The organism is Plantactinospora sp. WMMB782 (genome assembly GCF_049179135.1).
Taxonomy (GTDB): domain Bacteria; phylum Actinomycetota; class Actinomycetes; order Mycobacteriales; family Micromonosporaceae; genus Plantactinospora.
The window spans coordinates 6,124,358-6,239,700 of record NZ_JBMHMC010000007.1 but is presented as its reverse complement, the minus strand read 5'-3'; the positions used below and the strand labels follow the sequence as shown (position 1 = coordinate 6,239,700).

Annotated in this window: 97 protein-coding genes (2 of these 97 running past the window's edge); 42 read left to right on the top strand and 55 right to left on the bottom strand. The window is 73.4% G+C overall.

What is annotated here, in order from left to right:
• The 4 genes from ACN28A_RS29845 to ACN28A_RS29830 all read right to left on the bottom strand — a co-directional run.
• On the bottom strand, position 1 holds a 1-nt sliver of the coding sequence (locus ACN28A_RS29845; protein WP_421400770.1) for an acetyl-CoA carboxylase biotin carboxylase subunit. 1,463 nt of this gene lie to the left of the window's left edge; just 1 of its 1,464 coding nucleotides falls inside the window; only part of the start codon is in view: it crosses the left edge, with 1 base visible at position 1; its stop codon lies beyond the left edge, outside the window.
• Positions 2–20: 19 nt separating this feature from the next.
• Positions 21–698: an acetyl-CoA carboxylase biotin carboxyl carrier protein gene (locus ACN28A_RS29840; RefSeq protein ID WP_421400767.1), complete on the bottom strand. Its 678-nt coding sequence runs from the start codon at positions 696–698 to the stop codon at positions 21–23.
• A 68-nt stretch (positions 699–766) separates the two neighbouring features.
• A complete protein-coding gene (locus ACN28A_RS29835) occupies positions 767–2,587 on the bottom strand; it encodes an acetyl-CoA carboxylase carboxyltransferase subunit alpha (protein WP_421400765.1) in 1,821 nt (606 codons plus the stop codon).
• The gene (locus ACN28A_RS29830; RefSeq protein WP_421400763.1) at positions 2,584–2,928 is read right to left on the bottom strand and encodes a TcmI family type II polyketide cyclase; all 345 of its coding nucleotides are present in this window, start codon (positions 2,926–2,928) and stop codon (positions 2,584–2,586) included. The genes ACN28A_RS29835 and ACN28A_RS29830 overlap by 4 nt, the downstream gene beginning before the upstream one ends.
• A gap of 523 nt (positions 2,929–3,451) precedes the next feature.
• On the opposite strand from ACN28A_RS29830, the gene ACN28A_RS29825 reads away from it, so the two are divergent.
• From ACN28A_RS29825 to ACN28A_RS29810, 4 genes are all read left to right on the top strand, one after another.
• Positions 3,452–4,237: an AfsR/SARP family transcriptional regulator gene (locus tag ACN28A_RS29825; RefSeq protein ID WP_421404702.1), complete on the top strand. Its 786-nt coding sequence runs from the start codon at positions 3,452–3,454 to the stop codon at positions 4,235–4,237.
• A 301-nt stretch (positions 4,238–4,538) separates the two neighbouring features.
• Positions 4,539–4,871 carry a TcmI family type II polyketide cyclase gene (locus ACN28A_RS29820; RefSeq protein WP_421400760.1) on the top strand — a complete coding sequence of 111 codons (333 nt, stop codon included), beginning with the start codon at positions 4,539–4,541 and terminating at the stop codon, positions 4,869–4,871.
• A 30-nt stretch (positions 4,872–4,901) separates the two neighbouring features.
• Positions 4,902–6,272 carry an FAD-dependent oxidoreductase gene (locus ACN28A_RS29815; RefSeq protein ID WP_421400758.1) on the top strand — a complete coding sequence of 457 codons (1,371 nt, stop codon included), beginning with the start codon at positions 4,902–4,904 and terminating at the stop codon, positions 6,270–6,272.
• Between the two features lie 30 nt (positions 6,273–6,302).
• Entirely contained in the window at positions 6,303–7,226 is a 924-nt protein-coding gene (locus tag ACN28A_RS29810) for a bifunctional helix-turn-helix transcriptional regulator/GNAT family N-acetyltransferase (RefSeq protein ID WP_421400756.1), read from the top strand.
• Between the two features lie 60 nt (positions 7,227–7,286).
• Here ACN28A_RS29810 and ACN28A_RS29805 read toward each other — a convergent pair whose 3' ends face one another.
• Positions 7,287–8,342 carry a LacI family DNA-binding transcriptional regulator gene (locus ACN28A_RS29805; RefSeq protein ID WP_421400753.1) on the bottom strand — a complete coding sequence of 352 codons (1,056 nt, stop codon included), beginning with the start codon at positions 8,340–8,342 and terminating at the stop codon, positions 7,287–7,289.
• A 252-nt stretch (positions 8,343–8,594) separates the two neighbouring features.
• Here ACN28A_RS29805 and ACN28A_RS29800 point away from each other — a divergent pair, with 252 nt between their 5' ends.
• The 6 genes from ACN28A_RS29800 to ACN28A_RS29775 all read left to right on the top strand — a co-directional run bounded on the left by ACN28A_RS29800 (position 8,595) and on the right by ACN28A_RS29775 (position 13,508).
• Entirely contained in the window at positions 8,595–9,335 is a 741-nt protein-coding gene (locus tag ACN28A_RS29800; RefSeq protein ID WP_421400752.1) for an SDR family NAD(P)-dependent oxidoreductase, read from the top strand.
• Positions 9,336–9,435: 100 nt separating this feature from the next.
• A complete protein-coding gene (locus ACN28A_RS29795; RefSeq protein ID WP_421400750.1) occupies positions 9,436–9,753 on the top strand; it encodes a DMT family transporter in 318 nt (105 codons plus the stop codon).
• Positions 9,754–9,871: 118 nt separating this feature from the next.
• The gene (locus tag ACN28A_RS29790) at positions 9,872–10,495 is read left to right on the top strand and encodes a TetR/AcrR family transcriptional regulator (RefSeq protein ID WP_421400748.1); all 624 of its coding nucleotides are present in this window, start codon (positions 9,872–9,874) and stop codon (positions 10,493–10,495) included.
• Positions 10,496–10,709: 214 nt separating this feature from the next.
• A complete protein-coding gene (locus tag ACN28A_RS29785; RefSeq protein WP_421400745.1) occupies positions 10,710–11,636 on the top strand; it encodes a PmoA family protein in 927 nt (308 codons plus the stop codon).
• Positions 11,633–12,394: a cupin domain-containing protein gene (locus tag ACN28A_RS29780; RefSeq protein ID WP_421400743.1), complete on the top strand. Its 762-nt coding sequence runs from the start codon at positions 11,633–11,635 to the stop codon at positions 12,392–12,394. Before ACN28A_RS29785 ends, ACN28A_RS29780 begins: the two co-directional genes overlap by 4 nt.
• A gap of 34 nt (positions 12,395–12,428) precedes the next feature.
• Positions 12,429–13,508 (top strand): Gfo/Idh/MocA family protein, encoded by a 1,080-nt coding sequence (locus ACN28A_RS29775; protein ID WP_421400741.1) that lies wholly within the window; start codon positions 12,429–12,431, stop codon positions 13,506–13,508.
• 97 nt (positions 13,509–13,605) lie between these two features.
• Here ACN28A_RS29775 and ACN28A_RS29770 read toward each other — a convergent pair whose 3' ends face one another.
• On the bottom strand, positions 13,606–14,223 hold the full coding sequence (locus ACN28A_RS29770; protein WP_421400739.1) for a dihydrofolate reductase family protein: 618 nt from the start codon (positions 14,221–14,223) through the stop codon (positions 13,606–13,608).
• A 216-nt stretch (positions 14,224–14,439) separates the two neighbouring features.
• Between ACN28A_RS29770 and ACN28A_RS29765 the strand changes: the two genes are divergently transcribed.
• Entirely contained in the window at positions 14,440–15,111 is a 672-nt protein-coding gene (locus ACN28A_RS29765) for a sulfotransferase family protein (protein WP_421400737.1), read from the top strand.
• Between the two features lie 104 nt (positions 15,112–15,215).
• Here ACN28A_RS29765 and ACN28A_RS29760 read toward each other — a convergent pair whose 3' ends face one another.
• The 11 genes from ACN28A_RS29760 to ACN28A_RS29710 form a co-directional block, all read right to left on the bottom strand.
• Entirely contained in the window at positions 15,216–15,962 is a 747-nt protein-coding gene (locus ACN28A_RS29760) for an SAM-dependent methyltransferase (protein WP_421400734.1), read from the bottom strand.
• Positions 15,963–16,168: 206 nt separating this feature from the next.
• A complete protein-coding gene (locus tag ACN28A_RS29755; protein ID WP_421400732.1) occupies positions 16,169–16,600 on the bottom strand; it encodes a VOC family protein in 432 nt (143 codons plus the stop codon).
• A gap of 89 nt (positions 16,601–16,689) precedes the next feature.
• Complete coding sequence (locus ACN28A_RS29750) at positions 16,690–17,655, bottom strand: biotin-dependent carboxyltransferase family protein (protein ID WP_421400730.1); 966 nt, start codon at positions 17,653–17,655, stop codon at positions 16,690–16,692.
• On the bottom strand, positions 17,600–18,319 hold the full coding sequence (locus tag ACN28A_RS29745) for a 5-oxoprolinase subunit B family protein (RefSeq protein ID WP_421400728.1): 720 nt from the start codon (positions 18,317–18,319) through the stop codon (positions 17,600–17,602). The genes ACN28A_RS29750 and ACN28A_RS29745 overlap by 56 nt, the downstream gene beginning before the upstream one ends.
• 26 nt (positions 18,320–18,345) lie before the next feature.
• The gene (locus ACN28A_RS29740; protein ID WP_421400725.1) at positions 18,346–19,047 is read right to left on the bottom strand and encodes an ABC transporter ATP-binding protein; all 702 of its coding nucleotides are present in this window, start codon (positions 19,045–19,047) and stop codon (positions 18,346–18,348) included.
• Positions 19,048–19,770 carry an ABC transporter ATP-binding protein gene (locus tag ACN28A_RS29735; RefSeq protein ID WP_421400724.1) on the bottom strand — a complete coding sequence of 241 codons (723 nt, stop codon included), beginning with the start codon at positions 19,768–19,770 and terminating at the stop codon, positions 19,048–19,050. It abuts the gene before it with no gap.
• Entirely contained in the window at positions 19,767–20,900 is a 1,134-nt protein-coding gene (locus ACN28A_RS29730; RefSeq protein WP_421400722.1) for a branched-chain amino acid ABC transporter permease, read from the bottom strand. Before ACN28A_RS29730 ends, ACN28A_RS29735 begins: the two co-directional genes overlap by 4 nt.
• Positions 20,897–21,757, bottom strand: a complete 861-nt coding sequence (locus ACN28A_RS29725) for a branched-chain amino acid ABC transporter permease (protein ID WP_421400720.1) — start codon at positions 21,755–21,757, stop codon at positions 20,897–20,899. Before ACN28A_RS29725 ends, ACN28A_RS29730 begins: the two co-directional genes overlap by 4 nt.
• A 34-nt stretch (positions 21,758–21,791) precedes the next feature.
• Positions 21,792–23,057 (bottom strand): ABC transporter substrate-binding protein, encoded by a 1,266-nt coding sequence (locus tag ACN28A_RS29720; RefSeq protein WP_421400717.1) that lies wholly within the window; start codon positions 23,055–23,057, stop codon positions 21,792–21,794.
• 219 nt (positions 23,058–23,276) lie between these two features.
• A complete protein-coding gene (locus tag ACN28A_RS29715; RefSeq protein WP_421400716.1) occupies positions 23,277–24,608 on the bottom strand; it encodes a hypothetical protein in 1,332 nt (443 codons plus the stop codon).
• Positions 24,609–24,838: 230 nt separating this feature from the next.
• The gene (locus ACN28A_RS29710; protein ID WP_421400713.1) at positions 24,839–25,600 is read right to left on the bottom strand and encodes a LamB/YcsF family protein; all 762 of its coding nucleotides are present in this window, start codon (positions 25,598–25,600) and stop codon (positions 24,839–24,841) included.
• A gap of 146 nt (positions 25,601–25,746) precedes the next feature.
• On the opposite strand from ACN28A_RS29710, the gene ACN28A_RS29705 reads away from it, so the two are divergent.
• Entirely contained in the window at positions 25,747–26,454 is a 708-nt protein-coding gene (locus ACN28A_RS29705) for a GntR family transcriptional regulator (protein ID WP_421400710.1), read from the top strand.
• A gap of 82 nt (positions 26,455–26,536) precedes the next feature.
• Here ACN28A_RS29705 and ACN28A_RS29700 read toward each other — a convergent pair whose 3' ends face one another.
• Together ACN28A_RS29700 and ACN28A_RS29695 are read right to left on the bottom strand one after the other, a co-directional pair.
• Positions 26,537–27,652, bottom strand: coding sequence for a hypothetical protein (locus ACN28A_RS29700; RefSeq protein ID WP_421400707.1), 1,116 nt, complete (start codon positions 27,650–27,652; stop codon positions 26,537–26,539).
• A 252-nt stretch (positions 27,653–27,904) separates the two neighbouring features.
• Positions 27,905–29,092 (bottom strand): metallophosphoesterase, encoded by a 1,188-nt coding sequence (locus ACN28A_RS29695; protein ID WP_421400705.1) that lies wholly within the window; start codon positions 29,090–29,092, stop codon positions 27,905–27,907.
• 194 nt (positions 29,093–29,286) lie between these two features.
• On the opposite strand from ACN28A_RS29695, the gene ACN28A_RS29690 reads away from it, so the two are divergent.
• The 6 genes from ACN28A_RS29690 to ACN28A_RS29665 all read left to right on the top strand — a co-directional run bounded on the left by ACN28A_RS29690 (position 29,287) and on the right by ACN28A_RS29665 (position 34,623).
• On the top strand, positions 29,287–29,673 hold the full coding sequence (locus ACN28A_RS29690) for a DUF1992 domain-containing protein (protein WP_421400703.1): 387 nt from the start codon (positions 29,287–29,289) through the stop codon (positions 29,671–29,673).
• A gap of 349 nt (positions 29,674–30,022) precedes the next feature.
• A complete protein-coding gene (locus ACN28A_RS29685; protein ID WP_421404700.1) occupies positions 30,023–30,862 on the top strand; it encodes a TrmH family RNA methyltransferase in 840 nt (279 codons plus the stop codon).
• Between the two features lie 235 nt (positions 30,863–31,097).
• Positions 31,098–32,417 carry a sensor histidine kinase gene (locus ACN28A_RS29680; RefSeq protein WP_421400700.1) on the top strand — a complete coding sequence of 440 codons (1,320 nt, stop codon included), beginning with the start codon at positions 31,098–31,100 and terminating at the stop codon, positions 32,415–32,417.
• Complete coding sequence (locus tag ACN28A_RS29675; RefSeq protein ID WP_421400698.1) at positions 32,369–33,013, top strand: LuxR C-terminal-related transcriptional regulator; 645 nt, start codon at positions 32,369–32,371, stop codon at positions 33,011–33,013. Before ACN28A_RS29680 ends, ACN28A_RS29675 begins: the two co-directional genes overlap by 49 nt.
• 180 nt (positions 33,014–33,193) lie before the next feature.
• Positions 33,194–34,399: a cytochrome P450 gene (locus ACN28A_RS29670; protein ID WP_421400695.1), complete on the top strand. Its 1,206-nt coding sequence runs from the start codon at positions 33,194–33,196 to the stop codon at positions 34,397–34,399.
• Positions 34,396–34,623, top strand: coding sequence for a ferredoxin (locus ACN28A_RS29665; protein ID WP_421400693.1), 228 nt, complete (start codon positions 34,396–34,398; stop codon positions 34,621–34,623). Before ACN28A_RS29670 ends, ACN28A_RS29665 begins: the two co-directional genes overlap by 4 nt.
• A gap of 85 nt (positions 34,624–34,708) precedes the next feature.
• On the opposite strand, the gene ACN28A_RS29660 is transcribed toward ACN28A_RS29665, so the two are convergent.
• On the bottom strand, positions 34,709–35,560 hold the full coding sequence (locus ACN28A_RS29660; RefSeq protein WP_421400691.1) for an alpha/beta fold hydrolase: 852 nt from the start codon (positions 35,558–35,560) through the stop codon (positions 34,709–34,711).
• Between the two features lie 206 nt (positions 35,561–35,766).
• Here ACN28A_RS29660 and ACN28A_RS29655 point away from each other — a divergent pair, with 206 nt between their 5' ends.
• Positions 35,767–36,546, top strand: coding sequence for an alpha/beta fold hydrolase (locus tag ACN28A_RS29655; RefSeq protein WP_421400689.1), 780 nt, complete (start codon positions 35,767–35,769; stop codon positions 36,544–36,546).
• Positions 36,547–36,585: 39 nt separating this feature from the next.
• Here ACN28A_RS29655 and ACN28A_RS29650 read toward each other — a convergent pair whose 3' ends face one another.
• Together ACN28A_RS29650 and ACN28A_RS29645 are read right to left on the bottom strand one after the other, a co-directional pair.
• Positions 36,586–38,511: an Hsp70 family protein gene (locus tag ACN28A_RS29650; protein WP_421400687.1), complete on the bottom strand. Its 1,926-nt coding sequence runs from the start codon at positions 38,509–38,511 to the stop codon at positions 36,586–36,588.
• A 330-nt stretch (positions 38,512–38,841) separates the two neighbouring features.
• A complete protein-coding gene (locus tag ACN28A_RS29645) occupies positions 38,842–40,236 on the bottom strand; it encodes a PLP-dependent aminotransferase family protein (protein ID WP_421400685.1) in 1,395 nt (464 codons plus the stop codon).
• Between ACN28A_RS29645 and ACN28A_RS29640 the strand changes: the two genes are divergently transcribed.
• Entirely contained in the window at positions 40,235–41,257 is a 1,023-nt protein-coding gene (locus ACN28A_RS29640) for a DMT family transporter (RefSeq protein WP_421400682.1), read from the top strand. The genes ACN28A_RS29645 and ACN28A_RS29640 overlap by 2 nt on opposite strands.
• A gap of 137 nt (positions 41,258–41,394) precedes the next feature.
• On the opposite strand, the gene ACN28A_RS29635 is transcribed toward ACN28A_RS29640, so the two are convergent.
• Positions 41,395–41,661, bottom strand: a complete 267-nt coding sequence (locus tag ACN28A_RS29635; protein ID WP_421400679.1) for a GlsB/YeaQ/YmgE family stress response membrane protein — start codon at positions 41,659–41,661, stop codon at positions 41,395–41,397.
• 149 nt (positions 41,662–41,810) lie between these two features.
• Between ACN28A_RS29635 and ACN28A_RS29630 the strand changes: the two genes are divergently transcribed.
• Positions 41,811–42,248 carry an RpiB/LacA/LacB family sugar-phosphate isomerase gene (locus ACN28A_RS29630; RefSeq protein ID WP_421400677.1) on the top strand — a complete coding sequence of 146 codons (438 nt, stop codon included), beginning with the start codon at positions 41,811–41,813 and terminating at the stop codon, positions 42,246–42,248.
• A gap of 114 nt (positions 42,249–42,362) precedes the next feature.
• Complete coding sequence (locus ACN28A_RS29625) at positions 42,363–43,655, top strand: NAD(P)/FAD-dependent oxidoreductase (protein ID WP_421400676.1); 1,293 nt, start codon at positions 42,363–42,365, stop codon at positions 43,653–43,655.
• Here ACN28A_RS29625 and ACN28A_RS29620 read toward each other — a convergent pair.
• The 4 genes from ACN28A_RS29620 to ACN28A_RS29605 are packed head-to-tail and all read right to left on the bottom strand — an operon-like array spanning position 43,646 to position 50,806.
• Positions 43,646–45,433, bottom strand: a complete 1,788-nt coding sequence (locus tag ACN28A_RS29620) for an ABC transporter ATP-binding protein (protein ID WP_421400673.1) — start codon at positions 45,431–45,433, stop codon at positions 43,646–43,648. The genes ACN28A_RS29625 and ACN28A_RS29620 overlap by 10 nt on opposite strands.
• A complete protein-coding gene (locus tag ACN28A_RS29615) occupies positions 45,433–47,406 on the bottom strand; it encodes an ABC transporter ATP-binding protein (protein WP_421400671.1) in 1,974 nt (657 codons plus the stop codon). The genes ACN28A_RS29620 and ACN28A_RS29615 overlap by 1 nt, the downstream gene beginning before the upstream one ends.
• A complete protein-coding gene (locus tag ACN28A_RS29610) occupies positions 47,403–49,754 on the bottom strand; it encodes a hypothetical protein (protein WP_421400669.1) in 2,352 nt (783 codons plus the stop codon). Before ACN28A_RS29610 ends, ACN28A_RS29615 begins: the two co-directional genes overlap by 4 nt.
• A gap of 11 nt (positions 49,755–49,765) precedes the next feature.
• Positions 49,766–50,806, bottom strand: a complete 1,041-nt coding sequence (locus ACN28A_RS29605; RefSeq protein ID WP_421400667.1) for a hypothetical protein — start codon at positions 50,804–50,806, stop codon at positions 49,766–49,768.
• Between the two features lie 168 nt (positions 50,807–50,974).
• Between ACN28A_RS29605 and ACN28A_RS29600 the strand changes: the two genes are divergently transcribed.
• Positions 50,975–52,150, top strand: a complete 1,176-nt coding sequence (locus ACN28A_RS29600; RefSeq protein ID WP_421400664.1) for a hypothetical protein — start codon at positions 50,975–50,977, stop codon at positions 52,148–52,150.
• 14 nt (positions 52,151–52,164) lie between these two features.
• Here ACN28A_RS29600 and ACN28A_RS29595 read toward each other — a convergent pair whose 3' ends face one another.
• Entirely contained in the window at positions 52,165–52,329 is a 165-nt protein-coding gene (locus tag ACN28A_RS29595; protein WP_421400662.1) for a hypothetical protein, read from the bottom strand.
• Positions 52,326–53,621, bottom strand: a complete 1,296-nt coding sequence (locus tag ACN28A_RS29590; RefSeq protein ID WP_421400661.1) for a glycosyltransferase family 4 protein — start codon at positions 53,619–53,621, stop codon at positions 52,326–52,328. The genes ACN28A_RS29595 and ACN28A_RS29590 overlap by 4 nt, the downstream gene beginning before the upstream one ends.
• A gap of 113 nt (positions 53,622–53,734) precedes the next feature.
• Here ACN28A_RS29590 and ACN28A_RS29585 point away from each other — a divergent pair, with 113 nt between their 5' ends.
• Positions 53,735–56,395 (top strand): hypothetical protein, encoded by a 2,661-nt coding sequence (locus ACN28A_RS29585; RefSeq protein WP_421400659.1) that lies wholly within the window; start codon positions 53,735–53,737, stop codon positions 56,393–56,395.
• 8 nt (positions 56,396–56,403) lie between these two features.
• Complete coding sequence (locus tag ACN28A_RS29580; RefSeq protein WP_421400657.1) at positions 56,404–57,477, top strand: phosphotransferase; 1,074 nt, start codon at positions 56,404–56,406, stop codon at positions 57,475–57,477.
• Here ACN28A_RS29580 and ACN28A_RS29575 read toward each other — a convergent pair.
• Positions 57,359–58,492 carry an NAD-dependent epimerase/dehydratase family protein gene (locus ACN28A_RS29575; protein WP_421400654.1) on the bottom strand — a complete coding sequence of 378 codons (1,134 nt, stop codon included), beginning with the start codon at positions 58,490–58,492 and terminating at the stop codon, positions 57,359–57,361. The two genes, ACN28A_RS29580 and ACN28A_RS29575, sit on opposite strands and share 119 nt — an antisense overlap.
• Before the next feature lie 57 nt (positions 58,493–58,549).
• Here ACN28A_RS29575 and ACN28A_RS29570 point away from each other — a divergent pair, with 57 nt between their 5' ends.
• A complete protein-coding gene (locus tag ACN28A_RS29570; RefSeq protein ID WP_421400652.1) occupies positions 58,550–59,713 on the top strand; it encodes a glycosyltransferase in 1,164 nt (387 codons plus the stop codon).
• Positions 59,714–59,890: 177 nt separating this feature from the next.
• Positions 59,891–60,676, top strand: coding sequence for an NAD-dependent protein deacylase (locus ACN28A_RS29565; RefSeq protein WP_421400650.1), 786 nt, complete (start codon positions 59,891–59,893; stop codon positions 60,674–60,676).
• Positions 60,677–60,794: 118 nt separating this feature from the next.
• Here ACN28A_RS29565 and ACN28A_RS29560 read toward each other — a convergent pair whose 3' ends face one another.
• Entirely contained in the window at positions 60,795–61,271 is a 477-nt protein-coding gene (locus ACN28A_RS29560; protein ID WP_421400647.1) for a hypothetical protein, read from the bottom strand.
• 254 nt (positions 61,272–61,525) lie between these two features.
• Here ACN28A_RS29560 and ACN28A_RS29555 point away from each other — a divergent pair, with 254 nt between their 5' ends.
• Entirely contained in the window at positions 61,526–62,305 is a 780-nt protein-coding gene (locus ACN28A_RS29555; protein ID WP_421400645.1) for a helix-turn-helix domain-containing protein, read from the top strand.
• On the top strand, positions 62,302–62,511 hold the full coding sequence (locus tag ACN28A_RS29550; RefSeq protein ID WP_421400642.1) for a DUF397 domain-containing protein: 210 nt from the start codon (positions 62,302–62,304) through the stop codon (positions 62,509–62,511). The genes ACN28A_RS29555 and ACN28A_RS29550 overlap by 4 nt, the downstream gene beginning before the upstream one ends.
• 66 nt (positions 62,512–62,577) lie before the next feature.
• Here ACN28A_RS29550 and mmsB read toward each other — a convergent pair whose 3' ends face one another.
• From mmsB to araA, 4 genes are all read right to left on the bottom strand, one after another.
• Entirely contained in the window at positions 62,578–63,840 is a 1,263-nt protein-coding gene (gene mmsB / locus ACN28A_RS29545) for a multiple monosaccharide ABC transporter permease (protein WP_421400640.1), read from the bottom strand.
• 34 nt (positions 63,841–63,874) lie between these two features.
• Positions 63,875–65,464, bottom strand: coding sequence for a multiple monosaccharide ABC transporter ATP-binding protein (gene mmsA / locus ACN28A_RS29540; protein ID WP_421400638.1), 1,590 nt, complete (start codon positions 65,462–65,464; stop codon positions 63,875–63,877).
• Positions 65,465–65,568: 104 nt separating this feature from the next.
• A complete protein-coding gene (gene chvE, locus ACN28A_RS29535) occupies positions 65,569–66,696 on the bottom strand; it encodes a multiple monosaccharide ABC transporter substrate-binding protein (protein ID WP_421400635.1) in 1,128 nt (375 codons plus the stop codon).
• A gap of 32 nt (positions 66,697–66,728) precedes the next feature.
• Positions 66,729–68,246 carry an L-arabinose isomerase gene (gene araA, locus ACN28A_RS29530; protein WP_421404698.1) on the bottom strand — a complete coding sequence of 506 codons (1,518 nt, stop codon included), beginning with the start codon at positions 68,244–68,246 and terminating at the stop codon, positions 66,729–66,731.
• A gap of 625 nt (positions 68,247–68,871) precedes the next feature.
• On the opposite strand from araA, the gene ACN28A_RS29525 reads away from it, so the two are divergent.
• Complete coding sequence (locus tag ACN28A_RS29525) at positions 68,872–69,423, top strand: RBBP9/YdeN family alpha/beta hydrolase (protein WP_421400632.1); 552 nt, start codon at positions 68,872–68,874, stop codon at positions 69,421–69,423.
• A 187-nt stretch (positions 69,424–69,610) separates the two neighbouring features.
• On the top strand, positions 69,611–71,191 hold the full coding sequence (locus ACN28A_RS29520; protein ID WP_421400630.1) for a hypothetical protein: 1,581 nt from the start codon (positions 69,611–69,613) through the stop codon (positions 71,189–71,191).
• A 30-nt stretch (positions 71,192–71,221) separates the two neighbouring features.
• On the opposite strand, the gene ACN28A_RS29515 is transcribed toward ACN28A_RS29520, so the two are convergent.
• From ACN28A_RS29515 to ACN28A_RS29490, 6 genes are all read right to left on the bottom strand, one after another.
• Positions 71,222–72,382 carry a glycosyltransferase gene (locus tag ACN28A_RS29515; RefSeq protein ID WP_421400627.1) on the bottom strand — a complete coding sequence of 387 codons (1,161 nt, stop codon included), beginning with the start codon at positions 72,380–72,382 and terminating at the stop codon, positions 71,222–71,224.
• A gap of 101 nt (positions 72,383–72,483) precedes the next feature.
• The gene (locus tag ACN28A_RS29510; RefSeq protein WP_421400624.1) at positions 72,484–74,001 is read right to left on the bottom strand and encodes a lipid II flippase MurJ; all 1,518 of its coding nucleotides are present in this window, start codon (positions 73,999–74,001) and stop codon (positions 72,484–72,486) included.
• Positions 73,998–75,191, bottom strand: coding sequence for a glycosyltransferase family 4 protein (locus ACN28A_RS29505; RefSeq protein ID WP_421400622.1), 1,194 nt, complete (start codon positions 75,189–75,191; stop codon positions 73,998–74,000). Before ACN28A_RS29505 ends, ACN28A_RS29510 begins: the two co-directional genes overlap by 4 nt.
• On the bottom strand, positions 75,188–76,255 hold the full coding sequence (locus tag ACN28A_RS29500; RefSeq protein WP_421400620.1) for a glycosyltransferase: 1,068 nt from the start codon (positions 76,253–76,255) through the stop codon (positions 75,188–75,190). Before ACN28A_RS29500 ends, ACN28A_RS29505 begins: the two co-directional genes overlap by 4 nt.
• A complete protein-coding gene (locus ACN28A_RS29495) occupies positions 76,209–77,693 on the bottom strand; it encodes an O-antigen ligase family protein (RefSeq protein ID WP_421400617.1) in 1,485 nt (494 codons plus the stop codon). The genes ACN28A_RS29500 and ACN28A_RS29495 overlap by 47 nt, the downstream gene beginning before the upstream one ends.
• The gene (locus ACN28A_RS29490; RefSeq protein ID WP_421400614.1) at positions 77,686–78,891 is read right to left on the bottom strand and encodes a glycosyltransferase; all 1,206 of its coding nucleotides are present in this window, start codon (positions 78,889–78,891) and stop codon (positions 77,686–77,688) included. Before ACN28A_RS29490 ends, ACN28A_RS29495 begins: the two co-directional genes overlap by 8 nt.
• Before the next feature lie 257 nt (positions 78,892–79,148).
• Between ACN28A_RS29490 and ACN28A_RS29485 the strand changes: the two genes are divergently transcribed.
• Together ACN28A_RS29485 and ACN28A_RS29480 are read left to right on the top strand one after the other, a co-directional pair.
• A complete protein-coding gene (locus ACN28A_RS29485; RefSeq protein WP_421400611.1) occupies positions 79,149–80,417 on the top strand; it encodes a DUF1800 domain-containing protein in 1,269 nt (422 codons plus the stop codon).
• 1 nt (position 80,418) lies between these two features.
• Positions 80,419–81,663 carry a DUF1501 domain-containing protein gene (locus ACN28A_RS29480; protein ID WP_421400608.1) on the top strand — a complete coding sequence of 415 codons (1,245 nt, stop codon included), beginning with the start codon at positions 80,419–80,421 and terminating at the stop codon, positions 81,661–81,663.
• 45 nt (positions 81,664–81,708) lie between these two features.
• Here ACN28A_RS29480 and ACN28A_RS29475 read toward each other — a convergent pair whose 3' ends face one another.
• A complete protein-coding gene (locus tag ACN28A_RS29475) occupies positions 81,709–83,268 on the bottom strand; it encodes a sugar transferase (protein ID WP_421400606.1) in 1,560 nt (519 codons plus the stop codon).
• An 86-nt stretch (positions 83,269–83,354) separates the two neighbouring features.
• Complete coding sequence (locus ACN28A_RS29470; RefSeq protein ID WP_421400604.1) at positions 83,355–84,431, bottom strand: LCP family protein; 1,077 nt, start codon at positions 84,429–84,431, stop codon at positions 83,355–83,357.
• Between the two features lie 221 nt (positions 84,432–84,652).
• Between ACN28A_RS29470 and ACN28A_RS29465 the strand changes: the two genes are divergently transcribed.
• The gene (locus ACN28A_RS29465) at positions 84,653–86,929 is read left to right on the top strand and encodes an APC family permease (RefSeq protein ID WP_421400601.1); all 2,277 of its coding nucleotides are present in this window, start codon (positions 84,653–84,655) and stop codon (positions 86,927–86,929) included.
• 222 nt (positions 86,930–87,151) lie between these two features.
• Positions 87,152–88,723 carry a serine/threonine-protein kinase gene (locus tag ACN28A_RS29460; protein WP_421400598.1) on the top strand — a complete coding sequence of 524 codons (1,572 nt, stop codon included), beginning with the start codon at positions 87,152–87,154 and terminating at the stop codon, positions 88,721–88,723.
• A gap of 214 nt (positions 88,724–88,937) precedes the next feature.
• Here ACN28A_RS29460 and ACN28A_RS29455 read toward each other — a convergent pair whose 3' ends face one another.
• The 9 genes from ACN28A_RS29455 to ACN28A_RS29415 form a co-directional block, all read right to left on the bottom strand.
• Entirely contained in the window at positions 88,938–89,939 is a 1,002-nt protein-coding gene (locus ACN28A_RS29455) for a hypothetical protein (protein ID WP_421400596.1), read from the bottom strand.
• Between the two features lie 11 nt (positions 89,940–89,950).
• The gene (locus ACN28A_RS29450) at positions 89,951–90,448 is read right to left on the bottom strand and encodes a sigma-70 family RNA polymerase sigma factor (RefSeq protein WP_421400593.1); all 498 of its coding nucleotides are present in this window, start codon (positions 90,446–90,448) and stop codon (positions 89,951–89,953) included.
• Positions 90,449–90,661: 213 nt separating this feature from the next.
• Entirely contained in the window at positions 90,662–91,201 is a 540-nt protein-coding gene (locus ACN28A_RS29445) for a hypothetical protein (RefSeq protein WP_421400591.1), read from the bottom strand.
• A gap of 12 nt (positions 91,202–91,213) precedes the next feature.
• Positions 91,214–92,698, bottom strand: coding sequence for a hypothetical protein (locus tag ACN28A_RS29440; RefSeq protein WP_421400589.1), 1,485 nt, complete (start codon positions 92,696–92,698; stop codon positions 91,214–91,216).
• Between the two features lie 203 nt (positions 92,699–92,901).
• Positions 92,902–96,336 carry a BTAD domain-containing putative transcriptional regulator gene (locus ACN28A_RS29435; protein ID WP_421400586.1) on the bottom strand — a complete coding sequence of 1,145 codons (3,435 nt, stop codon included), beginning with the start codon at positions 96,334–96,336 and terminating at the stop codon, positions 92,902–92,904.
• Between the two features lie 329 nt (positions 96,337–96,665).
• Positions 96,666–97,970, bottom strand: a complete 1,305-nt coding sequence (locus tag ACN28A_RS29430) for a radical SAM protein (protein ID WP_421400584.1) — start codon at positions 97,968–97,970, stop codon at positions 96,666–96,668.
• 290 nt (positions 97,971–98,260) lie between these two features.
• Complete coding sequence (locus ACN28A_RS29425) at positions 98,261–99,658, bottom strand: acyl-CoA synthetase (protein WP_421400581.1); 1,398 nt, start codon at positions 99,656–99,658, stop codon at positions 98,261–98,263.
• Positions 99,659–99,781: 123 nt separating this feature from the next.
• On the bottom strand, positions 99,782–100,969 hold the full coding sequence (locus ACN28A_RS29420) for a low temperature requirement protein A (RefSeq protein WP_421400580.1): 1,188 nt from the start codon (positions 100,967–100,969) through the stop codon (positions 99,782–99,784).
• Between the two features lie 204 nt (positions 100,970–101,173).
• On the bottom strand, positions 101,174–102,361 hold the full coding sequence (locus ACN28A_RS29415) for a glycerophosphodiester phosphodiesterase (RefSeq protein ID WP_421400578.1): 1,188 nt from the start codon (positions 102,359–102,361) through the stop codon (positions 101,174–101,176).
• 243 nt (positions 102,362–102,604) lie between these two features.
• On the opposite strand from ACN28A_RS29415, the gene ACN28A_RS29410 reads away from it, so the two are divergent.
• The 5 genes from ACN28A_RS29410 to ACN28A_RS29390 all read left to right on the top strand — a co-directional run bounded on the left by ACN28A_RS29410 (position 102,605) and on the right by ACN28A_RS29390 (position 109,115).
• Positions 102,605–103,162: a PadR family transcriptional regulator gene (locus tag ACN28A_RS29410; RefSeq protein WP_421400576.1), complete on the top strand. Its 558-nt coding sequence runs from the start codon at positions 102,605–102,607 to the stop codon at positions 103,160–103,162.
• Positions 103,155–103,892, top strand: coding sequence for an ABC transporter ATP-binding protein (locus tag ACN28A_RS29405; protein WP_421400573.1), 738 nt, complete (start codon positions 103,155–103,157; stop codon positions 103,890–103,892). The genes ACN28A_RS29410 and ACN28A_RS29405 overlap by 8 nt, the downstream gene beginning before the upstream one ends.
• Before the next feature lie 3 nt (positions 103,893–103,895).
• On the top strand, positions 103,896–106,208 hold the full coding sequence (locus ACN28A_RS29400) for an FtsX-like permease family protein (protein ID WP_421400570.1): 2,313 nt from the start codon (positions 103,896–103,898) through the stop codon (positions 106,206–106,208).
• Between the two features lie 368 nt (positions 106,209–106,576).
• The gene (locus ACN28A_RS29395; RefSeq protein WP_421400567.1) at positions 106,577–107,410 is read left to right on the top strand and encodes an SDR family oxidoreductase; all 834 of its coding nucleotides are present in this window, start codon (positions 106,577–106,579) and stop codon (positions 107,408–107,410) included.
• A gap of 307 nt (positions 107,411–107,717) precedes the next feature.
• The gene (locus tag ACN28A_RS29390) at positions 107,718–109,115 is read left to right on the top strand and encodes a condensation domain-containing protein (RefSeq protein ID WP_421400565.1); all 1,398 of its coding nucleotides are present in this window, start codon (positions 107,718–107,720) and stop codon (positions 109,113–109,115) included.
• Here the strand turns inward: ACN28A_RS29390 and ACN28A_RS29385 are convergent.
• Positions 109,112–109,840, bottom strand: a complete 729-nt coding sequence (locus ACN28A_RS29385) for a DJ-1/PfpI family protein (RefSeq protein WP_421400562.1) — start codon at positions 109,838–109,840, stop codon at positions 109,112–109,114. The two genes, ACN28A_RS29390 and ACN28A_RS29385, sit on opposite strands and share 4 nt — an antisense overlap.
• Positions 109,841–109,853: 13 nt before the next feature.
• Positions 109,854–110,804, bottom strand: a complete 951-nt coding sequence (locus ACN28A_RS29380) for a GlxA family transcriptional regulator (RefSeq protein WP_421400559.1) — start codon at positions 110,802–110,804, stop codon at positions 109,854–109,856.
• Between the two features lie 250 nt (positions 110,805–111,054).
• Between ACN28A_RS29380 and ACN28A_RS29375 the strand changes: the two genes are divergently transcribed.
• Both ACN28A_RS29375 and ACN28A_RS29370 read left to right on the top strand, forming a co-directional pair.
• Positions 111,055–113,295, top strand: coding sequence for a DUF6461 domain-containing protein (locus ACN28A_RS29375; protein WP_421400557.1), 2,241 nt, complete (start codon positions 111,055–111,057; stop codon positions 113,293–113,295).
• A 228-nt stretch (positions 113,296–113,523) separates the two neighbouring features.
• Complete coding sequence (locus tag ACN28A_RS29370; protein WP_421400554.1) at positions 113,524–114,363, top strand: S1 family peptidase; 840 nt, start codon at positions 113,524–113,526, stop codon at positions 114,361–114,363.
• A gap of 55 nt (positions 114,364–114,418) precedes the next feature.
• Here the strand turns inward: ACN28A_RS29370 and ACN28A_RS29365 are convergent, their stop codons facing one another.
• Positions 114,419–115,343, bottom strand: partial view of a hypothetical protein gene (locus ACN28A_RS29365; RefSeq protein ID WP_421400552.1) — the end only. Its footprint extends 1,148 nt past the window's final position; 925 of the gene's 2,073 nt are visible here — the last part of the coding sequence; the start codon falls outside the window, past its right edge; the stop codon is at positions 114,419–114,421.

Below are 115,343 nucleotides of genomic sequence, written 5' to 3'. Positions count from 1 at the left end.
CCGCCGCACCGTCCTGGAAGTCACGCGGGTAGCAGGGCGATGAGTGGCTGCCCGAACTCGACCGGCTCGCCGTCCCGGACGAGCACCTCGGCGACCCGGCCGCCCTGGTCGGCGACCACCTCGTTCATCAGCTTCATCGCCTCGACGATGCCGACCACCTGACCGGGCTCCACCTTGTCGCCGACCTCGACGAACGGGGCGCCGCCGGGCTCGGCCGCCTGGTAGTAGGTGCCGACCATCGGCGCGAGTACCGTCCGGCGCGCGTCGCCGCCGACGAGCGGGCCGGCGGAGCCGTCCGGGCCGGTGCCGGCGACGGCCGGCAGGTGGCCGGGTGCGCCCGTCGAGGAGTGGCCGGGTACGCCGGCCGGCGGGGAGCCGGATGCGCCAGCCGGCCCGGCCGGAGCAGTCGGAGCGTGCCACTCGATCTCCAACACGGTGTCGCCCCGGCGCAGGTGGATCCGACGTACCGGTCCGGCCGTCTCGGCCAGCAGCCGGCCCGCCTGCCGGCGCAGCTCGGCGAGCTCCACCTCCCCGCCCGACGCGTCGGCGGAGGTCTCCGCCCCGCCCAGCGCATCGGCAAGCTCCTCCCGGCTGGGCGCCTCGGCAGGCGTCTCCCCACCGCCCAGCGCCTCGGCGGGCGTCGCCCGGCTGAGCCCCTCGGCGGGCGTCGCCGCGCGGCCCAACGCCTCGGCGGACATGTTCTCTCCGTCCGCCGCCCTGGCGGGCTTACCCGCCGGACCCGGCTGTCCGGGGATCGGCGCGGCGGTCACTCGGGGCCCGCTTCCGACGGCAGCACGCTGGCCGCCGCACCGTACCGACGGAAGCGCCGACGACGACGCCGGACCAGCTCCCCGGCGGGTAGGTCGAGCAGCGGCGCCAGGTTCTCCAGCAGCGCGCGGCGGAGCAGCCGGGCCGCCCCGGCGGGATCGCGGTGTGCCCCCTCGGGCGGTTCGGCGACGATCTCGTCGGCTACCCCCAGCCGCAGCAGGTCGGGTGCGGTGAGCCGGAGCGCGTCGGCGGCCCGGGGCACGGCTGCCCGGTCGTTCCAGAGAATCGCGGCGCAACCCTCGGGACTGATCACCGAGTAGACCGCGTTCTGCAACATCAGCACCCGGTCGGCCACGGCCAGCGCGAGCGCGCCGCCGCTGCCACCCTCGCCGATGATCACCGATACCACCGGGGTCGGCAGCCCGGTCATCGCCAGGATGCTCTCGGCGATCGCGGCGGCCTGGCCGTGTTGCTCCGCCTCCACCCCCGGATACGCGCCGGGGGTGTCGATCAGGGTCACCACCGGCAGGCGCAGGTTGGCCGCCAGCCGCATGACCCGGATCGCCTTGCGGTAGCCGGCCGGCCCGGCCATGCCGAAGTTGCGGGACCTCAACTCCCTCGGCCGGTGCCCCTTCTGGTGTCCGACCACGGCGACGTACCGGTCGCCGAGCCGGGCCAGTCCGGCGACGATCGCCGGGCAGTCGACGCCGAGCCGGTCGCCGTGCAGCTCGACGAAGCCGTCGAAGGCGGCGGCCAGGTAGTCGAGTGTGGTCGGCCGGCCGGCGTGCCGTGCGGACCGGACGATCCGCCAGGCGTCGGTCGGGTCCGGCACCGGCGCCGCGACCGGCATCGGCGTCGACGTCTGCGTCGCGACCGGCATCGCCGTCGGCATCGCGACCGGCATCGCCGTCGGCGTCGGCGGACCGTCCGGGGCCGGCGCCGTTCCGGGTCGGCGGGCCGACTCCGGGGCGACGGCGGAGAGCAGCCAGCGCAGCCTGGGGCGCAGTGCCCGCCGCTCCACCACCAAGTCGACCTGGCCGTGCCGGAGCAGGAAGTCGGTGGTCTGGAAGTCGGCCGGGAGTGCCTGCCGGATGGTCTGGCGGATCACCCGGGGACCGGCGAAGCCGAGCCGGGAACCGGTCTCGGCCAGCACGATGTCGGTGCAGGTCGCGAAGGACGCGGCCACCCCGCCGTAGGTGGGATCGGTGACCAGGCTGACGGTCAGCAGCCCCGCCTCGCGCAGCGCGGCGATCGCCTGGCTGATGGTGGCCATCTGCATCAGCGCGAGTACGCCCTCCTGCATCCGGGCACCTCCGGAGGCGGTGACCAGGAGCAGCGGCCGACGCTCGGCGAGGGCGTGCTCGGCGGCCCGGGTGATCAGCTCGCCGGTGACCGAACCCAGGCTGCCGCCGAGGAACCGGAAGTCCATCACGGCCAGCACCAGGTCGTGCCCGCCGATCGTTCCCGTACCGCAGAGCACCGCCTCGGCCAGGCCGGTCGCCGCGCGGGCGGCGGCGAGCCGCTGCGGGTACGGCACCGAGTCGACGAACCCGATCGGATCGAGCTGTGGCGCCGGGCCGGGCAACGGGCGGAAGGTGTCCCGGTCGACGAGCTGGGCGATCCGCTCGGGCGCGTCGAGCCGGCGATGGTCACCACACTCGGGGCAGACGTCGAGGTTGCGCCGCAGTCGCTTGCGGTAGAGCAGCGCCGGGCAGGAGCGGCAACGGATCCACGGCTGCTGGGCGAGGTCGGCGTACCCACGTTCGGCGTACCCGCTCCGGCCGGGCGGGACGGTGCCGGTGGACGTACCGGCGGTCATCGCCGTACCTCGGTCGGTTCGGCGGGGGCGTCCCAGCGGTAGAAGCAGCGTGCCATGGCGTCGGCCGGCACCCGCCAGCTCGCCAGGTACGGCGTGACGTGCGGGGCGAGCCGCTCGCTGACCCGGACGAACTCGGGATGCCGGCGGGCGTTCTCCACCGCGGCGGAACCCGGGCTCTCCGTCTCGATCAGGTGTACGTAGAGATCGTGCAGCCGGTACAGCGAGCGGTGCCGTACGCCCACCAGCCGGGGCAGCTCGGTCCGGTCCGACTCGGCGAAGATCTGTGCGACAGGTCCCTCGGCGGCCGGTACGACCTTCGCGACGATCAGTGAGCGATCCATGGTGCAGCCTCCCTGGGCGATCCCCACGCTCCGACTGCGACTCGTCCGAACGACTGGTGACCACCCTGCCGACCCGGTGTCAACGCGGTGTCACCCGATCGCGTACTCCGCCCCCCTGTCGCGGTGACGCTCCGGTGACGGCTGAACGGCAGAATGCCCGCCACGCGAGCCTCCGGAAGCACCCGCTCCGCTCCCCGATCAACTGTCGCAATCGACTTCTGCCCAGCTCAGAGCCTCTTCGGGAGCAACCGAACGGGTACGTCGGAATGCCGACCGGCGGATTGACCGAGCGTAACGGCGATTGATAACCTTCGTCACACTTTGCGGTGCGAACGGCCGATCGGGGCGGAGCGCGCGGAGCGGCATCGGCGAGCTGGACGGGGCGGTCCGGGCAGAGCGGACCTCGGGACACGGGTTCCGGGTGCAGGAGGGTGGGGCCGTGACTCCTGAGGAGAGCGCGCCGCACGAGGGGCGCCGGACAGCGACCGAGCAGCCCGAGCGCCAGTCCGGCCGCACCGTCCAGCTGTTCCTGCTGGACGGGTTCGGCCTGCTGCACGACGGAGTACCGGTGGTCGTTCCGCGTGGGCTGCAACGGATCATCGCGCTGGTCGGGCTGCGCCCGGGTGCGACCCGGGCCCATCTGGCCGGTCTGCTCTGGCCGGACACCCCCGAGGAGCGGGCGATGTCCTCGCTACGCACCGCGCTGTGGCGGCTGCGTCAGGAGGGTAGTTGCCCGGTGCTCACCAGCGGGGACACGGTCCGGCTCGACCCGGCGGTGCGGCTGGACATCGACGACCTCGTCCGGGCGGCCGAGCGGGTACGCGACGGCGGCGACCCGCGCTGGGCGGCCCGGGTCCGGGGCGCCGGCCGGCACGACCTGCTGCCCGGCTGGTACGACGACTGGGTACTGCTGGAACGTGAACGGCTGCGCCAGCTCCGGCTGCACATGCTGGAGGACATCGCCCGGGGTCACCTGCGGGCCGGGCGGCACGGCGAGGCGTTGCAGGCCGCCCTCGAGGCGGTCCGCGCCGAGCCGCTGCGGGAGACGCCGCACCGGCTGATCGTCGAGATCCACCTCGACGAGGGCAACGCCTACGAGGCGCTACAGGCCTTCTACGTCTATCGGGACCTACTGCTCCGCGAGCTGCAACTGGAGCCGTCCGAGACGATGTGTGCCCTGCTCAGCGACTTGCTCGCACCCATCTCCCGGCCGACGACGGCACACCGGCCCGGTGCCCGGCCGTCGGCGGCACGCGCCGGGGCGCACCCCGGCCGACCTTCTCTGCCGGCGATGCCGGTCCGTCGCTGACCGACCGTCTCTGACCGTCGCCACCCTGAGCCCGTCGCCACCCTGACGTCCGCGGCGTCAACCTGGCGTCACCGGAGGACGACGGCGACTCCGGGCGGCGGTGACGGCATGGTGACGCCACCGCCGGCATGGTGATCGGGCCCGACCGGACGACCGGAAGGTTGTCCGGGGCCGCACCGGGTCCGGACGCCCGCCGGACCCGGTCGGACCCGGTCAGGCCAGCTCGGACCCGGTCAGGCCAGCTCGGACCCGGTCCGGGTACGGGCCGGACCGGGACCGATTACTCCAGTGGGGAGACGAGATGAATCGCGTGTTGATCGTGGGCAGGATCGTCCCAGGTACCGAGGAGGAGATCGCCAAGATCCTCGCGGAGTCCGACAACACGGACCTGCACACGGTCACCGGGGTGCGGCACCGCTCGCTCTACCACCTCGACGACCTCTGCCTGCACCTGATGGAGACCGACGACTCGGCACCGTCCCGGCTGGAGCAGGCCAACCGGCACCCGCTCTTCGTGGACGTGACGGAGCGACTGCGGACGTACATCTCGCCGTACTCGCCGACCTGGCGGTCGCCGCGTGACGCGATGGCGCGCTGCTTCTACCGCTGGGACGGCCCGGAGACGACGGCGTAGTCCAGCGACCGCCCGGCCGGAAGGGGTCCGATGTCCAGCAGACCGATGCATGTGCTCGTCGTGGGTGCCGGTACCGGCGGCATGTGCCTGGCGCACGGCCTCCGGCGGGCCGGCATCGGGGTCACTGTCTACGAGCGGTACCGCGACCGGGGCGACGGCCTGCTCGGCTACCGGGTGGGGATCAACCCGACCGGCTGCAGGGCGCTGCGCGAGTGCCTGCCGCCGGAGCTGTTCAGCACGTTCCTCGCCACCTGTGCCCGGGCACCGCGGTACTTCAACGTGCTGACCGGGCAGCTGCACCGCACCGCCTCCTTCGCGCTGCGCCCCGAGGCCGATCCGACGAGCATCGACCAGTCGGTCTCCCGGATGACCCTGCGCCAGGTGCTGCTGACCGGCATGGACGACCTGGTGCACTTCGGCAGGACGTTCACGCACTACACACGGGCCGACGACGGCCGGGTCACCGCGCACTTCGCCGACGGCAGCACCGCCACCGGCGACCTGCTGGTCGGCGCCGACGGTACGCACTCCGCGGTGCGCCGCCAGCACCTGCCGCACGCCGAGGTCCGGGACGCCGGGAGCATCAACATCGCCAGCAAGATCCCGTTGACCCCGCAGACCCGGAGCCTGCTCACCGAGGAGATGCACCGGGGCATCTCGCTGATCTTCGGTGCCGGCGGCGTGATGGGCGTACTGCACGTGATGGAGTTCAAGTGGGACCAGCGCGGCTCGGTCAAGCCCGGTGTCGGGGTCACCGACGCCCGACTGATCGGGCAGTGGCCGGGCCTGCTCTTCGACAACACCCGGGACTGCATCAACCTGATCATCTGGAGTGCCGCCGACCGGTTCCCGCCGGACGTGATGCGACTGCGCGGCGAGCCGCTCGCCGCGGTGGCCCGGAACCTGACCCGGAGCTGGCATCCGCACCTGCGCGAGCTGCTGCGGCAGAGCGACCCCGGCAGCGTCATCCCGATCAGGGTCGCCACCTCGGTACCGGTCGACCCCTGGCCGAGCAGCAACGTGACCCTGCTGGGCGACGCGATCCACACCATGACGCCGGGACGTGGGGTCGGGGCGAACACCGCGCTACGGGACGCCGCGCTGCTGCACCGCCAGCTGGTCGCGGTGGCGGCCGGCGCCAAGCCGCTGCTCGCAGGCGTCGCGGACTACGAGACGGAGATGATCCGGTACGGCTTCGCCCGGGTCGCCGACTCGCTGCGGACCAACGGCACCAACGGCGACGACCCGATCTACAAGCCGGTCATCGGCCGGTTGGCGATGCTCGCCGCCCGGGGCTACTTCAGCGTGACCAGCCGACTTCCGCCACTGCGCCGCAGGTTCGTCGACGAGCTGTACAACTACCGGGGCGCGGAGGAGCCGAAGACCGAGGTAAAAGCTTGACATCGGCAAGGGATTTGTTGAAATAAGCACATGAATTCAATTCTGGCCTCCCAGGTCGGCGCGGTGCGCGACTTCAACCGCTTCTACACCCGGATCGTCGGCGCGCTGGACGAGGGACTGGTCCGCACCCGGTTCTCGCTCACCGACGCCAGGGTGATCTACGAACTGGCCCAGCGACCGGCGACCGAGGTGCCGCAGCTACGCCGCGAACTGGCGCTGGACCCCGGTTATCTGAGCCGGATCCTGTCCCGCTTCGCCGCCGACGGGCTGGTCGAGCGCAGCCAGTCGCCGACGGACGCCCGCCGGCAGGTGGTGACGCTGACCGAGCCGGGCCGGGCCGCGTACGCGCTGCTGAACGAGCGGACCGAGACCGAGATCGGGAGCCTGCTGGCCCGGCTCTCCGACACCGACCGGGACCGGCTGGTCTCGGCGATGTGCACCGTCCGGGAGGTGCTCGGCGAGGCGGTGCCGCCCCGGGCGTACCTACTTCGGCCGATCCGCCCCGGCGACCTGGGCTGGGTGGTGCACCGGCACGGCGCCCGCTACGCCGAGGAGTACGGCTGGGACGTCAGCTTCGAGGCCCTGGTCGCCCGGATCGTCGCGGAGTACGCCGAGGGACGCGATCCGCGTCGCGAGGACGCCTGGATCGCCGAGCTGGACGGCCGGCCCGTGGGCTGCGTCTTCTGCGTCCGGCGGGACGACGAGGTGGCCCAGCTGCGCCTCCTGCTGGTGGAGCCGGAGGCCCGCGGCCTGGGCATCGGCAGCCGACTGGTGGAGGAGTGCCTGCGCTTCGCCCGCCGGGCGGGTTACCGCGAGATCATGCTCTGGACCAACGACGTCCTCGCGGACGCCCGGCGGATCTACGAGAAGGCCGGCTTCGAGCTGCGCGAGCAGGCCCCGCACCACAGCTTCGGCCGGGACCTCGTGGAGCAGACCTGGTGGCGGAAGCTCTGAGGCAGGTCCGCCCGCCGCATCCACCCGGCGGCGCCGGGGTGGACACGGGGTGGACCCGACTCAGCCGGCTCGTCCCTGGTCCCGGCCCAGGGCGGGGGTGCTGTCCCGGACCACCACCTCGGCCCGGACCCGGCGTAGTCGGGGCCGATCGGAGCGGGGCCGCATCACGAGTTCCAGCGCAGCCGCGCCGACCTCCTCCAGCGGCAACCGCACCGTGGTGAGCGACGGCGTGACGTCCCGGAGCGTCGCGATGTCGTCGAAGCCGGCCACCGCCATCCCGCCGGGCAACGGCACCCCGTGGTCGCGCAGCGCCGAGATGGCACCGACCGCCATCACGTCGTTGACCGCGAAGACGCAACCGGCCCGCAGGTCGCGGGTGAGTAGGTCGCGCATGGTCAGATAACCGCCGTCCCGGGTGAATTCACCGTACGCCACCTGCGTCCGGGACGGCCCGACACCGAGGTCGGCGAGTCCGGCCCGGAATCCGGCGAGGCGGTCCCGGGCGGTGAGCAGGTGCCGTGGTCCGGCGAGTACGGCGAACCGCCGGTGCCCCAGTTCGACCAGCCGGCGGGCCAGCAGCCGCGCCCCTTCGCGGTTCTCCATCAGCACCGTGTCGATCGGCAGGACGTGCTGGCTGATCAGCGCGACCCGGGCACCCGCCTCCTCCAGGACGCGCAACTGGCTGCCGAGCCGGTCCCGCAGTGCCCGGTCGGTGGTCCGGCTGCCGGCCACGATGACGGCATGGGGCCGCTGGCCGCACAGGGTTGCCAGGTAGTCGGGTTCGCGCTCCGGACGGCCGGTGCTGTACATCATCACGATGCCGCGGTGCTGTTCGGCGGCGCGCATCACGCCGGCCGCGATGGACGAGAAGAACGGGTCGGCGATGTCGTGCACCAGCAGCCCGACCACGTTGGTCCGGCCCCGGGCCATGGCCTGGGCCGGTGTGTTGGCGGAGTAGTCCAGCGCGGCCGCGGCGGCGAGCACCCGGTCCGTCAGATCCGCCCGGACCTGACGGGCGCCGTTGCCGTTGAGCACCCGCGACGCGGTCGCCACCGACACCCCGGCCTGCCGGGCCACGTCCATCAGGGTGACGGTGCCGGACGAACGCTTGGTCATGGCGGCCCCCCGGTAACGGCGTCGGCGGTGGCGGCCGGGCCGGCGACCCCGCCCGGCATCCGCACCCTACCGCCGGTTCGGCACGCCCGGTCCCGGCCGAAGGGGCAGGCCGGCACGGTCCACGGTCCACGGGGCACGTCCGAGCCTGGACGGGCGGCAGCTGGCCCGGACCTGCCGTGTCACCTTGCCACGAGCGGTCCGGGTGCCATACGATCCTAATATTGTGTCGATCGATACAGAAACGGGGACGCCATGGAACCACTCGCCGGCAAGGTCGCACTGGTAACCGGAGGAAGTCGGGGCATCGGTGCCGCGATCGCCCGCAAACTGGCGCAGGACGGCGCCGACGTGGCCCTGACCTACCTGCGGGCGGAGCGGCGGGCCGAGGCCGTCGTCCGGGACGTCGCCGCGCTGGGCCGGCGCGGGCTGGCACTGGCCGCCGACAGCGCCGACCCGGAAGCGGTCACCGCCGCCGTGCGACGCACCGCCGCCGAGTTCGGCCGGCTCGACATCCTGGTCAACAACGCCGGCGTCTTCCCGTACGGCTCGATCGAGGAGACCTCCCTGCGCGACGTCGACCACACCCTCGCGGTACACGTCCGGGGGGTCTACGTCGCGATCAGGGCGGCGGTGCCGCACCTGGCCGACGGCGGGCGGGTGATCAGCATCGGCAGCTGCTTCGCCGAGCGGGTGCCGTACCCCGGGGTCGCCCTCTACGCGATGAGCAAGAGCGCGCTGGTCGGCCTGACCCGGGGGCTGGCCCGCGACCTCGGTGGGCGGGGCATCACCGTCAACGTGGTGCACCCGGGGTCGACCGACACCGACATGAACCCGGCCGACGGCGAGACGGCGGAGGCCGAGCGCGGTCACATCGCCCTCGGCCGGTACGCGGACCCGGCCGAGATCGCGGACACGGTGAGCCACCTCGCCGGGCCGGGTGGCCGGTACATCACCGGCACCTCGATCAGCGTGGACGGCGGCTTCGCCGCATGAGCGGAAAGAACGACATGAGCGACATGAGGGGGAGGAGCGGAACGAGCGGGAGGAGCGAGGTGGGCCTGGTGAGCGAGGCGAGCGGGGTGGGTGGGGCGTCATGGCCTGGCTGCTGCTGATCGTCGCCGGTCTGCTGGAGGTCGTCTGGGCACTGGCGCTCAAGCAGACCGAGGGCTTCACCCGGCTCTGGCCCTCCCTGCTGGCCTGCTCCACCGCGCTGCTCAGCTTCGTACTGCTCTCGCTGGCGCTGCGCGAGCTACCGGTCGGCACCGCCTACGCGGTCTGGGTGGGTGTCGGCGCGGTCGGGGTGACCCTGGCCGGTATCGTCGCCCTTGGTGAGAGCCTCAGCCCGGCCCGCCTGGTCTTCGTGGCGCTGATCGCGGTCGGCATCGTCGGGCTGAAGGTCTCCGGGACCTGACTGCCGCACACCTGGGCCGGCGGTCGGCGGCACGGCGGTGCGGCAACACGGCGTCGGGTGGTCGTGGAGCGGCTTCTGCCAGGTGCGGCAGCACGGCGGTGCGGAAGGGCGGTGGTCGGTGAGCAGGCGGGGTCGGCCGCGCGGGTTCGACCGCACCGAGGCGCTGGAACGGGCCATGGAGGTGTTCTGGCGGCACGGCTACGAGGGCGCCTCGATGACCGACCTGACCACCGCGATGGGCATCAACTCCCCGAGCCTGTACGCCGCGTTCGGCTGCAAGGAGGCGCTGTTCCGGGAGGCGGTGGCGCGCTACGACGACCTGGCGGGGCAGGTCCCGCGACAGTTGCTGCGGGACCTGCCCACCACCCGGGAGGCGTTCACCGCCCTGTTCCGGCACTATGCGCGCAGCTACGTGGACCCGGGCCGCCCGACCGGCTGCATGGTGGCCCTGGCGGCGACCACGATCAGCGCCGGCAACGACGGGGTGCGGGCCTTTCTCGCCGAGTGCCGGCAGGCCGACATCACCCAGCTCAGGGCACGGCTGGACCAGGGGGTGCGGGACGGCGACGTGCCCGCCGGCACCGACACCGGGGCTGCGGCGGAGTTCTTCTACGCACTCTCCCTCGGCATGGCGCTGCGGGCTCGGGACGGCGCGACCGAGCAGACGCTGCTCGCCCTCGCCGAGGCGGCGGTCGCCGGCTGGGACGAGATCCTGGCCTCGACCGCCCCCGCCCGGCGCTGACGACAGCCTGCGACCTCGGAGCTGACGCGTTTCCGGCCACTTCGGGCCGACGGACTTCCGGCCACTTCGGGCGGACGGACCTCTGACCTACTCCGGCCCCCGGCCTGCCGGTCGAGCGGTTTCGGGCCGAGCTGGATCTTGACGTCGCGGGTGGAACGGGGTTAGCTCGGGAAAGCGGTTACCCAACACGCCACCGAAGGGCCCTCTCGCTTCCATGACCTCCACGGAACACGACACCGGGCGGATCACCGTCACCCACGAGTACGGCCGCCGGGTCGTCGTCGGCGCGAACGGTGTGGAGATCGCGACCTACGCGTACGACCCTGCGGTGCCGGCCTTCGAGGGACCCAAGCCCTACCTGCACCCGCTGCGTACCCTCGACGGAGCCCTGGTCTCGGCGTACCGGCCGAACGACCACCGGTGGCACAAGGGCCTCCAGATGACCATCTCCCACCTCTCCGGACAGAACTTCTGGGGCGGCAACTCGTACCTGCACGGCGAGGGCTACCGCGCCCGGGACAACGTCGGCCGGATGCGGCACGACGCCTTCGACCTGGTCGACGTGACCCCGACCGAACTGACCCTGCGCGAGTCGCTGACCTGGATCACCTCCACCGGCGAACACTGGGTCGCCGAACGGCGTGAGCTGCGGTTCCACGGGGTGGACCCGGGGCGCGGCAGCTGGATGCTGGACTTCGGCACCGAGCTGCGCAACATCCGGGGCGCCGAACTCCGCATCGGCAGCCCGACCACGCACGGCCGGCCGAACGCCGGCTACACCGGCTTCTTCTGGCGGGGTCCGCGCGGCTGGACGGATGGCCGGATCATCACCGCCGACGGTGGCGGCGGGCCGGAGACCATGGGCCGGCGGTCGCTCTGGCTGGCGTACACCGGGGAGCACGACGAGGTCGACGGCGGCGGCACCGTACTCGTCTTCGCCGGCACCTCCAGCGCGGCGGTCCCGCTGAAGTGGTTCGTCCGCAACACCCCGTTCCCGGCCGTCAACCCCTCCCCCGCCTTCGACGAGGAGGTGGTCCTCGCGCCCGACGAGAGCCTGCGGCTGCGACACCGGGTGGTCTTCGCCGACCGGGCCTGGGACCGCGGCGAGATCGAGGCCTTCGCGGCGGAGCACGCGCCGTGACCGGGGGCCGGGACCCTGCCACGCCGGCGCCGCCGTTTCCCGGTGCCGTCGGCATCACCAACCTGCGGGTCTATCCGTGGCAGACCGACGACGGCCTGCACGGTGGCACGCCGCACGTGCACCTGTGCTGCACCGAGTGCTACATCGTGGTCGGCGGCCGGGGCCGGTTGCAGACGCTCACCCGGCAGGGCTTCGCGGAGTCCGCACTCGCTCCCGGCGACGTGCTCTGGTTCACGCCCGGCACCATCCACCGGGCGGTGAACGACGACGGGGCGCTCCAGGTCGTCGTGGTCATGCAGAACAGCGGTCTGCCCGAGGCCGGCGACGCCGTACTCACCCTGCCACCGGAGCGGCTCGCCGATCCGGCGGCGTACCGGAGGGCGGTCTCGCTGACCGGGCCGGACGGCTCCGGCCCGCCCTCGGCGGAGCGGGCGCGGGCCCGTCGCGATCTCGCCATCGAGGGCTTCGCCGAACTCCGCCGCCGGAGCGCGGCCGGGGACACGGGAGCGCTCGACGACTTCTACGCGGCCGCCGCCGCACTGGTACGCCCGCAGCTCGACGCCTGGCAGGCCCGGTGGGAACACGGGGCGGCGGCGGTGAGCCGGCAGACCGGCGAGCAGCTCGACGCCCTGCGGCGCGGTGACCACCGCCATCTCGACGGGGCCACCGTCACCCGGATCGCCCAACCCGAACAGACGACCCTGGGCATGTGCGGCTTCCTCTCCCCGTACGACCCGCCGCACGCCCGACGCGACTGACCGCGTCCGGCACCCCTCGCGTTAAGGAGCAGCTGTGGAACCCATCCACGCCGCCGTGGTCGGGACCGGGAACATCGCCGGCCTGCACGCCGAGGCGCTGCGCCGGCTCGGCGACCGGGTACGCCTGGTCGGTGCCGTCGACACCGACCCCGGCCGGCTGTCGGCGTTCTGCGACCGGTACGACGTGCCGGCCCGGCACCCCGACCTGGCCAGCCTGCTGGCGAAGGAGCGGCCGGAACTGGTGCACGTCTGCACTCCGCCCGGCTCGCACCACGAGCTGGCCCTCGACTGCCTGCGAGCCGGCGTCAACGTGCTGGTCGAGAAGCCACCGACGCTGAACCTCGGCGAGCTGGACGAGCTGGCCGAGGCGGAGCGGCGGCACGGGGCGGCGCTGGCCACCGTCTTCCAGCACCGGTTCGGCTCCGGCGCGCTGCGGCTGCGCGCCATGCTCGATGCCGGAGTGCTGGGCCGGCCGCTGTTGGCGGTCTGTCACACCACCTGGTTCCGCCCGCAGTCCTATTTCGACGTCGAGTGGCGCGGGCGCTGGGCCACCGAGGGTGGCGGCCCCACGATGGGGCACGGCATCCACCAGATGGACCTGCTCTGCGCGGTGCTCGGCGACTGGACCGAGGTCTCCGCCCTGGCCCGCCGGCAGGCCCGGCGCTCCGAGACCGAGGACCTGAGCATGGCCCAGGTCAGCTTCGCCAACGGTGCGGTGGCCAGCGTGGTGAACAGTCTGGTCTCGGTGCGGGAGGAGAGCTACCTACGGTTCGACTTCGAACGGGCCACCGTCGAACTGACCCACCTGTACGGCTACGGCGACGACGACTGGCGGATCACCCCGGCACCGGAGTACGCCGAGCAGGTGCTCGCCGCCTGGCGCACCGGCCCGACCGGGGTGCGCAGCAGTCACCAGGCGCAGTTCGCCGAGGTGCTCCGGAGCCTGGGCGCCGGCACCCCGCCTCCGGTCACCTCGGCGGAGGCCCGCCGCACGATGCGCCTGGTCGCCGGGGTGTACGCGTCGGCCTTCACCCGCCGGCCGGTCCGCCCGGACGAGCTGGGTGCGGACTCGCCGTTCTACCGGCGGATGCAGGGCGGCGGGCCGCCGTGGTGAACAGCCTCCAGCGGCTCCTTGGGGTCGATCGCCGGCCGGGCCATCCGGGTCCGGAGGCGGGTCGTACTCCTCGATGGACCGCTGTCGGGGTCGTCGGTCAGGTGGCAACGCGGTAGCGCAGGTGGGCCACCCGTTCGGCGGCCTCCAGCCGCAGCCCGGCCGCCCCGGGGATGCCGTCGAAGAGCCGCACGCCCCCGCCGAGCAGTACCGGTGCCAGGTCGATGTCGAACTCGTCGACAAGCCCGGCCGCCAGGTACTGCTGGATCAGGTTGGCGCCGCCGGAGATCCGTACGTCCCGGTCGCCGGCCGCCGCCCGCGCCTGCGCCAGCGCGCTCTCGATGCCGTCGGTGACGAAGTGGAAGGTGGTGCCGCCCTTGCGGACCCACGGCTCGCGGGGCCGGTTGGTGACCACGAAGACCGGGCACCGGAACGGCGCCTCCTCGGGCCAGCTCACCTCGCCCTCGTCGAACATCCGCCGGCCAAGCACGCTCGCCCCGGTCCGCTCGAAGGTCTGCCGGATCCGGTCGTCGTCGGGGCCGGTCTCGCCGCCACCGCCGCCGTACCGCAGCCGCTCCCGGAAGGTCGCGGTGCGGTAGACCCAACCGTGGATCCGGCTGCCGCCGTCCCCGAGCGGATTCTCCGGCCCGGCGTTCGGTCCGGCGAGGTAACCGTCCAGGGACACACCCACGGTGAAGAACACTCTGCCCATCGTCATCTCCTGTCCTCGGGCGCCGCATCCTGTCGTGCGGTGCCGCCGAAGACGGACGGAGCCGCCGGGCGCGGTTCGACATCCGTCCCCGGAAAGGGTGGCGGCGGAAGATGCGTCGAGCGCTGAGAGCACGGCGGAAATCACGGCGGCAGGTGGTTCCGCGCGGCCGGCCGACCCTGTTGACTTGACCGGAGGCGGCGACGCGGACGGGGAGGCGGCGAGTTGCGGGTCATCGGAGTGGGCTTCGGACGCACCGGCACCAGGTCGACGAAGGAGGCACTCGAACTGCTCGGCTTCGGCCCGTGCCACCACATGGCCGAACTGTTCGCGCAGCCGGCGACCATCGCCGACTGGCTGCGGGCCGCCCGGGGCGAGCCGGTGGACTGGTCCCGCCTGCTGGGTGGCTACGGCAGCACCGTGGACTGGCCGAGCGTGTACTTCTGGCGGGAGCTGATCGAGGTCTATCCCGAGGCCAGGGTGCTGTTGACGGTACGCGACCCGCAGCGCTGGTACGACAGCGTCCGGGACACCATCTACCGGGCCCGGAGCATCGACCCGGAGGCGGCGCCACCGGGGCTGCGCGAGGCGGTGCGGGAACATCCGGAGCTGCTGGACCAGCCGAGGCTGACGGACGCGCTGGTCTGGCAGGGCACCTTCGGCGGCCGGTTCGAGGACCGGGAGCACGCCCTGCGGGTCTACGCCGACCACAACGCGGAGGTACGCGCCACCGTGCCGGCCGACCGGCTGCTCGAGTTCGACGTGGCGCGGGGCTGGGAGCCGCTCTGCGCCTTTCTCGGCGTCGACCTGCCGGCCGAGCCGTTCCCGCTGCTCAACACGACGGCCTCGTTCCAGGGGCGCCTCGCGGAGCCGGCCGGACCACGCCTCGACCTCTGACCGCTGGTCGGACGCCCGGATGTCGGGGTCCGGCCAGCGGTGCGCGGACGCGCCGGGCACCGGGTGGGTCGTGCTCCGCCGGGCGGAGCACGACCCGCCCGCACTCAGCGGTCGATCAGGGCGAAGACGCCCCAGCCGAGGTACTCCCGCTGGTACCTGACGTGTTGCACCGGCGCCGTGTCGAGTTCCGCGCGCAGTTCGTCGTGCAGCTCGTCGTCGGGGTTCCGGTCGAGCCAGCGCCGCAGGTTGAGCCACTGGGCCGCGACGTAGCGGTCCCAGCTGTCCTGGTCGGCGAGGACCATTTCCACCACGTCGGTGCCGAGCTCGGCGAATCGTTCCAGCGTCTCGGGCAGCGGTAGGAAGTCGTCCCGGGTGGTCGCGTGGCACGCCTCGACGATCACCTGGTCGGTCGGCTCGCGGCGCCAGTACGGTTCGCCGACCAGCATCATCCCGCCGGGGCGGAGGCTGCGCCGCAGCAGTGCCACGGTGCCCGGAACCCCGTCACCGATCCAGGTGGCGCCGACACAGGCGGCGACGTCGACCGGGGTGTCGGCGACGTAGCCGGACGCGTCGCCGTGCACGAACTCGACCCGGTCGGCGACGCCGAGTTCGGCGGCCCGGGCTTCGGCGTGCCGGAGGAAGACCCGGCTGATGTCCACCCCGGTACCGGTCAACCGGTGGTCCCGGGCCCAGGTGCAGAGCATCTCGCCGGATCCGCAGGCGAGGTCGAGGAGTCGGGCGCCGGGCCGCAGCCGCAGTGCCGCACCGAGGGTGGCGAGCTTGCCGCCGTCGATCGGGTTGTGGATGCGGTGGCTGCTCTCCCGGATGGTGAAGCTACGTGGTAGGTCCACTTCTGAGGGTCCTTAGGTGTGAAGAGGTCGTGGGCATCGGCGTGGTCGTTCCGGAGTTGACGGTCGGAACGGACTTGACACGCATAAAATGCACCTCTTCACACGTCGGGATCGACACTGGCGCGGCCGACGCTAGGCCCGGCGGCTTACCCTGTCCACCGGTTTACCGCCGCGGGCCGACCCCGGCCACCGCGGCGGAGTACGCCTCAACGGGCGAAGATCTGGGACTCGTCGCGGAAGGCCTTGAACTCCAGGGCGTTGCCGGCGGGATCGCGGAAGAACATCGTCCACTGCTCCCCCGGCTCGCCCGCGAACCGCAGGTACGGCTCGATCACGAACTCGCCGCCGCCGTCCCGGATCCGGTCCGCGAGGGCGTGGAAGTCGTCGACCGAGAGGATCAGCCCGAAGTGCGGCACCGGTACGTCGTGCCCGTCCACCGGGTTGCGTCCCGCGTCGGCCTCCCCGACCCCCGGTACGGCGTGGGTCACCACCTGGTGACCGTAGAAGTCCCAGTCGACCCAGGTCTCCGCCGAACGCCCCTCGGCGAGGCCGAGTACGCCGCCGTAGAAGGCCCGCGCTCGGGCCAGGTCGTCGACCGGGATCGCCAGGTGGAAGCCGGGACGGGTGGCCACGGTCATCGTTCGCTCCTCTCCGCCGGGCGTCCCCGGCCGCTCCTCCCATCCAAGCATGATCTTTTTGCCGGGCCGTGACCAATACCCCGGCCGGTTCACCGGTGGGACCGCCGGCCGGGCTCGACGACCTGGAAGCGGAGCGGAGTTCCCGGGGCGGCCTGGGCGACCTGCGGAAGGTCGTCGGGGTGCAGCACGCCGATCACCGGATAGCCCCCCATGGTCGGATGGTCGGCCAGGAAGACCACCGGGGAGCCGGCGGCCGGCACCTGCACCGCGCCGAGCACCACGCCCTCGCTGCGCAGCTCCCCGCCGATCCGGCGGGGCAGGGCCGGGCCGTCGAGGCGTACTCCGATCCGGTTGCTGTGCACCGAGACCCGGTAGCACCCCGCGCCGAGGACGCGTACCGCGTCGTCGGTGAACCAGTCGGCCCGGGGACCGAGCAGGACCCGCAGGGTCGGCTCCTCGGCCAGGGTGCCGGTCGGTGCGACGTCGACCGGGGCCGGTGGGCCGGTGACGTCTCCCAGCGGCAGCCGGTCCCCGACGGCGAGCGGTGCGGGGCCGAGCCCGGAGAGCAGGTCGGTGGCGCGACTGCCGAGTACGGCCGGCACCGCTATCCCGCCGGCGAGGGCGAGATAGCTGCGCAGCCCGCGCCGGACGGGGTGCACCTCGACCCGGGCGCCGGCCGGTACCGACACCGGCGCCGACCAGCTCGCCGGCCGACCGTCCACGGTGACCGGTGCCCAGGCCCCGGTGACCGCGACGGTGCCGGCCCGGCCGAGCCGCACCGCGACGCCGGTGACTGTCGTCTCGATCGTCGCCGCGCCGGGCGGGTTGCCGACCAGCCGGTTCGCCAGCAGGTGCGCCGGCAGGTCGAGGGCGCCCGAGTGCGGTACCCCGAGATGCGCGTGCCCGGGGCGGCCGAGATCCTGCACGGTGCTGAGCGCGCCGGACCGGACCACCTCGACGAAGCGTCCACCGGTCATGCCGGCGCCCCGCCCGGCCCGGTCATCCGTCGACGTCCCGGGAGCCCGCGTCCCGACCGCCGTACCGGGCGTCCGCATCCCGGAGATCCGCATCCTGCGGGCCCGCGTCCCGGAGGTCGACGTCCGGCGGGTCGACGTCTCGGAAGCGGACCCGGGTGCCGGGGGTGAGCAGGGCGACCGGGTCCCGGTCCGGGTCGAAGAGGACCAGGTCGGTGCTGCCGACCAGTTGCCAGCCGCCGGGCGAGTCCCGGGGGTAGATGCCGGCGTAGCCGCCGGCCAGCGCCACCGCGCCGGCCGGCACCCGGGTCCGGGGCACCGCCCGGCGTGGCAGGTGGTAGCGCTCCGGGAGCCCGGTCAAATAGCCGAATCCGGGGGCGAAGCCGCAGAACGCGACCCGGTACTCCGGCGCGCCGTGTATCCGCCGCGCCTCCCGCTCGGCGACTCCCCAGTGCCGGGCCACCTCGGCGAGGTCGGCGCCGTCGTAGCGGACCGGCACCTCGACCAGCGGCCCGTCCGGGGGCCGGGCCGAGGCCGGGCGCCAGTCGGCGAGTCGCCCGGCCAGCGCCGCCGGATCGTCCACCCCGTCGACAAGCACGGTGACCTCACCGGGTACGACGTCCCGCGCGCCACCGAGTTCGCCCCGGTCCCACCACCGGTGGAGTTCGGCGACGAGTGCGGCGGTCTGCCCCGGCTCGGCGACCTCCAGCAGCAGCGCACCCAGCCCCACCGGGATGATCCGCACCCTCGCACCCTTCCCGTCGTAGCCGCTCACAACCCCAGGTACGAGCGGCGTACCTCGTCGGAGGCGGCCAGCTCGTCGGCCGGGCCGGACATCACCACCTCGCCGGTCCGCAGCACGTACGCCCGGTCGGCCAGGTCCAGCGCCGCCCGCAGGTTCTGCTCGACCAGCAGCATGGTGGTGCCGGACCGACGGATCTCGGCCAGCACCTCGAAGATCATCCTGGTGAACTTCGGCGAGATGCCGAGCGAGGGCTCGTCCAGCATCAGCAGCTTCGGCCGGCTCATCAGCGCCCGGCCGAGCGCCACCATCTGCTGCTCACCGCCGGAGAGCGTACCGGCGCGCTGGCCGGAACGCTCGGCCAGCACCGGGAAGAGGTCGTAGACCCGGGCCAGGTCGCTCTCCCGCTCGGCGGGGCTGCGGTGGTAGCCGCCGAGCAGCAGGTTCTGCAACACCGTCTGGTGGCCGAAGAGCCGCCGCCCCTCCGGCACCAGCACCGCACCCCGGCGGGCGATCCGGTACGCCGGTAGCCCGCTCACCTCCTCGTCGAGGAAGGTCACCGTGCCGCGTACCGGGCGGTGCAGCCCGGAGACGGCGGCCAGCAGGGTGCTCTTGCCGGCCCCGTTCGCGCCGACCAGCGCCACCAGTTCGCCCGCCTCGACGCGCAGGTCGACGCCGCGCAGCGCGACGACACCGGCGTGGTCCACGTGGAGGTCCCGCACGGTAAGCATCTACACCGCCTTCCCCAGGTACGCCTCTACCACCGCCGGATCGTGCGCCACCTGCTCCGGCGTACCCTCGCTGATTTTCTGCCCGTAGTGCAGCACCACCACCCGGTGGCAGAGCGGCATGATCACCTCCATCACGTGTTCCACCATCAGGATGGTGACGCCGTTCCGGTTGATGGTGCGGACGATCTCGACCGCCTCGCGCGCCTCGGTCGGGGTCAGTCCGGAGAGCACCTCGTCGAGCAGCAGGAGCTTCGGCCCGCTGGCCAGTGCCCGGCCCATCTCCAGGCGCTTCTTCCAGGCGGCGGTGAGCGACGCGGCCGGCGCGTCCAGCACCGGGCCGAGTCCGGTCAGCTCGGCTACCTCGCCGGCCCGCCGCCGGGCGTCCCGGCGCCGGGGATGCCGGGCGAAGGCCGCCGTGCTGAGGTTCTCCAGCACGCTCATCGAGCCGAAGACCCGCATCAGCTGGAAGGTGCGCCCCACGCCGGCCCGGGCGGCGCGGTGCGGTGCCCAGCCGGTGACGTCCCGGCCGTCGAACTCCAACCGACCGGAGGTGGGACGCTGGGCGCCGGCCACCATCGAGAAGAGGGTGCTCTTGCCGGCACCGTTGGGCCCGATCAGCCCGACGATCGCCCCCGACCCGACCTCGAAGCTGACGTCCCGGTTGGCCCAGAGCCCGCCGAACCGGCGGGAGAGGCGGTCGACCCGCAGCAGTGTCCCGCTCATCGCTCCCCCTCGGCGGATTCCGCCGACGTCGGACCGGCGCCGGCCGGTCGCGAACCGTTCCCGGCCGGTCGGGTGCGGCGCAGCCGCCGGGCGACCGGGGCCCAGAGCCGCTGTCCGATGGCGAGCAGGCCACCCGGCTCGGTGATCGAGACGAGCACGATCAGTGCGCCGTAGAGCAGCAGGTCGATCGAGCGACCGCTGCCGGAGAACTCCTGCCTGGTGGCGTCCTGGACGAAGACCAGCACCCAGGCACCGAGCAGCGGCCCCCAGAACCGACCGACCCCGCCGAGCACCGCCATCAGGGTGAACGACACCGACAGGTCCAGGCCGAGCCCGGAGGGCGGATCGACGAAGAGCACGTACATCACGTAGTAGCCGCCGGCCAGCGCGGTGACCGCACCGGAGAGCGCCGCCGCGGCCAGCTTGTAGCGGTGTACGTCGATGCCGACCGCCGCCGCGGCCTCCTGGTCGTCCCGGATCGCCCGGACGTAGTTGCCGGCCCGGCCGTGCAGGAACGCCCAGACCGCCAGGGCGGCCAGGCAGAAGAAGCCGAGCGCGACGTAGTAGTACGGTCGCTTGTCCAGCAGCGAGAACTGGAGGTTGGCCAGCGAGGGCTCGACCACCGGCAACTCCCAGCCGTTCGCCTGGCCGAGCCCGGGCAGGTTGGTGACCAGGATGAAGACGATCTCGGCGACCGCGATCGTGGCGATCGAGTAGTAGTGGTGCCGCAGCCGGAAGCAGGGCCAGCCGACGGCTGCGGCCAGCAGCGCGGCCAGCGGCAGCGACAGCGCGATCGCCAGCCACGGCGACCAGCCCTGCCGGACCAGCAGCGCGGTGGTGTAGGCGCCGGAACCGAAGTAGAGCGCGTGCCCGAAGGAGATCTGCCCGGTGTAGCCGCCGAGCAGGTTCCAGCCGGTGGCCGCGATCCCGAAGGTCAGTGCCAGGATGCCGATGTTGTGTGCCGCCGAGCCGGTGAAGACCAGCGGGTAGGCGGCCAGCACCGCCGCGATCAGTACAGCTGTCGTCCAGGCCGGCAGTCGCCGGGCCGGCGGGGTGCCGAGCCCGATCGGGGCCGGCCTGCGTGGCAGGGTCGGGGCGCTCGTCGCCCCACCTCGATCGTGTCCGGTCATCTGGTCCCCAGGAGTCCCTGCGGTCGCACCAGGACGACCACCAGATAGAGGGCGAGCGCGGCGGCCAGGGTGTAGCTCGGGGCGTACAGCCCGACGACGCCCTGGGCGACGCCGACGAGCAGGCCGGCCAGGGCCGCCCCGGTGATGCTGCCGAAACCGCCGAAGGCCACCACCACGAAGGCCATCAGCACGAAACTGACCCCGGCGGTCGGCGAGGCGGAGTAGGAGTTCATCAGCAGCGCCCCGGCGATGCCGGTGGCCAGGCCGGCGATGACCCAGCAGAGCGCGTACATCCGGCGGGGGTCGATGCCCATCAGGGCCGCCGCCGCCGGGTCCTCGCCGGCGGCCCGTACGGCGCCGCCGAGCCGGGTCCGGTTCATGAAGTACGCGACCGCGCCGGTGGCCAGCAGCGCGCCGGCCGCCATCACGACCTGCGGTCCGCCGACCACCACCGGACCGATCTCGAAGCGCAGCCCGGCGGCCCAGGGCCGGGGCACGGTCCGGGTGTTCGGGGTCCAGAGGAACTGGGCCAGCCCGCGCAGGAACACCTGGAGTCCGAAGGTGACGATCACCTGGGCCAGCGGGGACCTGCCGAGCACCCGGCCGACCGCGCCGACATACATCAGCGCGCCGGTGAGCGCGATCGAGACCCCGGCGAGCGGGATCGACAGCAGCGGGTCGAGGCCGAGCAGCGACCAGGCGAAGAACGAGGTGTACATGCCGAGCATGACCATCTCGCCGTGCGCGAAGTTGACGATGTCCATCACGCCGTAGATGAGGGTCAGGCCGACCGCGACCAGCGCGAAGACGGCGCCGATCAGCAGGCCGTTGACCACCGACTGGAGCAGGTCGGTCATGGCTTCTCCCCGCCGGGTGCTCCGGTCCGCCGGTTCACCGCCGGGCCCTGTCCATCGGCCAGACCGGCGCCACCGTGGCCAGGTCGGCCGGATGGACCACCCGGTACCTGCCGTCGATCATCTGCTCGACCACCCCGGCCGCGCCGGTGTTCTGCCCCTTGTCGTCGAACCTGATCCCGGTCCACGGCATGATCGTCTTTTCGCCGGGGATGTCCAGCCCGCGCAGCGCGTCCCTGATCTTCGCCGGTTCGACCGACTTCGCGGTGTCGATCGCCTGGGCCAGGGCGAGCACGGCGGTGAAGGCCCGCGCCGAGTTCTCGGTCATCGGCGCGCCGTAGCGCTGCTGGAAGAGGTCGGCGACGGTCTTGGCGGCCGGCCGCTTCGCGGCGATCTCACCGGACCAGGCCGCCCGGGTCGACGCCCCGTCGGCCAGTGCGCCGAGTCCGGTGGCGAAGGCGGGGTCGGCGAATCCGGTGCCGTAGGCGAGCAGTGCCGGCGGGTAGTAGTCCAACTGGTCGAGCGTCTTCATCAGCTTGATGGCCGCGTCGGTGTAGGCGAGCACGAAGAGCACGTCCGGGTTCCTGCCGCGTACCTGCGCCACCTGGGAGCCGAGGTCGGCGGCGGTGGGGTCGAAGCCGACGTTGACGGTGACCGGCAGTCCGGCCTCGGCGGCGACCTTCTCGGTCACCCCGGCGCCGTCGTTGCCGAACTGGTCGTTGCTGTGGAAGACGCCGACCGAGCGGATCTGGACGCCGGCCGCCTGCCTGGCCCGGAGGTAGTCGAACATCGATCGGGCGAAGGTCTCGTCGGTCGGCCCGGTCCGGAAGAACCACTTCAGGTCGCGTTCGGTCAACGCCACCGACGAGGAGGCCTCGTTGACGAACGGTACGCCGAGCCGCTCGGCGCGCTGGCTGGCGGTGAGCGTCACCCCGGACTGGTACGAGCCGATCACCGCGGCGACCTTCTCGCCGGTGACCAGCCGGTCCACCTCGCCGGCACCCACCTCGGGCTTGCCCTGGGTGTCGCCGGTGATCAGTCTGACCGGGGCGCCGCCCAGTCCCGGCAGTCCCTTGCCGGGACCGAGCGGCAGGTCCAGCCCGGGGTGGTCGTTGTTGACGACGTCCACGGCGAGTTCGGCGCCGTGCAGCACGTCGGTGCCCTGGGTGGCGTTCGGGCCGCTGAGCGGCCAGAGTCCGGCGAGCTTCACCTCGTCGGTGCCGCCGGCACCGTCGGATCCTCCGCAGCCGGCGAGCGCGGCGGCGAGGACGAGAGTGGCCGTGATCCTTGTGATTCTGCGCATGGTCACGCCTTTCTAGGGCGGAGACGATGGTCTACGGCGAAGACGGTGGCGAAGGGCTGGCGGCGTCGACCCGGTTGCGGGCGGCCACCGATTCCGGCAGCGGGCGGCCACCGATCGCGCTCGCGGAGTCGTCGACTCCGGTCGCGGCTGGACTCTTCTTGAATGTGGTGGGGCGGGCCGGGCCCGGGAGTTGCCGGTCCCCCGGGCCCGACCGGCCGCTCAGGCGACGGCCGCGCCAGCGGCCTTCACCAGGGCGACGGTCTGCTCGATGGTCTGCGCCCGGTCGGCCGCGAACGGCGGGTCGATGACGTCCAGCGGGTTCTGCGGATAGACGAGCGAGGAGATGTGCAGGTGCCCGCCGGGGACGTCGGTGGCGCCGAGGGCCAGCCGGAGCCGGTTCGACCGGTACATGCTCTCGTTGGAGAGGTAGTTGCCGCCGCCGCCGGCCTGGGCCTGGGCGTCCGGGGAGGGGCCGTCGTCGTGGCAGGAGACCCTGCTCGGGTCCGGCCGGGTGTTGCCGGTCCACTCGCAGATCCGCGGGTTCAGCACCGTCGGCCACGGCGTCGTGCCGGCGTCGATCATCCGCTGGTACGGCAGGGTCGTCTCGATGAACTCCGGGTCGGTCGCCGGCTGTGGCCAGTTCGTGACCTGGGGGATCAGTTCGGCGGTGCCCTCGTTGTTGTTGTCCGGGCTGCCGCCGCGCCAGGCGCCGGCCCACTGCTCGATGGCCATCCGGGCCCGGCCGCCCTGGCTGATCGTCATGATCAGGTCGGCGCGTTCGCGGCTGTTCCGGGTCAGGTGCGGCCCGAAGGCGTCCTCGACGTAACCGAGGTCGAAGCCGCTCCAGGTCACCGGCAGCGACACCGCCTGGATCTGCACCAGCCGGTCGCCGACCCGGTACTCCTGCCCGTCCAGTTGCAGCGCCGACGCGCCCGACGGGTTCGACCGGCGGATCTCCCCGTTCAGCTGGTACGGGTCGAAGCCGCTGACCAGCACCCGGGTCACCGTACGACCGGCGGAGAAGTCGGTGGACGAGATGCCCCGGGACGCGTACTCGAAGGTCTTCAGCAGGGCCGCCCGAGCGCCGTCGGTGAGCCGGAACGGGGGCGTCCACTGTCGCAGGTCCCGGGTGGCGGTCAGCCGCGACCAGTAGAGCGGGCGGTCGTCGTACCGTTCGATGCTGCCCATCCAGCGCCTGCCCTGGGCCCGCTCGACGGCGGTACGCCACAGCTCGGCACCGCGCACCTTCAACAGCCGGTCGGCGTCGCCGATCGACCGCACCCGGCACAGCTCGGCGGTGAGCCGGGTGACGAACGGGGTGAAGCCGCCGACCTCGATCAGCGTGTTCGGCACCTGCACCCCGCCCGGCTGGGCGGGGGTGTCGATCCGGGTCTCCTCGTAGGTCGACGGGCGGCCGCGGTCGTAGCACTCCCCCGCCGCGGTGGCGGCTCCGGCCGGCTGCGCCCCGGCACCGCCCGGGGTGAGCAGCAGGACTGCGCCGACGCCGGCGGCGGTGAGCAGCCTCAGCCGGCCACGTACACTCTCGGTCAACTTCTGCACGTCCAAGGTGATCTTCTGCCTTTCCTCGGTAGCGCACCGGTTCCGCGTCTGGCGGCTCGAGGCGGAGGTACCGAGCCGGTGCGTGGGGGTTGCGGCGGGCCGCCCGTGGCAGCGGGCTGCGCGTCGGGTGCGGGAGCCGGTGCCCGTCGCCGGCGGTGGCAGCCGGGTCGACGGGCACCGGTCCAGCGGCTTGGTGCCGGTGGCGGTGGCGGTGCAGCAGGTCAGACGAACGAGGCGAGGGTGACGCCCGCGTCCTGCAACGCGGTGCGCACCTGGCGGGCCAGCTCGACCGCGCCCGGGGTGTCGCCGTGCACACAGATCGACCGGGCCCGCACCGACACCGGGGCACCGTCGACGGCTGTCACCTGTCCGGTGGTGGCCATCTTCACGCAGCGCCGGGCGACCGTCTCCGGATCGGTGACCAGCGCGTCGGGGCTGCCCCGGCCGGCCAGGGTGCCGTCGGCCCGGTAACCCCGGTCCGCGAACGCCTCGCGGACCGTCTTCAGTCCCACCTCGGCGGCCTGGCGCAGCAGTTGCGAGCCGGGCAGTCCGAGGATCGGCAGGCTCGGGTCGTACGCGGAGACGGCGGTGACCACCGCGGCGGCCTGGGCCTGGTCGGTGACGGTGCGGTTGTAGAGCGCGCCGTGCGGCTTGACGTACCTGACCCGGCCACCCTCGCTGCGGGCGATGCCGTCCAGCGCGGCGAGCTGGTAGAGCACGTCGTCGGAGAGCCGGTCGGGTTCTATGTCGATGGCCCGGCGGCCGAAGCCGGCCAGGTCCCGGTAGCCGACGTGGGCACCGATGGAGACGTCCCGGCCGATCGCCTCGGCGCAGACCCGACGCATGATCGTCGGGTCGCCGCCGTGGAAGCCGCAGGCGACGTTGGCACTTGTCACGATGGAGAGCAGGGCCGTGTCGTCGCCCAGCTGCCAGACCCCGAAGCCTTCGCCGAGGTCGCTGTTCAGATCGAGGATGACCGTCATGGCACCTCCTGGACTGCGGTGAACGCCGTCGATTCAGGTTGGCAGACTGTTGAACAATCCGTCAATGGTCATGTTGACTTGTAACCTCGTCGTAGCATGCACCTTCGCACGATTGTGGGCCCGACGACATGAAGGACAATGACCGCGTGACGTGGCTGGCGAAGCTCCAGGACGACCGCTCGCTGATCACCCGGGCGAGTACCGCGCAACGGGTGGCGGAGATCCTGCGGGCGCGGATCACCGAGGGAGCGCTGCTGCCCGGCACCCGGCTCTCCGAGGAGATGATCGGGGCGGCGCTCGGTGTCTCCCGCAACACACTGCGGGAGTCGTTCCGGCTGCTGATGCACGAGCGGCTCGTCGTGCACGAACTCAACCGGGGCGTCTTCGTCCGGGTGCTCGACGTGCAGGACGTGGTCGACATCTACCGGGTGCGCCGGGTGCTGGAGTGCGCGGCGGTCGGCAACGCCCGGCACAGTTCCGGCGAGGCGCTGGACGCACTCGAGGCAGCCCTGGTCGAGGGTGAGCAGGCGGCGGCGCAGCAGCGGTGGTTCGACGTCGGCACCGCCAACATGCAGTTCCACCAGGCCATCGCCGGGCTGGCCGGCAGCCCCCGGATCGAGGAGATCATGCGGCAGGCGCTGGCCGAGATCCGCCTGGCCTTCCACGTGATGGCCGCACCGCAGACCTTCCACCAGCCCTACCTGGTGCGGCACCGGGAGTTGCTGGACCTGATCCGGGCCGGCGAGGTGGAACGGGCACACGCGGTGCTCGACGACTACCTGCGGACCGCCGAGCGGCAACTTGTCGAGGCGTACGCCGAGCGGGTGCCGGAGGGCGTACCCGCGCCCCGCTGACCGCCGCGACCCGGTGACCGCCGCGACCCGCTGACGGTCGCGACCGGACACCGTCGCGTCAGACGCGACCCGGAACGCCGCGTCAGACCGTGAGCAGGGTGTAGACCCCGGCGTCGGTGCCGGCGCCGGACGCGCCGCCCAGGGCCGACCAGGCGCTGCCGTTCCAGCCGGCGACGTGGTTGACCGCCACCCCACCGGCCCCGGCGAAGAAGCCACCGGCGATCAGCCGTCCGTTGTAGACGGTCAGCGCCAGCACGATGTCCTCGGTGCCGGACCCCAGCGCGGACCAGCCGGAACCGTCCCACCGGGCGACGTAGTTCGCGGCCGCCCCGCCCGCCCGGGTGAACGTGCCGCCGACCACCAGCGCCGCACCGAAGACGGTGAGGGCCCGCCCTTCGGCGTTCAACCCCGCACCGAGCGGAGCCCACGCGCTCCCGGTCCACTCGGCCAGGTAGCCGGCAGCGGTCCCGCCGGCCTGGGTGAACCCGCCGGTGGCCACCAACGCGCCGTCGAAGACGGTGAGCGCCAGCACGTCGCCGTTGAAGCCGGTGCCGAGGGTCGACCATGCGCTGCCGGTCCACCGGGCGATCCGGTTGGCCGCCGTGCCGCCGGCCTGGCTGAAGCCGCCGCCGACGATCAGCGCGCCGTCGTGCACGGCCAGGTCCCAGACCGACGGTACGTCCAGGCCGGTGCCGGCGGGACCGGCCAGCGGATACCACTCGGTGCCGTCCCACCGGGCGATGTGGTTGACGGTCACTCCCCCGGCCCGGAGGAACTGCCCGCCGACGATCAGGTCCCCGTCGAAGACCGCCAGCGCGTCGACGAAGTCGAGAGGGTTGCTCATCACTCCGGTGCCGGACGACCCGGTCAACGGTGCCCAGGTGGTGCCGTCCCAGCGGGCGATGCCGTTCACGCGTACCCCGCCGGCGTTGAGGAAGCTGCCACCGGCGATCAGGTCGCCCTGGTAGACGACGAGAGCGGTGACCGAGCCGTCCGGTCCGCCGCCCGACGTCCCGCCCGGCCGGGACCAGGCGGCACCGTTCCAGGTGGCGAGGCGGTCGACGGCGACCCCACCGGCCCGGGTGAAGGTGCCACCGGCGTACAGGCCGGGCGCGGCGGCCGGTAGCGCCCGTTCGGCGGCCGAGGCCGGCGGGTGCGGCGCGACGATCCAGGCACAGAGCATCGCCGCTGCGATCACGGAGAGTCCCCGCCGTAGGGTGGATGTGCCGGATCCGGACATGCGCGCTTCCCTCCGCCGGGTCCGTCCGAATTCGGCCGGATCCTGCCAGGAAAGATATACCAGCATCAATGTCCGGGCAAATCGACCATCCCCCGCCGGCACCCCTGGTCAGGGGCGGGCGGACCGGCTGGCCGGGCAGGCGGATCCCGCCGCCCGCGCCGGCACGTCCACCTGCGGCCCGGGGCCGGCCCACCGACCGCCCGCGGGCAGCTACCCGCGACGCAGGGTCAGCAGGGTGATCTCGCTCGGCGCGAAGACCCGGAACGGCGGCCCCCAGAAGCCGGTACCGGCACTCGTGTAGAGCCGGGTCCGCTCGCCGTGCCGGCTCAACCCCCGCACCGTCGGCTGGTCGAGCCGGACCAGGAGGTTGAACGGCCAGATCTGCCCGCCGTGGGTGTGCCCGGACAGTTGCAGGTCGACGCCGTGCGCGACCGCCGCACCGATCTGCTTCGGCTGGTGTGCCAGGAGCACCACCGGCAGGTCCGGGTCGGCACCGGCCAGCGCGGCGGCGTGGTCGGGACGGTGCCCGGGACGGCCGGACGCCCCGGCGGTCGCGTCGTCGACCCCGGCGAGTACCAGCCGGGAGCCGTTCCGCTCGACCACCAGATGCCTGTTGTGCAGCGGCTCCCACCCGAGATCACGCATGTGGTCGAGCCAGCCCTGCGCCTCGGCGAAGTACTCGTGGTTGCCGGTCACGTACGCCCGGGCGAGCCGGGCCCGCACCTCGCGCAGCGGCGCCGCCTGGGTACGGCGTTGCCCGACCGTACCGTCGGCGATGTCACCGGTGTGGCAGACGACGTCGGCGTCGAGGTCGTTGACCGCCGCGACGACCCGGGCCGACCACCCGGCCCGGTCGATCGGCCCGTAGTGGGTGTCGGTGAGCAGGGCGATCCGCAGGCCGTCCAGGCCGGGACCGAGCCGATCGATCGGCACCTCGACCCGGCGGACCCGGGGCAGCCGCATCGCCTCGACGTACCCCCAGGTCAGCAGGACCACCGAGACGGCCGCGACCACGGCGGCGGTGATCCGTGAGCGGGCCGGATCGGCGACGCCGCCGACCGCCAGCCCGACCCGCAGGACGTTGCCGAGCAGCGCCCAGGCGAAGAGCACCCAGACCACGCCCAGCAGCGTGTCGCCGGTCCGGGCCGCCCAGTCCCGGCCCCGGCCGTGCCCGAGGTACATCAGCACCGGGAACGTGGCGAGGGCCACCGCGAACAGGGTCGTGCCGCCGGCGAAGACCGGGGTGGGCCAGTGCGCGCCCGCGGCGAGCAGGGTCCACCAGGGTACGCCGAACAGCAGCGCCAGCACGGTGGTCAGGGTCAGGCCGAAGAGCAGTGGTCGCAGCAGCCGCCGGGCGGGCGCGACCGGTACCGCGGAAGCGGTTTCGCTGGCTGACACGGGCGGGCACTCCTTCGTCGGCTGCGCTCCGGGCCCGGGGACGAGGTCCGGCGCCCCGGTGGGTGCAGCATGGCACGGGCCGGGCGGCATCGACCACCTTGCTGAGCCGGCTCTCAGCCGACGGCGGGCGTCGGAGCCGACCTAGAATCGGTCCCGGAGGGTACGCGGAGCGGACGGGCCGGGGAGGACGATCGATGCCGAGCGGACAGGAGTCCCGGGTCGAGCGGCAGATCCGCGAGGCCCAGGAGCGGGGCGAGTTCGACAACCTCCCCGGAGCCGGCAGGCCGCTACCCGGACACGGCGGCACGTACGACGAGAACTGGTGGATCCGGGACTGGGTACGCCGGGAGAACCTGACCGGCGTCGGACCTGCCTCGCTGATGATCCGCAAGGAGGCGGAGCAGCTGCCGGAGCGGCTGGACCGGGAGTCGTCGGAGGCGGCCGTCCGGGACGTGGTGACCGCGCTCAACGAACGGATCGTGCTGGCCCGGCGCGGCCTGGTCGACGGGCCGCCGGTGGTGCTGCCGGTCTTCGACGTCGAGCGGGTCGTCGAGAGCTGGCGTCGGCGGCGCAACGGCTGACCGCTGCACCGGCCAGCCGGTCCGGTTCACAAAGGACCGTCGGAGCCCGGTGGGAGGGCGAGACGTACGCCTGGATGCCGCGCCGCCGAGCCAGGGTCGGTCGACGACACGCTCGTGCGGGTGCCGCGCCGGCAGGGCCTGGACCGGTCGGCGGTATCGTCGTCCGGTGCGTGCCGACGGCGTCGGTGGGAGCCCGGTCGGCCGGTACCGGACCTCCGCGCGGACCGACTTCCCCGACCGGACCGGCTCCGGTGACCGGACCGGCTCGATCGCTCGGGCCGGCCGAACCGGTACGGGCGGTCGGACCGGCCGGAGCGGGCCGACCCGGTCCGCCGGTGCGGGGCGGACGCTGCGGGTGACCACCCGTAACGCCAGCTTCCAGCAGTGGTCGGCGCTGTTGACCAATCGCGGCAAGCGGCAGCGGGCCGGCGAGTTCCTGGTACAGGGCGTCCGGCCGATCAGCCTGGCGGTGCGGCAGGGCTGGCCGGTGCACGCGCTGCTGCACCCGGACGGCTTACCGCTGTCCCGGTGGGCCACCGAACTGCTCGACCAGACCAGCGGCACCCGGGTCGCGGTCGCCCCCGAGCTGCTGCGGGAACTCGGTGGCAAGGAGGAGGACCAGCCGGAACTGGTCGCCGTGCTGGAGCTGCCGGCGGACCGGCTGGAGCGGATCCCGACCGGGCCGGACGCGCTGGTGGTGGTCTTCGACCGGCCGACCGCACCGGGAAACATCGGCACCCTGGTCCGCTCCGCCGACGCCTTCGGCGCCGCCGGGGTGGTGGTGGTCGGGCACGCCGCCGACCCGTACGACCCGAGGGCGGTCCGGGCCAGCACCGGGTCGCTGTTCGCGGTACCGGTGGTCCGCACCGGATCGCACCGCGACGTGCTGGACTGGCTCGGGAGCCTGCGCGCGGGCGGACTGCCGGTGCAGCTGCTCGGCACCGACGAGGCCGGCGAGGTGGAGATCGCCGAGCACGACCTGACCGGGCCCACGGTGCTGCTGGTCGGCAACGAGACGCACGGGCTCAGCGCCGCGTGGCGGCAGTCCTGCGATCGGATGTTGCGGATCCCGATCACCGGTTCGGCGAGTTCGCTGAACGCCGCCGCCGCCGGCACCGTCGCGCTGTACGAGGCGGCCCGGCAGCGGCGGAGTCGGCCGACACCGCCCGGTGCACCCGTGCGCCCGTGACAGCGGGCCGGTGGACAGGGCGGGGCCGGTAGAGCGGGTGGATGGACAGCCGCTCGTCGGGCTGTCCGTGCCGCTTGTCGACACGGAGTTCGCCGAGGCGGCGCGGGTGTGCCGACCGGATGCCGGGCCGAACGCCGGGCCGAACGCCGGGCCGGGCGCCGGGCCGGGTTCTGGCGGAGGTGAAGGTGGTCGTAGCACCACCGATCCGGGCCGGGCGGTCGACCAGAATGACTGGATGGACCGCGCAACCGCCGACCGGCCACCGCCGTGGCGCCGGCTACCGCCGTGGCTGCGGCGCCGACTCGTCCGGGCCGGGCAGGCGCTGCTGCTGGCGGTACTCTCCGTGACCGTCAACATCGTCCTGCTGGTGCTCTCGGTGCTCTCGCTCGGCTTCACCGTGCTGGGTGTGGGGGTGTTCGCCTTTCCGGCGGTGACCGCCGCGGTGCGCCAGGTCGCCGACCTCAACCGGCGGGTCGCCGGACGCTGGACCGGCCGGCAGATCGCCAGCCCGTACCGGCCGGAGCCGGCGCGGACGACCACCTGGCGCCGGTACCGGTGGCTGGTGACCGACCCGGCCACCTGGCGGGACCTGCTCTGGCTGCTGCTGTCCGTCCCGGTCGGGCTGGTGTTCGGCCTGCTGCCGGCCTGCCTGCTGGCCTACGGCCTGGAGGGACTGCTCGGGGTGCCGGTGCTGCTCTGGGCGCTGGACGTCTGGTACGGCTACGGGCTGCTCTGGCCGGTCGACAGCGTCGGCAAGGCCCTGTTGGTGGCACCGCAGGGGGCCGTCTTCCTGGCCGTCGGCGGGGTGGTCGGCGACCTGGTCCACCGGCTGCACACCGGATTCGTCCGGGCCCTGCTGGCGCCGACCTCGAAGGCGGCACTGCGTCGGCGGGTACGCCAGCTCACCGAGACCCGGGCGGGGACCGTCGACGCCCAGGCCGCCGAGCTGCGCCGGATCGAGCGGGACCTGCACGACGGGGCCCAGGCCCGGCTGGTGGCGCTGAGCATGAGCATCGGGCTGGCCGAGGAGCTGATGAGCCGGGATCCGGCGGCGGCGCGGCGGTTGATGGCCGAGGCCCGCCAGGCCAGCGGGCAGGCCCTCGGCGAGCTGCGGGACCTGGTCCGGGGCATCCATCCGCCGGTACTCGCCGAACGTGGGCTGGCCGGCGGGGTCCGGGCGCTCGCCCTGAAGCTTCCGCTGCCGGTCGAGGTCGACGTCGACCTGCCGGGCCGGCCACCGGCGCCGGTGGAGTCGGCGGTCTACTTCACCGCGGCCGAGCTGCTGACGAACGTCGCCAGGCACAGTGCGGCGCGGAGCGGCTGGCTGCGGTTGCGGCACGGTGACGGTCGGCTGGTGATGGTGGTCGGCGACGACGGCGTCGGCGGTGCCGACCCGGCCGGCGGGACCGGACTGCGGGGCATCGAACGACGGCTCGGCGCCTTCGATGGCACGATATCCGTGGCCAGCCCGCCCGGCGGGCCCACGACCGTGACCATGGAGCTGCCGTGCGAGTTGTCATCGCCGAAGACCTCGCCCTGCTCAGGGACGGCCTGACCCGGCTGCTCCGGGCGTTCGGGTTCGAGGTCGTCGCCGCGGTCGACAACGGGCCGGCGCTGCTGCCGGCGCTGCTCGACCACCGGCCAGACGTGGCGGTGGTGGACGTTCGCCTGCCGCCGACCTTCACCGACGAGGGCCTCCAGGCGGCGATCGGCGCCCGTACCCGGATCCCGGGGCTGCCGGTCCTGATCCTGTCCCAGCACGTGGAGCAGCTCTACGCCCGGGAACTGCTGGCCGACCGGAGCGGAGCGATCGGCTACCTGCTCAAGGACCGGGTCTCCGACGTCGGCCAGTTCGTCGACGCGGTGCGGCGGGTGGCGACCGGCGGCACGGTGATGGATCCGGAGGTGATCGCGGAGCTGCTGGCCAACCGCTCCGGCAGCGGACCGCTGCACGCGCTCACCGCCCGGGAGCGCGAGGTGCTCGGCCTGATGGCGGAGGGCCGGTCGAACGCGGCGATCGCGGGCCGGCTCTTCGTCACCGAGAAGGCGGTCAGCAAGCACATCAACAACATCTTTAGCAAACTCGGCATGCCGCCCTCGGAGGACGACAACCGGCGGGTACTCGCCGTGTTGGCCTACCTGAACGCCTGAACCGGCGCCGCGGCGGAGCATCCTCCACTGTGACCGATGGAATTGATCAGTGTAGTTCGCTACTATCCGTCATCAGTGTCTTACCCGGCGCCAATGGTCCGGTCGCACTGATCACCGCTGGTCAAGCCGATCGTCACGGACCGTCGCGCCGACCGTGCCCGCTCGACGGAGGGATCCGAGATGACGGACAGCCGGCAGGTGACCGCCCGCCCGTACCCGTTCGCCGCCCCCGACCGGCTCAACCTCGACCCGCAGTACGCACGGCTGCGTCGCGAGGAGCCACTGATCCGGGTGCAACTGCCGTTCGGCGAGGAGTCCTGGCTCGCCACCCGCTACGCCGACGTCCGGGTCGTACTCGGCGACGCCCGGTTCAGCCGGGCCGCCGGGGTCGGACGTGACCAACCACGTACGATGCCCCGGCAGCCGGACCAGGGCATGCTCGGGATGGATCCGCCCGACCACACCCGGTTGCGCCGACTGGTGGCCAAGGCCTTCACCGCACGCCGGGTGGAGTTGCTCCGCGACCGCGTCCAGGATATCGCCGACGGGCTGGTCGACGAGATGGTCAAGGCCGGTCCCCCGATCGACCTGGTCGAGCACTTCGCCACCCCGCTGCCGATCCAGGTCATCTGTGAGCTGCTCGGTGTTCCGTTCGCCGACCGGGACAAATTCCACACCTGGTCGGAGGCGATCGTCTCGACGACCTCGCTGCCCCCCGAGCAGATCCAGGCGTACCTGGAGAGCCTCTGGGGTTACATCGCCGAACTGGTGACGATCCGTCGCCGCGAGCCGATCGACGACCTGCTCGGTGCCATGGTGCGGGCGCGGGACGAGAACGAGGACCGGCTCACCGAGCAGGAGCTGGTGCAGCTCGCCGCCGGCCTGCTCGCCGCCGGGCACGAGACGACGGTGACCCAGATCCCGAACTTCGTCTACGTGCTGCTGGAGCACCCGTCCGAGCTGGCCCGGCTGCGGTCCGATCCCGGGTTGATCCCGAACGCCGTCGAGGAGCTGATGCGCTACGTACCGCTCGGGGCGGCCTCGGCCTTCCCGCGGTACGCGACGGAGGACATCGAGCTCGGCGGGGTGCTCGTCCGGGCCGGCGAACCGGTGCTGCCGGCGGTCGGGTCGGCGAACCGGGACGAGTCGGTGTTCACCGACCCGGACCGGCTCGACCTGGGTCGGGAGGTCAATCCACACGTCGGCTTCGGCCACGGTGTGCACCACTGCGTCGGCGCGCAGCTCGCCCGGATGGAGTTGCAGGTGGCCATCGGTACCCTGGTCGGCCGCCTGCCCGGACTGCGGCTGGCGGTGCCGGAGCCGGAGGTCCCGTGGAAGAGCGGCCTGCTGGTACGCGGCCCGCTCGCGCTGCCGGTGACCTGGTGAGCACCGCCTGGCGGGTCAGCGTCGACCCGCAGCGCTGCATCGGCTCGGGCATCTGCGCCGGCACCGCGCCGGAGCACTTCCGGCTCGTCGACGGGCTCGCCACCCCACTGGCCGGGACGGTCGCCCCGGCCGACCCGGTGGTCGACGCGGCCGAGTCCTGCCCGGTCGAGGCGATCCTGGTCCGGGACGCGGGCGACCAGCGACTCATCGCACCCGAGGGCTGATCCGGGCCGGTCAGCCAGAACCCGGACCTGGCGGCGTCGGCGCACCGCCAGGTCCGGTCCGGGTTCAGGTCCCGGTCCGGGCCGCTCAGAGCAGTGCGTCGACCGGGGTCCTGATGAAGTCGAGCAACGCCTGGTTGACCTCGTCGGCATGGGTCCACGGAATCCCGTGCGGTGCGCCCTTCAGGGTGACGAGCTGGCTGTTCGGCATCGCCGCGTGCATCCGCTGCCCGCACACCGGATAGGGCAGTACCCGGTCCGCGTCGCCCTGGATGATCAACGCCGGTACGTCGATCCGGGGCAGGTCCTGCCGGAAGTCGGTGAGCCAGGCGGGAATGGAGGCCAGCGTGCCGATCGGCGAGGCGCTCACCGCCACGTTCCAGTTCATCCGGACCACCTCGTCGCTGACCCGCTTGCCGAGGTTCTCGTCGAGGTTGTAGAAGTCGTGCAGGAACGACGACTGGTACTTGGCCCGGTCGGTGATCACACTCTGCATGAAGCCGTCGAAGAGGCTCTGGTCGACGCCCTCCGGGTTGTCCTCGGTCTTCAGCAGGAACGGCGGGATCGGCGCGATGAAGACCGCCCGGTTCACCCTGGCCGAGCCGTAGTTGGAGATGTACCGCGCCACCTCGCCGGTGCCCATCGAGTGCCCGACCAGGATCACGTCGGTGAGGTCCAGCTCGTTCATCAGGATGCTGAGGTCGGCGGCGAAGGTGTCGTAGTCGTACCCGACGGCGGGCTGGCTGGACATGCCGTAACCTCGGCGGTCGTAGCTGATGGTCCGGTAGCCGGCGTTCAGCAGCGGGTTGATCTGCTTCTCCCAGGCCGAGCCGCTGAGCGGAAAGCCGTGGATGAGCACCACCGGCTGCCCGGCGCCATGATCCTCGTAGTGCAGATCGATGGGCGCGGAGTTCTCCACGCCGACAGTCAGATAGGGCACCCGTCTCTTCCCTTCCCCCGTGTCCGCCCGCCGTTCCGGCGGGTGGCGTCGACCGACGCGCCTCGGCGAGTACCCCGTCCTCGCCGACAGATGCGCGAATTGTCGATTTTTTCGCCCCAGATCAGCCTAGCCAGCCGCCCCCGACCGGGCCGACGGGATGGCGATATTCGCTGGTGACCCGAAACCGGACATCCTATGGTCTCCCGGTGATCACTCTCTGCCGTGATGTCGACGGATCCGGCCCGGCCGTGCTCCTGCTGCACTCTTCGGTCTGTGACCGCCGGATGTGGGACCCGCAGTGGCTTCCCCTGCGCGACGCCGGATACCAGGTGATCCGCTGCGACTTCCGGGGCTTCGGCGAGACTCCGCTGCCGGACCAGCCGTACTCCGAGGTCACCGACGTGCTCGACCTGCTGGACACGCTCGGGGTGCGGCAGGTGGCGCTGGTGGCGGCCTCCTTCGGCGGTCGGGTCGGACTGGAGGTCGCCGCCCGCCGCCCGGACCGGGTGAACGGCATGGCACTGCTCTGTCCGGGCATGCCGGGGCACCGGCCGGGCCCGGAGCTGGCGGCTTTCGGTAGGCGCGAGGACGAGTTGATCGAGGCGGGCGACCTCGCGGGCGCCGTCGAGCTGAACGTGACGACCTGGCTGGGGCCGGAGGCCGACGAGCCGACCCGGCAACGGGTACGGGACATGCAGCGGCACGCCTTCGAGGTGCAGCTCGCCGCCGTCGAGGACGTGCCGCGTCTCGATCTCGGCGAGCCCGACCTCGGCCGGATCACCGCACCCTGCCTCGTCGTCTCCGGCCGGCACGACCTGGCGGACTTCCGGCAGATCGCCGAACGGCTGCCCGGGGTGCTGCCGAACGCCCGGCACCGCGAACTCCCCTGGGCCGGCCACCTGCCCAGCCTGGAACGACCCGCCGAGGTCACCACCCTGCTCGTCGACTTCCTCCGCGAAACCCTGCCGCACCCCGCCACGCCCTGACCCGCCACGATCCGGCCGGCCAGTCGGCACGGCGGTGTCCTACCGCGAGGACCGGCCGGCGAGCCACGCCGCGGGCCAGACCAGCAGCAGGACGAAGGGGTACGCGAACAGCGTGTCGACCACCACTCGGCTGAGCGGTGGCCGGGAGTACCAGTCGAGGATCTGGAGCAGTAGCGGACCCGGCAGCATGCCGGCGGCGACCACGACGGCCAGGGCCAGGCCGCGGCCGGCCAGCGGCGCGGTCACGGCGAGCGCCGCCTCGGTGGCGAGGCCGGCGACGAGGCAGCCACCGACCAGCGCCACGAACCAGAGATCCGGGTTGTGGTCCCAGAAGTAAGAGTGTTCCGGAGTGCCCCACGGCAGGTCGAATATGTTCCGTTCGGCCCGCTCGACCGCGAGGCCGACGATCCCGGCGACGACCCCCGCGACCGCCTGGGCGGCGATCGCGGCGCCACGCCGACGGGTCCACGACCCGGCCAGCAGACCCGCCACGGGCAGCAACTGCCAGGCATACCGGTCCGTCCAGTATGGAACAGGCCCGTCGTAGGTCGCGAGGAGCGGGTAAGCCGTCATCGCCGCACCCAGCACGGCGCCGAGCAGCAGCACGGCGGCTGCGGCCACCATGGGCCGGCGCACCGCCGCCGTCGGCGACACGGCCGCGACTGCCGGTGCCCCCGGTGCTGGCACCCGCGCCCCGGGCACTCCCGCCGGTACCCCTGGTGCCGTGGCCGGCGACCCGGGCGCTCCCGCCGGTACCCCTGGTGCCGTGGCCGGCGACCGGGGCGCTCCCGCCGGTACCCCCGATGCCGTGGCCGGCGACCCGCGCCCTGCTGCCGGCGACCCGAACGCTCCCGCCGGCACGCCGGGTGCTGCCGACGGTGGTGGCCCTGCGGCCGTGCCGGCCGATTCGGGTAGTGCGCGGAGGCTGCCGTGCGCGACGACCAGCTCCGGCTGGTCGATGACCGTCGGCGGCAGCCCGAGCGCCCGGTGCAGCATGGTGGCGACCAGCGGTATCCGACTGGACCCGCCGACCAGGAAGACCCCGGCCAGCCGGTCGGCAGCGACGTTGCCGGCGGCGAGTGTCGACGTGGTCAGCGCCACGGTCCGGTCCAGCAACGGCCGGGCCAGCCGCTCGAACTCCTCCCGGGTCAGGTGGATGTCACGGTCCAGTCCAGGTAGGACCATCGACGCCGCGGCGACCCGGCTGAGCTGCTCCTTAGCGGCCCGCGCCTCCTGCCGCACGAGCTGCCACCAGCGAAGCGCGACGATCGCGGTGCCGCGCGCGGGAGCGTCGACCCCCGGATGCGCCACGATCCAGTCGACGATCGCGGCGTCGACGTCCACCCCGCCGACGTCGTCCAGCCCCGCTGTCGCCAGTACCGTCCAACCGCCGTCGGTCGTCCGTCGCACCGCGCTGACGTCGAACGTGCCGCCCCCGAGGTCGTACACGACGAGGGTGTCGCCCGGCCTCACCCGATGCCCGAGCACCTCGCTGAAGTACATCGCCGCGGCGACCGGCTCGGCCACCAGGCTGGGGTTGCCCAGTCCCGCCCCGGTCGCGGCCTCGGTGAGTACGGTGCGACGCCGGAGACCCCAGCTCGCCGGATGGGTCAGCACCACCGGCCGGGGTACGACGCCGAGCGCACGCTGCGCCGTCCGGGCGACCCGGGCGAGCACCGCTCGGACGGCCTCGCCGACCGGTGTCTCGACCTCGCCGAGCAGCAGCGTCCCGTCGTCGATCCGGCGCTTGGGATTCGGTTCGAGCCGGCTCGGGTCGAGCCGCGACCCGCGCAGCGCGTCGGAACCGACCAGCAGGTGACCGTCCGGCTGCGCCAACACCGCCGACGGGAGCAGCGGCGACGCGTCGAAGAGCAGCGACTCGATCCGGTCGCCCGGCATCCGCAGTGCGGCCACGGTGTGCGAGGTGCCGAAGTCGATGCCGAGGGCGGGCGGGGTCGGTACCACGAACGGACGGTATCAATGGCGGCAAGCCCCTCCGGGCGCGGACCGCGTCGCCGACCGCCACTTCCGCCCGAACCCATCGAAGGGCGCGACCAGAGACGCGACCGAGGGTGCGACCGAGGCTCGGCAGGTCGGCACGGCGGGCGCAGAGGCTCGGCAGGTCGGCACGGCGGGCGCAGAGGCTCGGCAGGTCGGCACGGCGGGCGCAGAGGCTCAGCAGGTCGGCACGGCGGGCGCAGAGGCTCAGCAGGTCGGCACGGCGGGCGCAGAGGCTCAGCAGGTCGGCACGGCGGGCGCAGAGGCTCAGCAGGTCGGCACGGCGGGCGCAGAGGCTCAGCAGGATTCGAAGGCGCGGGCCAGGCGGCGGACCGCCTCGTCCATCAGGTCGGGCGGGGCGGCGGCGTAGCTGAGCCGCAGGTGCGGGGCGGGGGGTTCGGCCGGGTACCAGGGACGGCCGGGGAAGACGACGACCCCCTCGGCGGCCGCGGCGGTGGCCAGCGCGACGTCGTCGGTGCCGTCCGGAAGCCGGACCCACAGGTGCATGCCGCCGCGCGGGACCGGCTGCCCGGTGAGATCCGGGAGGTGCCGGCGGAGCGCGGCCAGCAGCGACTCCCGGCGAGCCCGCAGAGCCGTGCGTAGAGCACGGCGGTGCCGGGACCACGCCGGGCTGCTCACGAACTCGATCGTGGCCTGTTGCAGCGGACCGGCCACGAAGAGGTCGTCACGCAGCCGGGCCGTACGCAACCGGGTGGCCGCCGGGCCACGGGCACCGACGGCGGCGACGCGCAGCCCGGGAGCCGTCGACTTGGTGAGCGAACGGAGGTAGACGACGTGCCCGTCCGGGTCGTCGGCGGCGAGCGGCGGCGGGGGTTCACCGTCGATGGTGAGGTCGCGGGCGTAGTCGTCCTCGATCAGGAAGGCCGCGGCGTCGCGTACGGCGGCGGCGACCCGGACCCGGCGGTTCCCGGCCAGCGTCGCGCCGTGCGGGTTGGCGTGCAGCGGCTGACAGTAGAAGAGCCGGGCGCCGGTACGGGCGAACGCGGCGGCGAGCTGGTCGGGGCGTACGCCGTCGGCGTCGACGGGCACCGGCACCACCCGCAGCCCGGCCGCCCGGGCGGTGGCCAGCGCGCCCAGGTAGGTCGGCGACTCGACGAGCAGGGTGTCACCGGGCACGGCGAGCGCGCGCAGCGCCGTCGACAGCGCCGCCTGGCCACCGGGGCAGATGACCATGTCGTCGGCGCGCAGCCCGGAGCCGGCCTCGCGGGCGAACCAGGCACGCAGGTCCTCCCGCCCCTGTGCCGGGCCGCGCTGCCAGGCCGCCGGTTGCCGGGCGGCGCGGGTGAGCGCGACGCCGAGCGCGGCGGCCGGTTGCAGCTCCGGTTCGAGGTAGCCGCCGGAGAGCGGGATCGCTCCGGCCGGTGGTATCGCCAGCAGCGCCTGCATCTCCTCCTCACCCGGCCGGCCCGGACCGAGTGCGACGGTCTGCCAGGAGAGGTCGGGAGTGGCTCGCGGCCGCGGTGGTACGGCCACGAAGGTGCCCCGGCCGGACCGCGCCTCGACCAGGCCCTCGGCGACCAGTTGCCGGATCGCCCCGGCGACCGTGACCGGTGAGGCGCGATGCCGGGCGGTCAGTTCACGGACCGAGGGCAGCTGCGCGCCGGGCGCCGCGACAGCCGCCAGTCCGCGCAGATCTTGGATAACGCGATCCCTGGCGTTACCGTTGTTCATGAGGGATCAGAGTAGCGCTACTGCGCATCGGACGGTAACGGCGGGCCGGGCGTCCGGCCTCGCGCTCGGCACACTGGGCGTACTCGCCTTCAGCATGTCGCTGCCGGCCACCCGGGTCGCGGTGCAGCAGCTCGACCCGTGGTTCATCGCCTTCGGCCGGGCCGTCGGCGCGACGCTGCTGGCCTGGGCGTACCTGCGGATCACCGGGGCGCCGCGTCCCACCGGCGACCAGTGGCGGCGGCTGTCGGTCGTCGCGATCGGCGTCGTCGTCGGTTTCCCGCTCTTCACCTCGCTGGCGCTGCTCACCCAGACCTCGGCGCACGGCGCGGTCGTGATCACCGTGCTGCCCGCGATGACCGCCGTCTTCGCGGTACTGCGGGCCGGCGAGCGCCCGCCGCCGCTGTTCTGGGTCGCGAGCGCCGCCGGCCTGCTGGCGGTGCTCGGCTTCCTCGCCGCCAGCGGTGCGGTGCACGGTAAGTTCTCCGTGGCCGATGTGTTCCTGCTCGCGGCGGTACTGCTCTGCGGCCTCGGGTACGCCGAGGGTGGCGTACTCGCCCGGGAGCTGGGCGGCGCCCGGACGATCTGCTGGGCGCTGCTGCTCTCGCTGCCGGTCACCCTGCCGGTCACGATCGTCGCCGCCGTGGCCGCCCCGCCGCGCGCCGACGCCGTCACCTGGTCGGCGTTCGGCTACCTCACCGTGGTCTCCATGTTCCTGGGCTTCTTCGCCTGGTACGCCGGCCTGGCCCGGGGCGGCGTCGCCCAGGTGGGCCAGGTCCAGCTCGCGCAGCCGGTGCTCACCCTGGCCTGGTCGGCTCTGCTGCTCGGCGAGGCCGTCACCCCGGCGTCGATCGCCGCCGCGCTCGTGGTGCTGGCCTGCGTCGTCCTGATCCAGCGCACCCGGACCCGGCCGACGCTGCCGGCAGACCGGGCACGGCGGACCCGGGTACGGCGAGCGGTTCCGACAGCTCCGGTGCGGCGGGCGGACGGAGCTGACGAGGCACCGTCACCGGTACTCCGCTGACCGACCTCGACGCCGGCACCGGGATGACCGCCTCGACTGCGGTAGCCCGTCGACTCGACGCCGATGGTTGGATGGGCGGCTCGATGCCGACGGGATGGCCGGCGGCCGGCCATCCCGTCGGCAGTCCTCGTCCTCGCTCAGGGGCGGCGGCCGTAGACGCCGGCAACCAGGACGACGCCGACGGCGGCGAGAGCGATCTGGAGGAAGAGTTCGATCCAGTCGATGCCGGGGGTCTTGGCCACCCCGAAGGCCGCGGCGAAGACCGTGCCGAGCAGCGCGGCGATGATGCCGATCGCCAGGGTCAGCCAGATCGGGATGTTCTGCTTGCCCGGTACGACGAGCCGGCCGAGAGCGCCGATGATCAGGCCGATGACGAGGGCACCGAGGATGCCGCTGATCTCCATGCTGAGTCTCCTTCGCGTGTTGTCGACGCCGGACGCAGTGCCCGTTGGCCGGCGGCGAGAAACCTTCGACCGGCCGTCGCGGGGGTGCCCTGCCGACGACCGGTCCTCGTGGCACCCGGTGGCGGCGGTGCGATACGTATGCTGGCCGGATGCGAATCGCCTTCGGCGCCGACGACGAGAACGAGGCGACCAGAGCGGTGCTGGGCTACCTGTCCGGACTCGGCGAGGTGCAGCGCGTCGGTAGCGGCGACCGGTGGCCGGAGATCGGCGCCGGGGTGGGCCGGGCGGTGGCCGGGGGACGTGCCGACTTCGGCGTGCTGATGTGCTGGACGGGTACCGGCACCGCGATCGCGGCGAACAAGGTGCCCGGAGTACGCGCCGCACTCGCCTGGGAGCCGTGGATCGCCACCGGTGCCCGGCTCTGGAACGACGCGAACGTGCTCGCGCTGAGCCTGAAGCGACTCGCCCCGGACGTGGCCGTCGAGGTCACCCGGGCGTTTCTCGAAACTCCCCGGCCCGACCCCGACGAGGCGGAGAACATCGCCCGGCTCTCCGAACTGGAGTCGGAACCGCCCGCGCCGCGCTGACCGAAACCCGGCGGCCCACTCCGGCACCACCACCAGCAGCGCCGGCGACGACGACAGCGACAGCGACCAGTGGATTCAGTCGGCCGACCCGGAAACACAGGAAGGTGGTACGCGATGCCGGTACGGGGGTACGACGTCATCGTCGTCGGCAGCCGGGTGGCCGGTGCGGCAACCGCCATGCTGCTGGCCCGTCGGGGCCTGCGGGTGCTGGCGGTGGACCGGGCACGCTTCCCCAGTGACACCCTCTCGACACACCAGATCCAGGTGCCGGGGATCGCCCGAATGCTCCGGTGGGGCCTGCTGGACCGGCTGGCGGCAACCGGCGCTCCGGCCACCCGGGACATCCGGCTCGACACCGGCTTCGGCTTCGTACTCGCCGGCCGCTACCCGGCGCACGAGGGCGCCGACGCCCTCTACAGTCCACGGCGTACCCGACTGGACGCGCTGCTTGTCGACGCGGCCCGGGAGGCCGGTGCCGAGGTGCGGGAGGGTTTCGACGTCGACGAGCTGGTCCGGGACGGGGACCGGGTGGTGGGGCTGCGCGGGCGACAGCGCGGCGGTGCGGCGGTGACCGAGAGCGCGTCGCTGCTGGTCGGCGCCGACGGCAAGCGGTCCACCGTCGCCGCCGCGGTACGGGCGACCGCCTACCGGGAGCAGCCGGCCCGCACCTTCGCCTGCTACACGTACTGGTCGGGGGTGAAGATGTCCGGGGGCGAGCTCTACCAGCGCCCCGGGCGTACGGTGGCCGTCTTTCCCACCCACGACGACCTGACCATCGCCTACGTCGCCGGACCGGCCGCCGAGTTCCCGGCGTTCCGGGCCGACGTCGAGGCCCGCTACCTCGACACCCTCGACGACTGCGGCGATCTCGGCGTCCGGGTACGCGCCGGCGAGCGGGCCGAACGGTTCCGGCTCACCCCGGACCTGCCGAGCGCGTTCCGGATGCCGCACGGCCCCGGCTGGGCGCTGGTCGGCGACGCCGGGCTGGTGCTGGACCCGATCACCGGACAGGGCATCGGCAACGCCTTCCGGGACGCCGAACTGCTCGCCGACGCCGTCGCCGCCGGGCTGGACAGCGGCGGCCGGCTCGACGACGAACTGGCCGGGTACCGCGCCCGCCGGGACGCCGCCGCGACACCGATGTACGACCTCACCCTCGAACTGGCCGCCTTCCGGCCGCCCGGCGCGGTGGACCGGGAACTGTTCACCGCGCTGGCCGCCCGGCCGGGCGCCGTCGATGAGTTCCTCGGCGTACTCTCCGGAGCCGTTCCGATGTCCCGGTTCCGTTCCCCGGGCAACCTGCTGGGTCTGGTCGGCCCCCGCGCGCTGGCCCGGATCGCCGCCGCCCGGCTGCTGGGCGGTCGCCGTCCGGCTGCCCCGGCGCTAAGAGCGCCCGCTCATCGATAGGAGCGTGCCTGGATGGCGTACAGCTCGGCGTAGAGGCCGCCGGCCGTCATCAGCTGGTCGTGGTCGCCGGCCTCCACCAGCCGACCGCCGGACAGCACCAGGATGAGGTCGGCCATCCGCACCGTCGAGAAGCGGTGCGAGACCAGCACGGTTATCGCACCGGTGCCCGCGGCGGCCCGTCCGGCACTGGCCGCGTAGCGGGCGAAGAGCCGGTGTTCGGCCTCGGCGTCCAGGGCCGCGGTCGGCTCGTCGAGGACCAGCAGCAGCGGGGCCGGCCGCATCATCGTCCGGCCCAGCGCGACCTTCTGCCACTGCCCGCCGGAGAGCTGCCGCCCGTCGCGGTGCGAGACGCCGAGCGGAGTGTCCAGCCCCCGGTCCAACTCCTCGACCAGATCCGCCGCCTCCGCGCGGTGAAGCGCCGCCCGCACCGCCTCGTCGGAGTCGACGAGCGGCAGGTCGCCGACGCCGACCGCCTGCCGCGCGGCGAGTTCGAACCGGACGAAGTCCTGGAAGCCGACGGCGATCCGGGCGCGCCACTCGTCGAGTGGGAACCGCGTGATGTCCACCCCGTCGGCCTCGATCCCGCCCCGGTCCGGCTCGTACATCCGGCACAGCAGTTTGACCAGTGTCGTCTTGCCGGCACCGTTCTCACCGACCAGCGCCACGGTCGCACCGGCCGGCAACAGCACGTCCACGCCGTCGGCGACGGTTCGATCGGTGCCCGGGTAGTCGAACCCGACCTCGCGCAGCCGGATCCCGTGCCGCAGCCGGGCCGGTACGGCGGCGTCCGGCGCCGGGCGCGGCGCCCGGCCGACCAGCTCCCGCAGCCAGCGGAAGCCGGCCAGCGCCAGCGACACCCGTTGCAGGTCCCGCAGCAGCCCGACCATGGCGCTGACCTGCTGGTTGACCAGGGCCGCCAGCGCGATGACCAGGACCACGTCCCCGACGCTGCGCCGGCCCGCCACCGCGTCCCGGAGCACCAGCAGCGCCGCCCCGGCGTAACCCAGGGCGAAGCAGGTCTGACCGGCCACCCGCAACAGCGCCGCCCCGACCTCGGCCGGCCACAACCGGTCGACGGTGGCCCGCCACAGTGTGTCGTGCCGGCGGCGGAGTTCGGCGGTCATCCCGGAGACCCGCAGTTCCTTGGCCGCACCGGGGTCGGTGGCAAGCTCGAAGAGGTGCCGCGCGCGCCGGGCGCTCTCGGCGGTGGCGTCACGGGTTCGGGAGAGCAGGAGTTCCGCCCGCTGCCCGAGCAGCATCGGTGGTACGGCGGCCAGCGGCAGCAACAGCAGGGCCGGGTGCAGCCGGGCGAGCAGGACCGCCGTGACGGCCACCGCGACAGCGGTGCCCAGCCCGGAGAGCAGCGACTCCATGCTCCGCCAGCCGACCCGCTGCATCTCCTGGGTGAGCGTCTGCATCCGGTCGGCGTAGTCCGGGCGCTCGTGGTGCTCGATCGAGGCGGCCCCGGTGACCACGTCGATGAGCTGACGGTCCTTGGTCAGGAGGTTGACCTCGCCGAGTTCGAAGTAGGCGATGTGCGCGAAGTGGCCGAGGGTGAGCGCCGCCACCGTCGCCGTCGCGGCGGCACACCCGGCGAACACGGCGGCCGGCCGGTCGCCGTCCAGCACCGCGTCGGTCAGCGCGCCCAGCGCGGCGGCGACCAGCGGCAGCGCGGCGGCCTCGGCGAGCTTGAGCAGTACGGCCAGGATCAGCTTGGCCGGTCGCTGGCGCCAGGAGAGGCGGACCAGTTCGAGGCAGCCGCGTGCCGTCTCGACCATCACCGGTCACCCCCGTCCGGGACCGGAACGCCGGGCCCGTCGGCGAAGAGTTCCGCCTGGAGGTGGAAGAGCTCGGCGTAACGGCCACCGGCGGCGACCAGCGCCTCGTGGTCACCCTGTTCCACCACCCGACCGTCGGCCAGCACGACGATGTGGTCGGCGTGCCGCACGCTGGAGAAGCGGTGCGAGATCAACAACGAGGTCACCCCACGGGTCAACTCCACGAACCTGGCGAAGAACGCCGCCTCGGCCCGTACGTCGAGGGCGGCCGTCGGCTCGTCCAGCACCAGCAGCCGGGCGCCGTGGTCCACCCCGTACAGGGCGCGGGCGATGGCGACGCGCTGCCACTGTCCACCGGAGAGGTCGACGCCGTCCGGATAGCTGCGGGACAGCGGCGTGTCCAGGCCGGCGGGCAGGCCGTCGAGCAGGTCGGCCAGGTCGGCCCGGTGCAGGGCCCGCCGGATCCGGTCCGGGTCGCGCGGTGCGTGCACGGCACCGAAGGCGACGTTGTCGGCGATCGACAGCTCGTACCGGACGAAGTCCTGGAACACCACGCTGATCTGACGGCGCCACGCGGTGACGTCGAAGTCACGCAGGTCGGCACCGCCGAACCGGACCGTGCCGGCGGTCGGTTCGTGCAGCCGGGTCAGCAGCTTCACCAGGGTGGTCTTGCCCGCGCCATTCAGGCCCACCAGCGCGGTGCAGCGGCCGGCCGGCAGGGTCAGGTCCAGGTCGGCGAGCACGTCGTGGTCGGCGCCGGGATAGCGGAAGCTGACGTGCGCGAACCGCACGACCGGCTCCGGAAGCCCGGCGGGATCGTCCCGAGACGAACCGCGGGCCAGCCCGACCGCCGGCCCGGGGTCCAGGCCGACAGCCGGGGCGCAGGCGTGTCCGACAGCCGGGTCACCGGCCGGGGCGGGCTGTCGGACGGTCAGGTCGTCGGTCTGGCGCATCTGGCGCATCTGGCGCTCGAACCGGGACACGGAACCGGCGACCAGCATGCCGAACTGGGTCGGCGAGTCCGCCTCCGGGTAGTACTCGCCGAGCAGCAGCGCCGCCACCGTCGCCTGGAGGGCGAGTGCCAGCTCGGTGAGAGTGAGCCGGCCGGTACCGGCGTCCGCCACGGTGGTGAAGACCCAGACGGCGGTCACCAGCCCGATCGCGGTGTAGCCGAGGTAGGGCCAGAGGTAGACCCGGCGGCGGGCCCGCCACACCGGCGCCAGCCAGCGTCGGTAGGTGCGCTCGTAGCGCTCGGCGAGCCAGCCGCCGAGCCCGTACACCCGCAGTTCCTTGGCGGTGCCCGGACCGAGGACCAGGCCGCGCAGGTAACGCCCGCGGCGGATCAGCGGGGTCACCCCGACCCACACCTGCGAGTACTTCCGCAGGCCGCCACGCTGGCCGTAGCGGAACAGCAGCGTGGTGACCGCCAGCAGTACCGCCGGGAGCGAGCCCACCACCACGCCGACGAGCGCGGCGAACCCGGCCAGCCGGACGTACCGGGCCACCAGGGCGAGCAGCCCGGCACAACCCATCCCCGGGGTCTCCCAGTTGCTCTCCAGCCGGCGGGCCGCGTCGGCGAGGGCGTCCAGCGCAGCCGGGTCCTCCATCCGGGCGATCCCGGTCCCGCCGAGCGCGGCGGCGATGACCCGGTCGTGCACGGCGCCGTCCACCCGGAGCCTGACGAGTTCACCGAGCGCCACCTGCACCGGTGCGAGCGCCTGCTGGGCCAGGAAGAGCGCGGCAGCCGTGCCGAACGCCCAGAGCAGCCCGGCCGCCGCGGGCGAGCCCGGACCGGCGTCGACCGCCGCCGGTACCCGCCCGACCAGCACGCTGCTGGCCACCACGAACGCCACCGGCAGTACCCCGAGGGCCAGGTTCACGCCGAGCAGGGCGGTGACCAGGCCCGGACCGGCCGCCCGGAGCCCGCCGAGCAGCGACAGGCGCGGCCGGACCGCCTCCGCCCACCAGCTCACCGGCTCGCCCCGTCCAGGTCGGGCGCTCCGTCCGGCTGGAGCGCGTCCTCAGTCTGGGGTGCGACCTCGATCTGGGACGCTCCGTCCAGCCGGGGCGATTCGTCCAGCGCCGGCAGCACCGACCGCAACCGGTAGGCGTAGGGCACGGCGCGTAGGAACAGCAGCACCTCGTCACGTACCCGGGCGCGCAGGTCGACGGCGAACCGGGCCTGTGCGGCAAGCCGGGTCCGCTCGTCCGGTGGCCGGTCGGCGGATGTCGAGCCGAAGCCGAGTTCGGCGTCGATCTCGCCGATCAGTCGACGGGTCCGGGCCGCCTTCACGGCGACCCGGCCGGCCAGCTCCGACAGCGGCACCCGCGCAGCGCCGGAGGCGTCCACTCCGGTCGGCCCGGCCGGGTGGCCGGTGCCGGTGCGCCAGCCCGCCTCCCGCTCCAGTACGGCGACCGCGGCGGCCCGCTCCCCGCCGGTCAGCGTACGCAGCCGCTGCCGGGTCGACCTGACGTCCATGAACGCGATGATCCCCTCCGGAACGAGTACCTGCACGCAGGCGGCCAGCACCGGGGCCGGCAGCGGGCGGCGCTCCCGCAGCAGCCGGGCGGCGGTACGCAGCAGGGCCGGCGCCGGGGTTGCCTGGTCGGCGTACCAGCGGGTGCGGAGTCTGGCCAGCGCCCGTCCCGCCGCCGCCGCACCGAGCCGCCTCTCGACCGTGCCCAGGACCCGCAGGTGCGACACCGCTCGCCCCCGGTACGCGAGCCCGTCCCGGAACAGCTCACCGGCGAGGGTGGCGGCAGCACCGTCCAGACGCTCGTCGAGCCGGGCCAGCCCGTACCGGCCGAAGCCCTCCGGGTCGAACCGTCCCGGTACCTTCCCGGCGTACTCCCGGCTCAACTCGTCGACCAGCCGGTTGACCAGGTCGCCTTCCCGCTCCTGGCGGTGTGCCAGGAACGGCCCGGAGTGCCGTGGCCCGCGCTCGTGCAGCAGGAAGGCCGTCGCCGACTCGTGCGGCTCCGGCAGGCCCCTGCTCGTGACGGTTAGGCTGAGCGCGAGCGCGAAGTCCTCGTTGCGTCCCCGCCGGACCGCGAACTCGACCCCCTCGCCGGTGCCGCTTGTCACGAACGCGCCGCCCCGGAACTTGCGCGGGCCGCCGGTGAACGCCGCCTGCCGGACCTGCCGGCACGGCGGATCGGTGTCGCAGACGTCGATGCTGCGTTCGGAGGCCACGAAGAACCGCTCCAGCAGCAGGGCGCTGCGCCGGTCCGGGTGCCCGGTGTAGGCGGCGGACACCAGGGTCGGCCCGGTTTCCTCCAGGATGCCGAGCAGGTCGGTGGGCCACGGGCGAGGGGCCGCCCGGTCCGACCGGCCGGCCAGGTGTCCGGCGAGCAACCGCCCGGCTCGCGGTAACCCGGCCGAGGCCGCAGCGCGCTGTCCGGCTCCCGGTAACCCGGTCGTGGCCGCCGCGCGCTGTTCGGCCTCGCGTACCACCGCCCGGGCCGCCGCGCGCTGTTCGGGCAGGGTGGCGTCGAGGGCCGCCGGCCGTACGTCGTCGTCGCAGACGAGTACCCGCCGACCGGCGGCGGAGAGGATGGCCCAGTTTCGCTGCTCGGCAGCCGACCCGGCCCAGCTCCCGTCGTCTCGCCACGCGCCGAGCAGCCGGTCCAGCACCGGCCGGTCGACCCGCCCGGCCGGCAGACTCCGCTCGAAGGCGGCCCGCAGCGCGTCCTTCTCGGCCGGCCCGACGTAGCGGACCGGCAGGCCCGCCGAGGCGGCGTCGTCCACCACCGAGCGGACCCGTGGACGCCGCACGGGCCCCGAGTCGTCGTAGACCACCACCTCGACGTGCCGCCGGCCGAAACGGCGCAGGTTGGCGTGCAGGGCCGCGAGGCAGTCGGCCAGGGTTTCCGGGCGTTCGTGCGTGATCACGGCGATCCGGTCGATCCGCCCCGGCCACGGTTGGTACGGCACCGCCGCCCGCTCCGGCATCGCCTGCCCGGCGAGCTGCCGCAGCAGGGTGCGGGGCAGCGCCGGTGCCGCCGTCGACGCGTCCACGACGCGGTACGCAAAGCCACCCTCCGGCCACACGGACAGCCGCCGACCGCCGTAGAGGGCGAGTTGGTCCAGCAGCACGAGGAGGTCGGCGGCGAGGTGCGCGTCGGGTACCCGGACGACCGCCTCGGACCGCGTGCCCGCCAGCAGCTCCGCGACCTCGTCCTGGTCGCGCAGTCGGGCGGCCAGCTCGGGCACGAGCGCCCCGGCCAGCCCGGTCCAGGCGCGGACCCGGCGCAGCACCGCGTTCACCAGCGCGGCGCGCGGCAGCGGCCGGTGCCCGGCGTCGGGCTCGGGCACGGTCATCGGCGGCGCGGTCATCGGCGGGCCACGCCGCGACCGGTCGGTGCCGCCGCGACCCCGCCGGAGGCGATCGGGTCGTCCGGCGACAGGCAGGCCGGATGACCGAGCAGGGCGCGATAGCTGTCCATACTGGACGTCAGTGCCGCCTGGGCGACCGGCGGCAGGGTGCGCGGATCGCAGGGTGTCGGGCGGGACGGGTAGAGGCGGGTCGCGGTGAAGGCCCGGCCCACCCACCGGTGTCCCTCGTCCCGGTCCAGGCCCGCCTCGAACCACCGCCCCGGCGGATGCCACGGCCCGGTGACCATCCGCTCGTCGAACCGGACCGCCAACCGGCCGCACACCTCGGCGATCCGGCCCGGCCGGTACTGCAGGTCGCCGAAGTCCACGATGGCCAGCCGGGGTACGCCCGCCTCGACCAGCGTCCCGACCAGCTCGACGGTGCGCAGCCAGCAGAGCACCCCGACCTGGAAGATCGCCCGGTTGAACCACTCGGTGTCGGAGGCGCACTCCCGCCGGCCGGGCTGCACGTCGTAGAGGTCGCCGACCAGCCGGTGCACCGGCCGGAAGTCCCGGGTCCGCCGCAGGTACGCCAGCACGTCCTGCCAGCAGCCGCGCACCCCGGGACGCACGATCGGAAAATCTAGGCAGGCGGCGGCCGCGTACCGGTCGAGCAGCCGGGCCGTCTCCCGCCGTCCGACCGGCACACCGGTACGCTCCACCAGCTTGTCCCGCAACAGCTCCCGGTTGCCCAGCACGGCGAGCAGTTCCGAGGCGACCTGCTGCACCGGGTCCCGGACGACCACCAGGAACCGGTCGTAGGGCGCGAACAGCTCGTCGGGATGGTCGGGCAGGAACGCCGCCTGCTCCTTGACGTAGGGCAGCCGGTCCGGTGCCTCCCGCTCCACCTCGCGCAGGGCCCGGAACAGTCCGTCCCGCCCGTCCTCCAGCAGCCGGGACCGCAGGACGGCGGCGACGTCCGGGCTCTGCCCCATCATCCGGGCGACTGCGTTGGATCCGCCGCGCGGCACCGAGATCTGCAGGATCTTCGGCCTCACCGGACCATCACCGGCGGGCACACCCAGCATGCGTCGAGCATCCGTCTCACGCTCCCCCGTGACGTCCGCCCCGACCCCGCTGACCGGCGTCGGCGGCGAACACCGAGACGATCTACGCGGGTCTATCTACCCCGTTCGACACCGATCCATGCGTTAAGCTCCGGTCACATGGCCGCCGATGATCCGTCCACCGCCGACTTCCCCGCCCGGCAGCGCATCGGCGCAGGGCACGAGGACGTACCCGTGCTGTCGGCCGCCGTGATGACCCACCCGCGCCGGCTGTCGCAGGCCCGCGCGGTCGCCGCCGGGCTCGCCCCGCTGGAGGCCGCGCTGGCGGTCGATCCGGAGCCGGACGGCCCGCCGAGCACCGTCCGCAGTGCCCGGCTGGCCTACGCCGCGGTCTCCCCGGACGCCACCCACCACCTCGTCGTGCAGGACGACGTCCTGCTGCCGGACGGCTTCGCGGCCGCCGCGCGGCAGAGCCTGGCCCGGCAGCCCCGGGCGGCGGTCTGCTACTTCGTCGAGTGGGGTTCGCGGACGGCCGCACTGGTCCGGTTCGCGGCCCTGACCGGCGCCTCCTGGGTGCCGATGGTGAACCCGTACGTGCCGACCCAGGCACTCGCGCTGCCGGCCGACGTCGCCCGGGAGTTCGCGGCCTTCCTGGCGACCCAACCGGACACCGGGGTGGCCGACGACGAACTGGCCCTCGAGTTCCTCGGCCGGGCCGGGGTGCCGTGCCTGGTCACCGTCCCCAATCTCGTCGAGCACGACGACCGGTCCAGTCTGATCGGCAACCACGCGCACGGCGTACGCCTCTCCGCCTGTCTCCTTCCAGACGGGCCCGGACCGGCCGGCGAAGCCGCGCCGCTCACCGGCGGCGTGCTCGACGTTCCGGCGCTGCTGCCCTTCCTGGCCTGGACCGACGGCACCGCCACCACGATCGACACCACCGACGGCTCCTACTCGACCCGGTTGCCGACCGGTCGGGTGCTCGCCGGGTGGGGCTGGGCCGAGGCGGAGCTGACCGACGCCTACCGGGCGGCGCTCGCCGACCTCCCGGCCGGCGGTGCGCTGCGCGCCGAGATCGGCGACCGCCACCTGCACGCGCTCTGGGAGACCGCGGTGGCGACGGGCGTGGTGCTCGGCACCGACTGGCCGGAGAGTGCCGCACGGCTGACCGAGAGCCTGGAGACCCCGCTGGTGCGGCGTGCCCTGCGCAGCATGGGACCGGGGGCACTGCGCACCTTCCACGACTTCGACCTGCTGACCGGCCGCGCCGGGGAGTTGGCCGCGCTGGCCACCGCCGGCCTGCTGCACGGCGCCGGCCAGAAGCCGCCGACCTGACCCGGGTGCCCCAACTAACGGCTGCGCCGGGTGATCCGTACGCCGTAGGCGACCATGCCGATGACCAGGAGTGCGGAGATGCCCTGCAGGCCCGGCGAGTCGTCGTAGCCGCCGTAGACGAATCCGGCACCGCCGAGTGCGGCGGCGAGGATGGCGGCGGTGACGGGCAGGTACTTCATGGCATCTCCGTTCGGCGGACGGGCCCTGCGCCCGACCGGTCGGTGCGGCCGGCGTGTCTGTCGTGGCCTCCGGTCGGACCGTCGGTGTGCCCGGTCAGCGCCCGCCGCAGCGAGTCGACGAGCGCCCGGCCGGAGTCGGGCCAGCGCGGCGCCGGGAAGCCGACGCCGAGCCGGGGCAGCGTGCCGCGCAGGGCGGTGTCGACCAGTCCGGTCAGCCGCGCGGCGTCGGTCAACGGATAGAAGTGTGCGTGGCCGTCGACCGTCTCGCGCAGCGGTGGGATGTCGGTGCAGACCACCTCGCAACCGCAGGCCAGCGCCTCCAGGGGACCCAGATGGTTGCCCTCGTTGCGGGAGGCGACCAGCAGGGCCGACGCCCCGGAGTAGAGCGCGGCCAGGGTGTCGTCGTCGACCCGGCCGGTGAACACCACCGACCCTGCGGCGGGCGCGTCCCGCAGCAACGCGACGACCTCCGGGCGGGCCTCGGCATAGCCGCCCACCACGACGAGTCGGGCGTCGGCCGGGAACCGGTCGGCGGCCGCCAGCCACCGGGCGAGCAGCCAGTCGAACCGCTTGATCGGACCGGCGAGCCCGACGTAGAGGCAGTACGGGCCGGGCAGTGCGTACCGGGCACGGGCGGCGGTCACCTCGGCCGGCGGGCGCCGGTGGAAGATCCCGGTACGGACCGCGCAGGGCACCAGGTCGATCGCGTCGGCCGGTACGCCGAGCAGCCGCACCAGATCGTCACCGGTCGCCCGGGACACCGCCACGATCCGGCTGGCGCCCGCCGCGAGCGCCCGGTTCAGCGCCCGGAAGTAGCGCTGGAAGATCCCGCCGCGTTCGTCGTCCCAGTCGGAGAGCGCGGCGAGTTCCGCACCGAGCGCCGTCCACTGTGCGGGACCGAAGTGCCGGACGAACTGCTCCCGATCGTAGTCGTGTTCCGGGAAGCGCAGCCGGGTCAGGTCGTGCACCGTGTAGCTGTAAGGAATCGGACAGCGCCGGTCCAGGGTGTAGTGGGTGGTGTGGTAGAGGTCGAACCCGCCGCTGCCCAGCAGGGTACGCAGTTCGGCGCTGCGGCGTACGAAACCGTCCGGTTCGGCGGCCACCAGCAGGCGTACCGGCGCGGTCCCGATCGCCTCCCGTGCCGCCGTGGCCTGCACCGGGTCGACGTAGGCGGTGAGCTGTGGGGTGTCGCCGACGCTCGCCAGCACGGCCAGTTCACGCAGCAGGTTGGCGCCGTACCGGGCGATGCCGGTCGGCTGGTTGGCCCGGACGTCGACTAGGACCCGGCTCATGCGCCCCCCGGCTCGGCTCTACCCCGGACCTGTCTCCACCGCATCGGTCCGTTCGGTCGGTTCGGTCGGTTCGGTCGATGGAGACACTTGTAGTCAGATGATTACATGACGAAGTGGACCTCGACGACTACTTCGTTTTCGGTGCCTCCGGACCGTATCGGCGCAACGAGGTCTTCACCGACCGGGAGGAGTACACCCGGCTGCTGACAGAGCGGGCGCACCGGATGGCCACCGAACCGTGTTCCACGGCGGACCTGCTCGACTTCGGCCGGCCCGCCCGGAACGTGGTGGTGATCTACGGCCAGGGCGGCATCGGCAAGACCACCCTGGTCAACCGGTTCTGCGCGGAGCTGACCGCGTCGACCGCTCCCGAACTGCCCAAACGCCGGGTCGTGTCGAGTTTCGACTTCGCCGACGGCAGCAACCTCGGCTTCGAGACCGTCGTCCTGCGGGTCCGTGCCGCGCTGGGCCGGCTCGGCCGGCCGTTCACCGCCTTCGACACCGGCCTGTCGGTCTACTGGGAGTTGAAGCATCCCGGGGTCAGTCTCACCGACTTCGTCGGACGCAGCGGCTTCCTCGGCCAGGAGGACCGGGAGGAGACCGCCCAGCAGATCGCCGGGGTCGTCGACGAACTGCTCGGCTCGGTGGCCGTGGTGGAGGTCGGCTACAAGATGGCGTCCGGACTGGTACGCCGGCTGCGCGAGGCCGCCGAGGTGCGCCGCCTCCGGCGCGAGTTCCCACCCTTCGACCTCATCCTCCGGGAGAACGACCCGGACCGGATGCTCGGCTACCTGCCCATCCTGCTCGCCTGGGACATCGAGCGGATCCGGGCCAGACACCCGGCGCTGGCAGTCTGCCACCTCGACACCTTCGAGGCCGTCCAGGCGTTGCCCCGGGAGAAGGGACTGCTGGAGGACCTGCTCGCCCGGATGGTCTACCTGATGCCCAACGTGCTGTTCGTGGTGGCCAGCCGGCGTCCGCTGAGCTGGCACGACCCGGTCCGCGCGGTCACCCTCACCTACGGCGGCGCCACGCGCTGGCCGCGCCTGGCCGGAGTGGCCGGGGTCAGCGACCAGTACGCACTCGCCGGGCTGACCCCCGACTACGCCGACGCCTTCCTGCGGGAGCGGCTGACTGTCGACGGCGGCGAGCCGGCGATCGAGGATGCGGTGCGCCGGCGGATCGTCGATGCCTCGGCGGGCTCGCCGCTCTACCTCGAACTGTCGGTCAGCCAGTACCGCAGCGCGGCGGTGCGCGGGGAGCGTCCGGATCCGGCCCAGTTCGGCGGCCCGCTACCCGAACTCGTCCTGCGGATCATGCGCGACCTCTCCCCCGTCGAACGCAACCTGCTGCGCGCCGCCGCGCTGCTGGCGGCGTTCGACGCCGACATCCTGCGGGCGGTACTCCCGGACGTGGCGACGGCGACGATCCACCGGTTCCTCACCAACACCTTCGTCCGGCACGCGGCGGGCACCTGGCCGGAGTACCGGATCCACCAGAATCTCCGGCAGAGCATCAACGCCTGCGACGAGTACACCGACGACGGCTGGGTCGGTGCCGAGCGGGTCGAGCGGGCAGCGCGGGCGACCGCCCGGGTCACCGAGCTCGGTCTGGAGGTCTGGCGGCCCGACGACGGCGACACGGTGGTGTCCGCACAGCGCAGCCAGTGTGCGGTGGCGGCGATGCTGCTGGTGCTCCAGGCGGCGGTCGAACACGAGTTGCTGCCGGACGGGCTCGGGGACCTCACCTACACGCTCAGCCAGCTCGGCCACTGGCAGGTGCTCGCCGCACTGCCGCCCGCCGACGGTGCCGCGCCCGCGCTGCGTCGGCTGGTCGAGGCGGCCCGGCTGGCCGCCACCGCCGAGGTCGACGCCCGTCCCCGCTACCAGCGGCTCAAGGAGCTGGCGCAGTCGCCGTGGCAGCACCCCTACGACGCCTACGTCGCATACGAACTCGGCTCGCTGACCCAGTCGACCGGGCACCACGCGGAGGGTGACGAGTTCTTCGCCTCGCTGGAGGGGGCCGGGCCGCTGCTGCGCGGCGCCGGGGCGTGGGGCCGGGCCGGGGTGGCGCTGCGGCGCAGCCGGCTCGGCGAGGTGCTGGGGTACGCCCCCTCGTCCGCCGGCCAGCCGCTGGAGGACGCCCGGACGTGGGACCTGCTCGGACACGTCTACCAGCACGGCGGCGACTTCGCCCGGTCCGCCGACTTCTTCCGGCGGGCGCTCGACCAGGCGCGGGCCACCGGTGCGCCGCTCTGGGGTGCCCGGGCCGCCCGGCATCTGGCACTGGCCACCATGTGGACCGATCCGAAGCTCGCGGTCTCGATGCTGCCGGAGGCCCGGGACCTCAACCAGTCGCTCGGCGATTTGATCGGACTCGCCCAGTGCGACCTCGCGGCGGCGGTGGGAGCGGCCGCCGAAGGGGACCACGACGAGGTGGACGAGCTGCTCGCCCGGGCCCACCGGCTGACCGAGGAGTCCGGCGTGGTCGGTCAGCTGCTGCCGGTCGGCGCGATCACGGTACTCACGCCGCTGGCCACCGACCGGCCCGAGCTGGCCCGTACCGCCGCGCTGGCGCTCGCCGCCGACGCCCGCTCCGACCAGCTCGCGCCTCCGGTCTGGGCTGCCGTCGCCGGCCTGTGGCTCGGCGACGACGGACTGCACGACTTCGCGGCGATCGGCTGGTACGACTCCGCCGAGCTGGCCCGGCAGCGCTGGCTGGGTCCACTGCGGATGCTCCGGGCCGCCCGCGCGGCAGCCGAACCGGGCGGGTGAGCGCGCCGATGGACGCGCCGGACGCGGGCACACCGTCCGACCGACCGGGCGCGGCGGACATGCCGCCCCGCGAGCCGGACACGGATACGCCGCGCCGCGAGCCGGGCACGGATACGCCGCGCTGTGGGCCGAGCGCGGAAGCGCCGCGCTGTGGGCCGAGCGCGGAAGCGCCGCGCTGTGGGCCGCTCGACCTGAGCGAGGGAGCGACCCCGTCGGCCGGCGAGCTGCCGCGCGAGGTGGTCGACGCGCTGGTCCGGGCAGCGGCGCGGAGTCCGGCCTACGACGGCCCGCCGCCGACAGGTTCCGGCGTGACCGTGCTGCCGGGCCACCGGACCCTGATCAAGGTGCAGCACCGCCGGCACGAGACGCTGGCGGTCTGCCTCGAATACGAGCGGGTACGCGTCGCCGCCGCCATCCCGGCGCCGGCCCTCCTCGACCACGGCGAGATCGTGGTCGGCGGTGCACGCCGGTGGTGGACCGTGCTGGAGCGGGTACCCGGCTCGCACAGCGGCGGCGGCCCACTCCTGCCCCGGCGCCAGCGGGCGGTCACCGCCGTCATGCGCCGCTGGCACGACCACGCCCCGCCGATCGGTCGCCGGCTGGACGCACCGGGCAGCGCCCTGATGTTCTTCGGCGAGATCCGGCTGCGCGACCCGTCCTGCGCGGCACGTCTGGCGGCGGCGCTCGACCAGGCGTGCCGGGGTGCCCCGATGACGGCGATCCACGGGGACATGGCGGTCGGGCACAACGTGCTGTTCACCGGGGCGCGGCTGCGGGCCGTACTCGACCCGGGCGCGATCCAGGTCGGCCCGCCGATGCTCGACCTGGCCTGGTGCATCGCGGTAGACCTCGGTCTCGGCGGTACGGTCGAGTCGGCGCTGGCCGGCTACGGCGGCGGGATGGACCACGAACGGCTCGACCGGCTGCTGCCGCTGATGCTGGCCCGGCGCCGGTTCGACCTGCTCAACCAGCGCCGCCCGGTGGCCGCGGAGCGGCTGACGGCACACCTTCGGGCCCGCCGGCCGGAGCTGCTGGGCTGGCTTCCGCCGCCGGACCCGGTCCCGTCCCGCGTTCCCGGCTGACGACGCGCTGTCGGGGGTCCGGTGCCCGCGCCGTACGCCGCAGTCCTTCCTGATCCGGCGACCGTGCCGTGCGCGACAGTCCCTCGTGGAGCTGGACGGGCCGCCAGGCCGGCAGCAGCGTACGGAGCCTGCGGATGTCGGCCACCACCGCCGGGCTGTCGCACGCCCTCGTCCGGGCCGGGTCGAAGACGGCGGTGCCGGGCAGCCCCAGGATCTCCAGGATGCCGGCCACCACGTCCCGGCCGGCGGTGCCCCGGCCGGTGCCGACGTTCACCCGGCCCGTCGCGCCCTGGGCGAGCAGCGCCAGCACGGCGTCGGCGGCGTCCTCGACGTAGACGTAGTCGCGGACGGTCCGCAGGTCACCGAGGCGCAGCGGGCCGCCGGCCCGGGCCTGGGCGAGCGCGGTCGGGACCAGGTGCTCGACGGTGGGGCCGGGGCCGTAGAGGTTGAACAGCCGCACCGAGAGCGCGGCCACGCCGCGTCGGGCGGCGTGCCGGTGCACCATCCGCTCCCCGGCCAGCTTGGTCCGCCCGTAGAGGGTGGGCGGGGCGCACCGGGAACGTTCGGAGAGCGGCCGGGTGGAGTCGGCGTAGACCGCCGCCGAGGAGGCGAAGACGAACCGCTGCGGGCGGTGGGCCCGCCAGGCGGCGAGCAGGCTGGCGGTGCCGTCGACGTTCACCCGCCCGGTCTCTCCCGGGTCCCGCTCGCACTCCGGGATGAAGTGCTTCGCGGCGAGGTGGATCACCGCCCAGGGCCGTACGGCGTGGTGCAGCTCGGCCACCGCGTCGGCGTCGCAGACGCTGGTCCGGTGGTGCACCACGTCGGCGTCGTCGGCGAACTCGCGCAGCCGGCGCAGCGTGCCCGCGCTGCCGTCGTCGACCACGGTCACCTGCCGACCGGCGGCGCGCAGCCGGCGGACCACGGCGACCCCCAGGAATCCCGCTCCGCCGGTGACGAGCACCGGGAAGCCGGTGTCGGTCGGCGCGCGGGTCGTGTCGGCACGCCCCGGCCTCATGAGATGGAAGGATAGGTGCCGATGCGTTGTCCGCACCATGGACGAGGTGGTGAGCGGGTGGTCCGGGTTCTGACGGACGGACGGATCGACGCCCCCGACGGCATCGGGCGCTACACCCGCTGCACGATCGCGGCGCTCCGGTCCGCGGTCGGGACACCGGCCCCGGGGGACGGGATCCGGCTCGACGTGCTGGCTCCGACCGGCACGCCACGGTACGGCTCCGCCGAGGCCGACGAGCTGCTCGACACGGCCCGCCGGGTCGGCGCCGACGTCATCCACCTCTTCGACTACCGGATCCCGTGGCCAGATCCCGGCATTCCGCTGGTGGTGACCGTGCACGACGTGGTCCGGCTACGCGATCCCGGTCTGTGCTACCCGGACGCCGCCTTCGCCGCGCGGTTCGGTGCCGACGACCTGGCGGCGATGCGCCGGGCGGTCGCGGAACTGCGCGCGCTCACCCCGCCGGCGCCGGCCGCCCGGGCACATCCGGCCTCGGCGCACGAGGAGTACTACGGGTTGATGATGGCGCATCTCGCGGCGACCGCGTACCGGATCGTGGTGCCGACCGAGACCGTCGCCGGGCAGTTCCGGACCGCCGTCCGGGCCGACGCGCCGGTGCTGGTCAGCTCGTGGGGCAGCGACCACCTGCCCGCCGTGCCGGCACCGCCGGAGCGGGTTCCGCAGGTGCCGGACGGGTTCGTCCTCTACGTCGGGCTGGCCCGGGCACACAAGCGGGTCGGCGCCGTGCTGGACGCGTACGCCCGCACGGCGAGCCGGCGTCGCGGCGTGCCGCTGGTACTCGTCGGCAACGACTTCGCCCCCGGCGGCCCCGGTGCCGCGCTGGTCGCCGGTCACCCGGTCGCGGCGGAGGCGGTCCTGCTCGGCGCGGTCGACGACGACGTGCTGCAATCGCTGTACCTGCGGGCCGGTGCCCTCGTCAGTCTCTCGGCGAGTGAGGGTTTCGGCTTTCCGCCGCTGGAGGCGCTGGCGGTCGGGACGGCGGTGGTCGCCGCCGACATCCCCACCTACCGGGAACTGCTCGGCCCGGCGGCCCGGCTGGTCGACCCGGCCGGCACCGCGCGGGCGATCGACGAGTCGGTCACCGCCGGTCCGCCCCCGGCGGCGCGGGAGGTCACGCCCCGGACGTGGGCGGCCCACGCGCGGACACTGCTCGACCTCTACCGGGAGGCGGTACGCGACCGACCAACGCACAGAAGTTGACCGCCGCGCGCGGAAGTTGACCGCGCGTGAAAGTTGAGCGCCCCGGTGTGGGGGTTGACCGGCCAGCGCGCGCGAGGGCTGACCGGCCGCGCGTGGGAGTTGACCGGCCGCCTGGACGTTGACCGGCCCGGCGCCGACGACTTCGGCGGTTGGAAACGGTCTGGCAGGATCTCCGGGATGGAGCAGGTTCCGCCGACCGAGGCAGCCGCGCTGCTCGCCCAGGCCCGGCGGGTGGTCGTCTTCACCGGCGCCGGGATCTCGGCCGAGAGCGGCGTGCCGACCTTCCGGGACGACCTCACCGGGCTGTGGGCCCGGTTCGACGCCACCCAGCTCGCCACCCCGGAGGCGTTCCACGCCGACCCGGACCTGGTCTGGGGCTGGTATGAATGGCGCCGTGCCCGGGTACGCCGGGCCAGGCCGAACCCCGGGCACCTCGCCACGGCCGCCATCGAGTCCCTGTGCCCCGACACCGTGCTGGTCACCCAGAACGTCGACGACCTGCACGAGCGGGCCGGTTCCCGCTCCCCCGTCCACCTGCACGGCAGCCTCTTCGCACCGCGCTGCATCGGCGCCGGCGCCCACCCGGCCGCCCTGTCGGAGCCGGTGGAGGACGAGCCCGCCGATCCGGGCGAGGGCGCCCGGATCCCGCCGCCCCGCTGCGCGCACTGCGGTTGGCTGGTCCGGCCGGGCGTGGTGTGGTTCGGCGAGGCGTTACCGGAGGCGGCGCTGACGGCGGCGGTCGAGGCCGCCGCCGGCTGCGACGTGCTGTTGACGGTCGGCACCTCCGGGGTGGTCTATCCGGCGGCCGAGATCCCGCTGATCGCGGCACGCCGTGGCGCCGCCGTGATCCAGGTCAATCCGGAACCGACACCGCTCGACGACGTCTCTGCGGTGAACCTGCGCGGTACGGCGGCCCAGGTGCTGCCGGCCCTCGTCGCCGCCGCCCGCTCCGCCCCTCGTTGATCGCGCTCCACCGGCAACTGCCCGCCGGGACCGGACGGGATGGCCGGTGCCCTGCACCTGACCCGGGCTCAGCCTGGCGTCCGGCCGCCGATGGTCGTCGGCCCGTTGCCGCGATGCGTCACATGTAGCTGAGGCTGACCCAGAAGACGAGTGCGGAGGCGGCGAGCAGACCGCCGAGGGTGGTGCCGGTGACCAACAGGGCCGGAGCGATCCGGATCCGGTCCCGCAACGACAGGTAGACGCCGATGGCGGTGAGGTAGGCCATCACCGCAAGGTAGACGACGAAGAGGAAGCTCGCGGTGACCACGGCGGCCGAACCGGCGGCGGCCAGGGCGGCCCGGCGGGGCCCGAGGTCGCGGCGGAAGGCCGGATAGCCGACGGCGGCGGCGAAGACGGCGACGAAGGCAAGCAGAGCCGCCATGGACAGGGTGGCGAGGTAGAGCATCAGCAGGAAGCTCGCGGTGACGCCGACGGCGATGCCGGTGGCGGCCACGGCAGCTCGCCGTCGGCCGAGTTCGCGATGGAGTTCCCGGTAGGCGACAGCGCCAGTGAAGATGGCCGCGCTGCCGATGAGGAACGCGAGTGACGAGTCCACGGTATTCCTTCTGGTCGAGGACAGGTGATCGCCGGACGACAGGAATCGTACGAAAGCGGTGCACCTCAGTAGGTCCCGTCGAGCCCGTACGCGCCGCGTCCAGCAACGTCCGCCCGGCGCCGACGGCAGCGGCTCACGGACCGGTATTACCTCGATTCCACCCTGGACGAATTCCTACGGCCGGGCGGAAGATGACCGGAACCAATCGCGTCCGATGATCCGCAAAAGCTCCGGAATATATGGAGACGATAAACGTGAGTAGTGTTCCGGTAATCCTCAAGCGCCTGCGCGCCGAGCGTGCCGTCACCCAGGACCAGGTCGCCGAGGCGGTCAATGTCAGCAAATCGTTGATCGCCGCCTTCGAGACAAGCCGACTGGCACCCAAGGCGGACACGGCGGAGCGGTTGGACGAGTATTTCGACACCGGAAAGGAGATTCAAAAGGCGGCGATCGAGGCTCGGAAACACGTGCGCCAGGCACCGCAGTGGTTCCGCCCGTGGCGAGAGGTGGAAGACACCGCCACCAGCCTCCGGTATTTCGATCTGAGTCTCGTCTCCGGACTGCTGCAAACCGAGGCGTACGCCCGGTCGGTCCTCGACAGCGGACTGCGCAGTCCGCAGGAGGTCGACGAGGAGGTGGCCCGCCGGCTGGCCCGCCAGGTCGCCGTCTTCGACCGCCCGGAGCCACCGGTCTGCTCCTTCGTGCTCGACGTCGCCGCGCTACGCTGCGGCGACCCGGAGCTGACCGGAGCACAACTGCGACACCTCGCCGACATCGGCACCCGGCCGGGCGTCTATCTCTGCGTCGTGCCCGAGACGGTGGGGATGTATCCCGGCCGCTCCGGGGCGTTCGCGCTCGGCACCCTCGACGACGGCCGCATGGTCGGCTATCTGGAGGACTTCTTCGAGGGCCGGGTGCACGCCGAGCCGGGCCGGGTGACCGCGCTGGACCGGATGTGGCACGCCGTCAGTGCGGTAGCGTTGCCGTGCGACCAGTCCCGCGACCTGATCCTGAGGATGGTGAAGGACCTGTGACCACCGACAGCCCAGCCGCGACGGACGGCAGCCCGCGCTGGCGCACGTCGCGCCGCAGCAACCAGTCCGGCGGTAACTGCGTCGAGGTCGCCGACAACCTGCCCGGCCGGATACTGGTCCGGGACAGCAAGAACCGCCCCGGACCAGTGCTGACCTTCACCCCCGAGGCATGGCGCAGCTTCCTCCGGCACGCCGCGACACCCTGAGCCCGGCACGCCGCGACACCCTGATAACTGGACGGCGCGACACCCTGACAGCGGGACGCTCCGGGGTCACCGGGCCGCGCCGGCGCGCCGCTTGGTCCAGACGTCGAAGGCGACCGCCGCGAGCAGCACCGCACCCTTGACCAGCATCACCCGTTCGCTCGGCTCGCCCATCAGCGACATGCCGTTGTTGATGACACCCATGATCAAGCCGCCGGTGATCGCCCCGACCACCTTGCCGACGCCGCCCTGCACCGCCGCCCCGCCGATGAACGCCGCCGCGATCGCGTCGAGTTCGAAGGCGTTGCCGGCGGTCGGGCCGGCCTGGTTGAGCCGGCCGGCGAAGATGATCCCGGCCAGTGCGGCGAGTACACCCATGTTGACGAAGATCCAGAAGATCACCGACTTGACCTTGACGCCGCTCAGTGTCGCTGCCTGGAGGTTGCCGCCGACCGCGTAGATCTGCCGGCCGAAGACCGCCCGGCTGGTCAGCAGCGAGTACCCCAGGATCAGCCCGGCGAGCAGGATCAGCACCCAGGGCAGGTTCTTGAACCGGGCGAGCTGCACGATCACCGTCATCACCACGACGCCGGCCAGGGCGAGCTTGAGGACGAAGAGCGGCAGCGGCTCGACGCTCTGCTGGTAGCGGAGCCGGGCCGTCCGGCTGCGCCACTGCACGGCTACGATGCCGGCCATCGCGGCGATCCCGACCAGCAGGCTGAACAGGTCGGCCCCGCCCAGCGGACCGAGCCCGATATTGCCCAGGTAGCCCTCGGTGAAGCCGTTGGCGAGGGTACGCACCGGGTCCGGGAACGGGCCGATGCCCTGGTTGCCGAGGACGGTCAGGGTGAGCGCCCGGAACAGCAGCATGCCGGCCAGGGTCACGATGAAGGCCGGGATGCCGAAGTAGGCGACCCAGAATCCCTGCCAGGCGCCGATCAGCCCGCCGACGACCAGGGTGATCAGCAGGGCCAGCGGCCAGGGTACGTCGTGTTCGACCATCAGCACCGCGGCGATCGCCCCGGTCACCGCCACCACCGAGCCGACGGAGAGGTCGATGTGCCCGGCGATGATGATCAGGATCATGCCGATCGCCAGGATCAGCACGTACGAGTTCTGCACGACGATGTTGGAGATGTTCTGCGGTTGCAGCAGGGCGCCGCCGGTAAGTACCGAGAAGAGCAACACGATCAGCGCGAAGGCGACGTAGATGCCGCTCTGCCGCAGGTTGACCGAGAACCGACGGCCGGGTCCGCCGTCCGGGGCGGACGGTTCACCGAGACCGGGGCCGCTCACCGCGACGTCGGCGTTGGTGGGTGCGGTGGCGCTCATCGAGGGTCTGCTCCTGTCCGTTCGTCGGGTCGCTTCACCGGCCGGAGCCGTTCGCCGCGCCCGGTTCGTCCGAGGTGGTGCGGGCGTCGCCGTGGTCGGCCTGGCCCTTCGTCATGTACCGCATCAGGTGTTCCTGGGTCGCCTCGGCGCGCGGCACCTCGGCGGTGACCCGGCCGGCGGAGAGGGTGTAGATGCGGTCGCAGAGCCCGAGCAGCTCGGGCAGCTCCGACGAGATGACCAGGACGGCCTTACCCTCGTCGGCGAGCCGGTTGATGATCGAGTAGATCTCGTACTTGGCACCGACGTCGATGCCCCGGGTCGGCTCGTCCAGGATCAGCACGTCAGGATTCGTGAAGATCCACTTAGACAGTACGACCTTCTGCTGGTTGCCGCCGCTGAGCTTGCCGGTCACGCTCAGCACGCTCGGCGCCTTGATGTTCATGCTGGCCCGGAACTCGTCGGCGACCTGGTACTCCCGGTGGTCGTCGACCCACCCGCGCCGGGCCAGCAGGCTCAGGCCGGCGGCCGAGACGTTCCGCTTGATGTCGTCGATCAGGTTGAGGCCGTACCGCTTGCGGTCCTCGGTGGCGTACGCGATGCCGTGCCGGATGGCGTCCCGCACCGACCGTACGCTGATCTCCCGACCGTCCTTGACCAGCCGGCCGGAGATGTTCGTCCCGTACGAGCGCCCGAAGACGCTCATCGCCAGCTCGGTCCGGCCGGCCCCCATCAGCCCGGCCAGCCCGACGATCTCGCCGCGCCGCAGCGTCAGGTTGGCGTTCGACACCACCATCCGGCCGTGCTGGGTGGGACTGTGTACCGTCCAGTCCTCGATCCGCAGTACCTCGCTGCCGATCCTCGGCTCGCGCGGCGGGAACCGGTGGTCGAGGTCCCGGCCGACCATCCCGGAGATGATCCGGTCCTCGGTCACCTCGTCGGAGCCGGTCTCCAGGGTCTCGATGGTCCGGCCGTCCCGCAGGATGGTGATCCGGTCGGCGACCGCCGCGATCTCGTTCAGCTTGTGCGAGATGATCACACAGGTGATGCCCTGGTCGCGCAGGCCGCGCAGCAGGTCGAGCAGGTGCGCCGAGTCCCGGTCGTTGAGCGCCGCGGTCGGCTCGTCCAGGATCAGCAGCCGGACCCGCTTGGACAGCGCCTTGGCGATCTCGACGAGCTGCTGCTTGCCGACGCCGATGTCGCTGACCAGGGTCACCGGGTTCTCGTAGAGCCCGACCCGGGCCAGCAGCTCGGCGGCCTCGTGGTTGGTCCGGTTCCAGTCGATCAGGCCACGGCTGGCCCGCTCGTTGCCGAGGAAGATGTTCTCCGCGATGGAGAGCTGCGGGCAGAGCGCCAGCTCCTGGTGGATGATGACGATCCCGCGCCGCTCGCTGTCCCGGATGTCGGCGAAGGCGCAGGGCTCGCCGTCGAAGAAGATTTCTCCGGAGTACGAGCCGTGCGGGTAGACCCCGGAGAGCACCTTCATCAGGGTGGACTTCCCGGCGCCGTTCTCGCCGCAGATCGCGTGGATCTCACCCCGGCGCACCGAGAGGCCGACCTCCTGGAGGGCGCGTACCCCGGGGAAGGTCTTGGTGATGTCCCGCATCCGCAGAATGTCGTCGGTCATGCCAACGGATCGCCTCCCGGCTCGATGGGTGAGGATATGTTCCCGTCACGGGTGCGGCGGCCGCACCGGGGGTTCACCCCGGGGCGACCGCCGCCCGGGTACGACTACTGGATCTGTTCCGGCTTGTAGTAGCCGGTGTCGATGAGCGTCGCCTTGTAGTTGGCCTTGTTCACGATGACCGGGTCGAGCAGGTACGAGGGCACGACCTTGTTGCCGTTGTCGTAGTCCTTCTCGTTGTTGACCTCGGGCTTGTTGCCCTTGAGCACCGCGTCGGCCATCTTCACCGCCACCTCGGCGAGCTGCCGGGTGTCCTTGTAGATGGTCGAGTACTGCTCGTCGGCGATGATCGACTTCACCGAGGCCACCTCGGCGTCCTGCCCGGTCACCACCGGGTACGGCTGCCCGCCCGTACCGTAGCCGTTGCTCTTCAGCGCCGACAGGATGCCGATCGACAGCCCGTCGTACGGCGACAGCACCCCGTCGACCTTCGCCCCGCCGCTGTACGTCTTGGTCAGCAGGTCCTCCATCCGGCGCTGCGCGGTGCCGGCCTCCCAGCGCAGGATCGCGACGGTCTTGAAGTCCTTCTGCCCGCTCTTCACCACCAGGGTGCCCTTGTCGATGTACGGCTGGAGCACCGACATCGCGCCGTTGAAGAAGAAGGTGGCGTTGTTGTCGTCCGGCGAGCCGGCGAACAGCTCGATGTTGAACGGACCCTTCGCGGTGCCGTCCGAGCCGTCCTCGTTCTTCAGCTTCAACCCGACCAGCAGCGAGGTCGCCTGCTGCACCCCGACCTTGAAGTTGTCGAAGGTGGCGTAGTAGTCGACGTTCGGGCTGTTCCGGATCAACCGGTCGTACGCGATGACCGGGATCTTGTTGTCCGCCGCGTTCTGCAACTGGGTGGTGATGGCGGTGCCGTCGATCGAGGCGATGATGAGCACCTTGGCGCCCTTGGTGATCTGGTTCTCGATCTGGTTGACCTGGGCCGGGATGTCGTTCTCGGCGTACTGGAGGTCGACGGTGTAGCCGAGCTTCTCCAGCCCCGCCTTGACGTTGTTGCCGTCGTGGATCCACCGCTCGGAGGACTTGGTCGGCATCGTCACCCCGACGAGCGCCCCGGCGTTGTCGCCGGAGCCACCCTCCTCGTCCACGGTCTTGGTGCTCGATCCGCACGCGGTGAGCGCGACGGCCAGCGTGGCCGCGCCGGCCACCGCCGCGAGCCGGACAAACTTCATATGCTCCTCCAATTCCTGGTACGGCGTGCGGGTCAGCCCCGGCCGGGCAACCCTTGGGCGAGTCGGTGGTAGGCCTGGTTCCAGCGCAGCCGGTCCCGGAAGTCGGCGGTCGTGGTCCGGTCGTCGATCATCACGAGTTCGGTGTGCAGCATGTCTGCGAAGTCCCGCAGCGTGGCCGAGCTGACCGACTGGGTGAGTACGGTGTGGTGCGGGCCGCCGGCGGTGAGCCACGACTCGGCGGAGGTGCTGAGTGACGGCGCAGGCTTCCAGACCGCGCGGGCGACCGGGAGCCGGGGCATCGGCTCGTCCGGCGGTACCACCTCGATCTCGTTGGCGACCAGCCGGAACCGCTCGCCCAGGTCGGCCATCCCGATCACCACGCCGGGGCCGGCGGCGGCGTCGAAGACGAGCCGGACGGGATCCTCCCGGCCGCCGATGCCGAGCGGGTGGATCTCGCAGGACGGGCGCTCGCCCGCGATGCTGGGGCAGACCTCCAGCATGTGCGCGCCGAGGATCTTCGGCTCGCCCGGTCCGAAGTGGTAGGTGTAATCCTCCATGAAGGACGTTCCCCGGGGCAGGCCGGCGCCCATCGCCTTGACGGCGGCGAGCAGGGTCGAGGTCTTCCAGTCCCCCTCGCCGCCGAAGCCGTAGCCGTCGGCCATCAACCGCTGCACTGCGAGACCGGGCAGCTGGCGCAGCCCGCCGAGGTCCTCGAAGTTGGTGGTGAACGCCCCGAACCCGCCCTCGGTCAGGAACTCGCGCAGCCCGGCCTCGATCCGGGCGGCGTACCGCAGCGACTCGTGCCGGTCACCGTCCTTGGCCAGCTCGGGTGCGAGCCGGTAGCTGTCGGCGTACTCGCCGACCAGGCGCTCGATCTCCTGCTCGGCGACCCGGTCCACCACCTCGACCAGGTCGTTGACCCCGTAGGTGTTCACCGAGACCCCGAAGCGCAGCTCCGCCTCCACCTTGTCACCCTCGGTGACGGCGACGTCGCGCATGTTGTCGCCGAACCGGGCCAGCCGGAGGTTGCGCAGGTGCGCGTAGCCGAGCGCGGCGCGGGCCCACTCGTCGATCCGGGCCACCACCGTCGGGTCGGAGGCGTGTCCGGCGACGGTCTTGCGGGCCAGCCCGAGCCGGGTCTGGATGAAGCCGAACTCCCGGTCGCCGTGCGCGGCCTGGTTGAGGTTCATGAAGTCCATGTCGATGGACTCCCAGGGCAGCGCCTCGTTGAGCTGCGTGTGCAGGTGCAGCAGGGGCTTGCGCAGCGCGTCCAGCCCGCTGATCCACATCTTGGCGGGCGAGAACGTGTGCATCCAGGCGATGACGCCGAGGCAGTGCGGGTCGGCGTTCGCCTCCAGCAGCACTCGGCGGATCGCCGACGCCTCGGTGAGAACTGGCTTCCAGACGATCTCCGCGACGATCCTGCCCGAGCCGGTGAGCGTCTCCAGGATCTGCTGCGACTGGGACGCGACCTGGTCGAGGGTCTCCGGACCGTACAGGTGCTGGCTGCCGGTGAGGAACCAGATCTGCGGGTGCGTGGCCGGCGGCATGTCCACCTCTCCTACCTGGGGCATGGCTTGCTGCCACCCCCGACGTCTGGTCGCGATCACGTCGCGAGCCGAGTGTTACCGCTAACATTGGAGCAGTCAAACGGTACACCGTAACGCTTCAGTAACGGGAGAGCGGGGAATCCGCAGGTCCCTGCGCCGAGACGATGAGCGGTCGCTGTGGCACGTTGAACGGTCGATCCACGCCCCGGATCCCGGACCCGCGAGCATCGCCCGGCCGACCGGATGAACGGCCCGAACCGCGCCCTGACGAACGGCCCGAACCGCGGCCCTGCCCCGCCGGCCGGGGCGCCGGGAAGCAGTGGTCGCGCCGGGAGTAGCCGTCCGGTACGCAGACTGTCGAGCTGGGTGCACAGACGGGGCACCCGGAGCCGCGCGGTCGGGGACCGGACAACCCCGGAAGTGGGCGCACAAGCGGGGCAGCTCGACAGTCTCCCCGCCAGCTACTCCCCGCCAGCTACTCCCCGCCAGCTACTTCTGCCGATCTCGCTGTCGCCTTCCGCCGATCTCGCCGTCGCCTTCCGCCGCCCCGCCCTCCCCTCGCCCCCGCCGCCCCCGTTGAGACCTCGGCGAGCCCGACGAGACCGCCGACGCTAGCGTGGTGCGGGTGACCCGGATCCTGCTCGTGCCCGGACGCGGCCGACCCAGGTCGGAGCACTGGATGTGCCGCCTGGCCGACGCGAATCCGGACTACCGGTGGGCGCCCTATCCGCCCGGCCCACCCTTCACCCTGGCCGAGCGGGTCGCGGCACTGGACGAGGCCGTCCGGGCCGCGCCGGAGCCGGCGGTGCTGGTGGCACACAGCGCAGGCTGCCTGACCGTCGCGGCGTGGGCGGCCCGGCACACCGGCCCGATCCGGGCAGCCCTGCTGGTGACCCCGCCGTACGTCGACCCGGCGTGGGAACCCGACCCGAACGGCCCACCGGACGACGGGGTCTACGGTCCCGTACCGCACACCCGGTTGCCGTTCCGGTCGATCCTGGTGGCCAGCCGGACCGACCCGTACACGACGTTCGCGCAGTTCGAACGGTACGCCGAGGCGTGGGATGCCGAGCTGTACGACGCGGGCGACGCCGGGCACGTCGAGACGGCGAGCGGATACGGCCCCTGGCCGGCCGGCGAGCGGCTGATCGACCGACTCCGGCAGCCCCCGGAGTAAGCCGCCCGGAATCCGCCGGCAAAGTCCACTGTCGTCCCGCCGCGCCCGACACGCTGAGTCAGCACTCAGGTACCATCACCCGGCGGCCGGGGCGGGCGTTGCCGGGTCACCGGCCCTCGGAGGGGCTTCGGGCGCACTGGTCCCGCCTCGCTAGGATCCGCAGGGAGCGAAGCGGAAGTGGGTTGGGATGCAGCCAGTGGGTCCGTACCAGTTCATCGAGGCGGTCAGCCTGTGCCAGGTCGGCAGCGTCTGGTCCGCCATCGACGGGCAGGGCAACTCGTACACGGTGGCCGTGCTGGACGCCGCCGTGGCGGGTGACCAACGGTGGCGTGACGCGTTCGCCGGCACCGCCCAGGCGTTGGCCCAGCCCAGCGCGGGTGGCCCCCGGTACGTGCACGCCGAGTTCGCCGCCCCCGCGCCGTGGGTCGCCTATGCTGCGGGCGAAGCCGGCGGCGGCGAACGGCTCTTCGCCGCGCTGGGCATGGAGTGCCGGCCGGCGCAGGAGGGCCTCGGGGACGGCGATTCGCCGACCATGAAGACCGCCGCCGCACCGGTGGACGGCACGGCCCCGAACGGTTCCGCCGGTCCGGACGACGACGAGCTGGCCACCCCCACCACCCGGCTCACGCCCGGCGTACCGGCACCGAACCCGTGGCAGGCCGGGCCACCACAGTCGACCCCGGGAGTGAACGCGACCCCGGTGGCGACCCCGACATCGGCACCGCCGCACCAGACCTCCGCACCACCGCACCAGACCTCGGCACCGCCACACCAGGTCTCGGTGCCGCCGCACCAGACCTCGGCGCCGCCACACCAGGTCTCGGTGCCGCCGCACCAGAGTTCCGGGCCGCCCTACCAGGTCTCGGTGCCACCGGACCAGAGTTCCGGGCCGCCCTACCAGAGCTCGGTGCCGCCGTACCAGACGTCCGGGCCGCCCGACTCGATCTCCGGGCCGCCGCAGCCGCTGCCCGAGATGCCCAGGCCGTACTCCGCCGAACCGGCCACGGACGTCTCCGGTTACGACCCGCTCTACTCGCCGGTGCGGCACATCGTGCCCTCCGAGCCCAAGCCGCGCCGCAACTGGCTCTGGGTGGCCGTCGCCGTGGTGGTCGTCCTGGTGCTGGCCGGTGGCGGGACCATCCTCGCCGTGAGCCTCTCCGGCGGCGACGGCGGTGACGACCCGCCGCCGGACGCCAAGCCGAGCGCCAGCAGCCTACCGCCGCCGGCACCGACGAATCCGCCGCTGCAACCGGGCCTGGAGCCGCCGACGCCGGGATCCTGGCCGACGAAGTGGCCGACGTTCACCGAGCGGGACGAGGTGCGCACCCTGCCGGACCTGGAGGGTCTGACCTTCACCGTCAAGGTGCCGAGCGGCTGGCAGTGCGTGCTCTCCGGCCGGGCGCAGGGGTTCACCAAATACAACTGCGGGGTGCCGCCGGGCAGCGACAACCCGGAGTTCGGCGGGGAGCTGGTCGTGCGCGACTGCGCGCAGCCCTGTGACGAGGCGCAGCAGGTCGCGATGCGGCAGGCCGAGGAGGCGTGGGGCAAGCGGTGGATCCGCAGCGGACAGTTCTCCGCGTACGTCGAGACGAACACCTTGCAGGAGAACGGTGAGCAGCGGCACGGGCTGGTAGTGGTCGCGTACTTCAGGAGCGGCAGCGAGGGCGTCGTCGACCGGCAGCTGGTGCTGCGGATGACCGCCCCCGTGGACGGCGCCCTGGAACTGCGCCGGGTGGCGACCTACCTGCGGGAGACCCTGATCTTCTGAGCACCGCACAGCCGGGTGGGAAGGGGCGGGTCAGCCCGCGGTCTGTTCGGCGATCCAGCCGGTCAACCGGCGCGCGAACGCCTGGTGGGAGAAACCGGCGGCGTGCGGCGGCAGCCGGTCGAGGTCGAGTTCGTCGAGTCGGCGGACCAGGGGCACGAAGTCGGCCGCGGCCAGCGAGTCGACGAGCAGCCCGGTCTGCCCGTCGACGACCGTCTCCAGCAGCCCGCCACGGCGCAGCCCGAGCACCGGAGTACCGCAGGCCTGCGCCTCCACCGGGATGATGCCGAAGTCCTCGTGCACCGGGAAGAGCAGGGCGCGTGCTCCCCAGTAGAGCCGGCGGAGCCGCTCCCGGTCGGGCTGCACCTCGAACCGGACCGGGACGGCGGCCCGCGCGGCGGCCCGGCGCAGGTGCGCCTCCGCCGGCCCCGAGCCGGCGATCACCAGCGGCATCCCGGCGGCCCCGGCGATCGCGATGATCAGGTCGAAGTTCTTGTACGGGATCCACCGTCCGACCCCGAGCAGGTAGTCCCGGGACTGCTCGCGGTCCGCCTGCGGCGCAGCGGAGAAGAAGTCGGTGTCCACCGGCGGGTTGACGACAGTCGCGTCCCGCCGCCAGTAGCGCGCGATCCGGTCCCGCACCTCCCGGGAGTTCGCGGCGTACGCGTGCACGTGCCGACTCAGCCGCAGGTCGGCGGCTTGCAGCACCCGCCGGGGCGCGGCCAGCAGCGGGTTGGCGCCCCGGCCGTCGAAGGACGGGCTCCAGATGTAGCGGGCCGGCGAGTGCACGTAGCTCAGGTAGCGGGTGTGTTCGGGAGCGCCCAGCCGGACGGTGTGCGCGAAGGCGTGGCTGGACGAGATGACCACGTCGAACCGCTCCCGGCTGAGCGTCCGCCAGACCAGCGGCATCAACGGCAACGCCACCGCCTTGGTACGCCGCAGCGGCGTCCGGGCCAGCCACGACTCCCGCAGCTCCGGCTCGACGACACCCTCGTCCTTCCAGAGCACGAACCGCCGGGCGTGCGGCAGTTGCGCCGCGATCTGCCGGAAGACGTTCTCCGAACCGCCGGTGGCGCCGAACCACTCGTGCACCACCGCCACCGACCGGTCCGCGAGCAGCCTCGGCACCGGCCCGTCGGCGGCGTCGGGGCGGGCGGTTCCGGTGTCCTGGTCGCGGACCTCTCCGGCTGTCATCTCGATGCTCCATCCGACGGACTGGAAGACGGGCTGGCAGGCGGACCGCAAGGCAGGCCGCAAGACGGGCCGTCAGGCGGGCCGAACCTGGTCTCCATCGCTCACACCCCGCTCTTCCGCCCGGCCAGTCCGGTGAGCCGGGCCCAGATGCCGAGCAGGAAGGTCCGGCGCAGTCCGGGCAGCAGCGCGGCGTAGCCGACCCAGACCAGCAGGATCCCGAGGCAGGAGGCGACCAGCCGGAGCAGGCCCGGCCCGGCGAGCAGGTAGCCGAGCGCACCGGCGGCGACCGTGCCGGGCAGCAGCGCGGCGGCCAGCTTCAGGCTGAACCCGAGCACGCCCAGCAGGCGGGCCGAGACGAGGAACATCAGCAGCCCGCCGACCGAGGCCGCCACCCCCAGGGTGAGCGCACCCCAGTGCCGGAACAGCAGCAGGTTCAGCCCGGCGGCGGCGGTGTAGGAGATTGCCATCACGATCGCGACCTGGAAATTCCGGCCCCGGGCGTTCAGCACCTTGACCAGGGTGTAGCCGATCACCTGCGCCCAGATGCCGAGCGCGAAGCCGAGCAGCAGGGTGGCGGAGATCCGTACCGCCTGCTCGTCGAACTCGCCGCGCGCGTAGAGCAGGGTGACGATGCCGGTGCTGTTGAGACAGAGGATCAGCGAGAGCGGCACGGTCACGAAGAGCACCGGCGGCAGCAGCCGGCGCAGGCCGCCGGCCACCGCACCCGGCTCCATCCTGGCGAACGAGGCCAGTCCGGCCAGCCCGAGCGGGGCGGCGAGCAGCGCCATGCAGGAGTCGACGACGAACCGGGCGTACTCGGTCGCCGCGACCACCTCCACGCCGAGCAGTGAGCCGACCGCCCGCTCCACCCCGATCGAGCCCTGCAGGATCACCGGGATCAGCAGCAGCGGCCGGAGCCGGTGCCAGAACATCCGCAGGGCGAGCCGCCGGCCGGACCCGTCCGGCAGCCGCGCGTCCGGATCGCCGTCGACCCCGGCCAGGTAGCCCCGGCGCCGGACCCAGTAGATCCCGAAGAGCCAGAGCAGCACGTACGGCACGGTGAAGCCCCAGGCGAGCAGCTCGACCCGGCCGGTGAGGTAGGCCAGCAGCGTCGCGGCGATCAGTCCGAGACTCTGCGCCGACGGGCGGATGTTGATCAGGCGTACGTCGTCGTGCGCCAGGCCGACCAGGGTGTGCAGGTTGTAGTGCACGTAGCACGGCACCGCCAGGGCGGCGATCCCGAGCATCGTCGCGGCGATCCGGGCGGTCTCCGGGTCCAGGCCGGGCGCCAGCAGGTCGACCCAGGCGGCCCGGCCGAGCAGCAGTGCCACGGCGAGCAGCAGCGAGAACGCGGTGAGCAGCGACCGTACGGTGCGGTAGAGCACCAGGGCCATCGCCGGCCGCTCGGTGCGGTACTGCACGTACAGCGGCAGGAACCCGGCGGAGAGCGCGTCCGCGGTGAAGAAGTTGATCGGGATCAGGGTCGCGGTCAGCGCGACGCGGTTGGCCGCCACCACCCGGCCGGCGCCGAATAGCGCCGCGAGCAGCACCTCGCGGAGCAGACCGAGCACCTTGCCGGTCACCCCGCCGAGCAGCAACCGGAAGAAGATCCTGGTCACGGTGCTCCGGGCCGGCCGGCGAGCTCGTCGAAGAGCGTCAGGTAGCTGCGGGCGCAGTGCGCCAGGGTGAGTTCCTCGGGCAGCAGGCTCGACCGGGGACCGGCAGCCGGCGGCATCCCGGCCAGGATGTCGGCGAGGGCGCCGGCATCGGCGGGGTCGACCGGGTGCAGCACGCCGGCCAGCGAGTCCGGGCCGGTGGCGCCGGTCGGAAGTACGCAGGGCAGCCCGCCGGCCAGCGCCTCCAGGATCGCCATCGGCAGCCCCACCTCCAGCCGCGCCGTGGTGAGCAGGGCGACGTCGGCCGCCGCGTAGTACCGCCCGACCTCCTCCGGCGGCACCCGGCCGACGAAGGTGACCAGCTCGGCCAGCCGCAGGTCGCGGACCAGGGCGCGCAACCGGCCCTCGTCCGGGCCGTCGCCGACCAGCAGGAACCGGAACCGGTCGCCGTGGCCCCGGTCGCGCAGTACCGCCGCCGCCCGCAACGCCCGGTCCAGCCGCTTCTGCACGTGCAGCCGGCCGACGCAGCCGACCACTGTGACCCGGTCGTCGACGCCGAGTGCCGCCCGCAGCTTCCGGCGCTCCTCGACACCGCCGGTCCCGGCCGTCGGGCGTACCCCGTTGGGGATCAGCCGGATCCGGTCCGGCCGGACCGCCCAGCGCTGGGGCGCGGCGGCCAACGAGTCGGCGACCCGCCCGCCGACCGCGACGACCCGGTCGAAGTCCCGGTACCGGACCAGGTCCCGGGCCAGCCAGCCGACGTTCTTCGGCGCGGTGGCCAGCGACCGCAGGTTCCCGGCCCGCAGCTTCGACCCGATCTCCATCGTCGAGGTGCCGTGCGCCTGCAACACGAACGGCGTACCCGGGTGCCGTCCCCGGGCCCGGACCACCGAGTACGCCCCGGCGCTCACCGACAGCACCGCCCCGGGCGGCGTCGCGCAGGCCACCCAGTACGCCCGGGACTCCCGCCACCAGGCGGTGGAATACCGTCCGGGCCGGGTACCGGCCAGCGGCACCACCTCGACCCCGTCCGCCGCGAACGGGCCCGGCACCCCCGGGATGGCCGTGGTGACGACCCGGACCTGGCGGCCCTGCCGGGCGAGTTCGGTGGCGAGACTCCAGGCCAGTGTCTCCATCCCGCCGGTGTGGTGGTGCGGGGTTGCCCGGGAGAAGACCATTATGGACTCGGTCATAGCAGCGTCCTGTAGAGCGATTCGAGCCTGTCGGTCTGGCTGCGCAGGTTGAAGCGTTCGACGGCCGTCCGCCGGCCCGCCTCGCCGAACCGCCGGCACAGGTCAGGGTCCGCCAGCAGCGCGGTCAGCCGCTCGGCGAGCCCGGCGACGTCCCGCTCGGCCACCAGATAGCCGTCGGTGCCGTCGGTGACCGCCTCGGCGATCCCGCCGTGCCGGGTGCCGACCACCGGCCGCCCGCTGGCCGCCGCCTCCAGCAGCACCGTCGGCAGCCCCTCCTGGTCGCCGGAGGCGGCGGTGACGCTCGGCTGGCAGAGCAGCCGGGAGCGGCGCAGCCAGCCGAGCGTTTCCGGATGCGGCAGCGCGCCGAGGAACCGTACCGCCGCCGCGATGTCGAGCTGTGCGGCGAGCGCGTCCAGCGACTCCCGCAGCGGCCCGTCGCCGACCACCACCAGTTCGGCGTCCGGCACCGCCCGGCGTACCACGGCGAACGCCCGCAGCAGGTCCGCGGTGCCCTTCTTCTCCACCAGCCGGGCCACGTGCAGAATCCGGGGCGTCTCGACCGGCCCGGCCGGCGCGATCAGGTCGACGTCGACCCCGGTCGGCAGCACGACCAGCCGGTCGGCGGGGTAGCCCCAGTCCAGCGCCCTGGCCCGGATGTGCTCGGAGACGCAGACGAACCTCGCCCCGGCGTCGAAGAGTTCGTTGCGCCAGGCGACGTAGTTGACCCAGGACGTCTTCCGGGAGGCCAGCAGCCGGGACTTGGTGATCGTCACGTCGAACCCGTGCAGGGTGGTGACAAGCGGCACGCCGAGTGCGCGGGCCAGCGGCACCACGTAGACGCCCTCCACCCCGAAGTGTGCGTGCAGCAGTGCCGTGCCGCGTTCGGCCAGCAGCCGGCGCAGCGGCTCCGACCGGCGGGTCAGGGTGTAGCCGAGCACCGCCGCCCGGCCGAAGTCGGCGACGCTCACCGTGTCGGGTCGGGCCGGGCCGGCGCCCGGTCCGACCGCCGGTGCCGGGCTAGCCGAGCTGGCTGGCGGCGGGTTCGGGATCGGGTCCCTCGCCACGAACAGCGGGTGGAAGCTCCGCATCGCCAGGGCCTGGCTGGTGATGAACGTCTCCGACGGCCGGAACTGCTGGTGGCGTACGACTGCCACGGTCGGGGTGGCTGGCACTGTCCTGGGTCTCCTCGGCAACGGGCCGGACGAGGTAGGCGATCAACAGCGAGACGATCGGGATCAGGTGGATGTCGCCGAAGACGTCGGTGTTCTCGCCGAGTCCCTGGACCAGGATCCAGCCGATCGCCGTGCCGGCGCAGATCACGAAGGCTTGCCCGCCGCGGCCGTCCGACAGCCGCCGGGCGACGAGCCGGAACGCGGCGCCGAAGAAGGCGACGGTGAGCAGCAGCCCGGCGAGGCCGGTCACCGCCCAGGCGCCGAGCAGGATGTTGTGCGGCGGGAAGACCCGCCAGATGTCGTGCCGGTCGGCGTAGTCGGCGAACCCGACGTCCCAGCCGCCGTAGCCGAGCCCGAGCAGCGGGCTGTCCCGGAACGCCTCGGCACCGAACTGCCAGATGGCGGTCCGGCCGACGAACGCCTCCACCAGGGCGTCCAGGAAACCGCGGTTGAGGGCGAACAGCAGCACCACGGCCGCCGCCAGCGGCACGGTGCCGAGCAGCAGATAGCGCCGGACGGCGGGGGTGGCGTACCGGCGCAGCCAGTGCAGGGCGTACGCGGCGGCGGGCAGCGCGAACACCAGTACCGTGGCCGACTTGGAGCCGGTGAACGGCACCGCCAGCAGCGCCAGTACGCCGACCACCCGCAGCCAGCGGGTCCCGGTCAGCGCCGCCAGGGCGAACGCGGCGAGGCCGTTGACCCCGAGGAACATCGCCGCCACGTTGGCGTTGATGAAGACGCCACCGGCCTTCGCCGGGTCCAGCACGTTGTTCGGGTTGTCCCCGAAGAGCGCCGCGACGGTGTTCTGCCCGGCGAAGAGGCCGCCGATCGAGTGCAGGTAGTCGTCCTCCAGGCCGGGCAGCAACCGGAATCCGACCACCAGGGCGGCTTCGAGCAGCACCCACGGCCAGTACCAGAGGTGCAGCCGGCGCAGTGCCGCGGCGCCGCCACCGGCCACCGCCACCATCAGCACCACCGTGACGACGAACTGGCCGAGCAGCGTGATGGACTGCAACCCGGCACGCGGCTCGGGTGACCAGGCCAGCGCGAGCAGCCGGAGCGCCAGCAGGGCCAGCAGGATCCGGACCAGGGCCAGCCGGAGCAGCCCGCGGGCGAGCCCGCCCCGGGTGGCGAGCAGGACCACCGGGGCGAGCAGCAGCGCGACAACGGTGCCGAGGGCGATGTCGACACTTCCCCTGGGCAGCAGGTAGAGCTGGGGCAGGGCGAGGACCAGTACGACTGTCGCCAGGACGGCGAGCCGGTGCGGCCGGGCGGCGGCGCGGGCCAGCTCGTCGCCGAGGCGGCGGGCGGCCGGCAGCACCCTAGGCACCGGGCGCCCCGGTCACCGGTGTCGGCTGCCCACCGGCTGCCTGGCCGGCGATGCCGCGCAGCAGCTCGCCCCGGGCCCGCCAGCCGAAGTCGCGGGCGTGACCGACCCGCGCGGCGATCTCCGGGTCGGTGGCCGGCGCGAGGGCGCCGAGTACCCGGGCGACGAAGTCGTCGACGGAGTCCGCCACGCCGATCGCGTCGCTGCCCCGGGCCGCCCGGACCACGTCCGGCACCGCGGTGCTCACCACGGACAGCCCGGCCGACAGGTATTCGTAGCACTTGAGCGGGCTGACCCCGGTGGTGTACGGGTTCAGCGCGTACGGCACCAGACCCACCGTGGCGGTGCCGGCCACCTCGGCCAGCTCGTCGATGCCGAGCACCCCGAGGTAGCGCGCGCCGAGCCGGACCAGCTCGGCCAGTTCGGTGTCGAAACCGCCGCCGCCGGCCGCGACCGGACCGGCGAGCAGCAGCTCGCCCCGGCCGCGCAGCCCCTCGGCCAGGGCGCGCAGCAGCGGGTAGTCCAGTTTGTGCGGTGACAGGTTGCCGGCGAAGAGTGCCGCCGGACGGCGTTGCGCGGCGGGGCGACCGGCGGCGGCGAAGACGTCCACGTCGGCGACGTTCGGCAGCACACGCACGTCCGGGAAGCCGGTCGTGCGCAGGTGCGCGCCGACGGCCTCGCTGGTGGCGATCGCCGGCCGGGCCAGCGCGGCCAGCCGGCGTTCTCCGGCGGCGACGGCGACCGCGTCGACCCCGGGGAAGGTGCCGAGCAGGTCCACGCAGTGGTAGACGGTGAAGTCGGCGTACCGTTCGAGCCCGTACGTCACCGGGGTGAACGTCCACAGCCCCCGGGGTCGCGGGCTGTTCCGCCAGGCGGTGACCGCCCGTTCCAGCAGGATCCGGTTGACCAGCCGGGTCGGTCGGCGGTGCACCGGCACGATAAGCGGCGAGACGATCCGGGCCCGCTCCGGGACCGGCCGGTGCGTCGTACCGGCGTGTCCGCGCACCCGGTTGCGGACCCGGCGGGCGATCCGGCTCAGGTCGCGGGCGTCGAGCCGCACGCGGCGCAGGCCGAGCGACTCGACGAAGTGGGTCTCGAAGTCGCGGGCGAACTCCCGCACCACGTAGTGCTGGTTCGTCGCGATCTGCGCGCTCCACTCGGCGGTGCCCAGCACCAGCATCGTCGGAGTCGTTGTGTCCACGGAGGCGCACTGCTGCACCAGGGTACCCTAGGGGAGCGGGCGGCACGGCCGACAGCCACCCTCGACGCCGACCCGCTTTACTCGGGTTTGTCCGCCGGAATCCACTCGGGTCTGTCCGGGAAGAACCCGTCGACACGCACCCTCCACACCCGACCCGGCACCGGTCCGGCCACCGGCACTGGCTGCCGTTTTCCGCCGGTCGCGACGCCGGTCGGGAGGGTTTGCCGCTGTCCGGGTTTCTCGCCTATGTTGCCTTCATGACCGACGACGTCGCGCTGCTCCTGCGCCGGGCCGGGTTCGGTCCGACGGCGGCGGAGCTGGCCGCGGCGAAACAGTCGGGATATCCCGACACCCTCTCCGGGTTGCTCGCCCCGCTCGGGCCGGACGTCGGGGCGACCAGCTCCCCCGTCCCGAGGCTCGGCCCGGACCCGCACGCCAACCTGCCGAACCCGACCCGGGAACAGCACGTCCGGGCCGACACGATGCGCAAGGCCCAGGCCGAGCTGATCGAGCGGTGGTGGCTGGACCGGATGACGGTCGCCAGTCACCAGGCGGTGGAGAAGCTGGTCTTCTTCTGGCACGGGCACTGGGCCACCTCGGTCGACAAGGTGAGCAGCGCGCAGTACATGCTGACCCAGCACCGGACGATCCGGGCCGCCCGGGACGTGGTGGACCTGGCCCACCGGATGATCGTGGACCAGGCTCTCATCTACTGGCTGGACGGGCAGCACAACAAGAAGGACGCACCGAACGAGAACCTCGCCCGGGAACTCTTCGAGCTGTTCCTGCTCGGCATCGGCCAGTACACCGAACGCGACGTCCGGGAGGCGGGCCGGGCGCTCACCGGCTGGCGGACGATCCTGGAGCGGGAGACACCGGTCTTCGACCGGCAGCGGCACGACCCGGGCCGCAAGACGATCCTCGGCCAGACCGCCAGGTTCGACGCGCACAGCCTGGTCAACCTGCTGCTGACCCGCCCGGAGTGCCCGCGCTTCCTGGCCACCCGGATGTGGTTCCGGTACGCCTCGCACAGCGAGCCGATCCCGGAGCGGGTCCGGGAGAAGATGGCCGAGGCGTTCCCGGTGCCGACGGCGATGCTGCGCGCGCTCTTCGAGGACGACGCCTTCGCCGGCACCGCGCACACCCTGGTGAAGCAGCCGGTGGAGTGGCTGGTCGGGGCGATGCGGCAGCTCGGCCTGCGGATGAGCAGCCTGCCGGTCGAGACCGCCATGGAGATCGTGTACGCGATGCGCGCCCTCGGACAGCTTCCGTTCGCCCCGCCCAGCGTGGGCGGCTGGCCGGCCGGCACCGCCTGGTTGACCTCGGCCGCCGCCCAGGTCAGGATGAACCTCGCCGGGAAACTGGCCGCGCTGCACCAACCGCGGCGGCTCACCCCGGAGGACGTGGCGCACCTGCTCTGCCTGGACGGCTGGACCGACCGGACCTACCAGGTGCTCCGGACCGTCGGGGACCCGCACCAACTGCTCGTCCTCGGCCTGTCGAGCCCGGAATACCTGGTGACCTGAGATGGACGCGCTTACCCGACGCCGTTTCCTGCTCGCCTCCGGTGTCGTCGGCGCCGGTGCGCTGGCGGCCACCGGTGCCGGCCTCGGCCTCGCCGAGCTGCTGGAGAAGTCGTCCCCGGTCGACCCCGCCGACCCGGGCCGGACCCTGGTGCTGGTCACCCTCTACGGCGGCAACGACGGGCTGAACACCGTGATCCCGTACCAGGACCGCCGCTACCACGGGCTGCGGCCCGAGTTGGCGTACCCGGCCGAGAAGGTGCTGCACCTGGACGACGCCCTGGGCCTGAACCCGAAACTGACCGGGCTGAAGCGGCTCTGGGACGCGGGGCGGCTCGCGGTCGTGCTGGGCGTCGGCTATCCGAAGCCGGACCGCAGCCACTTCCGGTCGATGGACATCTGGCAGACCGCGTCGCCGGAGATGCCGATCTACAGCGGCTGGGTGGGGCGGTGGCTGGACGGCACCAGGGCGTCGCCGGAGACGGCGGTGAGCTTCGAGCCGGTGCTGCCGCCACTGCTCGCCGGGGAGACCCGGGCCGGTGCCTGCGTCAGCCTCGGCGGCCTCAAACTGCCGTCGGGCATCGACACCGGGCTCGTCGGGGCGCTCGGCGGGGCGCAGCCGGGCGAGCCGGCGATGCAGGCCCGCGCCGCCGCCTCCTACGCCGACCTGCTCCGGGTGGAGCAGCTGGTGCGGCAGGGCCGGGAGCTGCCCCGGGCCGACGGCGGGCCGATGGGTCCGGCGACCGGCACCGGCGGCTCGAGCGCGCTCGCCGGGCAACTCGGGCTGGTCGCCCGGTGCGTCGAGGCGAACGTACCGACCCGGGTGTACTCGGTGAGTCTCGGCGGCTTCGACACGCACGCCAGCGAGATCGTCGGGCACGAGATGCTGTTGACCCAGCTCGACCAGGCGCTGGCCGCTTTCGTGGAGCGGATGAGCCGGACCGGGGCCGGCCGGCGGGTCACCGTGGTGGTCTACAGCGAGTTCGGGCGGCGGGTCCGGGCGAACGCCTCGGACGGCACCGACCACGGCACCGCCGGCCCGGTCTTCGTGCTCGGCGGCGACGTGACCGGCGGCCTCTACGGCGAGCAGCCGAGCCTGACCGACCTGGACGACGGCGACCTGCGGGCCACGGTCGACTTCCGGCAGGTCTTCGGCACCGTCCTCGGTTCGGTGCTCGGCGCCGACCCGGCCCGCTACCTGGGCGGCTACCAGGTCACGCCGTTGCCCTTCCTGCCCGCCGCCGGATAGCCGCCGCCCGTCGACCCGGGCTGCTCACCGGTCGACCGGGCGGGCTCACCGGCCGCCGCCCCGGAACACCTCGATGACCGTACGCAGCAGCACCTTGGTGTCCAGCCAGAGCGACCAGTTCTCGATGTAGTAGTTGTCGAACCGGGCGCGGTCGGAGATCGGGGTGTCCCCACGCAGGCCGCTCACCTGGGCGAGGCCGGTCAGCCCGACAGGCACCCGGTGCCGCATCGCGTAGTCGGGGTGCTCGGCGGAGAACTTCTGCACGAAGTACGGCCGCTCGGGACGGGGGCCGACCACGGTCATGTCGCCACGCAGGATGTTCCAGAGTTGGGGCAGCTCGTCCAGCGAGGTGCGCCGCATGAACCGGCCGACCGGGCCGATCCGCTGGTCGTCGGCGATCGACCAGTGGGTCCGGGACTCGGTCTCGTCCGCCGGTTTCATGGTGCGGAACTTGATGACGTCGAACGGCTTGCCGTACCGGCCGATCCGCTCCTGGTGGAAGAAGATCCCGCGACCGCCCTCCAACCAGGTGGCGAGGGCGCAGAGCACCAGCACCGGGCTCAGCACGACGAGCGCCACGGCACAGAAGGCGATGTCGGAGGCGCGCTTGAGCAGCCAGCGCAGGCCGGTGAGGCTGGTGTGCCGGATCTGCACCACCGGGATCGCTCCGATGTGGTCGGGCAACCCGCCGGGCGAACGCGAGCCCCAGAGCCGGGGCACACTCCAGATGTCGCAGTCCGCGAACTCCGGCCGGGCCAGCAACTCCATCAGGCTGTTCTCCGGACAGTCGGGTTCGGCGACGACGAGCACGTCGCACTCGACCAGCCGGATCCGGTCGGCGAGCTGGTCCAACGTGCCGATCAGCGGCGGCGAGCCGGGCCCGGACCGCTCCTCGGCGTCGACGCAGCCGGCGAAGCGCAGCCCGTACTGCGGATAGCGGCGCAGCAGCCGGGCGAGTTCGGCGGCGACCGGACCGCTGCCGATGATGATGGCGTTGTGCTCCACCCAGCGCCGCTTGCGGGCGACCGTCACCGCCCGCCGGGTGATCGCCCGGCCGACGATGACCAGCCCGGCGGAGAGCACGACACCCCGCATGAACCCGGTCATGTACTCGACCGAGCCGTGCCGCATGGCCGCGATGATGGCGACGATCGCGGCGGAGGCGAGCAGCCGGCCGCAGAGGCTCGGCAGTTCGTCCAGGATGCTCATGTGCCGGCGGGCCCGGTAGAGCCCACCGGCGGCGAAGATGGCGACGGTGAGCCCGGCGGTGAAGACCGTCCCCCGCCAGTACCGGTCGGTGACCAGCAGCGGCCCGAGCAGCGCGACGAGGTCGACCGGTGCGGTCACCATCCAGGCACGCAGTCGACGGGTCCGCACGGAGGCGCGGGAGCCGGCGTACGGCAGCACCGCCGTGGTGTCGGTGCCGACCCGCACCCGTTCCGCCGGGCCGGGTCCGGTGCGGGGCCGCGGCACCGGCGGGACGTCGGTGACCGGGTCGACGGCACCGGTGACCGGCACGCCCGGCGCGGCCGGCGACCGGTCCGGCGGGCCGGTGTCGGGCAGGCCGACCACCGGATCATGCGATGCCAGCGGCCAGCTCGACATCTGCTACCTCCCCCGTGACGACGACCGCCCCTACCGGACGCCGGGTGCAGGATACGGCCGTGGATGGCCAGCCCCGACGGGGGCGGTCACTTCGCTCTACTCAGGATCTCGGGTACCGCGTCGCGCCGGACCGCGTCGTAGAAGGTCTTCACCTCGTCGGTCTTGGCGAACACCACGCTCTCGTCGCCGACCCGGCCGGTGCCCTTGGTCGGGCTGGTCAGGAAGGTCAGGTTGCCGCTGCGCAGGTGCCGCAGCTCCGTCCCCATGTCCAGCAGGGAGAGGGTCTTGTCGACCGAGACCGCGTCGGCGGAGGCCCGGATGAAGGAGTTCAGCTTCGCCGGGTTGGCCAGGGTGCCACCGGAGGCGGCCTTGTCCAGGATGGCCCGGATCACCTGCTGCTGGTGCCGGATCCGGGCGAAGTCCCCGTCCTTGAACGCGTAGCGCTCCCGGGCGTAGTCCAGCGCCTGCGCGCCGTCCATCACCTGCTTGCCCTTCTTGAACTCGCGGCGTCCACCGGGCAGCAGCGAGTGCGTGGAGGTGAAGCTCTCCTCGACGGTGAGCTGCACGCCACCGAGGGCGTCGACGATCTCCTTGAAACCGGCGAAGTCGACGAGCGCCACGTGGTCGATCCGCACCCCGGTGAACTTCTCGACAGTTTGCACCATCAGCGGAATCCCACCCCAGGCGTAGGCCGCGTTGATTTTCGCGTCCCGGCCGCCGTGCTTGCCGTCCTTGGACTTCGGCACGTTCACCCAGGTGTCCCGGGGGATGGAGACGAGCTGGGCGCTCGACCGGTCCGCCGGCAGGTGGGCGAGGATGATGGTGTCACTGCGCGATCCGCCGGTACTGGACGGATCGCGGGTGTCGCTGCCCAGGATCAGGATGTTCTTGGCGTCCTTCGCCACCTTGACCGGACGCGACTCCTCGGGCACCTCGTCGAACGCCTCGACCCGCTCGATGCCCGACTCCAGCGAGTGGACGTAGATGCCGGCCGCAACCGCTCCCCCGCCGCCCAGCAGCGCCAACACCAGCAGCGTGATGAGGACGATCCGCCGGGTGCGTCGCCGACGTCGCTTCGGCGGCGCCCCGGTGGAACTCCCGTCCGGAGTCGCCGGGATGACCTCGGTGGAGTCGGACTCCGCGAGTGAGGGGTGGTGTGGCATGGCCTCGATGCTACTGATGCACGCAACAGTGAAAAGCCCCGGTCGCACAGCCGATCCGCCGCGACCGACCCGACCACACTGCGCCGCAGCTCAACGGCGTTCCGGCCGGACGTAGGAGGCGCCGAGGGCCGTACTTTCCGGCCGAGTATCGCCGTTTCGGTGCCACCGGCCGGCCGGATCGGTGACAGTGCGAGGCGGAGCGGTGTCGGACGAGGCGGAGCATGGTGCGGCGACAGCGGCGGAACGGAAACGGTGCGCGGCCATCGGAGCAGCCGAGCAGCGTCCTCAGCCCGTCGGCCGAGTTCCCGCCGCTCGGCGAGGCCGAACTGGCCGCCCTGGGCGAGGTCGGCCGCCGGTGGCGGGTGGACCTGGCCGACCATCCGCCCCGGGACGCCGCACTGCCGCTGGATCCGGGACTGGAGAACTACCGGCACCGGGCGGCGCCGAGCCGCTCGGGTCGGCTGGGCCGGATCGAGATGTTCAGGACGACCGAGCGGCAGGAGCAGTTGACCGCCACCGGCCCGGCCAGCCCCACCGGCAGCCGGACCGGCCGGACCGGCACGGCGCTGCGGCGCGCCCTGCTCGGCCCGCCCCTGGCCAGCACGGCGGTGCTGCACGAGCGGATGCGGAAACTCGTCGCCCTCCCGGTGCTCTCCTCCGACCTGCTCTCCTCGGTCGCGTACGGGCCGGAGGCGATGCTCGCCATCCTGGTGCTGGCCGGCAGCGGCGCGCTGGGCCTGGCCCTGCCGATCGGCGCCGCACTGGTACTGCTGATGATCACGGTCGGTACGTCGTACCGGCAGACCGTCTACGCCTATCCGCACGGCGCCGGCTCCTATCTGGTGGCCTCCGACAGTCTCGGCACCCGGGCCGGACTCACCGCCGCGGCCGGGCTGATCATCGACTACGTGCTGACCGTCTCGGTGTCGGTGGCGGCCGGCGTGGAGGCGATCACCTCGGCGCTGCCCGGGCTGACGCCGTACACGGTGCTGCTCGGACTGCTGGTGATCGCCGCGCTGCTCGCCGGCAACCTGCGCGGGGTAAGGGCCTCCGGCAGGCTCTTCGCCGCGCCGACGTACCTCTTCCTCGCCGCCATCGGGCTGCTCTTCGTCGTCGGGGTGGCCCGGGCGGCGGGCCGGGGATTCGAACCTGTCCCGCCGCCCCCGGTCGGCGCGGTCGAGGGACTCGGCCTGCTGGTCGTGCTCCGCGCCTTCGCCTCCGGCGCCTCCTCGATGACCGGGATCGAGGCGGTCGCCGACGCGGTGCCGGCGTTCCGGCCGGTCGAGTGGCGCCAGGCCCGGACCACGCTGACCTGGATGGTAGGCATCCTGGTGGTGCTCTTCGCCGGGCTGACCCTGCTGTTCCACCTCAACGGGCTGGTCCCCCGGGCCGACGAGACGCTGCTGTCCCAACTCGCCCGCGGGACGTTCCGCACCGGGCCGTGGTACGCGCTGATCCAGGCCGCCACCACCCTGGTCCTGCTGCTGGCCGCGAACACCGCCTTCAACGACTTCCCCCGGTTGCTCTTCTTCATGGCCCGGGACAGCTACGCGCCCCGACAGTTCCTGCACATGGGAGACCGGCTCGCGTTCAGCAACGGCATCGTCGTGCTGGCCGTGGCGGCGGCGCTGATCTTCGTGGCGTTCGGCGGCTACACGCAGTCGCTGATCCCGCTCTACGCGGTCGGGGTCTTCCTGGCCTTCACCCTCTCCCAGGGCGGCATGGTGGTGCACTGGCGCCGGCACCGGGAACCGGGCTGGCGCTGGCGGGCGGCGCTGAACGCCACCGGTGCACTGCTCTGCGGCCTGGTCCTGGTCACCGCCGGGGTCACCAAGTTCGTCGAGGGTGCCTGGGTGGTGGTGGTCGCCGTGCCGGCGCTGGTGCTGCTCTGCCTACAGATCAGACGGCACTACGACGCGATGCGACAGGCATTGACCGTGCCGGCGGACGCTCGTCACGGCAACGGTGACGGTCGCGGTGACAGTGACGGTCGCGGTGACGGTGACGGCCGCGGTCGGCCCGGTCACGGTCGGCCCGGGAGCACCGTCCGGGAGGACCGGGACGAGGTGTTGGCGGACCTGGTCCCGGGTGGGGTGCGGCATCTGGTGGTCGTACCGGTGGCCCGGCTGAACCTGGCCGCCCTGCGGGCACTGGCGTACGCGACCTCGCTCGGCCAGCCGACCTTCGCCGTGCACCTCAGCTCCGAACAGGAGGAGGCCGACCGGTTCCGCCGACAGTGGGAGGCCTGGGGTGGCCACCTGCGGCTGGAGACGATCATCTCGCCGTACCGGACCGTGATCGCGCCCCTGGCCCAGTACGTCGGGGCGCTGCGCTCGGCACGGCCGGAGGTCACCCTGACCGTGGTGGTACCGGAGATCGTGGTCCGGCACCTGTGGCACCACGTCCTGCACACCCGGACCGAGCTGCGACTGCGTCGCGCCCTGCGGGGCGTACCCGGTGTGGTGGTCACCAGCGTCCCCGTCCAGTTGCCGGAGTGACGCGGCCGGGAGTGCCCGGACGAGGCGGCCGGCGGAGCGGGGCCGGCGGAGCGGCGGGGCGGGCCGGCGCGACGTCGTTCGGACGATCGCACCGCTCTGCTCGACCGGCGCCCGGTTCCGCCCTCGCCCGTTCGGTCGGGTCGATGCCCGATCGAGGACAATGCCGCTACCGGACGGCGTGTGGGTCGGGCGGGCCGCGGCCCGGCAGAGCAAACTGTCCGCGTGGAGGCGCAGCAGGTACTCGGCGGTCGCTACCGGCTGGAAGACCAGCTCGGCCGGGGCGGGATGGCGGTGGTCTGGCGGGCCCGGGACGAGGTCCTCGGCCGTCCGGTCGCGGTGAAGCTGCTGGCCGGCCGGCATGCCCGGGACCCGGTGTCGCGACGCCGGATCCGGCACGAGGCCCGGGCGGCGGCCGCACTGTCGCATCCGAACATCGCTCAGGTGTACGACTTCGGCGAGTCGGTGACCGGCCCGACCTGCGTCCCGTACGTGGTGATGGAACTCATCGAGGGCGGCACCCTCGAACAGCGCCTCGCCGCGGGGCCGCTGCCGCCGAAGGCCGCCTTCCGGATCTGCGCCGAGGTGGCGGCGGCGCTGGCCGCCGCACACGACCGTGGACTGGTGCACCGGGACATCAAGCCCGGCAACGTGATGGTGACCCCGGGCGGGGCGAAGGTCGTCGACTTCGGCATCGCGGCGGCGGTCGGACCCGGCGACGCCGAGGAGTGGGGTGACGAACTGCTCGGCACCCCCGGCTATCTCGCCCCGGAGCGGATCAGCGGCGACACCGTGCTGCCCGCCTCCGACGTGTACGGCGTCGGGGTGCTGCTCTACCGCCTGCTGGCGGGTCGCCCACCGTGGAGCGCGGAGACCGCTACCCAGATGCTCCGGGCCCACGTGTACGTCGAACCGGCGCCGCTGCCGCCGCTGCCCGACGTACCCGCGAAGGTCGCCGAGCTGTGTCGGCGCTGCCTCGAGAAGGATCCGGAGCGGCGTCCGGCGGCCCGTGAGGTGGCCGCCGTGCTCGCCCGGTCCGCCGGGGTACGGATCGTCGACGACGAACTCGCCCACTCGCTGGCTCCGGTCGCGGTCGACGGCGAACCCTCGACCGTGCTGGTCCCGCCGGGCGCCGGCCGCCGCAGGACGCGGTTCCGTACCGGGGTGCTGGCGGCCGGCGTGGCGGCGGTGGCGGTCAGCGGGCTACTGCTCTGGCTCGCCGATCCGCTCGGCTCGGGACTCGGCCGCAGCAGTGGTGGCAGGTGGCCCGGACCGAGCGGCGGACCGACAGTGGGCACCGGCCCGCCGGGGACCACCGGTGGCGCTCCGGCCACCCCGGCGGACCGCCTGGAGCCGCCGACGCCGCTCGTCGGCGCCCCCGGGAACCCGAGCGGCGGTCCCGTGCCCGGGCCGGCGACCGGGTTCCCGCCGGCCGGTCAGCCGGGCGGTTGGCCGGGTGGCGGTCCGGGCGGCGATCCGGGTGGTGATCCGGGCGGCGATCCGGGCACCCCGACCGGGCCCGACGAACCGCCGCCGACGACCCCGGAGACGCCGCCGACGACCTCGGCGCCGGAGGAACGGACGCTGACCTCCGAGGGCGGCTCGGTCCGGGCGAGCTGCACCGACGGCGGCGCCTGGCTGCTGTCCTGGACCCCGAGCCGCCCCTACCGGACCGACGCGGTGGACGCCGGTCCGGCACCGACCACGATGGTCCGGTTCCGGCACGGCAACCGCACCGTGCAGATGACCGTCACCTGCGTCGACGGCGTGCCGACGAGTACGAACACCAGCTCCTAGTGTCCAGTGTCGGGATGCTCCGACGTGCCGCTCGGAGCAGTGTCCCGAGGTGGTCCGGCTGACGGACGCGGACGAGCGGGGACTCGCCCGGATGCGGGCGCGGCTGGGTCGGCAACCCGCGCGCCCGAAGGTTGCGCCAGCGGCCCGTCACCGTGGACGCGGCCGTGCGCGCCGCCCGGACGGTGCGGACGGCGCGCACGGGACGGAACGGGGGTCAGAACCTGCCGGCCCTGATGTCGGCCACCGTCACGCGGGAAACCTGGAACGTCTGCACGATGGAGCTCCCCGCTGCCGGGTCTTCCAGCACGGAACTGATCGGCACCCCGTTCTGGGCGTTGAGCGTCAGCACCTGTTCGGTGTCGTCCGTCCACACCCCGGCGGTGACGGTCAGGGTGGGCTGCCCGCCGGTCGTCGAGTCCACGACGGTGACCTGGGGGATGGTGGAGATCAGGCGAAGCACGCCGGCCCGTATCTCAGGGTCGCCTCCGCCGGCGGAGAGCACGTCGACGCTGTTGACCCAGAGGTGGTTGTCGGCGATCCTCTCCCGGTCCTTGTCGGTGAGCGACGGCGGGTTGGGGACCCCCTTCTGCCGAAAGGCTTCCGCCCGTGCTTTCTCCTGCTCGGCGGCAGTGGGGGCCTTCCCCTCGTCGTACACCGAGTTGATCATTTGCTCGCGGGCTCTGCCGAGGTCACCGGTTGCCGCCTGCCGCGCCGCCGCCACCCCGCGGGTGTGGAAGCCGTTGCCGAGGTTCTCGGCACGACCGACCACCCGTGGAAGTTCGCGCCTGACCTCCGTGTAGTAGTACTCACCGCTGTCGGCGTACAGGTGGTACCTGGTACGGGACGGCGCGGTGCCCCGACGGACGTCGACCTTCTCGGTGATCAGCGACGCGTCACCCGGGAGCGCGGCGTTCTCCGCGGTGAGGCTGGCCGCCAGGGACACGAGCTTGATGTCACCGACCGGTGCCGGGGTGCCGGCTCCAGCCGCCCGGTTGTCCGGGCCGGTCGGAGCCGGGGTCGTGCCGGAGCCGGTGGCCATCGGCAGGGTCAGCGCCAGCGCGGCCACGGCGGCGACGCCACCACCGGCGGCCAGGCCGAACACGCGGCGCCTGCGCCGCCGGGCCCGGCCGCGCTGCTCGATCGCCTCGACCGGACGATCCATCCGTACGTCGGAAAGGGTCTGCTTCACCGCGTCCCACACCTCATCGTCGTTCATGATCCAATCTCCTAACGGGCTGCGGGCGCGAACTGCGCCCGCAGGGTTGCGGTGGCACGGGACAGATGGACGGCTACGGTCTGGGCGGAGATGTTCAACACCTCGGCCACGGACCTGGTGTCCAGGTCGAGCCAGATGCGCAACACGACCACCTCACGCTGCCGCCGCGGCAGCCGGCGGACGGCGGCCAGCAGGGCGTCGTTCGTGTCGAGGTCGTCCTCGACGAGGAACGCCCGCTCGTGGCCGTCGAGGGCCACCTCCCGTCGGCGTCGCCGCCACCAGGACACCCGGACGTTGAGGGCGGTGCGTACCACCCACGCCGCCGGTGCCGGATGCTGGCTCACCCGCGGCCAGGAGGCCCAGGCTCGCGCGTACGCCTCGGCGACCAGATCCTCGGCCAGCGCGCGATCGCCCGTACCGGCCAGTACGGCGCGCAGGCAGTTGTCTCGGGAGCGCTGGTAGAAGTCCGCGAAGTCCTTCCGTTCTCGTTCCACACGGGGTTCACGCATCAGCGCTCCGATCCATTTACCCCACCGGAGAGAAGTTTTCCGTCGATCACGGGTCCAGCGACGACCCAACGGATGACGCGGTTTCGAGCCCGGTGAACCCTACTCCGACGACGCAGAGCACTACCGGCCGTCCGGGGCGGCAACAGCGGTCCGCCGCCCGGCGGAGCCTGGGGACCAGCACGCCCTCGGCCCGGAGCTGACCTCCGGACGTCGTCACATCCGGCCGGCGACGGTGCCGGCCACCCGCTCCAGCGGCTCGCGGCTCTCCTTCGGGTCGGCGAGCAGCACCAGCTTCACCGCGACCCACCGGCCGCCCTTCTGGACGAAGACGGCGCCGTCCTCGGCGTACGCCTCGTCGCCGACGCCGGGCAGTGGCCAGATCTCGTGTCCCAGCTCGCGCTCGATGTCGAGGAACTTCTTCGCCCCGTCGCCGACGTAGACCTCCACCTGTGCGGTGGGTCCGGTGACCGGCCCGGTGTAGGTGCACGTCTCCCGGACCGGTACGCCGTCCTCGAGCGGCGTACCGGCCAGCTTCTCCGCCTCCGCCTTGCTGACAAGTGCACAGGCGTCCAGCGGACCGGCCGCCGGTGCCGCGTCGGTCGGCCCGGTCCCCGGGGCGGCACCGCCGACGGCGGGCGGGGCGGCACCGGGGTCCGTTGCCGGCGGGTCGTCGCCGAACCGGCCGCACCCGGCGGAGAGGGCGAGGGCGAGCGCGGTCAGGGCGACCAGCGACGGGCGGCTACGGACGATCATCAGGGGTTCCTCTCAGCCCACGCAGAGCGGGACGTTCGGCAGGGTCTGGGCCGCCCGGTGGATCGGCCACAACTTCTCGGTCTCCAGCTCGAACTTCAACTTGGTCGGCAGCAGCTTCTGCAGCTCCTGGACCGCCACCGAGGAGGCGGTGATCCCGAAGCCGCCGCCGACCTTGGCGTTCAGGCTGGCCGACACGCACCGGGCCAGCGGGGCGCCGAGCGCGGAACCGTTCGTCACCCCGAGGTCGACCACGAGCTTGGCGTACGGGCCGGCGAAGGCGGCCGGGATGCCGATGCCGAACTGGATCTTGGTTTCCACCGCGAAGGCGAGCCCGCTCGGGCCGACCGAGATGCCGGTGATCGAGTCCATGATGCTGCGGACCACCGAGAGGGTCGGCTTCTGGAGCGTGCCGCCGACCATGCCGAGGGTGCCGTCGACGGCCCACTCCCCGGCCGCCTTCACCGTGGTGTTCCGGCCGCTCAGCCCGGTGGTGACGATGAACTTCCAGGTGTTGCTGTAGACCAGCGGCTCGCCCGGGATCGGGATGTTGATCTCGACCGGTACCTCGACCCGGACCTTCCGGTTGTCGTCCGCCCCGTTCGCGGCGCCGGCCGCCAAGTCGACCGAGATGCTCCGGATGCCGTCGACCGCGAAGGTGGCGCCGTTGCCGATCCGGCCGTTCGTGATCGGCACGTCGGCGCGGATCCGCAGATCGGCGACGTTCATGGCGAAGTCGATGTAGACCTTCAGGCTCTCGTCGGCGGCGTACCCGATCTTCAGGCCGAGCTTGCCCGGCGTCCGGTACGGCTGCGCCTCCCAGTCGCCGACGCTGACCGCGAAGTTGCGCTCCCTGGCCGGCGGCAGCCGCCCACCGGCGGGGGCGAGCCGCACCGGGTCCGTGACGAGCACGGTGGTGGTGCCGCCGCCGGCCAGCCCGACCGGGGTGGCCGCGTCCTGCGGCGACCGCGCCCCGGCCGGCACGCTCAGCGCACCGGGCAGGCTCGGAACCTCCTGGTACGCCAGGTCAGCCTCGCCGAACCGCCGGTCGGACCGGAAGTGCGCGTCCCGGAACACCTCGGTGAGGGTCACCGGAGCCAGGGTCACCGCCAGTCCGTCCCCGGTCCGCCGTGCCTGCACCACCCGGCCGACGGCCCGGCTGGTGGCGTACATGATCCGACCCGGTGCGAGGTCGTCGGCGCCCGCCGCGTCGGCGTCCAGGACCCACGTCGTCCCGTCCGCGCTGGCCGACCGGATAGCGTCCGGTCCGCCCCGCACCAGTACCACGTCCGGCTGGTACCTGATCGACCGGTCGCGGCTCGGACCGTATCCGTAGGTGCGGCCGGACTCGCTCGCGGCGGGCTCAGCCGCCGGCCCACCACCGCCCGGCCCACCACCATCCGGCCCACCACCGCCCGGCCGGAGCCCGCACCCGCCGACGCCGACCAGCAGCACGGTCACCGCCAGCAGCGATCCGAACCGCCGCCGCCAACTGGACATCCGCCGCCTCCGCCTCGACCCGTAGCCCCCGGCGGTCCGCCACCGGCCAGGTCCTGCGACCCGCCGCCGGCAGCCGGATCCGGACCGGACCGGACCACGGCCGATCCGCCCCGGCCGGCCCCGGACACGTCCGTTCCGCACCGGCACCCCGCCGTCCGCCGTCCATGATGGCCGGCCGTGTTCCGAGGCGGTTCAGGAATCGTTCAGGGGCGCGCGGTCCCGGCGGGGGCCGGGAAGGGTGCCGGCTCCACCTCGATCTCCCGCATCCGGTCGAGGTACTCCTGGTAGCGGCGGGCCGCCTCGCCGTGCCGACCGGCCGCCGACAGCGCGCCGACCAGGCCCAGGTGTGCCGATTCGTCGTAACCGTCCTCGGAGGTCAGCCGCAGGTACCAGCCGACCGCCGCCTCCGGCCGGCCGATCCGCAGGCACCGGCGGGCCAACCGGCGGATCAGCTCACGGTGCAGCTCGGCCAGCGCGGTGCGCGGGCGGGCCAGCCACTCCCCGGTCACCTCGCCGTCGTCGCAGAAATCCCCGGTGTACATGTCGACGACCGCCTCCAGCCGGCCCAGGATCTCCACCCCACCCACCGAATGCCCCCTCGACCGCCCCGCCGACGGGCCGAGCGGGCTCGGGCCGTCCGCTCCGGTGTGCCCGTCCGGTGCACCGGCACCGTCCGCCGCGATCGCCGCCCGGGCCGCGTCGTGGAACCGCACCGCGTCCACCGACACCCGGTCCGGGTCGATCCACACCGTCGCCGGGTCGGTCCGCAGGTACCGGTCGGCCGGGTGTCGCCGGTCCGGGTCCAGCACGGCGCGGACGGTCGAGACCAGTACCGACAGCCGGCGCAGCGCCACCTCCGCGGGCGTCTCCGGCCAGAGCACGGCGGCCAGGGCGTCCCGACCCAGCGGCCGGCCGAACTGACCGGCCAGCACCTTCACGAGTTCCCGCGCCTTGCGGGACTGCCAGGCGGGCGCCGGAACAGGTACCCCGGCCAGCCGGACCACGAAATGTCCCAGCGTCTGCACCTCGACCTCCGGCACCGGGGCCGGCCCGACCGCCGCGAGCGGTCCGGCGACGTGCCAGGCCCCCTCGCGTACGCCGAGCCGGTGCAGCCGCCGGTGGGCGACCTCCTCGGCGGGCCGGTCCGCGCCGAGCCGGGCCCGCAGCAGCGCGTTGACGGCCAACGCCACCTCGTTGCCGACCTCCGCCCAGATCTGTGCCGCCTCGACCAGCCCCGCCGCCGGCCGCCCCGACCGCCGCCGGCCGCCGTTGCCGCCGCTGGCCGGTACCGTCCCCGGCTCGGTCGCGAGCGCGGCCAGTTCGATCGCCTCGGCCAGCCCGGCCGGGTCGCGTCGGGCGCCGGCCTCGGCACGGGCCCGTTCGGCGTGCCGGTGGGCCGAGTCGACCTCGCCCCTGCAGAGCGCCAGCCAGCCGGCGGCGAGTTCGGCCACGGTCGGCCCGTTGGCGCTCGGCATCGCCAGGGCGCGGCGGGCGTACTCGGCCGCCTCGTCCGGATCCTCGGCATACCGGGTACGGGCCAGCCCGGCACACGCCTCCACCAGTACCTGCGCGTTCCCGTCGGGTTCGGCCATTGCCAGCGCCGCCCGGTAGGCGGCCACCGCCTGACTGGTCGAGCCGCAGACCCGGTGCACCCGGGCGGTGAGCAGCAGCCCGAACGCGGCCAGCGGCGACCCGGCGCGCTGCCACAGGCTCAGCCCGGCGTCGGAGTCGGCCCGGGCCCGGCCCAGTTCGCCGAGTCCCAGCCACGCCTCGGCCCGGTTGTGCAGGGCCAGCGCCAGCAGCAGTCGCTGCCCGGTCCGCTCGCCGAGCCGGATGGCCGCGTCGAGTTCCTCGGTCGCCGCCCGGTACCGCCCCTCCTCGACCAGCCGGGAGCCGACGTTGCAGTGGATCCGCAACTGCTGGTCGAGGTCGCCGGCCCGGACGGCGGCGGCGAGCGCCCGGGCGTAGGCGTGTTCGTTGCCGGCCCGGTCCCCCGCGCTGAACGCGGCCAGCGCCCGGGCGACGTAGGCCGCGGCGATCGCCGCGTCGTCCCGGCTCTGCTCGGCCAGCCGGACCGCCTCGTCGGCGAGTTGCCCGGTCCGGGCACCGTCCCCGCGAGCCCACCGCACCGCCGCCCGGCCGGCCAGCACCTGCGCCTGGTCCGCCAGCGCCCCCGGCGGCTCCACCGGCCCGGTCGACCCGCCCGCCACCAACCCGGCCGACCCGCCCGCCGTCGGGCCGGAGCGGGGCGCCGCCCGTTCGAGCAGTGCCTCCGCGTCGTCGAACTCGCCGCGCCGGTGCAGCAGCGCGCCGAGCCGCCAGGCCAGCGCCGCCGGCACCGGCATCCCGGGTGGTACCGCCGCCAGGTGCCGCAACGCCTCGTCGGGCTGGTCGTCGCGTACCGCCGACTCGGCGAGCACCAGGTCGACGTCGGGTACCCCGGACGGCGCTCCGAGGACCAGCCGGGCTGCCCGGACCGGTGCGGGATCACCGGCGGCGAGCCGCCCCGGACCGGCCAGCTCGCGCAGCGCTCGCTGATACGCCGGTCCGAACCCCGCCTGCGGTCCGAACCCGGCCTGCGGTCCGAACCCGGCCTGCGGTCCGAACCCGGCCCGGCGCAGCGCGGCAAGCACCCAGAGCGCGGCGAGATCCGCCTCGCCCAGCCCCACCGGCAGCTCCGGAAGCCCCGGCGGTTCCGGCCTGCCGGTCCGGGCTGCCGGTTCGCCGGTCCAGGGGACGGACTCTCCGGTCCAGGGCGTCGATTCGCCGGTCCCGGATGCCGGTCGGTCCGGTCGGGTGGCCCAGGACGCCGGTCGGTCCGGTCGGGTGGCCCAGGACGCCGGTCGGTCCGGTCGGGTGGTCCGCCCGGTGGCGAGGTCGGCGATCGCAGCGACCGCCGCCGGCCAGCCGGCACAGTCCAGGGCAGCACGTCGGACCGCCGGATGGGCCCCCGTCGCGCCCGCCGCCGACAGGAGTCGGCGCACCTCGGCCGGGGTGCACGCGAGATCGGCCGCGGCGATCTCGCCGAGCCGGCCGGACGCCCGCAGGTGGTCGACCGGGAACGGCACCGGGTCACGTCCGGCGAGCACCAGCACCGTACCGGCGGGCAGTCGATCGACAAGTGCCGCCAGCAGTTCGGTGCCCGGCCCGGTGTCCAGCAGGTGCGCGTCGTCGAGCACCAGCCGGATCGCGGCCGTGGTCGCCGCGGCCGCACCCCCGGCACTGGTCCGGCCGGTGGCGGCGAAGCCGGTCCGGGCGGCGGCGGAGGTCAGCCCCGCGACGAGTACTCCGGCGAGCAGGACCGGATCGTCCCGGCCCTCGACGTCGACCACCTCGACACCGCCACCGCGCACGCCGGCCACCTCGATACCGGCACCGTGCACACCCGGCACCTCGACACCGACGCCGTGCACGCCCGGCACCTCGACACCGACGCCGCGCAGCGCCGAGGCGAGGGCGGCGAAGAGGCGTACCGGATCACGGTCCTCGGGAAGCAGGGTGTGCCAGGCGCACGACCGCCGGACCGCCCACTCCCGCAGCAGGGTCGTCTTGCCCGCGCCCGCGTCGGCGACGACGGCCACGAACCGGCGGGCGGAGAGCTGGTCCAGCCGCCGGAGCAGCCTCGGTCTAGCCCGCACGGCCGGCTCGGGCCGGGTGTCGCCCGCCGGAGCCGGTCGCCACCCGGCGGTCGCGGCACCGGGCCGTCCACCGTGCGGAGTCGCACCCCGGGCTGACCGGCCCGCCGTCCGGCTGGGCCATGCACGGCTCCTCTCGTCTCGCCGAACGCCTCGCCGACATGATCCAACAGCCCGGCAAGCGCGACGGACACACCGGGACCCACGGTCGGTCCAGAACGCCCGGCGGGCTACCCGCAGCCTTCCGTGGACCGCCGCCGCAGCCTCAGGCAGGCCGCCCCGGGAGCCTCACGCGGGCCGCCCGCCGAAGCCTCGGGCCGGTCACGAGGGCGTCAGGCCGCCGGCAGGGTGTCCATGAACGAGCTGACGGAGAAGACCGCGTTTCCGGCGCCGGGCGGGCCGTACCCGGGCGGGCTGGTCAGGCCGTTCGCCTCCATCGTCGCCCGGTACGCCTCCAGCAGCCGGATGTGGTACTCCAGCGGCGCGCCCTGCGGGTTGGTCCGGCCGAGCGGGGTGGTCGGTTCCGGACACCAGGTGGTGAACCGGGGCGTGATCCCCCGGGACATGAAGAACTGGAGTCCCTCGGTGGTCGACTCGATCGCCTCGTCGACGGTGCCGAAGCCGAACGGCTCGGCCATCTCGATCCCCGCCACGAAGTTCGGGATCACGTTGCGCGGGCCGAAGATCTCGGCGGAGTCCAGGATCCGGCGGTGCCACTCCTCGCGGCCGACGTACCGCTCCTTGCCGGGGCAGTAGAGCTCGAAGAGCCGCTTGTCCCAGACCTCGTAGTTGGGGTGGTAGATCCGGATGCCGTAGTCGTGGAACCGCTGCACGTCCGCCCTGGGCAGGGCCTGCGCGACGACCTTGCCGATCCACCGGCCCGGGAACCGCTCCTCGATCGCCTTGGCGTACCGGCCGTAGAAGTCGGCCTCGGCCAGGCCGTCGACCTTGGAGGTGACACTCCCCCCGGTCAGCGTGTACGCCTTGGACGCGCCGAGCGTGTCGTGCCGGTCGATGATCTCCATCGCCTCCAGCACCTCGGCCACCGGCTTAACCCCGGTGTACGGCCGCCCGGCCGCCTTGTGCTGCCGCCAGTTGTGGTTGATGTCGCAGTACTGGCACTCCTCCTTGGCGCCGAAGTACTGGCAGACCCGGAAGACGGTCAGGTAGATCAGGTAACCCCACTGGATGGTCGGGGCGACCTCCATCACCGACTTGCCGCCGGTCAGGGTGTGCCGGTAGTACTCCGGCATCGGCGGTAGTCCGACGTCGGCGATCGGCCGGTCGTCGAGATAGAGCCGGAGCACACCGTCCCCGCCGTCCTTCACCCGGTACGGCGAGTCCGGGTTGACCCGCACCGAGACCACCGTGCGGCGCAGTTCGTACGGGCCGCCGGTCAGGACGATCTCCTCCGGCGGCCGGCGCAGTGCCGCCGAGCCCAGCTCGGGCAGGGTCCGGTGGTCGAAGGAGAAGATGAAGTACGACTTCGGCTTGACCTCGCCGTTCTCGTTGTCGGTGAGCGCCGAGTCGTCGAACGCCATGCCGCCGCGCAGCAGGTCCTCCTTGATGACCGCCTCGCGCGGAATGTGCGGAAAGCGCCCCATCAGGTCCTCGACGAGATCAGTGCGGGTCTGCACGCGCGCCCTCTCCTCCTCCGCCACGACGCCGCCGGGTCCCCGGCGAGCCTGTCGTCACCATGGCACCCCGGGCCGGCCGCCCGGCGACCGCCTCCTCGGCGGTGTGCCCCCGACCACGCTACCCGGCTCGCCGCCGGCCCAGGCCGGTGGATCAAGCTCGGGCGGGCCGGTGGACGAAGATCACATCCCGGGCCGGTCGGTCCGGCAGCCGCCGCTCAGGTCAGCCGGCAGCCGCCGCTCAGGTCAGCCCGCAGTTGCCGCTCCGGTCAGCCGCACCGTCGCCGCTCCGGTCAGCCCGGCAGTTGCCGCTTCTGCACCTTGCCCATGGCGTTGCGGGGCAGCGCCTCGACCAGGTGCACCCGGCGGGGCCGCTTGTGCCGGGACAGCCCGGTGGCGACGAAGTCGATCAGGGCCTGGGCGGTGACGCCGTCGCCGACGACGTACGCCACCACCTCCTGCCCGAGGTCCGGGTGCGGAGCCCCGACCACCGCCGCCTCCCGGACCCCGGGATGCGCCAGCAGCATGTTCTCCACCTCACCGGCGCCGATCCGGTACCCGCCGCTCTTGATCAGGTCGGTGCTGGCCCGGCCGACGATCCGGTGCTGCCCGTCCGGGCGGACCGTCGCCACGTCACCGGTACGGAACCAGCCGTCCGGGGTGTGTGCGGCGGCGGTCGCCTCCGGCATCCCCAGGTAGCCGGCGAAGAGGGTCGGACCCCGGACCTGGAGTTCGCCGATGCTCTCCCCGTCGGCCGGCAGCACCGCACCGGCGTCGTCGACCAGCCGGGTCCGCACCCCGGGCAGCGGCAGGCCGACGTGTCCGGGCGGCCGGTCGCCGTCGACCCGGGTGCTGACCGTGATCAGGGTCTCGGTCATGCCGTACCGCTCGACCGGCCGGTGCCCGGTCAGTCCGGCCAGCCGGGCGAATACCGGTTCCGGCAGCGGCGCGCTGCCGGAGACCAGCAGCCGGGCCGAGGCCAGTTCCCGGGCCGACGACGGGTCGTCGGCGATCCTCGACCAGACCGTCGGTACGCCGAACAGCAGCGTCCCGCCGGCCGCCGCGTACCGTTCCGGCTGCGGCCGGCCGGTGTGCACCAGTCGGCAGCCGACCCGCAGCGCACCGAGTACGCCGAGCACCAGCCCGTGCACGTGGTACAGCGGCAGCCCGTGCACCAGGATGTCGTCGGGGCTCCACGCCCACGCCTGCGCCAGGGCGTCCAGGTCGTGCGCGATCGCGTCCCGGGTCAGCAGGACGCCCTTGGGCGCCCCGGTCGTGCCGCTGGTGTAGAGGATCAGCGCGGTGGCCGTACCCGGTGGTTCGGCAGGCCCGCCGCCCGACGCGGTCCGGCCGGCACGGACCGGCTCGACCGGTACCGGCACCGGGTGCTTCGGTGGGACGTCCGCCAGCAGCAGTGCGGCCCCGGAGTCGGTGAGGATGTGCGCGAGTTCCACCGGTCCGGCGTCGGCCGGCACCGGCACCACCGGCACCCCGGCCAGCAACCCGCCGAGCACGCCGACGACGCCGGGAAGCGTGGCGGTGGCGTGCACGGCGACGGCCGGCGCCCCGACCAGCCGGCTGGCCACCGCCTCGGCCGTTGCCCGGAGTTCCGCCCAGGAGGCGTTCTCGCCGTCGACCCGGAGCGCGTCCGGGCGGTCGGGCAGGCGGCCACCCAGCGCCGGCAGCAGCATCCGTTCCTCCCGTCGGTCGACTGCCGACGATCCTGCCAGGACCGGTCCGACCGGGCGACCTGCCGCTCGGCCGGTTCCGGCCGTCGACCGCGCCGGGTCGACCGCCGCACACCGGCTGGTCGGTCACACCGGTGGATTGGGTTCGATGACGAACTGCCCGGGGTCGCGCAGCACGTCGGCGACGACGATCCCGGCCATCACCGCGGTGGCCAGGAACGGCGCGGCCAGCATCGGCAGTACGGCGGCGACCGGCGTGAGCAGGGCGAAGCAGAGCAGGCCCGACAACCAGGTGGTCGGGAGCCGCCGGCTCGCCTCGCGCTCGAACCACACCCTGCCGAGCAGGAAGAGGACGGGGCCACCGAAGATGAGGACGAGCCAGGTCGGGTCCGGTCCGGCGTGCGGGTCCTCGATCAGCAGGCCGTACCCCACCGCCGTGGCGACGATCCCGCAGACCATGACCAGATGGGTGTAGCCGGCCGACCGGCTGAACCGGAGCGGGTCGCTGCTCCGCTCGAAGGCCGCGGCCAGCGTCGACCCTGCCGGCTGGTAGAAGTAGGTGCGCCAGAAGAGCACCGTGGTGACGAAGCTCGCCACGAAGATCGAGGTCCGTTCCACGGCGAAGCCGACGTCGCTGAGGATGAACCCGGTGACCAGGATCGTCTCACCGAGAGCGATCAGCAACACCTGCTGGTACCGCTCGGCCAGGTGGGCCGCCCCGATGCCCCAGAAGGTCGACTCGCTGCGGCCGTACCCCGGGGTCGGCCAGCGCAGGGCGGCGCCGAGGAACTCCACGACCACCGCCAACGTCCAGCAGATGCCGCGTCCGGCACCACCGGTGAGTGCCCCGGCGATCCAGCCCACCGAGGCCAGCGTCGACCAGAACAGGATCCGGATCGACACCGGCTGCCGGGGATGGCCGCGTTGCACCAGGACCAGCAGCAGCGGGCGACCGATGTGCACGGCGACGAAGGTGCTGGCGAAGATCACGCCACGCTCGCCGAAGGCCAGCGGCAGCGACACGGACATGATCATGGCGCCGAACATGGACCCGACGATGATGATCTGGATCTCGATCCGACGCGGATCGAACCGGCTGGTCATCCAGGCGGTGAGCAGCCAGACCTGCCAGAGGGCGAGCAGGACCAGCAGGGTCTGCCCGAGTTCGGAGAGGAGGGTACGGCGGCTCATGGTGAAGTCGTAGGTCAGCCGCTGGGAGAGCCGGGTGAGCGCGAAGACGTACACCAGGTCGAGGAGAAGTTCCAGGTAGGTGGGGCGTCCCTGGCTCCTGGTGTCGCCGAGGCGGTCCGTCATCGGCCGCTGCGGAATTTCCGTGTTGTCCGGATCTGCCCTGTCATCCGGCAGTCATACCACGATCTCCGGCCAGTGGATCGGGATAACGGGCATCAGCGGACCGGTGGATGGCGACCCGGGTACGGGCGGCCATCCACCGGGTGCCGGAGGCCGGTCCGGCGCGGGCCGGGTTCGGCACGGGAGCTGGTCCGGCGCCGGGGTCGGTCAGCCCAGGCCGACCCGGGCCGCCACGGCGGTGTCCGGGTGGTCGCTGAACACGCCGTCCAGGCCGAGGCCGTAGAAGAGTTCGTACTCGGCGACGATGTCACCCCGGGCGTTCGGGTCGGCACCGATCCGGAAGTCGGCCGGCAGGAACTGGTTTTCCGCCCGGAACGTCCAGGCGTGCACGACCAGACCGGCCCGGTGGGCGTCCCGGACCACTGTGGTCGGAGCGAGCAGCCGGCCGTTCGCGTCCCGGGGCACCAGCAGGTTCCTGTTCGTCCCGATCCCGTCGGCATAGCCGTCGATCCAGCGCAGGTTCTCCGGCTCGACCAGGTCGGCATAGCTACGCGGGTCACCGGTCACGGTGAAGTCGTAGGGCCGACCACTCGCGTCCAGCAACTGCACCAGCCGTACGTCGGTGAGCCTGTTCAGCTCGCGCAGGTTGGCGGTCTCGAAGGACTGGATGATCACCGGGTCCTTCCGGCCGGTCAGGCCGTTCTTCCGCAGTACCCGGACCAGCGGCTCCTCCAGCGGCAGCCCGATCGACCGGAAGTAGCTGGGGTGCTTGGTCTCCGGATAGATCCCGATGGTCCGGCCCAGCCGCCGGCCCTCGGTCCGGGCCAGGTCGACGACCTCCTGGAGGGTCGGCACCGGGAACCGGCCGTCGAAGGTGGTGTTGCCCACCCGTACCTGCGGCAGCCGCTCCCTGGCCCGCAGCGTCCGCAGCTCGGCCAGGGTGAAGTCCTCGGTGAACCAGCCGGTCACCTGGGTTCCGTCGATGGTCTTCGTGGTCCTCCGGGCGGCGAACTCGGGGTGGGCGGCAACGTCGGTGGTACCGGAGATCTCGTTCTCGTGCCGGGCCACCAGCACGCCGTCGCGGGTGGCGACCAGGTCGGGCTCGATGAAGTCGGCACCCATCCGGATCGCCAGCCGGTAGGCCTCCAGAGTGTGCTCCGGACGGTAGCCGCTGGCGCCGCGGTGCGCGATCACCAGCGGGCGGTCAGCGGCCACCGGCCGCGACCGGTCGTCGAGCGCCGCGGCCTGACCGTCCGGCACCCGGCTGGCCGACACCCGAGTGGCCGACACCTGGCCGGGCAGCAACTGGCCGGCCGACGCCTGACCGGCCGGCACCGCCACGGCGGTCGCCAGCAATGCCCCGGCCAGGCCGAGTGCGGAAAGGGTACGTGGCAATGTCGTCTCCCGTCGGTCGGGGCGGGACGGTGCCGAGGTGCCCGGCTCCGCCCGCCGATCGACCTGGAATCCAACCCCGCCCCGGCGACCGCCGGTCGGGCAGCGGCTGTCCGGCGGATGAACTCCTCCGGTGCCGTCGCCCGGGATCACCGCTTCCCGCCATCGGGTCTCCTTCCGGTGGTCCGCCTTGATCTCCGATGCATAACGGTTATGCTCCGACTGCCAGGCATCGGAGGTCGGCGGATGAAACATCTCATGCTCGGGCTGCTCGCCGCCGGCCCGGCGCACGGCTACGAGCTGCGTCGGCGCTACGACGAACTGTTCGCCGACGCGGGCGGCGAGGTCAACATCGGTCAGATCTACGTGACACTCGGCCGGCTGGAACGGGACGGACTTGTCACGCACACCGCCGAGTCCGGTGCCGACCGGCGCGACCGCAAGGTCTACCGGCTCACCGCGCCGGGCACGGCCGTGCTGCGGGAGTGGCTCGCCGCCCCCGCCGAACCTCCGCTGGTCAGGCCGGACGTGCTGCTCCGGCTGGTCGCCGCCCGGTTGGCCGCACCACTGCTGCCCGACGTGGATCCCCGGACGGTCGTCACCGAGCACCGGCAGCGCTGCCTGGAAGCGCTCCGGGAACTCGACAGGCAGGCGGCCGGCACCGCCACCGGAAGTGTCAGTGGACTGCTGCTACAGGCCACCGCCCTGCACCTGCAGGCCGAGTTGCGCTGGTTGGAGGCGTGCCAGCAGCAGCTCGCGCAGATCGAGCTCAAGACCTCGTGGACGGGAGACGGCGATGGGTGATCCGCTGCTGCACGCCCGCGGCCTGGTACGCACCTACCACGGCGGCGTACGGGCCTCGGCCGCGCTCCGGGACGTATCGATCGAGGTGGCGGCCGGGGACTGGGTCGCGGTGACGGGTCCGAGCGGCTCCGGCAAGTCGACCCTGCTGCACCTGCTCGGCGGCCTCGACCGCCCCGACCGGGGCGAGGTGTGGCTGGCGGGCCAGCGGCTGGACACCCGCTCGGAGAGCGGACGTGCCCTGCTGCGGCGCCGGCACGTCGGCTTCGTCTTCCAGTTCCTCAACCTGGTGCCCACGATGACGGCCGCCGGCAACGTGGAACTGCCACTCCTGCTCCAGGGCACCGGTCGCCGCGAGGCCCGCCGCCGTGCACTGGAGGCCCTCGACGAACTGGACGTGGGCGAGGCCGCCGACGCCGCGCCGGCCGAACTCTCCGGCGGCCAGCAGCAACGGGTGGCGCTGGCCCGTGCCGTCGTACACCGCCCGGACGTGCTGCTGGCCGACGAACCGACCGGGGCACTGGACTCGACCGCCGCCGAGAACGTGCTCGACCTGCTGCGCCGACGCCACCTCGCCGGCCAGAGCATCGTGCTGGTCACCCACGACCACCGGGTGGCGTCGGCCGCCGACCGGGTGCTGACCATGCTGGACGGGCAGGTCGTCGACGAGCGGGACCTGACCGGCCCGCCCGGCCGGGCGGCGTTGCGCAACCTCATCGATCTGGAGGGCTGAGCCGTGTCCGCCGTCCTCCGGCTCGCCCGCTCCGGCCTGCACGGCGGCAACCGGGCCAGCGCACTCGCCACCGTGCTGGTCACCGCGCTGGCCACCACCGGCATCGTCGCCGGGCTCGCCGTGCAGGGCCAGGCCGATGCCGAGGTGGACCGGATCCACCGCGACGCCGGCCGGCCGGACCTGGTCGTCTACGGCACGCCGGAGGCACTGGCGGCGATGCGTCCGGACCCGGCGTTCGCGGCGGCCGGCCCGGTACGCCCGTACCTCGAGGCGGCGGTCACGCTCGGGTCGGACCCGGTCGACGCCCGGATCACCGTCCTGCCCGGCGAGGGGTCCCCGGGGCGGCCGGTGCTGCGTACCGGCGTGTTGCCGGCGGCCGGCTTGCCCGGGGAGGTGCTCCTCGACCAGGCCGCCGCGGCCGAGGCCGGCGTCCGCACCGGTGACAGCCTCCGGCTGACCGTGGCCGGTCGGCCGGCGACGCTGACCGTGGTCGGCACCGCGGTCGACCTCACCGACTGCTTCTATCCGGACTGCGACCCGATCCGGCTGTTCGTCGACCCGGCCACCCTGGCCACCCTCGCCGCACCGCCGGCCACCACCACCGCAGCCGCCCCGATCCGGCCGGGCACAGCCGGCCGGAGTGCGCTGCTGGTCGCCCGGTTGGTCGAACCGGACCGGGCCGACGCGGTGGCCGCCCGGCTCGGCACCCTGGACGGGGTGCACGCGGTCCAGCCGTGGCCGGACACCAGGGCGGACATCACCGTCCGGGACCGCATCTTCGGCGCCTCGCTGGCCGGCTTCGGCCTCTTCGTGCTGCTCGCCGCCGCGTTCGTGGTCGCCGGTACCGCCACCGCCCGGCTACTGGCGAGGCGGCGGGAGATCGCGCTGCTCCGCTCGGTCGGCTACACCACCCGCCAGGTGGTCACCGGACTGGTTGCCGAGGCACTGCTGCTCGGTGCGGCGGGCGTACTCGTCGGCTGGGTGGCCGGCTCGCTGCTCGCCCCGTACCTCCAGATCGGGCTCGGTGGTGCGCTCGGCCGGCCGGTCCCGCGGATCAACCCACCGGCACTGTTCGGCTCCGCCCTGCTGGTCGGCACCGTGCTCACCGCCGCCACGGTGCTGCCGGCCTGGCGGGCGGCCCGGCAACCGGTCTCCGACGTGCTGCGCGACGCTCCGGCACAGGGCGCGGCACCGGCCTGGGTCATCCGGCTGCTCGACCGGCTCCGGCTGCCGCCGGCCCACCGCTACGGGCTCGGTGCCGTACTCGGCCGTCCCGGGCGCTCGACGTTGACCGCGGCCGCCCTGGCGGTCGCCGTGGCGGGGGTGGTCGTCGGGGTCGGCTTCACCGCCACGATGGACCGGCTGGTCGCCGAGCCGGCCCGGACCGGTGACCCCTACGACGCCATGGTGGTGCCGGGTGGCGCCGATCCGGCCGTGCTGACCGCCGCGCTGGCGGGTACGCCCGGCGCCGCCGGCTGGTACAGCCAGCTCGACCGGCGGACCACCCTCGGCGACCAGACGTTCCTGTCCCGGGCCGTCGGCGGGGACCCGGCCGCCGCCCGGTTCCTCGTCCGGGAGGGTCGGCCGCTGCGGGCACCCGGCGAGGCGATCGCCGGGTACGGCCTGCTGCGCCGGTTCGACCTGCGGCTCGGCGACACGATCGAGGTGCGGGCCGGGCAGGTCCCGCTGCGGTTGACGATCGTGGGCTGGTACAGCGAGACCGAGGACACCGGCGAACTGCTGATGTACCGGGCCGAGATGCTGCCGCCGGGGTTGGCCCCGGACGCCTACCTGGTCTCGGCCGGTCCGGCCGGCACGCCGGAGGCGCTGGCCGCCGCGCTGCGGGACCGGCTCGGCCCCGCCGTGACGGTGCACGCCCGGTCCGCCGACCCCGACGACCTCGGCAGGTACGCCGTGGCGATGCGCCTGCTGGCCGCCCTCGTCCTGCTGGTCGGTTTCGCCGATCTGGCCGCCGCGCTGCTCACCGGTGCCCGGGAACGCGCCCGGACTCTCGGGGTGCTCCGGACCGTCGGGTTCACCGTCCGGCAGACCCTCGCCCAGTCCGCAGCCGGCGGCGCCGCGCTCGGTCTCGCCGGTGCGCTCGTCGGGCTTCCGGTCGGGCTGCTGGTGTTCCGGCTGCTCACCGACCAGGTGACGATCAGCATCGGCGCCGGCCCCGGGCTCGCCCAGCAGCCCTCCGCCGTGCTGCTCGCCGCGACCGTGCCGGCGACCGCCGTGGCCGGGGCGCTCGCCGGGACGCTCGCCGCCGCCCGGCCGGCCCGGAGCCGGGCCGCGACCCTGGTCCGGTACGAGTGACCGCCACTCACGGCACGGCCGGCGGACTGGCCGGTTCTCGGCTCCGCAACGACGGCCGGCAGGCCGGTTCGGCCGGTTCGGCCGGTTCGGCCGGCAGGCCGGTTCGGCCGGGTCGACCGCCGGGGCCGGGCGGGCGAACCACCCGACCGGATGAACCTCGGCCGCCCGGACCGGGCCCACGACGCCCGCGAGCGATCATGCGGTGACCCGGGGCAACCGGTCGGCTCGACGGCAAGAGCCGGTCAGGCGCTGGCGTGCACCGCCCGTGCCGGCCGGTCACAACGCCGGCCGTTCAGCCGTCCCAACTACGGCGTCAGCGTGGCCGCCCCCGCTGTGTGCGGGCCTGTCCGACGATGTGGAGTGCGCGCATGGAAATCCTGATCACCGGGGCGACCGGACGGCTCGGCCGGGTGCTCACCCCGGAACTGGTCCGGGCCGGGCACGGCGTACGGGCAGCCAGCCGGAGTACCGGGCCGGGCGGGAAGCCGGGGCCGGAGGATCCGGCCGGATTACGCCGGGTCCGGCTCGACCTGGTCAGCGGAGACGGCCTGGTGGCCGCGCTGGACGGTGTCGACACCGTGGTGCACCTGGCCTCCGCGCCGAACCAGGGCCGCTACACCCGGCAGGTCGAGGTGACCGGCACCCGTCGGCTGGTCGAGGCGGCCGGCCAGGCCGGGGTACGGCACCTCGTGTACCTGTCGATCGTCGGCACCGACCGCGTGTCGTGGCCGTACTTCCGGTTCAAGGTCGAGGCCGAGACCGAGGTCGCGGCCGGTCCGGTGCCGTGGACGGTGCTCCGGGTGACGCACTTCCACGAGTTCCTGGCCGAGGCGCTGTCCCGGCTGGCCCGGCTGCCGGTGCTGCCTCTCGATCCGGGCATCATGACGCAGCCGGTCGACGTCGCCGACGTCGCCGCGCACCTGCGGTGGCGGGTGACCGCCCCGCCCGGCGGTACGACCGAGGAGTTCGGCGGCCCGGTGGCGCTGGACGCCGGCACGCTCGCTCGGGACTGGCTGGCCGCCCGAGGGGTCCGGCGCCGGCTGCTCCGGCTGCCGCTGCCGGGTCGACTGGGTCGGGCCTTCCGCGCGGGCGCGTTCGTCCCGGCAGCGGGCGCCCGGGGGCAGATCACCTGGCGGGAGTACCTCGCCGGCACGGCGGGGCAGGCGGGGTGGCCTGGCCGGTCGGACGATTCCACAAGCTGAGACGACGGCCCGGAACATTTCGGAGAAACGGGTACGACTGCCGTCGCACGCGTGGCGGGGAGACAGCAGCACGCCACCCCTGGTAACGTCGGCGACACTCGGCGTCGAATCATGGATCTCCATGTTTCCGTGCGCCGTCGGGATGTTTCCGTGCGCCGTCGCGTCGTGCCGGCAGGTGTTCGAGCAGGGAGTGGCACTGCCCGATGAGTCTCTCAGTTCTTCCCGCGTCGCCGGTGCGCACCGCACCGGGCCCGGTGGTCGTGGCCCGGCCGTCGATCAGCCGCACCGGTCTGTCGGAGGTGACGGGATGACCAGTTCGGTCGACGTACGGGACGGCTATCCTCTCTCGCCGGTCCAGCGGGCCGTCCTCGCGCCCGGTTCCGCCGAGGCGGATCCGGCGGCCGACCTCGAACAGGTCCGACTCGTCATCCGTGGCCGGCTGCGGGTCGCCGAGTTCCAGCAGGCCTGGCACCGGGTGATCGCCCGGCACGAGATACTGCGCACCGGGTTCGTCCGGCACGACGGCCGCGAGCCGGTGCCGGTGGAGCCGGAGCCGGTGCAGGTGGTCTGGCCGGAGGCACCGCCGCCCGGGTGGCATCTCGACGACCTGCGGACCATCCGGGCCTGCCAGCGTCGGCGCGGCCTCGCCGAACTGCTCGCCGCCGACCGGGTCCGCGGGTTCGCCCTGGACGTCCCGCCGCTGTGCCGGTTCGCCCTGCTCCGCGTCTCCGAGACCGAGCACCTGCTGGTCTGGACGGCGCACCACCTGGTCGTCGACGGCTGGAGCCTGCCGATCCTGCTCGGTGAGGCGCTCGCCGAATACCGCGCGGCGGTGGAGGGCCGGGACGCGGAGCTGCCTCCTCCGACGCCGTTCCGGGACCATGTCGCCTGGTCGACCGCCCGGGACCTGGCCGAGGCGGAGCAGTTCTGGCGGACCGAGCTGGCCGACCTGCCGTCGCCGGTGCCGTTGCAGCGCGATCTCCCGGACTGGCGCGGGGAGCCGGCCGACGCCTTCGACGAGTACTCCCTCGAACTGACCAGTGAGGACACCTACCTGCTGCACGAGACGATCGGCCAGCAGCGCCTCACGCTGCCGGCGGTGGTCCAGGGCTGCTGGGCGCGACTGCTCGCCGCCCGCGGCGACACCGGTGCCGGCACCGCCGACGTCGTCATCGGTGCGACGGTCGCCGGCCGGGCCGGTGGACCGGCGGCGGAGACGCTTGTCGGCCCGCTGACCAACACCGTGCCGGTCCGGGTGCGGATCCGGCCCGACCAGCCGGTCGGGGTGTGGCTGCGCGGGTTGCAGGCACGGCAGGCCCTGGCCCGGCCGTTCGACCACGTGCCGCCGGCCCTGCTCCGGTCCTGGGCCGGGTCGCCCGCCGACGCACCGCTCTTCGCCAGCGTGCTCGACTTCGAGACCTATCCGATGGACAACGACCTGTTCACCGGCACGGCCGACGCCTCGACGATCTCGGTACGCTTCGACGGCCGCTGGACGACCTCGCACCACCCGCTCCGCCTGGTCGTCGTGCCCGGCGAGCGGCTCGGTCTGCACGCCCGCTACGACCTGCGCCAACTCGGTCCGGAAACCGTCGAGAGTCTGCTCACCGAGCTGGCATTCCTGCTCAGCCTGGTCGCCACCGATCCGGACCGCCCGGTGTCGGCGCTCCGCCCGCCGGACGACGGGCCGCTGCCCACCGACTAGTTTCCGCCGGTCACCTCCGCCGGCTGGTTCCTACAGCTGGTTTCCCGGCCCAGTTGGCGGATCCGGTGCGTGTCCACCGCTGCGCCGGCTTCCGGCCGGGCGGTCGTCCGGAAGCCGGCGGCGTACCGGTCCCGTACCGCCCGGGGCGCCTTCGCCGGGGAGCCGGTGTCGAACGGCGGCTGCGGGTCGTACTCGATGGCCAGCTGGATGGCCTCGGCGGTGGTCCGGTCGGTGAGCCGGGCGGCCAGGGTGAGCGCCATGTCGATGCCGGCGGAAACGCCGGCCGCGGTGATCAGCGTGCCGTCCTCGACCACCCGCCGTGCCGTGTACGTCGCGCCGAACGACGCCAGCCGCTGTGCGGACCTCCAGTGCGTGGTGGCGGTACGCCCGGCTAGCAGCCCGGCGGCGCCGAGCAGCAGCGATCCGGTGCAGACCGAGGTCGTCCAGCGGGCGGTGTCGTGCACCCGCCTGATCCAGTCCACCAGCTCCCCGCCGCCGAGCTGGTCCCGCACGGCACCGCCGGGCACCACGAGTACGTCGCAGGAGTCGACGTCGGTCAGGGCCACGTCGGCGACCAGCGCGAGGGTACCGGCGGTGTTCCGGACCGGCCCGGGGCTCGTCGCCGCGAACACCACGTCGGCGCCGGGCAGCAGCTTGAGTACGTCGTACGGGCCGACCGCGTCCAGCGCGGTGAACCGTTCGAAGAGCGGGATGACGATGCGCACGATACTGGTCCTCTCAACCGAAGTGTTTGCGGTACTGGCCGGGGGTGACCCCGACCGTTCGCCGGAAGCGGCGGTGCATCGTCTCGACGGTGCCGAAGCCGCACTGCCGGGCGACCGACCCGAGCGGGGTGTCGGTGGTCTCCAGCAGGCGGCGGGCGGCCTCGATCCGGGCCGCCTCGACGTACGCCGCGGGCGTCTGTCCGGTCTGCGCGCTGAACACCCGGGCGAAGTGTCGCTCGCTCATCCCGGCCCGGGCGGCCAGGACCGGCACGGTGAGGTCGCCGGCGAGGTGCTCGGTCACCCAGTCCTGGAGCTGGCGCAGCCCGCCCCGGGCCGGTCGCTGGGCGGCGAGCTGGGTGCTGAACTGGGCCTGACCGCCGGGGCGCTGCACGAACATCACGAGTCGTCGGGCGATCGTCCGGGACGTCTCGGCGCCCCGGTCCTGCTCGACCAGGGCGAGTGCGAGGTCGATCCCGGCGGTGATCCCGGCCGAGGTCCACACTGCACCGTCCCGGACGAAGATCGGGTCCGGCTGCACGGCCACCGCCGGATAGCGGTGGGCCAGTTCGGCGCAACTTCCCCAGTGGGTGACCGCACGCCGGCCGTCCAGCAGCCCGGCCTCGGCCAGCAGGAACGCCCCGCTGCACACCGCCGCGACCCGCCGGGCCCGTCCGGCGGCGGCGCGGATCCAGTCGACCAGCCGTCGGTCCGCGCAGGCTCCCGCCCGACCCGGACCACCGGTGACCACGAGCGTGTCGATCGGCCCGGTGTGCTCGTCGATGCCGAGGTCCGGGGTCACGGTCAGGCCACCGCTGGCGGTGACCGGGCCGGGCAGCGGCGCGACGGTCTCCAGCCGGTAGCCCGGTGCGAGCCGCTCGGCCTGCGCGAACACCTCGTGCGGGCCGGTCAGGTCGAGCACCTGGAACCTCGGGAAGATCACGAAAACGATCCGGCGATCATGCACCGCTCCATCGTCCCGAGCCGTGGATCTGGCGGCAATGACAGGTCACTGACGCTTTCGGCCATCCCGGTGGTGCCCCCGGGGTCGCCGACAGCCGACACCGACCGGCCCGTCGACGTCACGCGCCGGCCCGTCGACGCCACGCGGCAGACCGTCGACGCACGCGGCAGACCGATCCGGGCGCGCGACAGGGAGGTGAAACAGGTCGATGGTTACAATGTGCCGTCGTTACGGCGGGACAGCGGGGGGCGCTGTGGTCGAGATTCCTGATGAGATCCTGGCTGGGCTGGTCGGTCCGGTGGCTGCGGCGCTGCCGCGGCTCGTCGACCGCATCCCACCGGCACCGGCGGCCGAACTCGGCCGGTTACGAGCGGTCGCCGACGAGGACCTCTGGCCGATCCGCGAACCGGCCGTCCTGCGCCCCCGGGCGTTGGCGATGGCCACGGCCCGGCCCGCCCGACGGGTTGGATCGGGCAATTCTCCGGTACACGACGCGCTCAACTCCCTGCCCGCGTTGCTTACCGAGCGGCTGCTCGGCGCGCTCGAGTTGACGGTCACGGAACTGGACCCGACCGGTGCACCGGACCTGACGGGGTTCCTGCCGGAGCCGTTCACCGGCAACGTCGGCATCGCCAGCCTGAGCGGGCAGAGCGAGGCGGTCACCGGCGCGGTCCTGCTGGAGCAGATCCGGCCCGGCGCCGTGCCGCTGGTCGTCGAGCTGGCCCGCCGGCTGGCCAGCCATCCACGGCTGGCCCCCATGCTGGCGGTCCGGCCCGACCTCACCGACGAGGCCGAGGTCGCGGCGGCGCACGGGGCGGCGCAGCTCGCGCTGGCCGTGGCCACCGCGGTCGCCGTGGCGCACCGCACCGGCATCCCGTCGTGGGCCACGAACCCACCGGCCGTGCTCGGAGTGGCGATCGGGACCGCCGCCCTGCTGCTCCGGGAAACCCCGATGCCGGCCAACTACGCCGAAGCGGTGCTGGCCAGGGCCAGGGCGGAGTACCTGATGCCGCGCCGGTCCACCGGGTCGGTGGCGGCGTCGGGGCACCGGTTCGGGCTGTTGGAGGGCGATCACGTCCCGGAGGTCGATTTCGGCGGGAACGGGCTGGTGACGGTCGTACCGGGTGGTGCGGTGATCCGCACCGGTGCCGAGAGCGGCCAGGTCCGGCTGCTGCTGACCATCCTGGACGGACCGCCGGCCGAGGTCGGGCCCGGCTGGGAGGAGGTCGTCGAGGTGAGCTGGCGGGCAGCCGTCGGCGGCGCCTCGGTGGTCGGGTCCGGCCCGGCCGAGCCGCAGCTGCGGCGGGCCACCCCACCCTGGCCGGGCGACTACCGGCTGCGGGTACACGCCCGGGGCAGGGACGACACGGACGAGCCGCACAACGAGTACTACGAGCTGATGGTCTGGCAGGGGCCGGAGGCGCCGGAGATCGTGCACGCCCGCACCGACCGGCTCGGGCACCGGCTGCGCGGCGAGCCGGAACCTGACCGCCCCGATCGACCGGAAACCGCCTACCGATGGGTACGCCGAAGCGTCCTCGCCGAGGCGGCGACGGTCACCGTGACGACCGGGGCGGCTGTCGAGGACGTACTCCGGGCGTTCGGCGCGGACCCCGCCCGGCCGGAGTCGATGCGGGCGCTCAGCGAGGAGCTGATGCACAGCCAGTCGATCGATCCGTGGGTCGCGGTGCTGGACGTCGGCGACGCCGTGATCGCGGTCGAGTACAACGGCTGGCAGGGTTCGACCGCCCCGGTCCTGGCCCGCGCCTCGGCCGGCGGGCGGACCGCCAGCATGTACTGGAACGTCAACGGGGTGACCCGGCTGTCGTTCGCCGAGCACGGCGAGGTGCTGCTGTCGGTGGAACCGTTCGACAACCTCGAAGCGCCGCCGGCACTCGCCCCGGCGCTGGCCGATCTCGACTTCGGCGACCACCAGCGCGGCAAGCGGCTGATGGGACTGGTTGCGGTGCAGCGGTTCACCGGTCACGGCATCACCGCCGAGGCGCTGGCCAGGATCGAGGCCGCCGACATCGCCTTCCGGATCGTGCCGGACCTGCCCACCCTCTACCCCCGCCGGCCGCAGCCCGACACCGCGCTCGGGGCGACCATCGTGGCACTGGCCGGGCAGCCCGACGCCCCGCCCGGGGTGACCGCCGGGGCGTTGGCCGGGCTACCCGAGGCGGAGTTGCGGGACCTGGCCTGGTGGGTCGCGGCGGAGGCGGCCCGGTACGCGGGACTGGACGGCGACCCGGACGTCGCCGCCAGCATCGCGGCCCGCGCCCTGACCACCGAGGCGGAGCTGCGCGCCCGCCGCAGCCAGCTGCACGACGGGGAACACCGCTGGCTCTGGCTCGCCCTGCACCGGGCGACCAACCCGGACCCGGTCGCCGCGGTGACGGACACCCTGGAGGCGGCCCGGTACGCGGCCGGGCCGCACGCGGCGAACCTGGTGGCCGACGCCCGCGCCCGGATCACCGGTGCGGGCCGGCGGTGACGGCGATCCACTGTGCTCTGTCGCTCCGGCACGGCGGGGGATCCGTAGCCGCTCGTCCGCACCCGGCCCGCCGACTGCGCCCGACCGAGCGGGACCGGCCGCGCCGGCACAACGTCGACCGGATCGAGCGCCGGGGGCGGGACCGCGCGCGTTGACCCGCTCTTGAATCCGGGCGGGTGGGGGCGGATCCTGGCAGTACATCGACTGCCGACAATCGGGGGTGGCGGGATGCGCCTCGTACCGGTCCTCGTCCTCGCCGTGGTACTGCCGGCCACCCCGGCGGCCGCGCACCCGGAGCGGAGCGCCGCAGCCGGCCCGGCCACCGTGGCCGAGGTGCGCACCGCCGGAACCGCCTGGGGTACCGATCCGGCGACCGGCCGGACCACGCTCACCGTCGACGACTCCGTGCCCGAGGTCCAGGTCCGGCTGCTCCGCGCCGTCGCCGAGCGCTCCGGGGCGGTGTTCCGGCGCGAACCCGGCCGGCTGCGCCTGCTGATCGCGGGCGGGCAGGCCGTCTACGGCGCCGCCACCGCACGATGCTCCCTCGGCGCCAACGTGCGGGCCGGCGGCACCTCCTACTTCGTCACCGCCGGGCACTGCACCCGGGCCGCCTCGACCTGGTACGCCGACAGCGGCCGGACGGTCCTGCTCGGCACCAACACCGGCAGCAGCTTCCCCGGCAACGACTACGGCATCGTGCGGTACACCGGCACGGTCAGCCGGCCCAGCGCGGTCTACACCTATCCGAACCTGCTCCCGATCACCGGTGCCGGCACCCCGTACGTCGGTCAGGCCGTCTGCCGCAGCGGAGCCACCACCGGGGTACGCTGCGGCACGGTCACCGGCCTCAACCAGACCGTGAACTACGCCGAGGGCAGCGTCTCCGGGTTGATCCGCACCAACATCTGTGCCGAGCCCGGCGACAGCGGCGGGCCGCTCTACGCCGCGTCGAGCGGGACGATCCTCGGCATCCTCTCCGGTGGCAGCGGCAACTGCACAAGCGGCGGCACGACGTACTACCAGCCGATCAGGGAGATCCTCGCCGCGTACGGCGTCACCATCCCGTAGCGGCGGTAGAGCCTGGCCGTCGTCCGGTATCGACCGTCGATGCTGGGACAGGCGGTCAGGATGTCGTCAGGCCGAGCGCGGTCAGCCCGCTGCCCAGGTCGGCGGCGGTTACCAGGTGACGATGTTCGCCCTGCTCGCGCAGGCCGATCCGGCACTCGTCCGCGCCGAAGTGGACGGTTATCCAGTCGCCGGCGTGGTGTGCGCCGAGTCGGAGCAGCATCGGTTCCGGGTCGGCGATCGGGTCCGACATCGACGCGTGTGGCGCGGCGATCGGCTGCGCCGGGTCCTCCGGCACCGCCTCGACCAGCACACTTGGCAGATAGTCGAGGGCGTAGGCGATCGCGGCGGCCAGGGTCGGCCGGCTCGTCGGCTCGCCCTGCGGCGCTGTCGATGCGCCGACGGTGATTTCGACGTACCAGCAGACGCCCTGCACGCGCAGCGGGTCGTCGGCGTTGCGGCGGTTGTCGCGTACCGCGACGTCGACCGCCAGGCCGAGGCCGTGGGCGAGCCGGATCAACTGCGCCAGCGACGGCACCTCGGGTGGTGCGGTCAGCACGATCAGCCGGCCGGCAGGTCTGCCCCGACCGGCCTCGGCGAGATGCTGGGTGAGCGGGTCGACGCCTGTCACGTGCAGGGTGACGTACCCCTCCCGGAGGTCCTGGCCGACCGGCCAGCCGCCGTCGGCCTCGGTGAGGTCCTCCGGTCGTACCCCGAAGGTGTTGGCGTGGGTGGCCAGCCGGAAGCGCTCCGGGAGCCGGACCACCGGCTTGCCGCCGGGTTGGGTCGCGACAAGCGGCGCGGGCGCGGCATCGCCGGCCCGCCAGTTGAGGTGTAGGACCTGCTGGTCCAGGTCGGTGATGGTGACAGCCAGTCCCTGGAAGATCCGGTGGCTGTCCAGGCAGGTGTGGCAGGTGAGCATCCCGGCGCGCAGGCCGGTGCCGGCGCAACCGTCGCAGTCGGGATCGACCCCGGCGGTGCCG

What these genes read in the sequence shown, in the direction of transcription:
- ACN28A_RS29840 (WP_421400767.1), bottom strand. Translation starts at nt 698, where the DNA reads ATGTCCGCCGAGGCGTTGGGCCGCGCGGCGACGCCCGCCGAGGGGCTC.
- ACN28A_RS29835 (WP_421400765.1), bottom strand. Translation starts at nt 2,587, where the DNA reads ATGACCGCCGGTACGTCCACCGGCACCGTCCCGCCCGGCCGGAGCGGG.
- ACN28A_RS29830 (WP_421400763.1), bottom strand. Translation starts at nt 2,928, where the DNA reads ATGGATCGCTCACTGATCGTCGCGAAGGTCGTACCGGCCGCCGAGGGA.
- ACN28A_RS29820 (WP_421400760.1), top strand. Translation starts at nt 4,539, where the DNA reads ATGAATCGCGTGTTGATCGTGGGCAGGATCGTCCCAGGTACCGAGGAG.
- ACN28A_RS29815 (WP_421400758.1), top strand. Translation starts at nt 4,902, where the DNA reads ATGTCCAGCAGACCGATGCATGTGCTCGTCGTGGGTGCCGGTACCGGC.
- ACN28A_RS29810 (WP_421400756.1), top strand. Translation starts at nt 6,303, where the DNA reads ATGAATTCAATTCTGGCCTCCCAGGTCGGCGCGGTGCGCGACTTCAAC.
- ACN28A_RS29805 (WP_421400753.1), bottom strand. Translation starts at nt 8,342, where the DNA reads ATGACCAAGCGTTCGTCCGGCACCGTCACCCTGATGGACGTGGCCCGG.
- ACN28A_RS29800 (WP_421400752.1), top strand. Translation starts at nt 8,595, where the DNA reads ATGGAACCACTCGCCGGCAAGGTCGCACTGGTAACCGGAGGAAGTCGG.
- ACN28A_RS29795 (WP_421400750.1), top strand. Translation starts at nt 9,436, where the DNA reads ATGGCCTGGCTGCTGCTGATCGTCGCCGGTCTGCTGGAGGTCGTCTGG.
- ACN28A_RS29785 (WP_421400745.1), top strand. Translation starts at nt 10,710, where the DNA reads ATGACCTCCACGGAACACGACACCGGGCGGATCACCGTCACCCACGAG.
- ACN28A_RS29770 (WP_421400739.1), bottom strand. Translation starts at nt 14,223, where the DNA reads ATGACGATGGGCAGAGTGTTCTTCACCGTGGGTGTGTCCCTGGACGGT.
- ACN28A_RS29755 (WP_421400732.1), bottom strand. Translation starts at nt 16,600, where the DNA reads ATGACCGTGGCCACCCGTCCCGGCTTCCACCTGGCGATCCCGGTCGAC.
- ACN28A_RS29750 (WP_421400730.1), bottom strand. Translation starts at nt 17,655, where the DNA reads ATGCGGACGCCCGGTACGGCGGTCGGGACGCGGGCTCCCGGGACGTCG.
- ACN28A_RS29740 (WP_421400725.1), bottom strand. Translation starts at nt 19,047, where the DNA reads ATGCTTACCGTGCGGGACCTCCACGTGGACCACGCCGGTGTCGTCGCG.
- ACN28A_RS29735 (WP_421400724.1), bottom strand. Translation starts at nt 19,770, where the DNA reads ATGAGCGGGACACTGCTGCGGGTCGACCGCCTCTCCCGCCGGTTCGGC.
- ACN28A_RS29730 (WP_421400722.1), bottom strand. Translation starts at nt 20,900, where the DNA reads ATGACCGGACACGATCGAGGTGGGGCGACGAGCGCCCCGACCCTGCCA.
- ACN28A_RS29725 (WP_421400720.1), bottom strand. Translation starts at nt 21,757, where the DNA reads ATGACCGACCTGCTCCAGTCGGTGGTCAACGGCCTGCTGATCGGCGCC.
- ACN28A_RS29720 (WP_421400717.1), bottom strand. Translation starts at nt 23,057, where the DNA reads ATGCGCAGAATCACAAGGATCACGGCCACTCTCGTCCTCGCCGCCGCG.
- ACN28A_RS29710 (WP_421400713.1), bottom strand. Translation starts at nt 25,600, where the DNA reads ATGACGGTCATCCTCGATCTGAACAGCGACCTCGGCGAAGGCTTCGGG.
- ACN28A_RS29690 (WP_421400703.1), top strand. Translation starts at nt 29,287, where the DNA reads ATGCCGAGCGGACAGGAGTCCCGGGTCGAGCGGCAGATCCGCGAGGCC.
- ACN28A_RS29680 (WP_421400700.1), top strand. Translation starts at nt 31,098, where the DNA reads ATGGACCGCGCAACCGCCGACCGGCCACCGCCGTGGCGCCGGCTACCG.
- ACN28A_RS29670 (WP_421400695.1), top strand. Translation starts at nt 33,194, where the DNA reads ATGACGGACAGCCGGCAGGTGACCGCCCGCCCGTACCCGTTCGCCGCC.
- ACN28A_RS29640 (WP_421400682.1), top strand. Translation starts at nt 40,235, where the DNA reads ATGAGGGATCAGAGTAGCGCTACTGCGCATCGGACGGTAACGGCGGGC.
- ACN28A_RS29645 (WP_421400685.1), bottom strand. Translation starts at nt 40,236, where the DNA reads ATGAACAACGGTAACGCCAGGGATCGCGTTATCCAAGATCTGCGCGGA.
- ACN28A_RS29635 (WP_421400679.1), bottom strand. Translation starts at nt 41,661, where the DNA reads ATGGAGATCAGCGGCATCCTCGGTGCCCTCGTCATCGGCCTGATCATC.
- ACN28A_RS29630 (WP_421400677.1), top strand. Translation starts at nt 41,811, where the DNA reads ATGCGAATCGCCTTCGGCGCCGACGACGAGAACGAGGCGACCAGAGCG.
- ACN28A_RS29625 (WP_421400676.1), top strand. Translation starts at nt 42,363, where the DNA reads ATGCCGGTACGGGGGTACGACGTCATCGTCGTCGGCAGCCGGGTGGCC.
- ACN28A_RS29620 (WP_421400673.1), bottom strand. Translation starts at nt 45,433, where the DNA reads ATGGTCGAGACGGCACGCGGCTGCCTCGAACTGGTCCGCCTCTCCTGG.
- ACN28A_RS29610 (WP_421400669.1), bottom strand. Translation starts at nt 49,754, where the DNA reads ATGACCGTGCCCGAGCCCGACGCCGGGCACCGGCCGCTGCCGCGCGCC.
- ACN28A_RS29600 (WP_421400664.1), top strand. Translation starts at nt 50,975, where the DNA reads ATGGCCGCCGATGATCCGTCCACCGCCGACTTCCCCGCCCGGCAGCGC.
- ACN28A_RS29595 (WP_421400662.1), bottom strand. Translation starts at nt 52,329, where the DNA reads ATGAAGTACCTGCCCGTCACCGCCGCCATCCTCGCCGCCGCACTCGGC.
- ACN28A_RS29590 (WP_421400661.1), bottom strand. Translation starts at nt 53,621, where the DNA reads ATGAGCCGGGTCCTAGTCGACGTCCGGGCCAACCAGCCGACCGGCATC.
- ACN28A_RS29580 (WP_421400657.1), top strand. Translation starts at nt 56,404, where the DNA reads ATGGACGCGCCGGACGCGGGCACACCGTCCGACCGACCGGGCGCGGCG.
- ACN28A_RS29575 (WP_421400654.1), bottom strand. Translation starts at nt 58,492, where the DNA reads ATGAGGCCGGGGCGTGCCGACACGACCCGCGCGCCGACCGACACCGGC.
- ACN28A_RS29565 (WP_421400650.1), top strand. Translation starts at nt 59,891, where the DNA reads ATGGAGCAGGTTCCGCCGACCGAGGCAGCCGCGCTGCTCGCCCAGGCC.
- mmsB (WP_421400640.1), bottom strand. Translation starts at nt 63,840, where the DNA reads ATGAGCGCCACCGCACCCACCAACGCCGACGTCGCGGTGAGCGGCCCC.
- mmsA (WP_421400638.1), bottom strand. Translation starts at nt 65,464, where the DNA reads ATGACCGACGACATTCTGCGGATGCGGGACATCACCAAGACCTTCCCC.
- chvE (WP_421400635.1), bottom strand. Translation starts at nt 66,696, where the DNA reads ATGAAGTTTGTCCGGCTCGCGGCGGTGGCCGGCGCGGCCACGCTGGCC.
- araA (WP_421404698.1), bottom strand. Translation starts at nt 68,246, where the DNA reads ATGCCGCCGGCCACGCACCCGCAGATCTGGTTCCTCACCGGCAGCCAG.
- ACN28A_RS29520 (WP_421400630.1), top strand. Translation starts at nt 69,611, where the DNA reads ATGCAGCCAGTGGGTCCGTACCAGTTCATCGAGGCGGTCAGCCTGTGC.
- ACN28A_RS29515 (WP_421400627.1), bottom strand. Translation starts at nt 72,382, where the DNA reads ATGACAGCCGGAGAGGTCCGCGACCAGGACACCGGAACCGCCCGCCCC.
- ACN28A_RS29505 (WP_421400622.1), bottom strand. Translation starts at nt 75,191, where the DNA reads ATGACCGAGTCCATAATGGTCTTCTCCCGGGCAACCCCGCACCACCAC.
- ACN28A_RS29485 (WP_421400611.1), top strand. Translation starts at nt 79,149, where the DNA reads ATGACCGACGACGTCGCGCTGCTCCTGCGCCGGGCCGGGTTCGGTCCG.
- ACN28A_RS29480 (WP_421400608.1), top strand. Translation starts at nt 80,419, where the DNA reads ATGGACGCGCTTACCCGACGCCGTTTCCTGCTCGCCTCCGGTGTCGTC.
- ACN28A_RS29475 (WP_421400606.1), bottom strand. Translation starts at nt 83,268, where the DNA reads ATGTCGAGCTGGCCGCTGGCATCGCATGATCCGGTGGTCGGCCTGCCC.
- ACN28A_RS29470 (WP_421400604.1), bottom strand. Translation starts at nt 84,431, where the DNA reads ATGCCACACCACCCCTCACTCGCGGAGTCCGACTCCACCGAGGTCATC.
- ACN28A_RS29465 (WP_421400601.1), top strand. Translation starts at nt 84,653, where the DNA reads ATGGTGCGGCGACAGCGGCGGAACGGAAACGGTGCGCGGCCATCGGAG.
- ACN28A_RS29455 (WP_421400596.1), bottom strand. Translation starts at nt 89,939, where the DNA reads ATGAACGACGATGAGGTGTGGGACGCGGTGAAGCAGACCCTTTCCGAC.
- ACN28A_RS29450 (WP_421400593.1), bottom strand. Translation starts at nt 90,448, where the DNA reads ATGCGTGAACCCCGTGTGGAACGAGAACGGAAGGACTTCGCGGACTTC.
- ACN28A_RS29445 (WP_421400591.1), bottom strand. Translation starts at nt 91,201, where the DNA reads ATGATCGTCCGTAGCCGCCCGTCGCTGGTCGCCCTGACCGCGCTCGCC.
- ACN28A_RS29440 (WP_421400589.1), bottom strand. Translation starts at nt 92,698, where the DNA reads ATGTCCAGTTGGCGGCGGCGGTTCGGATCGCTGCTGGCGGTGACCGTG.
- ACN28A_RS29425 (WP_421400581.1), bottom strand. Translation starts at nt 99,658, where the DNA reads ATGCTGCTGCCGGCGCTGGGTGGCCGCCTGCCCGACCGCCCGGACGCG.
- ACN28A_RS29420 (WP_421400580.1), bottom strand. Translation starts at nt 100,969, where the DNA reads ATGACGGACCGCCTCGGCGACACCAGGAGCCAGGGACGCCCCACCTAC.
- ACN28A_RS29410 (WP_421400576.1), top strand. Translation starts at nt 102,605, where the DNA reads ATGAAACATCTCATGCTCGGGCTGCTCGCCGCCGGCCCGGCGCACGGC.
- ACN28A_RS29405 (WP_421400573.1), top strand. Translation starts at nt 103,155, where the DNA reads ATGGGTGATCCGCTGCTGCACGCCCGCGGCCTGGTACGCACCTACCAC.
- ACN28A_RS29395 (WP_421400567.1), top strand. Translation starts at nt 106,577, where the DNA reads ATGGAAATCCTGATCACCGGGGCGACCGGACGGCTCGGCCGGGTGCTC.
- ACN28A_RS29390 (WP_421400565.1), top strand. Translation starts at nt 107,718, where the DNA reads ATGACCAGTTCGGTCGACGTACGGGACGGCTATCCTCTCTCGCCGGTC.
- ACN28A_RS29370 (WP_421400554.1), top strand. Translation starts at nt 113,524, where the DNA reads ATGCGCCTCGTACCGGTCCTCGTCCTCGCCGTGGTACTGCCGGCCACC.